Annotated in this window: 109 protein-coding genes, 1 tRNA gene and 2 pseudogenes (2 of these 112 only partly in view); 51 read left to right on the top strand and 61 right to left on the bottom strand. The window is 60.5% G+C overall.

Features of this window, described 5'->3' with window-relative positions; translation table 11 throughout:
- Positions 1-985, bottom strand: partial view of a glyceraldehyde-3-phosphate dehydrogenase gene (locus M5B97_RS03335; RefSeq protein ID WP_134659633.1) — the 5' portion only. 479 nt of this gene lie to the left of the window's left edge; 985 of the gene's 1,464 nt are visible here — the first part of the coding sequence; its start codon is at positions 983-985; the stop codon falls past the left edge of the window.
- Between the two features lie 340 nt (positions 986-1,325).
- Here M5B97_RS03335 and mfd point away from each other — a divergent pair, with 340 nt between their 5' ends.
- Genes mfd through M5B97_RS03320 form a run of 3 tightly spaced genes read left to right on the top strand, consistent with a single transcriptional unit; the run spans position 1,326 to position 8,050 of the window.
- Positions 1,326-4,769, top strand: a complete 3,444-nt coding sequence (gene mfd / locus M5B97_RS03330) for a transcription-repair coupling factor (RefSeq protein ID WP_248730735.1) — start codon at positions 1,326-1,328, stop codon at positions 4,767-4,769.
- Between the two features lie 11 nt (positions 4,770-4,780).
- Complete coding sequence (locus tag M5B97_RS03325; RefSeq protein ID WP_123715103.1) at positions 4,781-5,350, top strand: CsiV family protein; 570 nt, start codon at positions 4,781-4,783, stop codon at positions 5,348-5,350.
- A gap of 9 nt (positions 5,351-5,359) precedes the next feature.
- Positions 5,360-8,050, top strand: a complete 2,691-nt coding sequence (locus M5B97_RS03320) for a DEAD/DEAH box helicase (RefSeq protein WP_248730734.1) — start codon at positions 5,360-5,362, stop codon at positions 8,048-8,050.
- On the opposite strand, the gene nagZ is transcribed toward M5B97_RS03320, so the two are convergent.
- Both nagZ and M5B97_RS03310 read right to left on the bottom strand, forming a co-directional pair.
- Positions 8,047-9,054: a beta-N-acetylhexosaminidase gene (gene nagZ, locus M5B97_RS03315; RefSeq protein WP_248730733.1), complete on the bottom strand. Its 1,008-nt coding sequence runs from the start codon at positions 9,052-9,054 to the stop codon at positions 8,047-8,049. The two genes, M5B97_RS03320 and nagZ, sit on opposite strands and share 4 nt — an antisense overlap.
- A gap of 153 nt (positions 9,055-9,207) precedes the next feature.
- Positions 9,208-9,915, bottom strand: a complete 708-nt coding sequence (locus M5B97_RS03310; RefSeq protein ID WP_053255043.1) for a TetR/AcrR family transcriptional regulator — start codon at positions 9,913-9,915, stop codon at positions 9,208-9,210.
- A 262-nt stretch (positions 9,916-10,177) separates the two neighbouring features.
- Between M5B97_RS03310 and lexA the strand changes: the two genes are divergently transcribed.
- The gene (gene lexA / locus M5B97_RS03305; RefSeq protein ID WP_123715100.1) at positions 10,178-10,786 is read left to right on the top strand and encodes a transcriptional repressor LexA; all 609 of its coding nucleotides are present in this window, start codon (positions 10,178-10,180) and stop codon (positions 10,784-10,786) included.
- Positions 10,787-10,796: 10 nt separating this feature from the next.
- Complete coding sequence (gene sulA / locus M5B97_RS03300; RefSeq protein WP_248730732.1) at positions 10,797-11,270, top strand: SOS-induced cell division inhibitor SulA; 474 nt, start codon at positions 10,797-10,799, stop codon at positions 11,268-11,270.
- 232 nt (positions 11,271-11,502) lie between these two features.
- Here sulA and M5B97_RS03295 read toward each other — a convergent pair whose 3' ends face one another.
- The 7 genes from M5B97_RS03295 to M5B97_RS03265 all read right to left on the bottom strand — a co-directional run bounded on the left by M5B97_RS03295 (position 11,503) and on the right by M5B97_RS03265 (position 20,260).
- Positions 11,503-11,736, bottom strand: coding sequence for a hypothetical protein (locus M5B97_RS03295; protein WP_017254451.1), 234 nt, complete (start codon positions 11,734-11,736; stop codon positions 11,503-11,505).
- Positions 11,737-11,866: 130 nt separating this feature from the next.
- Positions 11,867-12,388, bottom strand: a complete 522-nt coding sequence (locus M5B97_RS03290; protein ID WP_123715098.1) for a DUF6586 family protein — start codon at positions 12,386-12,388, stop codon at positions 11,867-11,869.
- 395 nt (positions 12,389-12,783) lie between these two features.
- Positions 12,784-15,405, bottom strand: a complete 2,622-nt coding sequence (gene topA, locus M5B97_RS03285) for a type I DNA topoisomerase (RefSeq protein ID WP_248730731.1) — start codon at positions 15,403-15,405, stop codon at positions 12,784-12,786.
- Between the two features lie 114 nt (positions 15,406-15,519).
- Positions 15,520-15,756, bottom strand: a complete 237-nt coding sequence (locus M5B97_RS03280; protein ID WP_021490990.1) for a DUF1653 domain-containing protein — start codon at positions 15,754-15,756, stop codon at positions 15,520-15,522.
- Positions 15,757-15,853: 97 nt separating this feature from the next.
- Positions 15,854-17,029 carry an acetyl-CoA C-acyltransferase FadA gene (fadA, locus tag M5B97_RS03275; protein WP_123715097.1) on the bottom strand — a complete coding sequence of 392 codons (1,176 nt, stop codon included), beginning with the start codon at positions 17,027-17,029 and terminating at the stop codon, positions 15,854-15,856.
- Positions 17,030-17,058: 29 nt separating this feature from the next.
- Positions 17,059-19,206 (bottom strand): fatty acid oxidation complex subunit alpha FadB, encoded by a 2,148-nt coding sequence (gene fadB, locus M5B97_RS03270; RefSeq protein ID WP_065902014.1) that lies wholly within the window; start codon positions 19,204-19,206, stop codon positions 17,059-17,061.
- Positions 19,207-19,822: 616 nt separating this feature from the next.
- A complete protein-coding gene (locus tag M5B97_RS03265; RefSeq protein ID WP_123715096.1) occupies positions 19,823-20,260 on the bottom strand; it encodes a hypothetical protein in 438 nt (145 codons plus the stop codon).
- A 105-nt stretch (positions 20,261-20,365) separates the two neighbouring features.
- On the opposite strand from M5B97_RS03265, the gene M5B97_RS03260 reads away from it, so the two are divergent.
- Entirely contained in the window at positions 20,366-20,806 is a 441-nt protein-coding gene (locus tag M5B97_RS03260) for a universal stress protein (RefSeq protein ID WP_123715095.1), read from the top strand.
- 87 nt (positions 20,807-20,893) lie between these two features.
- Here the strand turns inward: M5B97_RS03260 and M5B97_RS03255 are convergent, their stop codons facing one another.
- Positions 20,894-22,813 carry an ATP-binding cassette domain-containing protein gene (locus M5B97_RS03255; RefSeq protein ID WP_134659622.1) on the bottom strand — a complete coding sequence of 640 codons (1,920 nt, stop codon included), beginning with the start codon at positions 22,811-22,813 and terminating at the stop codon, positions 20,894-20,896.
- 213 nt (positions 22,814-23,026) lie between these two features.
- Between M5B97_RS03255 and M5B97_RS03250 the strand changes: the two genes are divergently transcribed.
- On the top strand, positions 23,027-24,955 hold the full coding sequence (locus tag M5B97_RS03250; RefSeq protein WP_123715093.1) for a transglycosylase SLT domain-containing protein: 1,929 nt from the start codon (positions 23,027-23,029) through the stop codon (positions 24,953-24,955).
- 79 nt (positions 24,956-25,034) lie between these two features.
- Here the strand turns inward: M5B97_RS03250 and M5B97_RS03245 are convergent, their stop codons facing one another.
- Positions 25,035-26,828, bottom strand: coding sequence for an ABC transporter transmembrane domain-containing protein (locus tag M5B97_RS03245; RefSeq protein ID WP_248730730.1), 1,794 nt, complete (start codon positions 26,826-26,828; stop codon positions 25,035-25,037).
- Positions 26,829-27,083: 255 nt separating this feature from the next.
- Between M5B97_RS03245 and M5B97_RS03240 the strand changes: the two genes are divergently transcribed.
- Entirely contained in the window at positions 27,084-27,257 is a 174-nt protein-coding gene (locus tag M5B97_RS03240) for a PA1571 family protein (protein ID WP_167659652.1), read from the top strand.
- Positions 27,258-27,485: 228 nt separating this feature from the next.
- On the opposite strand, the gene pdxB is transcribed toward M5B97_RS03240, so the two are convergent.
- Positions 27,486-28,628 carry a 4-phosphoerythronate dehydrogenase PdxB gene (pdxB, locus tag M5B97_RS03235; RefSeq protein ID WP_248730729.1) on the bottom strand — a complete coding sequence of 381 codons (1,143 nt, stop codon included), beginning with the start codon at positions 28,626-28,628 and terminating at the stop codon, positions 27,486-27,488.
- Between the two features lie 255 nt (positions 28,629-28,883).
- Between pdxB and M5B97_RS03230 the strand changes: the two genes are divergently transcribed.
- On the top strand, positions 28,884-30,284 hold the full coding sequence (locus tag M5B97_RS03230) for an MATE family efflux transporter (RefSeq protein ID WP_248730728.1): 1,401 nt from the start codon (positions 28,884-28,886) through the stop codon (positions 30,282-30,284).
- Between the two features lie 35 nt (positions 30,285-30,319).
- Here the strand turns inward: M5B97_RS03230 and tusA are convergent, their stop codons facing one another.
- Both tusA and rlmM read right to left on the bottom strand, forming a co-directional pair.
- Positions 30,320-30,571, bottom strand: coding sequence for a sulfurtransferase TusA (gene tusA / locus M5B97_RS03225; RefSeq protein WP_123715090.1), 252 nt, complete (start codon positions 30,569-30,571; stop codon positions 30,320-30,322).
- A gap of 27 nt (positions 30,572-30,598) precedes the next feature.
- A complete protein-coding gene (gene rlmM / locus M5B97_RS03220; protein WP_248730727.1) occupies positions 30,599-31,675 on the bottom strand; it encodes a 23S rRNA (cytidine(2498)-2'-O)-methyltransferase RlmM in 1,077 nt (358 codons plus the stop codon).
- Positions 31,676-31,871: 196 nt separating this feature from the next.
- On the opposite strand from rlmM, the gene acnA reads away from it, so the two are divergent.
- On the top strand, positions 31,872-34,613 hold the full coding sequence (gene acnA / locus M5B97_RS03215; protein ID WP_248730726.1) for an aconitate hydratase AcnA: 2,742 nt from the start codon (positions 31,872-31,874) through the stop codon (positions 34,611-34,613).
- A gap of 52 nt (positions 34,614-34,665) precedes the next feature.
- On the opposite strand, the gene M5B97_RS03210 is transcribed toward acnA, so the two are convergent.
- Both M5B97_RS03210 and cysK read right to left on the bottom strand, forming a co-directional pair.
- Positions 34,666-35,604, bottom strand: a complete 939-nt coding sequence (locus M5B97_RS03210) for an aspartyl/asparaginyl beta-hydroxylase domain-containing protein (protein WP_123715087.1) — start codon at positions 35,602-35,604, stop codon at positions 34,666-34,668.
- Positions 35,605-35,713: 109 nt separating this feature from the next.
- The gene (cysK, locus tag M5B97_RS03205) at positions 35,714-36,688 is read right to left on the bottom strand and encodes a cysteine synthase A (RefSeq protein ID WP_123715086.1); all 975 of its coding nucleotides are present in this window, start codon (positions 36,686-36,688) and stop codon (positions 35,714-35,716) included.
- A 124-nt stretch (positions 36,689-36,812) separates the two neighbouring features.
- Between cysK and M5B97_RS03200 the strand changes: the two genes are divergently transcribed.
- The 3 genes from M5B97_RS03200 (at position 36,813) to M5B97_RS03190 (ending at position 40,009) form a co-directional block, all read left to right on the top strand.
- On the top strand, positions 36,813-37,886 hold the full coding sequence (locus M5B97_RS03200) for a DUF748 domain-containing protein (protein ID WP_248730725.1): 1,074 nt from the start codon (positions 36,813-36,815) through the stop codon (positions 37,884-37,886).
- Positions 37,887-37,985: 99 nt separating this feature from the next.
- Positions 37,986-38,831 carry a MoxR family ATPase gene (locus M5B97_RS03195; RefSeq protein ID WP_060753128.1) on the top strand — a complete coding sequence of 282 codons (846 nt, stop codon included), beginning with the start codon at positions 37,986-37,988 and terminating at the stop codon, positions 38,829-38,831.
- Entirely contained in the window at positions 38,831-40,009 is a 1,179-nt protein-coding gene (locus M5B97_RS03190) for a VWA domain-containing protein (RefSeq protein WP_248730724.1), read from the top strand. Before M5B97_RS03195 ends, M5B97_RS03190 begins: the two co-directional genes overlap by 1 nt.
- Positions 40,010-40,064: 55 nt before the next feature.
- Here M5B97_RS03190 and M5B97_RS03185 read toward each other — a convergent pair whose 3' ends face one another.
- The 3 genes from M5B97_RS03185 to M5B97_RS03175 are packed head-to-tail and all read right to left on the bottom strand — an operon-like array spanning position 40,065 to position 42,417.
- Complete coding sequence (locus M5B97_RS03185) at positions 40,065-40,979, bottom strand: biotin-dependent carboxyltransferase family protein (protein ID WP_123715083.1); 915 nt, start codon at positions 40,977-40,979, stop codon at positions 40,065-40,067.
- Positions 40,976-41,680 (bottom strand): 5-oxoprolinase subunit PxpB, encoded by a 705-nt coding sequence (pxpB, locus tag M5B97_RS03180; RefSeq protein ID WP_248730723.1) that lies wholly within the window; start codon positions 41,678-41,680, stop codon positions 40,976-40,978. The genes M5B97_RS03185 and pxpB overlap by 4 nt, the downstream gene beginning before the upstream one ends.
- Positions 41,677-42,417, bottom strand: coding sequence for a 5-oxoprolinase subunit PxpA (locus tag M5B97_RS03175; RefSeq protein WP_123715081.1), 741 nt, complete (start codon positions 42,415-42,417; stop codon positions 41,677-41,679). Before M5B97_RS03175 ends, pxpB begins: the two co-directional genes overlap by 4 nt.
- A 173-nt stretch (positions 42,418-42,590) precedes the next feature.
- Here M5B97_RS03175 and M5B97_RS03170 point away from each other — a divergent pair, with 173 nt between their 5' ends.
- The gene (locus tag M5B97_RS03170; RefSeq protein ID WP_248730722.1) at positions 42,591-43,511 is read left to right on the top strand and encodes a LysR family transcriptional regulator; all 921 of its coding nucleotides are present in this window, start codon (positions 42,591-42,593) and stop codon (positions 43,509-43,511) included.
- Positions 43,512-43,578: 67 nt separating this feature from the next.
- On the opposite strand, the gene M5B97_RS03165 is transcribed toward M5B97_RS03170, so the two are convergent.
- The 3 genes from M5B97_RS03165 to M5B97_RS03155 are packed head-to-tail and all read right to left on the bottom strand — an operon-like array spanning position 43,579 to position 45,470.
- Positions 43,579-44,121, bottom strand: coding sequence for a DUF2937 family protein (locus M5B97_RS03165; RefSeq protein ID WP_123715079.1), 543 nt, complete (start codon positions 44,119-44,121; stop codon positions 43,579-43,581).
- Between the two features lie 11 nt (positions 44,122-44,132).
- On the bottom strand, positions 44,133-44,909 hold the full coding sequence (locus M5B97_RS03160) for a class II glutamine amidotransferase (RefSeq protein WP_123715078.1): 777 nt from the start codon (positions 44,907-44,909) through the stop codon (positions 44,133-44,135).
- A gap of 30 nt (positions 44,910-44,939) precedes the next feature.
- Complete coding sequence (locus M5B97_RS03155) at positions 44,940-45,470, bottom strand: MFS transporter (protein WP_134657921.1); 531 nt, start codon at positions 45,468-45,470, stop codon at positions 44,940-44,942.
- A gap of 21 nt (positions 45,471-45,491) precedes the next feature.
- Here M5B97_RS03155 and M5B97_RS03150 point away from each other — a divergent pair, with 21 nt between their 5' ends.
- Positions 45,492-47,537, top strand: coding sequence for a S9 family peptidase (locus M5B97_RS03150; protein ID WP_248730721.1), 2,046 nt, complete (start codon positions 45,492-45,494; stop codon positions 47,535-47,537).
- A 35-nt stretch (positions 47,538-47,572) separates the two neighbouring features.
- Here M5B97_RS03150 and M5B97_RS03145 read toward each other — a convergent pair whose 3' ends face one another.
- Positions 47,573-47,857, bottom strand: a complete 285-nt coding sequence (locus M5B97_RS03145) for a hypothetical protein (RefSeq protein WP_123715077.1) — start codon at positions 47,855-47,857, stop codon at positions 47,573-47,575.
- Between the two features lie 78 nt (positions 47,858-47,935).
- On the opposite strand from M5B97_RS03145, the gene M5B97_RS03140 reads away from it, so the two are divergent.
- Positions 47,936-48,622, top strand: a complete 687-nt coding sequence (locus tag M5B97_RS03140; RefSeq protein ID WP_248730720.1) for a hypothetical protein — start codon at positions 47,936-47,938, stop codon at positions 48,620-48,622.
- Between the two features lie 41 nt (positions 48,623-48,663).
- Here M5B97_RS03140 and M5B97_RS03135 read toward each other — a convergent pair whose 3' ends face one another.
- On the bottom strand, positions 48,664-49,584 hold the full coding sequence (locus tag M5B97_RS03135; protein WP_123715075.1) for a ParB/Srx family N-terminal domain-containing protein: 921 nt from the start codon (positions 49,582-49,584) through the stop codon (positions 48,664-48,666).
- Positions 49,585-49,680: 96 nt separating this feature from the next.
- Here M5B97_RS03135 and M5B97_RS03130 point away from each other — a divergent pair, with 96 nt between their 5' ends.
- The 3 genes from M5B97_RS03130 to M5B97_RS03120 all read left to right on the top strand — a co-directional run bounded on the left by M5B97_RS03130 (position 49,681) and on the right by M5B97_RS03120 (position 51,108).
- Positions 49,681-50,055: a YajD family HNH nuclease gene (locus tag M5B97_RS03130; RefSeq protein ID WP_134657924.1), complete on the top strand. Its 375-nt coding sequence runs from the start codon at positions 49,681-49,683 to the stop codon at positions 50,053-50,055.
- Between the two features lie 167 nt (positions 50,056-50,222).
- Complete coding sequence (locus tag M5B97_RS03125; protein WP_003189607.1) at positions 50,223-50,690, top strand: RNA methyltransferase; 468 nt, start codon at positions 50,223-50,225, stop codon at positions 50,688-50,690.
- A gap of 67 nt (positions 50,691-50,757) precedes the next feature.
- Positions 50,758-51,108: a DUF2892 domain-containing protein gene (locus M5B97_RS03120; protein WP_134657925.1), complete on the top strand. Its 351-nt coding sequence runs from the start codon at positions 50,758-50,760 to the stop codon at positions 51,106-51,108.
- A 78-nt stretch (positions 51,109-51,186) separates the two neighbouring features.
- Here M5B97_RS03120 and M5B97_RS03115 read toward each other — a convergent pair whose 3' ends face one another.
- Both M5B97_RS03115 and M5B97_RS03110 read right to left on the bottom strand, forming a co-directional pair.
- Positions 51,187-52,407, bottom strand: coding sequence for a hypothetical protein (locus M5B97_RS03115; protein WP_248730719.1), 1,221 nt, complete (start codon positions 52,405-52,407; stop codon positions 51,187-51,189).
- Between the two features lie 13 nt (positions 52,408-52,420).
- Entirely contained in the window at positions 52,421-52,870 is a 450-nt protein-coding gene (locus tag M5B97_RS03110; protein WP_003172524.1) for a YcgN family cysteine cluster protein, read from the bottom strand.
- A 152-nt stretch (positions 52,871-53,022) separates the two neighbouring features.
- On the opposite strand from M5B97_RS03110, the gene M5B97_RS03105 reads away from it, so the two are divergent.
- Positions 53,023-53,607, top strand: a complete 585-nt coding sequence (locus tag M5B97_RS03105) for a nitroreductase family protein (protein WP_134657927.1) — start codon at positions 53,023-53,025, stop codon at positions 53,605-53,607.
- 59 nt (positions 53,608-53,666) lie between these two features.
- Here M5B97_RS03105 and M5B97_RS03100 read toward each other — a convergent pair whose 3' ends face one another.
- The 5 genes from M5B97_RS03100 to M5B97_RS03080 all read right to left on the bottom strand — a co-directional run bounded on the left by M5B97_RS03100 (position 53,667) and on the right by M5B97_RS03080 (position 58,323).
- Complete coding sequence (locus tag M5B97_RS03100) at positions 53,667-54,599, bottom strand: D-2-hydroxyacid dehydrogenase (protein ID WP_123715070.1); 933 nt, start codon at positions 54,597-54,599, stop codon at positions 53,667-53,669.
- 106 nt (positions 54,600-54,705) lie between these two features.
- Positions 54,706-54,999, bottom strand: a complete 294-nt coding sequence (locus M5B97_RS03095) for a YcgL domain-containing protein (RefSeq protein ID WP_123715069.1) — start codon at positions 54,997-54,999, stop codon at positions 54,706-54,708.
- Positions 54,996-56,129 carry a ribonuclease D gene (gene rnd, locus M5B97_RS03090; protein ID WP_248730718.1) on the bottom strand — a complete coding sequence of 378 codons (1,134 nt, stop codon included), beginning with the start codon at positions 56,127-56,129 and terminating at the stop codon, positions 54,996-54,998. The genes M5B97_RS03095 and rnd overlap by 4 nt, the downstream gene beginning before the upstream one ends.
- Positions 56,130-56,251: 122 nt before the next feature.
- Positions 56,252-56,851 (bottom strand): class I SAM-dependent methyltransferase, encoded by a 600-nt coding sequence (locus M5B97_RS03085; protein WP_123715067.1) that lies wholly within the window; start codon positions 56,849-56,851, stop codon positions 56,252-56,254.
- A gap of 101 nt (positions 56,852-56,952) precedes the next feature.
- Positions 56,953-58,323 (bottom strand): glutamine synthetase family protein, encoded by a 1,371-nt coding sequence (locus M5B97_RS03080; protein ID WP_248730717.1) that lies wholly within the window; start codon positions 58,321-58,323, stop codon positions 56,953-56,955.
- A gap of 401 nt (positions 58,324-58,724) precedes the next feature.
- Here M5B97_RS03080 and M5B97_RS03075 point away from each other — a divergent pair, with 401 nt between their 5' ends.
- Together M5B97_RS03075 and M5B97_RS03070 are read left to right on the top strand one after the other, a co-directional pair.
- Complete coding sequence (locus M5B97_RS03075; RefSeq protein WP_248730716.1) at positions 58,725-59,489, top strand: transporter substrate-binding domain-containing protein; 765 nt, start codon at positions 58,725-58,727, stop codon at positions 59,487-59,489.
- A 49-nt stretch (positions 59,490-59,538) separates the two neighbouring features.
- Positions 59,539-60,375 carry a cache domain-containing protein gene (locus tag M5B97_RS03070; protein WP_248730715.1) on the top strand — a complete coding sequence of 279 codons (837 nt, stop codon included), beginning with the start codon at positions 59,539-59,541 and terminating at the stop codon, positions 60,373-60,375.
- Between the two features lie 67 nt (positions 60,376-60,442).
- On the opposite strand, the gene M5B97_RS03065 is transcribed toward M5B97_RS03070, so the two are convergent.
- Positions 60,443-61,960 carry an MDR family MFS transporter gene (locus tag M5B97_RS03065; protein ID WP_248730714.1) on the bottom strand — a complete coding sequence of 506 codons (1,518 nt, stop codon included), beginning with the start codon at positions 61,958-61,960 and terminating at the stop codon, positions 60,443-60,445.
- A 67-nt stretch (positions 61,961-62,027) separates the two neighbouring features.
- Positions 62,028-63,221 carry a 4-hydroxybenzoate 3-monooxygenase gene (gene pobA / locus M5B97_RS03060; protein ID WP_248730713.1) on the bottom strand — a complete coding sequence of 398 codons (1,194 nt, stop codon included), beginning with the start codon at positions 63,219-63,221 and terminating at the stop codon, positions 62,028-62,030.
- Positions 63,222-63,401: 180 nt separating this feature from the next.
- Between pobA and M5B97_RS03055 the strand changes: the two genes are divergently transcribed.
- Positions 63,402-64,277, top strand: a complete 876-nt coding sequence (locus M5B97_RS03055; protein ID WP_248730712.1) for a helix-turn-helix domain-containing protein — start codon at positions 63,402-63,404, stop codon at positions 64,275-64,277.
- Here M5B97_RS03055 and M5B97_RS03050 read toward each other — a convergent pair.
- Complete coding sequence (locus tag M5B97_RS03050; RefSeq protein ID WP_123715057.1) at positions 64,270-64,449, bottom strand: hypothetical protein; 180 nt, start codon at positions 64,447-64,449, stop codon at positions 64,270-64,272. The genes M5B97_RS03055 and M5B97_RS03050 overlap by 8 nt on opposite strands.
- Positions 64,450-64,549: 100 nt before the next feature.
- On the bottom strand, positions 64,550-65,455 hold the full coding sequence (locus M5B97_RS03045) for a LysR family transcriptional regulator (protein WP_248730711.1): 906 nt from the start codon (positions 65,453-65,455) through the stop codon (positions 64,550-64,552).
- 105 nt (positions 65,456-65,560) lie between these two features.
- Here M5B97_RS03045 and M5B97_RS03040 point away from each other — a divergent pair, with 105 nt between their 5' ends.
- Both M5B97_RS03040 and M5B97_RS03035 read left to right on the top strand, forming a co-directional pair.
- Positions 65,561-66,427: an MBL fold metallo-hydrolase gene (locus tag M5B97_RS03040; RefSeq protein WP_248730710.1), complete on the top strand. Its 867-nt coding sequence runs from the start codon at positions 65,561-65,563 to the stop codon at positions 66,425-66,427.
- Between the two features lie 35 nt (positions 66,428-66,462).
- A complete protein-coding gene (locus tag M5B97_RS03035) occupies positions 66,463-67,077 on the top strand; it encodes an NAD(P)-dependent oxidoreductase (protein WP_134657937.1) in 615 nt (204 codons plus the stop codon).
- 61 nt (positions 67,078-67,138) lie between these two features.
- On the opposite strand, the gene M5B97_RS03030 is transcribed toward M5B97_RS03035, so the two are convergent.
- Entirely contained in the window at positions 67,139-68,020 is an 882-nt protein-coding gene (locus M5B97_RS03030) for a LysR substrate-binding domain-containing protein (protein WP_248730709.1), read from the bottom strand.
- Between the two features lie 111 nt (positions 68,021-68,131).
- On the opposite strand from M5B97_RS03030, the gene M5B97_RS03025 reads away from it, so the two are divergent.
- A complete protein-coding gene (locus M5B97_RS03025; protein WP_248730708.1) occupies positions 68,132-69,757 on the top strand; it encodes a 5-guanidino-2-oxopentanoate decarboxylase in 1,626 nt (541 codons plus the stop codon).
- A gap of 206 nt (positions 69,758-69,963) precedes the next feature.
- A pseudogene (locus M5B97_RS03020) lies at positions 69,964-70,263 on the top strand (LysR family transcriptional regulator); the annotation flags it as partial.
- Between the two features lie 89 nt (positions 70,264-70,352).
- Here M5B97_RS03020 and M5B97_RS03015 read toward each other — a convergent pair.
- From M5B97_RS03015 to M5B97_RS03005, 3 genes are all read right to left on the bottom strand, one after another.
- The gene (locus M5B97_RS03015) at positions 70,353-70,715 is read right to left on the bottom strand and encodes a 5-carboxymethyl-2-hydroxymuconate Delta-isomerase (protein ID WP_248730707.1); all 363 of its coding nucleotides are present in this window, start codon (positions 70,713-70,715) and stop codon (positions 70,353-70,355) included.
- Positions 70,716-70,785: 70 nt separating this feature from the next.
- Positions 70,786-71,973 (bottom strand): low temperature requirement protein A, encoded by a 1,188-nt coding sequence (locus M5B97_RS03010; RefSeq protein WP_248730706.1) that lies wholly within the window; start codon positions 71,971-71,973, stop codon positions 70,786-70,788.
- Positions 71,974-71,998: 25 nt separating this feature from the next.
- Positions 71,999-72,934, bottom strand: coding sequence for a LysR substrate-binding domain-containing protein (locus M5B97_RS03005; protein ID WP_134657941.1), 936 nt, complete (start codon positions 72,932-72,934; stop codon positions 71,999-72,001).
- Between the two features lie 129 nt (positions 72,935-73,063).
- On the opposite strand from M5B97_RS03005, the gene M5B97_RS03000 reads away from it, so the two are divergent.
- Complete coding sequence (locus M5B97_RS03000) at positions 73,064-73,240, top strand: hypothetical protein (RefSeq protein WP_248730705.1); 177 nt, start codon at positions 73,064-73,066, stop codon at positions 73,238-73,240.
- Positions 73,241-73,283: 43 nt separating this feature from the next.
- Positions 73,284-73,673: a VOC family protein gene (locus M5B97_RS02995; protein WP_248730704.1), complete on the top strand. Its 390-nt coding sequence runs from the start codon at positions 73,284-73,286 to the stop codon at positions 73,671-73,673.
- A 14-nt stretch (positions 73,674-73,687) separates the two neighbouring features.
- Here the strand turns inward: M5B97_RS02995 and M5B97_RS02990 are convergent, their stop codons facing one another.
- On the bottom strand, positions 73,688-73,921 hold the full coding sequence (locus tag M5B97_RS02990) for a hypothetical protein (RefSeq protein ID WP_123715047.1): 234 nt from the start codon (positions 73,919-73,921) through the stop codon (positions 73,688-73,690).
- A gap of 108 nt (positions 73,922-74,029) precedes the next feature.
- On the opposite strand from M5B97_RS02990, the gene M5B97_RS02985 reads away from it, so the two are divergent.
- Positions 74,030-75,334, top strand: a complete 1,305-nt coding sequence (locus M5B97_RS02985) for an MFS transporter (protein WP_123715046.1) — start codon at positions 74,030-74,032, stop codon at positions 75,332-75,334.
- On the top strand, positions 75,334-76,092 hold the full coding sequence (locus tag M5B97_RS02980; protein WP_123715045.1) for a substrate-binding domain-containing protein: 759 nt from the start codon (positions 75,334-75,336) through the stop codon (positions 76,090-76,092). Before M5B97_RS02985 ends, M5B97_RS02980 begins: the two co-directional genes overlap by 1 nt.
- On the opposite strand, the gene M5B97_RS02975 is transcribed toward M5B97_RS02980, so the two are convergent.
- On the bottom strand, positions 76,084-76,986 hold the full coding sequence (locus tag M5B97_RS02975; RefSeq protein ID WP_134657943.1) for a LysR family transcriptional regulator: 903 nt from the start codon (positions 76,984-76,986) through the stop codon (positions 76,084-76,086). The genes M5B97_RS02980 and M5B97_RS02975 overlap by 9 nt on opposite strands.
- A gap of 193 nt (positions 76,987-77,179) precedes the next feature.
- Here M5B97_RS02975 and M5B97_RS02970 point away from each other — a divergent pair, with 193 nt between their 5' ends.
- From M5B97_RS02970 to M5B97_RS02960, 3 genes are all read left to right on the top strand, one after another.
- On the top strand, positions 77,180-78,058 hold the full coding sequence (locus tag M5B97_RS02970; protein WP_248730703.1) for a hypothetical protein: 879 nt from the start codon (positions 77,180-77,182) through the stop codon (positions 78,056-78,058).
- 613 nt (positions 78,059-78,671) lie between these two features.
- On the top strand, positions 78,672-78,974 hold the full coding sequence (locus M5B97_RS02965; RefSeq protein ID WP_123715043.1) for a type II toxin-antitoxin system HigB family toxin: 303 nt from the start codon (positions 78,672-78,674) through the stop codon (positions 78,972-78,974).
- Between the two features lie 3 nt (positions 78,975-78,977).
- The gene (locus tag M5B97_RS02960) at positions 78,978-79,349 is read left to right on the top strand and encodes a transcriptional regulator (protein ID WP_123715042.1); all 372 of its coding nucleotides are present in this window, start codon (positions 78,978-78,980) and stop codon (positions 79,347-79,349) included.
- A gap of 70 nt (positions 79,350-79,419) precedes the next feature.
- Here the strand turns inward: M5B97_RS02960 and M5B97_RS02955 are convergent.
- Positions 79,420-79,602, bottom strand: a pseudogene (locus M5B97_RS02955) (hypothetical protein); the annotation flags it as partial.
- A 390-nt stretch (positions 79,603-79,992) separates the two neighbouring features.
- Between M5B97_RS02955 and M5B97_RS02950 the strand changes: the two are divergent.
- Positions 79,993-81,219, top strand: a complete 1,227-nt coding sequence (locus M5B97_RS02950; protein ID WP_248730702.1) for an MFS transporter — start codon at positions 79,993-79,995, stop codon at positions 81,217-81,219.
- A gap of 69 nt (positions 81,220-81,288) precedes the next feature.
- On the opposite strand, the gene M5B97_RS02945 is transcribed toward M5B97_RS02950, so the two are convergent.
- The 5 genes from M5B97_RS02945 to dapA all read right to left on the bottom strand — a co-directional run bounded on the left by M5B97_RS02945 (position 81,289) and on the right by dapA (position 84,977).
- A tRNA-Ser gene (locus tag M5B97_RS02945) sits at positions 81,289-81,378 on the bottom strand.
- An 83-nt stretch (positions 81,379-81,461) separates the two neighbouring features.
- Complete coding sequence (gene purC, locus M5B97_RS02940) at positions 81,462-82,175, bottom strand: phosphoribosylaminoimidazolesuccinocarboxamide synthase (protein ID WP_010212191.1); 714 nt, start codon at positions 82,173-82,175, stop codon at positions 81,462-81,464.
- 27 nt (positions 82,176-82,202) lie between these two features.
- On the bottom strand, positions 82,203-82,961 hold the full coding sequence (locus M5B97_RS02935) for an MBL fold metallo-hydrolase (RefSeq protein ID WP_123715039.1): 759 nt from the start codon (positions 82,959-82,961) through the stop codon (positions 82,203-82,205).
- A gap of 4 nt (positions 82,962-82,965) precedes the next feature.
- Positions 82,966-84,081, bottom strand: a complete 1,116-nt coding sequence (bamC, locus tag M5B97_RS02930; protein ID WP_248730701.1) for an outer membrane protein assembly factor BamC — start codon at positions 84,079-84,081, stop codon at positions 82,966-82,968.
- A 17-nt stretch (positions 84,082-84,098) separates the two neighbouring features.
- A complete protein-coding gene (gene dapA, locus M5B97_RS02925) occupies positions 84,099-84,977 on the bottom strand; it encodes a 4-hydroxy-tetrahydrodipicolinate synthase (RefSeq protein WP_123715037.1) in 879 nt (292 codons plus the stop codon).
- A 272-nt stretch (positions 84,978-85,249) separates the two neighbouring features.
- Between dapA and M5B97_RS02920 the strand changes: the two genes are divergently transcribed.
- Together M5B97_RS02920 and M5B97_RS02915 are read left to right on the top strand one after the other, a co-directional pair.
- Positions 85,250-85,810 carry a glycine cleavage system protein R gene (locus M5B97_RS02920; RefSeq protein WP_003189463.1) on the top strand — a complete coding sequence of 187 codons (561 nt, stop codon included), beginning with the start codon at positions 85,250-85,252 and terminating at the stop codon, positions 85,808-85,810.
- 10 nt (positions 85,811-85,820) lie between these two features.
- Complete coding sequence (locus M5B97_RS02915) at positions 85,821-86,294, top strand: peroxiredoxin (protein ID WP_123715036.1); 474 nt, start codon at positions 85,821-85,823, stop codon at positions 86,292-86,294.
- A gap of 49 nt (positions 86,295-86,343) precedes the next feature.
- Here the strand turns inward: M5B97_RS02915 and M5B97_RS02910 are convergent, their stop codons facing one another.
- On the bottom strand, positions 86,344-87,414 hold the full coding sequence (locus M5B97_RS02910; RefSeq protein ID WP_123715035.1) for an AI-2E family transporter: 1,071 nt from the start codon (positions 87,412-87,414) through the stop codon (positions 86,344-86,346).
- Positions 87,415-87,445: 31 nt separating this feature from the next.
- Positions 87,446-87,685 carry a sulfurtransferase TusA family protein gene (locus tag M5B97_RS02905; protein WP_123715034.1) on the bottom strand — a complete coding sequence of 80 codons (240 nt, stop codon included), beginning with the start codon at positions 87,683-87,685 and terminating at the stop codon, positions 87,446-87,448.
- Positions 87,686-87,780: 95 nt separating this feature from the next.
- On the opposite strand from M5B97_RS02905, the gene M5B97_RS02900 reads away from it, so the two are divergent.
- Positions 87,781-89,214 (top strand): M48 family metalloprotease, encoded by a 1,434-nt coding sequence (locus M5B97_RS02900; RefSeq protein ID WP_248730700.1) that lies wholly within the window; start codon positions 87,781-87,783, stop codon positions 89,212-89,214.
- Positions 89,215-89,281: 67 nt separating this feature from the next.
- Here M5B97_RS02900 and M5B97_RS02895 read toward each other — a convergent pair whose 3' ends face one another.
- The 4 genes from M5B97_RS02895 to rpoE all read right to left on the bottom strand — a co-directional run bounded on the left by M5B97_RS02895 (position 89,282) and on the right by rpoE (position 93,136).
- On the bottom strand, positions 89,282-90,721 hold the full coding sequence (locus M5B97_RS02895; protein ID WP_123715033.1) for a DegQ family serine endoprotease: 1,440 nt from the start codon (positions 90,719-90,721) through the stop codon (positions 89,282-89,284).
- A 234-nt stretch (positions 90,722-90,955) separates the two neighbouring features.
- Entirely contained in the window at positions 90,956-91,918 is a 963-nt protein-coding gene (locus M5B97_RS02890) for a MucB/RseB C-terminal domain-containing protein (protein WP_248730699.1), read from the bottom strand.
- Positions 91,919-91,934: 16 nt separating this feature from the next.
- The gene (locus tag M5B97_RS02885) at positions 91,935-92,522 is read right to left on the bottom strand and encodes an RseA family anti-sigma factor (RefSeq protein ID WP_123715031.1); all 588 of its coding nucleotides are present in this window, start codon (positions 92,520-92,522) and stop codon (positions 91,935-91,937) included.
- Positions 92,523-92,554: 32 nt separating this feature from the next.
- Positions 92,555-93,136, bottom strand: a complete 582-nt coding sequence (gene rpoE / locus M5B97_RS02880) for an RNA polymerase sigma factor RpoE (RefSeq protein WP_123715030.1) — start codon at positions 93,134-93,136, stop codon at positions 92,555-92,557.
- Between the two features lie 462 nt (positions 93,137-93,598).
- Here rpoE and nadB point away from each other — a divergent pair, with 462 nt between their 5' ends.
- Positions 93,599-95,215, top strand: a complete 1,617-nt coding sequence (gene nadB / locus M5B97_RS02875; RefSeq protein ID WP_123715029.1) for an L-aspartate oxidase — start codon at positions 93,599-93,601, stop codon at positions 95,213-95,215.
- Here the strand turns inward: nadB and M5B97_RS02870 are convergent.
- Together M5B97_RS02870 and M5B97_RS02865 are read right to left on the bottom strand one after the other, a co-directional pair.
- Positions 95,184-95,630: a protein YgfX gene (locus tag M5B97_RS02870; protein WP_248730698.1), complete on the bottom strand. Its 447-nt coding sequence runs from the start codon at positions 95,628-95,630 to the stop codon at positions 95,184-95,186. The two genes, nadB and M5B97_RS02870, sit on opposite strands and share 32 nt — an antisense overlap.
- Positions 95,614-95,868: a succinate dehydrogenase assembly factor 2 gene (locus tag M5B97_RS02865; protein WP_123715027.1), complete on the bottom strand. Its 255-nt coding sequence runs from the start codon at positions 95,866-95,868 to the stop codon at positions 95,614-95,616. Before M5B97_RS02865 ends, M5B97_RS02870 begins: the two co-directional genes overlap by 17 nt.
- A gap of 140 nt (positions 95,869-96,008) precedes the next feature.
- On the opposite strand from M5B97_RS02865, the gene M5B97_RS02860 reads away from it, so the two are divergent.
- Together M5B97_RS02860 and M5B97_RS02855 are read left to right on the top strand one after the other, a co-directional pair.
- The gene (locus tag M5B97_RS02860) at positions 96,009-96,950 is read left to right on the top strand and encodes a folate-binding protein YgfZ (RefSeq protein ID WP_248730697.1); all 942 of its coding nucleotides are present in this window, start codon (positions 96,009-96,011) and stop codon (positions 96,948-96,950) included.
- Positions 96,951-96,985: 35 nt separating this feature from the next.
- A complete protein-coding gene (locus M5B97_RS02855) occupies positions 96,986-97,807 on the top strand; it encodes an HDOD domain-containing protein (protein WP_248730696.1) in 822 nt (273 codons plus the stop codon).
- On the opposite strand, the gene M5B97_RS02850 is transcribed toward M5B97_RS02855, so the two are convergent.
- Complete coding sequence (locus M5B97_RS02850; RefSeq protein ID WP_248730695.1) at positions 97,808-99,193, bottom strand: sensor histidine kinase; 1,386 nt, start codon at positions 99,191-99,193, stop codon at positions 97,808-97,810.
- Positions 99,186-99,857 carry a response regulator gene (locus tag M5B97_RS02845; protein ID WP_123715023.1) on the bottom strand — a complete coding sequence of 224 codons (672 nt, stop codon included), beginning with the start codon at positions 99,855-99,857 and terminating at the stop codon, positions 99,186-99,188. The genes M5B97_RS02850 and M5B97_RS02845 overlap by 8 nt, the downstream gene beginning before the upstream one ends.
- Positions 99,858-100,092: 235 nt before the next feature.
- On the opposite strand from M5B97_RS02845, the gene M5B97_RS02840 reads away from it, so the two are divergent.
- The 6 genes from M5B97_RS02840 to M5B97_RS02815 all read left to right on the top strand — a co-directional run bounded on the left by M5B97_RS02840 (position 100,093) and on the right by M5B97_RS02815 (position 106,496).
- Positions 100,093-101,382 carry an OprD family porin gene (locus M5B97_RS02840; RefSeq protein ID WP_248730694.1) on the top strand — a complete coding sequence of 430 codons (1,290 nt, stop codon included), beginning with the start codon at positions 100,093-100,095 and terminating at the stop codon, positions 101,380-101,382.
- Positions 101,383-101,411: 29 nt separating this feature from the next.
- Positions 101,412-102,398, top strand: coding sequence for a tripartite tricarboxylate transporter substrate binding protein (locus tag M5B97_RS02835; RefSeq protein WP_167659658.1), 987 nt, complete (start codon positions 101,412-101,414; stop codon positions 102,396-102,398).
- Positions 102,399-102,457: 59 nt separating this feature from the next.
- Complete coding sequence (locus M5B97_RS02830) at positions 102,458-102,916, top strand: tripartite tricarboxylate transporter TctB family protein (RefSeq protein ID WP_123715020.1); 459 nt, start codon at positions 102,458-102,460, stop codon at positions 102,914-102,916.
- A 1-nt stretch (position 102,917) separates the two neighbouring features.
- Entirely contained in the window at positions 102,918-104,432 is a 1,515-nt protein-coding gene (locus M5B97_RS02825; protein ID WP_123715019.1) for a tripartite tricarboxylate transporter permease, read from the top strand.
- A complete protein-coding gene (locus M5B97_RS02820) occupies positions 104,425-105,453 on the top strand; it encodes an AbrB family transcriptional regulator (RefSeq protein ID WP_248730693.1) in 1,029 nt (342 codons plus the stop codon). The genes M5B97_RS02825 and M5B97_RS02820 overlap by 8 nt, the downstream gene beginning before the upstream one ends.
- Before the next feature lie 104 nt (positions 105,454-105,557).
- The gene (locus tag M5B97_RS02815) at positions 105,558-106,496 is read left to right on the top strand and encodes a hypothetical protein (RefSeq protein WP_248730692.1); all 939 of its coding nucleotides are present in this window, start codon (positions 105,558-105,560) and stop codon (positions 106,494-106,496) included.
- Positions 106,497-106,514: 18 nt separating this feature from the next.
- On the opposite strand, the gene ung is transcribed toward M5B97_RS02815, so the two are convergent.
- Positions 106,515-107,207, bottom strand: a complete 693-nt coding sequence (ung, locus tag M5B97_RS02810) for a uracil-DNA glycosylase (protein ID WP_134657955.1) — start codon at positions 107,205-107,207, stop codon at positions 106,515-106,517.
- A 134-nt stretch (positions 107,208-107,341) separates the two neighbouring features.
- On the opposite strand from ung, the gene M5B97_RS02805 reads away from it, so the two are divergent.
- Positions 107,342-108,454, top strand: coding sequence for an enoyl-CoA hydratase/isomerase family protein (locus tag M5B97_RS02805; protein ID WP_248730691.1), 1,113 nt, complete (start codon positions 107,342-107,344; stop codon positions 108,452-108,454).
- A gap of 4 nt (positions 108,455-108,458) precedes the next feature.
- On the opposite strand, the gene M5B97_RS02800 is transcribed toward M5B97_RS02805, so the two are convergent.
- Both M5B97_RS02800 and M5B97_RS02795 read right to left on the bottom strand, forming a co-directional pair.
- Complete coding sequence (locus M5B97_RS02800) at positions 108,459-108,860, bottom strand: DUF3757 domain-containing protein (RefSeq protein ID WP_248730690.1); 402 nt, start codon at positions 108,858-108,860, stop codon at positions 108,459-108,461.
- Positions 108,861-109,051: 191 nt separating this feature from the next.
- Positions 109,052-109,408 carry a hypothetical protein gene (locus M5B97_RS02795; RefSeq protein WP_134657957.1) on the bottom strand — a complete coding sequence of 119 codons (357 nt, stop codon included), beginning with the start codon at positions 109,406-109,408 and terminating at the stop codon, positions 109,052-109,054.
- A 261-nt stretch (positions 109,409-109,669) separates the two neighbouring features.
- On the opposite strand from M5B97_RS02795, the gene M5B97_RS02790 reads away from it, so the two are divergent.
- The 3 genes from M5B97_RS02790 to M5B97_RS02780 all read left to right on the top strand — a co-directional run.
- Complete coding sequence (locus M5B97_RS02790) at positions 109,670-111,292, top strand: methyl-accepting chemotaxis protein (RefSeq protein ID WP_123715014.1); 1,623 nt, start codon at positions 109,670-109,672, stop codon at positions 111,290-111,292.
- Positions 111,293-111,374: 82 nt separating this feature from the next.
- Positions 111,375-111,587, top strand: a complete 213-nt coding sequence (locus M5B97_RS02785) for a cysteine-rich CWC family protein (protein WP_123715013.1) — start codon at positions 111,375-111,377, stop codon at positions 111,585-111,587.
- Positions 111,587-111,955 carry the 5' portion of a pseudouridine synthase gene (locus M5B97_RS02780; protein ID WP_248730689.1) on the top strand. It continues 324 nt past the right edge of the window, so 369 of the gene's 693 nt are visible here — the first part of the coding sequence; it begins with the start codon at positions 111,587-111,589; the stop codon falls past the right edge of the window. The genes M5B97_RS02785 and M5B97_RS02780 overlap by 1 nt, the downstream gene beginning before the upstream one ends.

The raw sequence follows: 111,955 nt of genomic DNA, 5'->3' as shown, positions 1-111,955 counted from the left end.
TGGTGTACGAGTGAACGGTTTCGACGTGGCCATTAACGATGCCGAACTTGTCATTCACAGCCTTCAGCACCGGCACGATGGCGTTGGTGGTGCAGGAAGCGGCGGACACGATCTTGTCGTCAGCGGTGATTTCAGCGTGGTTGATACCGTGAACGATGTTCTTGAGCTTGCCCTTGCCAGGCGCGGTCAACACAACGCGATCGATACCCGGGCAGGCCAGGTGCTGGCCCAGGCCCTCGGCATCGCGCCATACGCCGGTGTTGTCCACCAGCAGGGCGTCCTTGATGCCGTACTGGGTGTAATCCACCTCGGACGGGTTCTTCGCGTAGATCACCTGGATCAGGTTACCGTTGGCGGTGATGGTGTTGTTTTCTTCGTCGATGACGATGGTGCCATTGAACGGACCGTGTACCGAGTCGCGACGCAAGAGGCTTGCGCGCTTGGTCAGGTCGTTCTCGGCGCCTTTGCGCACCACGATGGCACGCAGGCGCAGGCCGTCGCCACCACCGGTTTTCTCGATGAGGATACGCGCCAGCAGACGGCCGATACGACCGAAGCCGTACAGGACAACGTCGGTACCTTTACGGGCAGCGGCGTTTTGCTGGCCAACCACATCGGCCATTTCTTCGCGCACGAATTGTTCGGCGCTGCGGCCATTGCCTTCGTTGCGGAATTTATAGGCCAATTTGCCCAGGTCTACCGAGGCCGCGCCGAGTTTGAGCTCGCTCATGGCCTTGAGCAGCGGGAATGTTTCGTGGACGGAGAGTTCGCTGTCGTCGGCGGAGCGATGGCGTGCAAAGCGGTGGGCTTTGAGAATCGCAATGACAGACTGGTTGATCAGGCTGCGGCCGTAGATCGAGCTCACCACATTGTTATTGCGGTACAGCTGGCCGATAAGCGGAATCATCGCTTCTGCGAGTGCTTCACGGTCGATCCATTCACCAAGACACTGGTCGGGCTTCTGAGTCACGGGAACCTTCCACATGTAGGGGCAGAAAAAAGGGGCTACATTATGCCGCCCGACCGCCCTCGGAGCAATGCGCCCAGGCCAACAAAAAGTGCTTGCCAAAAAAAGGCACCCCGCTGCAGCCCAGTAAATACGCGGCTTCCAGAAGACCACCAATCATGCGACCCGGGCGACTTGTCCGTAACCCTCCGAAAACTACGCGCACTTTGGCACTACATATTGAGTCAAAACGCAGCTTTGTTTGTCTTAGCCACTACATTTCCTACAATCCGCATTAGGCACAGTCAGCAACTGACAGGCGGCACCTTGGGCCGCTACAATTACCGACTTTGTCGCAACGCTTGGAGCTCAACCTTCCGTGCCCGTTCTGCGTCTACCGCTTCTCCCTGCCGCGGCAGGTAAACAGCACTGGGGCAACCTGCCCGGTGCCGCCCTGAGCCTGGCCATTGCCGAGGCTGCCAGCGCAGCCAAGCGCTTTACCCTGCTGCTCACCGCCGACAGCCAAAGCGCCGAGCGGTTGGAGCAGGAGCTGAGCTTCTTCGCCCCCGATTTGCCGGTGCTGCATTTCCCCGACTGGGAAACGCTGCCCTACGACCTGTTCTCGCCGCACCAGGACATCATCTCCCAGCGCATCGCCAGCCTGTACCGCCTGCCGGAACTGGCCCACGGCGTGTTGGTAGTGCCGATCACCACGGCACTGCACCGCCTGGCGCCGACCAAGTTCCTGTTGGGCAGCAGCCTGGTGCTGGATGTCGGCCAGAAACTCGACGTGGAGCAGATGCGCACGCGCCTGGAAGCCAGCGGCTACCGCTGCGTCGACACGGTGTACGAACACGGCGAGTTCGCCGTGCGCGGTGCGCTGATCGACCTGTTCCCCATGGGCAGCAAACTGCCGTACCGCATCGACCTGTTCGATGACGAAATCGAGACCCTGCGGACCTTCGATCCGGAAAACCAGCGCTCCATCGACAAAGTGGATTCGATCAAGCTGCTGCCGGCGCGGGAATTCCCGCTGCAAAAGGACGCGGTCACCCGCTTCAAGGCCCGCTTCCGTGAGCGCTTCGACGTGGACTTCCGCCGCTGCCCGATCTTTCAGGACTTGAGCAGCGGGATTACGCCGGCCGGTATCGAGTACTACCTGCCACTGTTCTTCGACGAAACCTCGACCCTGTTCGATTACCTGCCCCAGGACACCCAAGTGTTCTCGCTGCCGGGTATCGAACAAGCAGCGGAAAATTTCTGGAACGATGTGCGCAACCGCTATGAAGAGCGTCGCGTCGATCCGTCCCGGCCTTTGTTGCCGCCGGCCGAATTGTTCCTGCCGGTGGAAGAGTGCTTCGCACGCCTGAAAAGCTCTCCACGCGTAGTCGTCAGCCAGCAAGACGTGGAAGCAGGCAGCGGACGCGAGCGTTTCCCGGCGCAAACGCTGCCCGACCTGGCGATTGAAGCCAAGGCCAACCAGCCGCTGGCGGCGCTGTCGAATTTCCTCGGCGATTTCCCTGGCCGCGTGTTGTTTACCGCCGAATCCGCCGGTCGCCGCGAGGTGTTGCTGGAGCTGCTGGAACGCCTGAAGCTGCGCCCTAAAACCGTCGACAGCTGGCCGGACTTTGTTGCGGGCAAGGATCGCCTGGCGATCACCATCGCGCCATTGGACGAGGGTCTGCTGCTGGACGACCTGGCGCTGATCGCCGAAAGCCCGCTGTTCGGCCAACGGGTGATGCAACGTCGTCGCCGGGAGAAGCGCGCCGACGCCAACAACGATGCCGTGATCAAGAACCTCACCGAGCTGCGCGAAGGCGCACCGGTTGTGCATATCGACCATGGCGTGGGCCGCTACCTGGGCCTGCAGACCCTGGAGATCGATAACCAGGCCGCCGAATTCCTCACCATGGAGTACGCCGAGGGCGCCAAGCTCTATGTGCCGGTGGCCAACCTGCACCTGATCGCCCGCTACACCGGCAGCGACGACGCCCTGGCGCCGTTGCACCGCCTGGGTTCCGAGACCTGGCAGAAAGCCAAGCGCAAAGCCGCCGAACAGGTGCGCGATGTGGCCGCCGAATTGCTCGACATCTACGCCCGTCGCGCCGCCCGCGAAGGTTACGCGTTCGCCGACCCGAAAGCCGACTACGCCACCTTCAGCGCCGGCTTCGCCTTCGAAGAAACCCCGGACCAGCAAACCACCATCGAAGCCGTGCGCGCCGACATGCTCGCGCCCAAACCGATGGACCGGCTGGTGTGCGGCGACGTGGGCTTCGGCAAGACCGAAGTGGCCATGCGCGCAGCGTTCATTGCCGTGCACGGTGGCAAGCAAGTGGCGATTCTGGTGCCAACCACCCTGCTCGCCCAGCAGCACTACAACAGCTTCCGCGACCGCTTCGCCGACTGGCCGGTGACCGTGGAAGTGATGAGCCGCTTCAAGTCCGCCAAGGAAGTGAATGCCGCCATCGCCGACCTCGCCGAGGGCAAGATCGACATCGTGATCGGCACCCACAAGCTGTTGTCGGACGATGTGAAGATCAAGAACCTGGGCCTGGTGATCATCGACGAAGAGCACCGTTTCGGTGTGCGCCAGAAGGAACAGCTCAAGGCCCTGCGCAGCGAAGTCGACATCCTCACCCTCACCGCCACGCCGATTCCGCGCACGCTGAACATGGCAGTGTCGGGCATGCGCGACCTGTCGATCATCGCCACGCCGCCGGCGCGACGCTTGTCGGTGCGTACCTTCGTCATGGAGCAGAACAAAAGCACGGTCAAGGAGGCGCTGCTGCGCGAATTGCTGCGCGGCGGTCAGGTTTACTACCTGCACAACGACGTGAAAACCATCGAGAAGTGCGCCGCCGACCTCGCCGAACTGGTGCCGGAAGCCCGTATCGCCATCGGTCACGGCCAAATGCGCGAGCGCGAACTCGAACAGGTGATGAGCGACTTCTATCACAAGCGCTTCAACGTGCTGATCGCCTCGACCATCATCGAGACCGGCATCGACGTGCCGAGCGCCAATACCATCATCATCGAGCGTGCCGACAAGTTCGGCCTGGCGCAGTTGCACCAGTTGCGTGGCCGAGTCGGGCGCAGCCACCACCAGGCCTACGCCTATCTGCTGACGCCTCCACGCCAGCAAATTACCGGCGATGCCGAAAAGCGCCTGGAAGCCATCGCCAACACCCAGGACCTGGGGGCCGGTTTTGTGCTGGCCACCAACGACCTGGAAATCCGCGGTGCCGGCGAATTGTTGGGCGACGGCCAAAGCGGACAGATCCAGGCGGTCGGCTTCACCCTTTATATGGAAATGCTTGAACGCGCGGTGAAGGCTATTCGCAAGGGCGAGCAACCGAACCTCGACCAACCCTTGGGTGGCGGCCCGGAGATCAACCTGCGCTTGCCGGCGCTGATCCCCGAGGATTATCTGCCGGATGTGCATGCGCGACTGATCCTGTACAAGCGCATCGCCTCGGCCACCGACGAAGAAGGTCTCAAGGACCTGCAGGTGGAAATGATCGACCGCTTCGGCCTGTTGCCCGAGCCGACCAAGAACCTGGTTCGCCTGACCTTGCTCAAATTGCAGGCCGAGCAGCTGGGGATCAAAAAGGTCGACGCCGGGCCTCAAGGTGGACGCATCGAATTTGAAGCGCAGACGCCGGTAGACCCCTTGGTGCTGATCAAGCTGATCCAGGGCCAGCCCAACCGTTATAAGTTCGAAGGCGCTACGCTGTTCAAATTCATGGTCCCGATGGAACGCGCCGAAGAACGCTTTAATACCCTGGAGGCGCTGTTTGAGCGCCTCATCCCGAAATCCGTTTGAAGGACGCCACCATGCGCCTGCTCCGCACTCTAAGCCTGCTGTTGGCGGTACTCGCACCTTCGGCATTTGCCGACAGCCTGTATCAGGTGGAAATGATCCTGGTGCGCCAGAATGCGGAGCCGGTGATCAACAGTCGCGCCGCGCCGGAAAACTGGGACAGCGGTGCCGTACACCTGGGCAGCGATAAAATGAGCCCGCCGCGCCTGAGCAACATCGTCGACAAGCTCAGTGCCGACAGCAGCTACACCGTGGTGGCGCACAAAGCCTGGGAGCAGAACCTCGGCGATCAACCGGTGAAAGTCGCGATCACCGACGGCCAGGAGCAATTCGGCCAGTTCCCTGTCGAAGGCGTGCTGAACCTGCAATTGGGCCGTTTCACCGATATCGACGCCGACTTCTGGATCAACCAGTTCGACAGCAATGGCAGCGTGATCGCCAGCGAGCACCTGGCCCAGAAAGACGTACGCACCAAAAACAACCAGCTCAATTACCTGGATGGCGGCCATCTGGCGCTGCTGATCAAGATCACTTCGCTGACCGCCAAGCCACCCAGCGCACCACCGCCCGACATGCAGGACTGATCCAGCGCCATGCCCCTGACGTCGTCGTTGACCAAACCGCTGGCCCCTTCGTGGGCCAATCGCTTTAAAGAGCAGAGCCTTGAGCGCGGGCGGCGTTACGCACTGGAAAATCGCGTGCGCATCGTCGAGTCCGGCGACAGCACTATCGTCGCCAGTTGCGAAGGCTCCGCCGGCAACGTTTACCGGCAGACCATTTCATTGCGCGAGTCGGCCAAAGGCACACTTATCCTGGTGGACAGCCGCTGTACCTGCCCGGTGCACACCAACTGCAAACACATCGCGGCGGTGTTGCTCAAGGTTCAGGAAACCCTCGCCTTCCCAGCCGCCGCCCAGGATGCCGAGTTGCTGGAAAAGCTCCAGGCCGTGCTGGATAACCGCGTGGTGTTGCCGCAAGTCGTGATGGAAGATGTGCCGCCCGTACCGCGCTTGTGGCTGGCCAGCGCCGAATTCAGTGCGTTCGAGCCGCGCAACGGCAAGATGCAACGCTATATCCAGCACCGTGCGGCGTTGTCGTTCAATTACCTGGGTAACTACGTCAGCGGGCAGAAAAACGCTGACATCATCGTACGCCAGGACACCCAGAGCCTGCGCATCAAGCGTCATCCCGAGCTGGAGCAGCGGTATCGCGAGCAACTGCGCCTGCTGGGTTTCAAGATCGCCACGCGCCAGAGCAAAGCCCTGCCGGAAAGTGCCGGCGAACTGTTCGAGATGGTCAATGACAGCGCTTGGCTGAACTTCACCCTCAACGCATCCCCCACCCTGCGCAACGAGGGTTGGGAATTGCAGATCGATGAAGACTTCGGCTTCGACCTGAGTACCGTCGATGACTGGTACGCCACGGTCGATGAGGGGCAGGAGCGCGATTGGTTCGATCTCGAGCTGGGGATTATCGTCAACGGCGAGCGACTGAGCCTGCTGCCGATCCTGTTGAACCTGATGCGCTCCCACACTGAAATTCTCAACCCGGAAAAACTCGCACGGCGCCGCGATGACGAGTTGATCCTGGTGAATATTCCGGGGCTGCCCAATGGTCATGGGCCGCTGCAAGTGGCGCTGCCTTATGGCCGGTTGAAACCCGTATTGGCCACCCTCGGCGAGTTTTATCTGCAGGAACCCGGTACCACGGCGCTGCGCCTGGCCAAGGCCGACGCGATTCGCCTGAACCCGCTGGAAGACTTGCCGCTGCAATGGGAGGGTGGCGAGAAAATCCGCAACTTTGCCCAGCGCCTGCGCGACATCAAGGATTTTACCTGCGTCGCGCCCGAAGGGCTGAACGCGACGTTGCGCCCGTATCAGCTGGAAGGCTTGAGCTGGATGCAGTCGCTGCGCCAACTGGACGTCGGCGGGATTCTTGCGGATGACATGGGCCTGGGCAAAACCCTGCAAACCCTGGCGCATATTCTCACTGAAAAAAACGCCGGGCGCCTGGACCGGCCGTGCATGGTCGTGATGCCCACCAGCCTGATTCCCAACTGGCTGGATGAAGCGGCGCACTTCACACCGCAGCTCAGGGTGATGGCGCTGTACGGCGCGGGACGCAAGAAACATTTCCCGAACCTGCAGGACTATGACCTGCTGCTGACCACCTATGCGTTGCTGCCCAAGGACATCGAACAGCTCGCCGCCCTGCCCTTGCACGTACTGATCCTCGACGAAGCCCAATACATCAAGAACCCCGGCAGCAAGGCGGCCCATGCGGCGCGCGAGCTGAATGCACGGCAGCGTCTATGCCTGAGCGGTACGCCACTGGAAAACCACTTGGGCGAGTTGTGGTCGCTGTTCCACTTCCTGCTGCCGGGCTGGCTGGGCGACGTAAAAAGCTTCAACCGCGATTACCGCGTGCCCATCGAAAAGCGCGCCAGTGATGTGCGGTTGCAGCACCTTAACGGGCGGATCAAACCGTTCCTGCTGCGCCGCACCAAGGAGCAGGTGGCGACCGAGTTGCCACCCAAGACCGAGATTATCCACTGGGTCGAGCTCAATGAGGCCCAGCGCGACGTATACGAGACCATGCGGTTGGCGATGGACAAGAAGGTGCGCGACGAGATCACCCGCAAAGGCGTAGCACGTAGCCAGATCATCATTCTTGAAGCACTGCTCAAGCTACGCCAGGTGTGCTGCGACCTGCGCCTGGTCAACGATGCCACCCTGCCCGTCCGTGGCAGCAGTTCCGGCAAGCTCGACAGCCTGATGCAGATGCTCGAAGAGCTGTTTGAAGAAGGTCGGCGCATTCTGCTGTTCTCCCAGTTCACCTCGATGCTGAGCCTGATCGAAACCGAGCTCGAAAAGCGGGGCATCGCCTACGCATTGTTGACTGGCCAGACTCGGGATCGGCGTACACCCGTGAAGGACTTCCAGAGCGGCAAACTGCAGATTTTTCTGATCAGCCTGAAGGCCGGTGGCGTGGGCTTGAACCTGACCGAAGCCGACACCGTGATCCATTACGACCCATGGTGGAACCCGGCCACGGAAAACCAGGCCACCGACCGCGCCTACCGCATCGGGCAAGAGAAGCCGGTATTCGTGTACAAGATGATTGCCCGCGGCACGGTGGAGGAGAAAATCCAGCACCTGCAGAAAGAGAAGTCCGACTTGGCCGCGGGCGTGCTGGATGGACGTACGACCGGGGATTGGCAATTGGGCAACGAGGATATCGAAGCGCTGTTTGCGCCGCTGCCCAATAAGCAGGAAAAACGCTAGATCAACTGCGCGTTCCGCAAAGCAGTGAGCGCTGTCAGCCAGCGCGGGTCCTGCTTGTAGTCCGTCGACGCAATGGCCTGGCCGCGCATGCGTGCGATGCGTGCCGATGGCTTGACCTTCATGCGCTGCGCCGCGCTGAGTGCAAGCTCGGCGGCAGCACGATCGTTGCACACCAACCCCATGTCGCAGCCCGCTGTCAGCGCAGCTTCGATACGGCTGGCCGCGTCGCCCACTACATGAGCACCGGCCATGGACAGGTCATCACTGAAAATGACCCCGTCGAACTGCAATTCACCTCGCAGGATGTCCTGCAACCAGCGGCGCGAGAAACCTGCGGGCTGAGTATCAACTTGCGGATAGATCACGTGTGCAGGCATCACTGCCGCCAACTGCTTGCCAAGGCGTGCGAAAGGCACCAGGTCATTGGCGCGAATCTGTTCCAGGCTGCGTTCGTCAGTGGGAATAGCGACGTGGGAGTCGGCCTCGGCCCAACCGTGGCCGGGGAAGTGTTTCCCGGTGGCGGCCATGCCGGCGCTGTTCATGCCACGAATAAAGGCTCCGGCAAGCACGGCGGCGCGCTCAGGGTCGCCTTCGAAGGAGCGCGTGCCCACCACGGCGCTGCGCTGGTAATCCAGGTCCAGAACCGGAGCAAAGCTCAGGTCAAGGCCCACAGCCAGCACCTCGGTCGCCATGATCCAGCCACACTGTTCGGCCAGGTACTCGGCGTTGGGGTTATCCGCCAGGGCGCGCATGGCCGGCAAACGCACAAAACCCTGGCGCAGGCGCTGCACACGACCGCCCTCCTGGTCGACCGCCAACAGCAAGTCCGGGCGCACGGCACGAATCGCCGCACTCAGTTCGCGGACCTGGCGCGGGTGCTCGATATTGCGCGCAAAAATAATCAGCCCGCCCACTTCCGGTTGGCGCAACAGGTGACGGTCCTCAGCCGTCAGCCAGGTACCGGCCACGTCAACCATCAAAGAACCTTGCAGGGCAGCAGTCATAAATCTTCCTTAAATAACGCACACAACCCGTTGCCCTCACATGGCGCCCGGCATCCTGGGCGCTGAGTGAAAGCAACGGGTTGTGAGTCAATAGCTGAAATCGGCATGGCAGCTAGCTTAGCGGATGCAAGCAGCCACGCACACCCGGGGCGGTCACGCTTTGGCGACGGCCGGTGTCGATTTGCTGCGTGGGCGCAATTGAGCAGCGGCCATCGCTTGATCGGTCACACCGGTTTCGGCACGCATGCCTGCGGCGAGGAACGGCACCATCAGGCGCATCACCTGCTCGATGGAAGTATTCACGCCGAAATCGGTCTCGGCAATGGCGCGCAAGGCTTTGATCCCGGACATACTGAAGGCCGCCGCACCGAGCATGAAATGCACACGCCAGAACAGTTCGATCGGCGGAATACGGGGAGCGGCTTCGTTGACCAGCAACATGTAACGGCGAAACACCTTGCCGTACATATCTTCAAGATAACGCCGCAGGTGGCCCTGGCTCTGGCTGAACGCCAGGCCCAACAGACGCATGAAGATCGACAGGTCGTTGCCGCTGCGCGGTTGCACCACCAGCGCCTGCTCGACCAGGATTTCCAGCAGGTCTTCCAGGCTGGGCTTGTTTTCCGGCTTGGTCTGGCGGCGCTCCAGCTCGCGGTCGAGGCTGGCGCAGAACGGCCCCAGGAAGCGCGAGAACACCGCCTGGATCAGGGCTTTTTTCGATCCGAAATGGTAATTCACTGCCGCGAGGTTGACCCCAGCCTTGCTGGTGATCAGACGCAATGAGGTTTCAGCAAATCCTTTTTCCGCGAACAACTGCTCGGCAGCATCGAGAATGCGTTCAACGGTTTCCGACTGGGCCATGGCTACTCCGCCTGACAAACACTTGTTTGAAACATACGTTTCAGAGTATGTCTTGTCAAGCCTGCGGTCCATTTTCCGGCCGGGCAGTCACCGATTTGATGGCTATTTAATCACATCCTTCGCGCTCTGTAGGCAGCGCTGTCTGTGCCCTGCAGGACGACTGACGAATGACCGTCCAGCGGAGCGCTCAAAAAGGATGATTGCCAAGCGCAGTCCACTGTATATAATCCCAGTCACTGTATAAAAAGACAGAGCGATCAACATGCTAAAACTGACGCCACGCCAAGCTGAGATTCTGGCTTTTATCAAGCGCTGCCTTGATGACAACGGCTACCCGCCGACCCGAGCGGAAATTGCGCTGGAACTGGGATTCAAGTCTCCCAACGCCGCCGAAGAACACCTCAAGGCCCTCGCCCGTAAAGGCGCGATCGAAATGACTCCAGGTGCTTCACGCGGTATTCGCATCCCTGGTTTCGAAGCCAAGGCCGATGAGTCGACGCTGCCCATTATCGGCCGCGTCGCTGCCGGCGCGCCAATCCTGGCGCAGCAGCACGTCGAGGAGTCCTGCAACATCAACCCGACCTTCTTCCATCCGCGTGCCGACTACCTGTTACGGGTTCAAGGCATGAGTATGAAGGATGTGGGCATTTTCGACGGAGACCTGCTGGCCGTCCACACCACCCGCGAAGCCCGTAATGGCCAGATCGTGGTGGCCCGTATCGGCGATGAAGTGACCGTCAAGCGCTTCAAACGTGAAGGCAGCAAGGTCTGGCTAATGGCCGAAAACCCTGAGTTCGCCCCGATCGAAGTCAACCTTAAAGATCAGGACCTGGTCATCGAAGGCCTGAGCGTCGGCGTCATTCGCCGCTAAAGGAGGCACCATGCAGCTCGTGCACACCCCACAGCACACACAACTGTCGCTGTTCGAGGCCTTCATGGCCCAACCTCTTGTGCCTACCCTCAAGGAGGCGGTCGACGCCCCCTGGAGCGCCGAACCCGAGGCGTTCAGCGAGCTGTCGTTGCGCGGCGCTGCGGAGAGCTGCCTGAACCTGCTGGCGCCGATCCTTCGCGAATTGAGCGAAGAGAAAGACGCACGCTGGCTGACGCTGATCGCCCCGCCCGCCAGCCTGACTCAGGCCTGGCTGCGGGACGCCGGCCTCAACCGCGAACGCATCCTGCTGCTGCAACCACGCGGTGCGCAAAGTGCTCAGCAATTGACCTGTGAAGCTTTGCGACTGGGCCGTAGCCATACAGTCGTCAGTTGGTTGAACCCGATCAACGCCACCGCGAAGCAACAGTTGATCAGTGCCGCGCGCGAAGGCGATGCACAAAGCTTGAATATTCGATTGGGATAAAGGGGTGTGCCGCTGATTTACCCTCTGAAGAAGGGAGCCAGTGGTTAACGGACCAGCGTGTTGAGCGGGCTTGCCCCGCGCGGGGGCTGCAAAGCAGACCACAACCAGGCACCGTGGAATACCTGATATACCGCATCAATCAATTCAGAGCCGCTTCGCATCCAGTGCGGGCAAGCCCCGTTCACCACGGCAGCTTGTCACCATAAAGAGCCCGCGGCCCACAAAGCAGCACTCAATGAAGCACGCGCGGCCCATCTTCCTTCTCGGGCTCGCCTTCCGCCAGACGACCAGCCATCTGCACGCCCACGCTCAACATGGCTTTGGCCACTTCCACGTGCTGGCCCTGCAGGAACGCTTTTGCGTCCTCGGAAAAATCCAGAATAACCAGAGAACCCTCGTCCTCAGCCCGGCGCAGCTCGATTCGGCCGTCAGGCAACTCAACAATTTCCAGAAAGGACGTCGGCATAAAAATGTGTTCTCCACGAAAGGCCGGGATTATATCAGTCATCCACCCAGCCCCGCAGAGGATCTGAAGAGGTTTCTTTACAGCTTGATGAACGGTTCTTTGTGCTGTGCACCTGAATAATGGGGGGGCCTCAGCACTCGTTCAACCCTTCCCGAAACCGCAACGCCATCTTTTTCAGCTCCTGACGCCAGCTCTCCAGCTCTTCGCGGCTCAACGGCTTTGGCTCATCCTCTTCCAGGGCGACCGCGACAATCAGCGGCTGGGTCACATCCCCCTTGGGCACGTGGCGAACCCGTGGAGGCTGGAACATATCGGCATGGGCCTTGAGCAAGCGAGCTACCCAACTGTCAGGGCTTTGAGCCATTTCTACCAATTCAGCCAGTTCAGGGATGGCCATGGTGTCCAGCACTTCACGGCTGATGATCATCTCTGCACGAGGTGAGCCGGCCTGGGGCAGGCGATAGAACCCGGCAATTTCATGGCACAACCCCAGCAAGGCGCCATACAGATGGAATAACGCGGCCTCACGCCCCGCCTGGACCAGCGCGATGGCATTCATCTCCTTCCCTTCCTCGGCACGGCCAAGGGCTTCCAGAGACAAACCCGCGAAGTAAATTTTCTGGTTGGTACGGGTATAGAGTTCGTTGGCCATAACGGCAGTCTCCGCAACGAAAGAGGCGTAATGCTGGCTGTGCAGGAGCGAGTTTACTCGCGAAAAACCTGAGAACGCAGTGGTGTATCAGACTTCCCGCGTCATCGCTAACGATTTTCGCGAGCAAGGGCCAGGCGCCCCCTCACTCCAGCCCTAAAAGGCCGCCTGTGCAGGCTAATGCCAGTCAGTTAAGAAGGAGAAAGGCTAAAAACTAACCTGTGGCGAGGGAGCTTGCTCCCGTTGGACTGCGCAGCAGTCCCATGCTTTGTAAACAAAGAGCGGGGCCGCTTCGCGGCCCAACGGGAGCAAGCTCCCTCGCCACAAATACAGCGTTCACCCTTAACTGACTGGCATTAGCCTATGCAGGCGGCCTTTATGTCTCGCAGGTCAGTCGATCAAGCGCCTTGACGCTTATCTTCGACTTTCCACTTGCCGCCCTCGTAGAACGCTTTCCAGCCGGTAGGCTTGCCGTCCACTTCGGTCTGCACGTACTGCTCCTTGGTCTTGCGGCTGTAGCGGATCACGGCCGGGCGACCGTCCGGATCTTTCTTCGGCGCTTCACACAGGAAGTGGTACTTCGGATCGATTTCATCCTTGTGCGGCACGATCTCCAGCACCAGCGGTGCACGGGTCTCGCGGTTTTTCGGGAACTGGCTGGCCGCCAGGAACAGACCCGAAGCACCGTCACGCAGGATGTAGGTGTCGTTGACCTTCTCGCACTTAAGTTCAGGCATCTTCACCGGGTCCATCTTCGGCGGCGCCGCATCACCGCTCTTCAGCAGCTTGCGGGTGTTTTTGCAGGTCGGGTTGGTGCAACCGAAGAACTTGCCGAAACGCCCGGTCTTGAGCTGCATCTCGCTGCCGCACTTATCGCATTCCAGGCTCGGACCTTCGTAGCCCTTGATGCGGTAGGTGCCCTCTTCGATCTCGTAACCATTGCAATCCGGGTTGTTACCGCAGATGTGCAGCTTGTGCTTCTCGTCCAGCAGGTAGGCATCCATCGCCGTGCTGCAGATCGGACACCGGTGTTTGCCACGCAGTACCAACGATTCGGATTCGCCCTCGTCATCGGCGGCGATTTCATCACCCGGCACCAGGTTGACCGTCGCCTTGCAGCGTTCTTTTGGCGGCAGGCTGTAGCCCGAGCAACCGAGGAATACGCCGGTGGACGCCGTACGAATCTGCATCGGACGCCCGCAGGTCTGGCATGGGATGTCGGTCATCACCGGCTGGTTGGCACGCATGCCGCTCTCAGGGCTTTCGGCCACTTCGAGTTTGTTCTTGAAGTCGCCGTAGAACTCGTCGAGTACGTTTTTCCAGTCGCGCTCGCCCTGGGCCACGTCATCGAGGTTCTCCTCCATGCCGGCGGTGAAGCCGTAGTCCATCAGGTTGGAGAAGCTCTCGGACAGGCGCTCGGTGACGATGTCGCCCATTTTTTCCGAATAGAAACGGCGGTTATGCAGCGCCACGTAGCCGCGGTCCTGGATGGTGGAGATGATCGCGGCATAAGTCGAAGGACGACCGATACCACGCTTCTCCATCTCTTTTACCAGGCTGGCTTCCGAATAACGCGCCGGCGGCTTGGTGAAGTGCTGGGACGGGTCGAGCTTGATCAGCTTGAGGTTATCGCCCTGGGCCATGTCCGGCAGCACATCATCGTCGCCTGGCTTGGCAATCTGCGGCATCACACGGGTGTAGCCATCGAACTTGAGGATGCGGCCCTTGGCACGCAGCTCGAAGTCGGACGCCGCCACGGTGACGGTAGTGGACAGGTATTGCGCCGGCAGCATCTGGCAGGCCAGGAATTGGCGCCAGATCAGCTCATAGAGGCGCTCAGCGTCGCGCTCCATGCCGCTCAGCTTGGCCGGCGTGGTATTGGCGTCGGAAGGACGAATCGCTTCGTGAGCCTCCTGGGCGCCTTCCTTGCTGCTGTAGACGTTCGGCTTCTCCGGCAAGTACTTCGTGCCGAACTCGCTTTCGATATAAGTACGTGCCATTGCCACCGCGTCCACCGACAGGTTGGTGGAGTCGGTACGCATATACGTGATGTAGCCGGCTTCATACAGACGCTGGGCCATCATCATGGTTTTCTTCACACCGAAGCCCAGGCGGTTGCTCGCAGCCTGCTGCAGGGTGGAGGTGATGAACGGCGCCGATGGCTTGCTGCTGGTCGGTTTGTCTTCGCGCTTGACGATGCTGTAGCTGGAAGCCTTGAGCTTGTCCAGCGCGGCCATGGCCTGGGCTTCGTTCAGCGGCTTGAAGGCCTCGCCTTTCTCGCGGGCCACTTCAAAGCGCACGTTGGCGCCCTTGACAGTGGCCAGGTCAGCGTGGACTTCCCAATATTCTTCAGGGTTGAACGCACGGATCTCGCGCTCACGCTCAACCACCAGCTTTACCGCTACCGATTGCACACGGCCGGCGGACAGGCCACGGGCGATCTTGGCCCACAGCAGTGGCGAAACCATGTAACCCACCACGCGGTCGAGGAACCGCCGTGCCTGCTGCGCATTGACCCGGTCGATATCCAGCTCGCCCGGCTTGGAGAAGGCTTCCTGAATGGCTTTTTTGGTGATTTCGTTGAACACCACGCGCTTGTAGCGGCTGTCGTCACCGCCAATGGCTTCCCGCAGGTGCCAGGCAATAGCCTCCCCTTCGCGGTCCAAGTCCGTTGCGAGATAGATGGTGTCAGCATCCTTGGCGAGCCGGCGCAGCTCTTCGATGACCTTTTCCTTGCCCGGAAGGATTTCGTACTTGGCCTTCCAGCCATGATCCGGGTCCACACCCATACGCGAGACCAGCTGCTTGCGCGCTTTCTCTTTAGGGCTGAGCACCGGGCCTTCGCCCGCAGCCGCCTTGCCGCGCTTGGCGGCAGGCTCCTTGCTGGCGCTAGCCGAACCGCTGGTGGGCAGGTCTCGGATATGGCCGATACTCGACTTCACCACGTACTCGTTGCCCAAGTACTTGTTGATGGTCTTGGCCTTAGCCGGGGATTCCACAATGACCAGCGATTTGCCCATGGATCGGAAAATTCCTGAATTCGAGAAGTGAAAGGCAGTTGGCGCCTGTCGCGGCAACGCTATATATAGTGGCAACAAGGTGAGGTCAAGCGCAGCATTCTGCGCGGCCTGCCGTTATTGCCCTGAAAAAAGGCTGGGTTCGGCCTGGACCAAAGCAAAGCGCGGGACCTGCTCGCCGTCAACTTCGACGGTCTCCAGGAACATGCTCAATGGGCGCACCCAAAAGCCGTAATCGCCATACAGTGCTTGGTAGAACACCACTTCCTCTTCGGTCTCGGAGTGCCGCGCCACATTAAAAACGCGGTACTGCGGACCTTTATAATGCTGGTAGAGCCCTGGTTCGACTTTCATGCTCTGGCCCTCTTACAAAATTTGTTGAAAAAAAATATTAAAAATTCCAAAAAACAAAAACCGGGGCACTGGGCCCCGGCTTCCGTCGACGAAACGTTTAGACGCGTTCGAAGACGGTGGAAATGCCTTGGCCGAGGCCAATGCACATGGTCGCAACCCCAAGGTTGCCGCCATTTTGCTTCATCACGTTAAGCAGAGTGCCGGAAATACGTGCACCGGAGCAACCGAATGGGTGGCCCAAGGCAATCGCACCGCCGTGCAGGTTAACCTTCTCGTTCATCTTGTCGAGTACTTTCAGATCTTTCAGCACTGGCAGGGCCTGTGCGGCGAAAGCTTCGTTGAGCTCGAAGAAGTCGATGTCGTTGATGGTCAGGCCCGCGCGCTTCAAGGCTTTTTGTGTGGCTGGTACTGGACCATAGCCCATGATCGCAGGGTCCACACCCGCCACAGCCATCGAACGGATCACGGCCATCGGCTGAATACCCAGGTCCTGGGCACGTTGCGCCGACATCACGATCATGCACGAAGCACCGTCGGTGATCTGCGACGAAGTACCGGCTGTCACGGTGCCGCCCTTTGGATTGAAGGCCGGCTTCAAAGCCGCCAGGCTTTCCAGGGTAGTGTCCGGACGGATGGTTTCGTCGTAGTCGAACAGTTTCAGGAAACCGTTCTCGTCGTAGCCGTTCATCGGGATGATTTCATCCTTGAATTTGCCTTCCACGGTCGCCTTGTGGGCCAACTGGTGGGAACGCAGGCCGAACGCGTCCTGGGCTTCGCGGGTAATGCCGTGCATTTTGCCGAGCATTTCCGCGGTCAGGCCCATCATGCCCGAGGCTTTTGCCGCGTACAGCGACATGTGCGGGTTCGGGTCGACGCCGTGCATCATGCTCACGTGGCCCATGTGCTCCACGCCACCGACCACGAAGACATCACCGTTACCGGTCATGATCGCCTGCGCGGCAGTGTGCAGCGCGCTCATCGACGAACCGCACAGGCGGCTGACGGTCTGGCCGGCGGCCGTGTGCGGAATCTGGGTCATCAGCGACGCCATGCGCGCGATGTTCCAGCCCTGCTCCAGGGTCTGGTTGACGCAGCCCCAGATCACGTCCTCGACTTCGTTCGGGTCGACCTTGACGTTGCGCTCCAGCAGCTTGCTGATCAGGTGCGCCGACATGTCTTCGGCACGGGTGTTGCGGTGCATGCCGCCCTTGGAGCGGCCCATCGGTGTGCGACCGAAGTCGACAATCACCACGTCTCTTGGATTCAAGCTCATAAATATTCTCGCTCTAGTCGTCTGGGCGCTTAACCGAAGAAGCTCTGGCCGTTCTTGGCCATTTCACGCAGCTTCGCGGTCGGGTGGTACAGCGGGCCCAGATCAGCGTATTTGTCAGCCAGGGCAACGAACTCAGCCACACCGATCGAGTCGATGTAACGCAGCGCACCGCCACGGAATGGAGGGAAACCAATACCGTACACCAGGCCCATATCGGCTTCGGCGGCGGTTTCAACGATGCCATCTTCCAGGCAGCGCACGGTTTCCAGGCACAGGGCGATCATCATCCAGTTGATGATGTCCTCGTCGGACACCTCACGCTGTTCGTAAATGACCGGCGCGAGCACTTCGTGAACCGAAGGGTCGGCCACTTTCTTCTGCTTGCCCTTCTTGTCCGCCTCGTAGGCGTAGAAACCCTTGCCGTTCTTCTGGCCCAGACGCTTGGCCTCGTACAGCGCGTCGATCGCCGAGCGGCGGTCGTCTTTCATGCGGTCCGGGAAGCCCTCAGCCATTACGTCGCGACCGTGGTGGCCGGTGTCGATGCCGACCACGTCCATCAGGTACGCCGGGCCCATCGGCCAGCCGAATTTTTCCATGACCTTGTCGATGCGCACGAAATCCACGCCGGCGCTGACCAGCTTGGCGAAACCGCCGAAGTACGGGAACAGCACGCGGTTGACCAGGAAGCCCGGGCAGTCGTTGACCACGATCGGGTTCTTGCCCATTTTCTTGGCATAGGCAACGGTGGTGGCAATGGCCAGCTCGCTGGACTTCTCGCCACGGATCACTTCCACCAGCGGCATCATGTGCACTGGGTTGAAGAAGTGCATGCCGACGAAATTTTCCGGACGCTTGAGGGCTTTGGCCAGCAAGCTGATGGAAATGGTCGAGGTGTTCGAGGCCAGGATCGTGTCGTCCTTCACCTGGGCTTCCACTTCGGCCAGTACGGCTTGCTTGACCTTCGGGTTCTCGACAACCGCTTCGACCACCAGGTCGACATGGCCGAAATCGCCGTAGGACAGCGTAGGGCGAATGCCGTTAAGCACTTCAGCCATCTTCGCGGCGGTCATACGACCCTTGTCCACACGACCAACCAGCAGCTTGGCGGCTTCCGCCAGGCCTTGCTCGATGCCGTGCTCGTTGATGTCTTTCATCAGGATCGGCGTGCCTTTGGACGCCGACTGATAGGCGATACCGCCGCCCATGATACCGGCGCCGAGTACGGCAGCCTGTTTCACGTCTTTGGCGATTTCGTCATAGGCCTTGGCCTTTTTCTTCAATTCCTGATCGTTCAGGAACAGGCCGATCAGGCTCTGGGCCGCCGAGGTTTTCGCCAGTTTGACGAAGCCTGCCGCTTCCACTTCCAGGGCTTTGTCGCGACCGAAGTTCGCGGCCTTCTGGATAGTCTTGATCGCTTCAACCGGCGCCGGGTAGTTCGGGCCGGCTTGACCCGCCACAAAGCCTTTGGCGGTTTCGAACGACATCATTTGTTCAATGGCGTTGAGCTTGAGTTTTTCCAGCTTCGGCTGACGCTTGGCCTTGTAGTCAAATTCGCCGCTGATGGCGCCCTTGATCAGGTTCAGTGCGGCTTCGGCCAGCTTGTCCGGCGCAACCACGGCATCGACGGCACCGACTTTCAGCGCGTCTTCCGCTTTGTTTTCCTTACCGGCGGCGATCCACTCGATGGCGTTGTCGGCACCGATCAGACGCGGCAGGCGTACGGTGCCGCCGAAACCCGGGTAGATGCCCAGCTTGACTTCAGGCAGGCCGATCTTGGCCGTGGCGGACATGACGCGAAAGTCTGCGGCCAGGCACATTTCCAGGCCGCCGCCCAACGCGATGCCATTGATCGCGGCAACCGTTGGTACGTTGAGGTCTTCGAAATCGCTGAAAATCTTGTTGGCTTCGAGGTTGCCAGCCACCAGCTCGGCATCGGGCAGCTTGAAGTTGTCGACGAATTCGGTGATGTCAGCGCCGACGATGAACACGTCCTTGCCGCTGGAAACGATCACACCCTTGACCGAGGCATCTGCTTTGATGGTATCTACGGCCTGACGCAGTTCGTTCAGGGTTAGACGGTTGAACTTGTTGACGGACTCACCCTTGAGGTCGAATTTCAGTTCGACGATGCCACTTTCAAGAGCCTTAACCGTGATGGCTTTACCTTCGTAAATCATCAACTGATCTCCACGATATGGAAGCTGAACAGTACACATTGAACGCTGGCCTCTGGTTGGACATTGACAGTTGCGTCAATGCTCATGCCAATCCGCCAGGCACACCCGCCAATGCGATAGTCGGGATTCTGTATGAGCGGTCTGACAGACAAACGCTCAATTCATACGCCCGTTTGATTTGGGTACGTCACCTTCATCCAATTCCAGGCAATTGTCAATCGCTCCAAAGGCTAGGGAAAACGCGACTTTCCAGTCATTTCAGAACCTCGCCCCCAGGCTCGCCTCGCGTCAATATTCAATTATTCACGAAATCAATAAGAGAAAAGTTATGGGAAAAGGCTGTACAGAACGGGATATGCCGCTAGGCTAGCGACAACCTTAATGCGTTGGAATGAACATCCGCCGCAGTGATGCAATTACCGGCCTGCCTGGCCAACTCCAGCCCGATGAAAGATGTCGGGCTTTTTATTGCCCAGGATTTGGTACCCGGACGCCCCGAGAATTCTGTAGGAGCGAGCTTGCTCGCGAAGATCGTCAACGATAACGCGGCGCATCTGGTTTAACGCGGCGCCCCCAGGCCCTTCGCGAGCAAGCTCGCGCCTACGGAGAGCAGCTTTCAGGCCAATGCCTTGAGCAGCGCATCGATGTCCTTCAGGACGCTGGCTTCGCCCTTCTCGCCCCAATACAGGGCGATCATTTGCTTGTCGGCTTCGACTTTGTAGACGTTGGCCGGCAGCGTCGCAAAATGCGGCAACAACTTCTCATCGACACATATTTCGCGCCATTGATTGACCCACACCCCTGGCTCCAACTGCCAGTAACTCCAGATCGCCGGCGTGCTGCCACGCCGTGGTCGACAGTACTGCGCACAGGGGCTCGGGGGCTCCTGCTTGAGCCAGTGCGGCCATTCCTGGGGTGCCAATTGCATGGTCAGCCCAATGCGGCGTGCCTCCATGCGCAGGGCCATGCGCCCACTCTGATTGCGCGACGGACGCAGCCACGCCAGAGGGCTCAGAACCACTGCAAGGATTGACACCACTATCCAGACCGTCATATGTGTACTCCCGAATTTCCAGTTGAGCGGATTTGACCTGACGCAAGCCGATCCGCTTGAAAGCAGCCATACTGAATACATTGCAGTCCCCTGGAGGAACGCCCCATGTCCTACGAACATATCCTGGTCGCCGTCGACCTGACCGAAGAGTGCGATCCAGTGATCAAGCGCGCCCGCGCCTTCGCGGTCGCCAGCGGCGCAAAGCTGTCACTGGTGCACATCGTCGAACCCATGGCCATGGCCTTCGGCGGCGACGTGCCCATGGATCTCTCCCAGTTGCAGCAACAACAGTTCGACCAGGCCAAGGAACGCCTCGACCGACTGATCCTTAAATACCCCGAAGTGACCAAGGAAAACTCCCACCTCACATACGGCCAGCCGCGCCAGGAAATCCACCACTTGGCCAAGGAGCAGCATTGCGACCTGATCGTGGTCGGCAGCCACGGCCGTCATGGCCTGGCGCTGTTGCTGGGCTCCACGGCGAATGATGTGTTGCATGGCGCGCCATGCGATGTGTTGGCGGTAAAACTGGTCAAATCCTCATAAGGTCACTGACGTTTTTTGACCGTATTCCATATGAAAAACCCGGTGCTCATCAGATGAACACCGGGTTTTTTATTGCGTGTGGATCACTCAGGCGTCCAACTCGGCCCAACGCTCAACCAACGCTTCCAGCTCCTGGTTCAGTGTCTCCAGGGAGGCAATCACCTTAGCGGTTTCCGCCGCCGGACGCTGGTAGAAACCCGCGTCAGCCATTTCCGCTTCTACCGCAGCAATCTGCTGTTCCTTGGCGTCGATATCACCCGGCAAGGCTTCCAGCTCGCGCTGCAGCTTGTAACTGAGCTTCTTCTTGCCGGCCGGTGCCGCCGACTCTACGGGTGCTGCAGCGGCAGCCGGGGCGACCACCGCCGAGTTCAGGTCGGCCTTGCCGGACTTGCTCTCGGTCACGCCCAACAGGCGCGGCGAGCCGCCCTGACGCAGCCAGTCCTGATAACCACCGACGTATTCACGCACCTTGCCTTCACCTTCGAAGACCAGCGTACTGGTGACCACGTTGTCGAGGAATGCCCGGTCGTGGCTGACCATCAGCACAGTGCCGTTGAAGGTCAGCAGGACCTCTTCCAGCAACTCGAGGGTTTCCACATCGAGGTCGTTGGTCGGTTCGTCGAGGACCAGCAGGTTGGCCGGCTTGCTGAACAGCTTGGCCAGCAGCAGGCGCGCACGCTCGCCACCGGACAAGGCTTTCACCGGTGTGCGGGCACGCTGCGGGCTGAACAGGAAGTCGCCCAGGTAGCTCAGCACGTGACGACTCTGGCCGTCGATATCGATAAAGTCGCGGCCTTCGGCAACGTTGTCGATCACGGTTTTTTCCAGGTCCAACTGATGGCGCAACTGGTCGAAGTACGCCACGTCGATCTTGGTGCCCTCCTCCACCTTGCCGCTGGTGGGCTGCAGGCCGCTGAGCATCAGCTTGAGCAACGTGGTCTTGCCGGTGCCGTTGGCACCCAGCAGGCCGATACGGTCGCCGCGCTGCAGGACCATGGAAAAGTCCTTGATCAGGAACGGGCCGTCCGGGTGATGGAAGCTGACGTTTTCCAGCACCATCACTTGCTTGCCCGACTTTTCGGCGGTATCCAGCTGAATATTGGCCTTGCCGGTACGCTCGCGACGCTCGCTGCGTTCAACGCGCAGCGCTTTCAGGGCGCGTACGCGACCTTCGTTACGGGTGCGGCGCGCCTTGATACCCTGACGGATCCAGACTTCTTCCTGGGCCAGTTTCTTGTCGAACAGCGCGTTGGCGGTTTCTTCAGCGGCCAACGCAGCCTCTTTGTGCACCAGGAAGCTGGCGTAGTCGCCGTTCCAGTCGATCAGGCCACCACGATCCAGTTCGAGGATGCGCGTCGCCAGGCTCTGCAGGAAGGCACGGTCGTGCGTGATGAACAGCACGGCGCCCTGGAAGTCCTTGATGGCTTCTTCCAGCCAGGCGATCGCGCCGATATCCAGGTGGTTGGTCGGTTCGTCGAGCAGCAACAGGTCCGGCTCGGACACCAATGCCTGGGCCAGCAGCACACGGCGACGCCAGCCGCCGGACAACTCGGCCAGGGTCTTGTCCGGCGGCAGTTGCAGGCGGCTCAGGGTGCTGTCCACCAACTGCTGCAGGCGCCAGCCGTCACGGGCTTCGAGGTCTTGCTGGACGTGCATCAGTTTGTCCAGATCGGCATCGGTCACGCAGTTCTGTGCCAGGTGATGGTATTCGGCGAGCAACGCGCCCACGCCGTCGAGGCCTTCGGCGACCACGTCGAACACTGTCCGCCCGTCGGCTACCGGCAATTCCTGCGGCAGTTCGCCGATCTTGAGGCCCGGTGCGCGCCAGACGGCGCCGTCGTCGGGCTTCTGATCGCCCTTGACCAGCTTCATCATGCTGGACTTGCCGGTGCCGTTACGGCCGATGATGCACACCCGCTCACCACGGGCGATCTGCCAGGACACCTTGTCCAACAACGGCATAGCGCCGAAAGCAAGGGACACATCGCTGAATTTGAGCAGGGTCATGAGCTTCTCCAAAAACTGGGCGCGCATTCTACCTGAGTTGAGGGCGGGATGCGGCCGGCATTTTCGCTCTCGATACGTTCTACGCGCCATTTGCGCCTAACTGGGATCAAGCGGGCCGCAAAGCTTTCAACGGCTGCGGGCAAAAGGCTAAGCTAGGGACAATCAGTGTCGGCGGTGCCGGCGCTATTCGTGATTTCTCTGCACGGACGTCTCATGCGCAGCCGCCTTTTCAACTTTTTATCTTGTCTGCTTCTTTCCGCCACCGCCGTTCAATCTGCCCAGGCCGTGGATCTCACCACCCAACGTCAATATTACGATGAGGCCAAGCGTGCCCTGGCCAAAGGCGACAGCGGGCCGTACATGCAATACAGCCAGGCCCTGGCCGACTACCCGCTCACACCGTACCTGGCGTACGACGAGCTGACCGCGCGTCTGAAAACCGCAAGCAACGAGGAAATCGAACAATTCCTCGCCAAAAACGGTGACCTGCCCCAGGCCAACTGGATGAAGTTGCGCTGGTTGCGCTGGCTGGCGGACCGCGGCGACTGGCAGACTTTTGAAAAGTACTACGACCCCAAGCTGAATTTCGTCGAGCTGGACTGCCTGCACGGTCAGTACCAGCTCACGCATAACCTGAAAGCTGAAGGCTACAAGACCACAGAAAAGCTGTGGATGACCGGCAAATCTCAACCGACTGCTTGCGATGCCACCTTTGGCCAGTGGGCGGCCGATGGCCAACTCACTGAACAGAAGATCTGGGACCGCGCCAAGCTCGCCGCCGAAGCGCGCAACTATGCGCTGGCCAACAGCCTGGTGAAAACCTTGCCGACCCTCGGCGCCCAAGGCCGTCTGATGGTCGATGTCGCGCAAAAGCCTGACATGCTCAGTGACCCGTCGCGTTTTCTGCCGGCCAACGAGGCCATGTCCGATGCGGTTGGCCTGGGCCTACGCCGGCTGGCACGCCAAGACCCGGACAAGGCCATGGCCCTGCTCGATGGTTATGCCAGCAGCATGCACTTCTCCCGTGACGAAAAAGTGTCGATCGCCCGGGAAATCGGCCTGACCCTGGCGCGCCGGTACGACCCGCGCGCACTGGACGTGATGACCCAGTACGATCCGGAATTGCGTGACAACACCGTCTCCGAATGGCGTCTGCGCCTGTTGCTGCGCCTGGCTCGCTGGGAAGAAGCCTACCAGCTCACCCGCAAACTCCCACAAGACCTGGCGACCACCAACCGCTGGCGCTACTGGCAGGCGCGCAGCCTGGAACTGGCCGAACCGAAAAACCCGCAGGCGCTGGTGCTGTACAAAAACGTGGCGAAAGAGCGCGACTTCTACGGTTTCCTCGCCGCTGATCGCTCCAAAGCCCCTTATCAGCTGACCAACAAACCGCTGGTAATGAGCCAGGCACTGATGAACAAGGTGCGCAACACCCCCGGTGTACGCCGAGCCCTGGAGTTCTATGCGCGAGGCCAGGTGGTGGATGGCCGCCGCGAGTGGTACCACGTCAGCCGTCACTTCAACCGTGACGAAATGGTCGCCCAGGCCAAGCTGGCCTACGACATGAAGTGGTATTTCCCGGCAATCCGTACCATCAGCCAGGCGCAGTACTGGGACGACCTGGATATCCGCTTCCCGATGGCCCATCGCGACACCCTGGTGCGCGAAGCCAAGGTGCGCGGCCTGCATTCGAGCTGGGTGTTCGCCATCACCCGCCAGGAAAGCGCCTTCATGGACGACGCCCGTTCCGGCGTCGGCGCCAGTGGCCTGATGCAACTGATGCCTGGCACCGCCAAGGAAACCGCACGCAAGTTCAGCATCCCGCTGGCCTCCCCGGCCCAGGTGCTCGACCCGGACAAAAACATCCAGCTCGGCGCCGCCTACCTGAGCCAGGTGCACAGCCAGTTCAGCGGCAACCGCGTTCTAGCCTCGGCCGCCTACAACGCCGGCCCAGGCCGCGTGCGCCAATGGCTGCGCGGGGCTGATCACCTGAGCTTCGATGTGTGGGTGGAAAGCATTCCTTTCGACGAAACCCGCCAGTATGTGCAGAACGTACTGTCTTATTCGGTGATCTACGGGCAGAAGCTCAACTCACCACAGCCGTTGGTGGATTGGCATGAGCGGTATTTTGACGATCAGTAACTGATCCGGAAATGAACATGCCCGCCTCGAAAGATGCGGGCATTTTTATAGGGCCGCCGGGCGCCTGCGTTGTACAGCTTCAGCCAAAGCCAGGCTCGACGCCCGCAGCATGAAGGTGTGCCCCATCGCTGAACTGCAACGCCGCCAACCGCGCATACAGCGGGTTGCTCGCAATCAACTGCTGGTGCGTGCCCACTGCTATCAATTTGCCCTGATCCATCACCGCGATCCGATCCGCGTTCTTCACGGTTGCCAATCGATGCGCGATCACCAGGGTGGTGCGGCCTTGCATCAATTGAGGCAGCGCCTGCTGGATCAAATGCTCACTCTGGGCATCCAGAGCACTGGTGGCTTCGTCCAACAGCAGGATGGGGGCATCTACCAGCAATGCACGGGCAATCGCCAGCCGTTGGCGTTGACCGCCGGAGAGGCCCATGCCGCCGTCGCCGAGGTGGGTCTGGTAGCCGTCGGGCATTTGCAGGATAAAGTCGTGGGCGTGGGCGATACGCGCGGCAGCTTCGACCTGTTCCCGAGTGGCGGACGGGTTGCCGTAGCGGATGTTTTCTTCGACGCTGCCGAAAAACAGCGCCGGGCTCTGGGACACCAGGGCGAAGTGGCGGCGCAGGTCCATGGGGTCCAGATCGGTCAGCGGGTGACCTTCCAGCAGGATGCGCCCTTGCTGTGGGTCGTAGAAACGCAGCAACAGGTCGAAAATCGTCGATTTACCTGCACCGGACGGACCAACCAAGGCGAGTGTTTCGCCAGGGTTGACCGTGAGGCTCAGGCCATCGATGGCATAGCTGTCCGGCCGCGACGGGTAGGAAAAGCGCACATCCTGCAGCTCCATGCGACCGCTGACCCGCTGCGGCAACTGCACCCCTCCATTGGCCGGTGCCTGGATCTCGTTGCTCGACTGCAACAGCTCGCCGATGCGCTCAGCGGCACCCGCGGCCCGCTGCAACTCACCAAGGACTTCACTCAAGGTGCCCACGGCACTGCCCACGATCAAGCTGTAGAACACGAACGCCGCCAGCTCACCACCGGAAATGCGCCCGCTGATCACGTCCATGCCGCCCACCCACAACATGACGCCCACGGCACCCAGCACCAGCATGATCACCAGGGTAATCAGCCAGGCCCGCTGGGCGATGCGCTTGCGCGCCGTGGCAAACGCGTCTTCCACGGTCACGGCAAAGCGTTGTTCGTCCTGCACCTGATGGTTGTAGGCTTGCACCGTCTTGATCTGGCCGAGGGTCTCGGACACGTAGCTGCCCACGTCGGCGATACGGTCCTGGCTCAGGCGCGAGAGGCTGCGCACGCGGCGACCAAAAATCAGGATCGGTGCCAGCACCAGCGGCAGCGCCACCACTACGATGCTGGTCAACTTGGGATTGGTGACAAACAACAAAACGATACCGCCGATGACCATCAACGCGTTACGCAGGAACAACGACAACGACGAACCAATCACCGATTGCAACAGCGTGGTATCGGTGGTCAGTCGTGACTGGATTTCCGAGCTGCGATTGTTTTCATAGAACCCCGGATGCAGGTAGATCAAGTGGTTGAAGACCTGCCGACGGATATCCGCCACCACCCGCTCGCCAATCCACGACACCAGGTAGAACCGGGTGAATGTGCCCACGGCCAGGCCCAGCACCAGAATCATGAACAGCCCAATGGACTGGTTGAGCAAATGCGGTGACTGGGTCATGAACCCCCGGTCCACCAACAGACGGATGCCCTGGCCCATGGACAAGGTGATGCCCGCCGTGACAATCAGTGCCAACAAGGCACCCAATGCCTGCCAGCGATACGGCGCGAGAAAACGACTGGCCAAGCGAATCGCATGACGTTGACGGGCTGAGAACATGGCGGATTTCACCTGCGCTTAAGGAGAGAAGTCTCTACAGAGCAACATTGGGGGAACTTGTGTAAATAACAATGAGTCAGGTTGATTATGCCCACCGGTACAGGCTCCTAGAGGCTATCGGTCTAAAGCCTGGCTGGAAATATGTGTCGGTTTCTGGTGGACTGAGTATCCGGACCGTGACCTTGTGAGGAGTTGTAATAGCTCGGTCACGCGGGGGAATTAAAGTAGGTATACAACCTGATGAGGAGACAGGCCATGACCTTGCAAAATAGCAGCGATGCCAAAATTAACGTAATCCGCCAGCCGCAGCAGTTGCCTTGCTCGTACATCGACGCCAAAGGCCGCGAGGTTCAGATTACCGAGAATATGATCCAGCAAGCCTGCCGCGAGCTGGAACAGCGACTGGTCAGACCTGCCAAGCAAGGCTGAAGCGCCACGCTCTTTCAAACCCGGCATCGATGGCTAATGCCAGTCAGTTAAGAAGTAACCTGTGGCGAGGGAGCTTGCTCCCGTTGGGCCGCAAAGCGGCCCCGCTCTTTGTTTACAAAGAATGGGACTGCTGCGCAGTCCAACGGGAGCAAGCTCCCTCGCCACAGATACAGCGTTTACTCTTAACTGACTGGGATTAGCCTCGATGGCCGGGTTTTTTATTGACGATTAAATCGTTACCGCACCCAAGGCGGACACGATGTTCGACAAGGCCGCCGATTCGCCATTGATCCGCACACGCAGGCCGTCGATCTCGCGACGCTCCGGATAGTGCTTGCGCAGCAGGTCGAATGCCTTGCGCTGCTCGCTTACGGTTCCCACGAGGCTACGACGAAAATCCGCATCATCACGGCGCGGGTCGTACACGCTGCGACACAAGGTCGCCAGCGCCCAGGCCGGGTCGGTCGAGGCATTCAGGTGTACCTGCGCCAGCCATGGCGGCGGCAGCAGATCACTCAGCTGAATGCCGGGTTCCTGGCTCAGATGCGCACAGAGCGCTTGATAGATCTGCGCCGTACCGCGTTGCTTGCCGTCCAGGCTGTAACCGGCAATATGCGGTGTAGCCAGCACGCACAGGTCAGCCAGTTCCACGTCCACCTGCGGCTCGCCTTCCCACACGTCCAGTACCGCCTGCAGGTCTTCACGGGCCAGCAACACGTCGCGCAGGGCCGCGTTGTCGACCACCGGACCACGGCTGGCATTGATCAGCCATGTGCCTGGCTTGAGACGATTGAGGCGCTGGCGATCAAGCAGATGCCAGGTGGAGCCATTGCCGGATTGGGTCAACGGCGTGTGCAGACTGATCACATCGCATTGCTCGATGATCTGCTCCAGGCTGACGTAATCACCGTCTTCAGCGATCTGACGCGGCGGGTCGCACACGCGTACATCCCAGCCCAACCCCTTGAGCACCTTGACCAGACGCCCGCCCACCTCACCAGCGCCGACCACGCCGTAGGTGCGCTGCCTGAGGTCGGCACCTTCAATTTCCGCCAAAGTCTGCAAGCTGCCCAGCACATAATCCACCACGCCCCGCGCATTGCAGCCGGGAGCACTGGACCAGGCGATACCGGCCTGCTTGAAATACTCCAGGTCCAGGTGATCGGTGCCGATGGTGCAAGTGCCGACAAACCGCACCGGTGTCCCCTCCAGCAAGGCACGGTCGACGCGGGTCACCGAACGCACCAGCAAGACATCGGCCTGCTCAACCGTGGCGCGGTCGATGGAGCGACCGGGCACCCGGCGAATTTCGCCAAACCCTTTGAAGAAGGCATCGAGCAGCGGGATATTTTCGTCGGCAACAATCAACATGGCAGGCTCCTTTCGCGGACTGGCAGTGTAACAGTGCGTATCCCCTGTGGAAGGGGGCATGCTTCCGATAACGGTGGATCAGTTACACATGCTCCACCCGCCATACCGCAATCGGACGCCGGCCCTCTTCCACGCTGGATTTGGGCCATGAGCACGGACGCTTACAAATCCGCAACACAGGTTTTTTCCTGACCATCATGTCAAGGCGTAGAATCCGCCGTCCTTGCGTTTCCCCTTATTCCTGGACACCCGTACGTGAACACTGCCACCGCCACCCTCACCCGCCCCGCCCGTATCAGTCGGGAAGTGCGCGGCCTGCTGACCCTCGCCCTGCCGATCATGATCGGCCAACTGGCAACCACGGCGATGAGCTTCGTCGATGCGGTGATGGCCGGGCGCGTCAGCCCACAGGATCTGGCTGCGGTGGGCCTGGGCAATTCGATCTGGATTCCGGTGTATCTGTTGATGACCGGCACCCTGCTGGCCACTACGCCAAAAGTCGCCCAGCGCTACGGCGCCGGTCAGTTCAGCGAGATCGGCCCGCTGGTGCGTCAATCGCTGTGGCTGGCGCTGGTAGTGGGGATCATCGGAGCATTACTGCTGCTCTGCGCCGAACCCATCCTGCACGCCATGAAGGTCGAGCCCGACCTGATCAAACCCTCCATGGGTTACCTGCACGGTATCGCCGCAGGCATGCCGGCCGTCGCGTTCTATTACGTATTGCGTTGCTTCAGTGATGGCCTGGGTCGCACGCGGCCGAGCATGGTCATGGGCCTATGCGGGTTGGCGCTGAACATTCCACTGAACTACATCTTCATCTACGGCCACCTGGGCGTACCGGCCATGGGCGGCGTAGGCTGCGGTTGGGCCACGGCCATTGCCATGTGGGTGATGACGCTGGGCCTGGCCGTCTGGACCCGCTGGGGCTCGGCCTATCAGAGCAGCGAGTTGTTCAAGCGTTTCGACTGGCCCCAGTGGTCGGTGATCAAGCGTGTGCTGGGCATCGGCCTGCCTATCGGCGTCGCGATCTTTGCCGAGTCGAGCATCTTCGCGGTGATCGCCCTGCTGATCGGCAGCCTGGGCGCTACGGTGGTGTCGGGGCACCAGATCGCGCTGAACGTCAGCTCCCTGGTGTTCATGATTCCCTACTCCCTGAGCATGGCGGTCACCGTGCGTGTCGGCCAGGCCCTGGGCCGTGGCGAGCCGCGTGAAGCGCGCTTTGCCGCGGGGGTCGGCATGGGCACGGCGCTGGCGTACGCCTGCGTGTCCTGCAGCCTGATGCTGTTGTTCCGTGAACAGATTGCGACGATCTACACCCCGGACCCGGTGGTGATCCACCTGGCCTCGACATTGATCGTGTTCTCGGCGTTGTTCCAGTTCTCGGACTCGATCCAGGTCACCGCCGCCGGTGCGCTGCGTGGCTACCAGGACACCCGGGTAACCATGGTACTGACCTTGTTCGCCTATTGGGGCGTGGGCCTGCCGGTGGGTTATGCCTTGGGCCTGACCCCTTGGCTCGGCGAACCCAGCGGCCCAAGCGGCTTGTGGCAAGGGCTGATCGTAGGCTTGAGTTGTGCGGCGGGGATGTTGCTGGTGCGCCTGGCGCGCAGTGCGCGCCGACGCATCCGTGCAGATAAGGCGCGGGCTCAAGCCTGATTCCGGTCTTACGCTTAATTGAATTGCATTAGGGGTCAAGCCAGCTTTTTGCGAATCCAGTACAGGTAGGTACCGGCCTGTTCCTGCTGATCCACCAGTTCGTGGTCAAGGAACACGCAGAACTTGGGAATATCGCGGCGGGTCGACGGGTCGGTCGCGATCACCTTGAGCAAGCCGCCTGGCGGCAGGTCGCGGATGTGTTGGTGCAGCATCATCACCGGCTCCGGGCAATTGAGGCCCGTTGCGTCTAGGGTGCCGTCGACGGCGGTGTCACTGATATCGCTCATCATCTACTCCTGGAACAGGCGCTCAGTTTATAGGGCCTTGGCTTTCTTCACATCCACCAGCCGACGCAAGTGGCACGTCACTTCTTCACGATCGTGATACAGCTGCTTGCAACCGATCTCCACGCGAATCCCGCGCGCCTTGAAGCCCTCCTCGATACGCTCCAGCAAGCGCTTCACTTCGGCATAACGCTGCTTCATCGGTAACTTCAGGTTCACCACCGCCTCACGGCAATGCCCCTCGCCGATCCAGGTTTCCAGCAGCGCCGCGTTACGTGCAGGCTTTTCGACGATATCGCAGACCATCCAGTCCACCGGCTGCTTGGGCACAAAGGTGAAGCCGTCGGCCATCAGGTGCTGGACCAGGCCGGTGTCCATCAGGCTTTCGGCCATGGGGCCGTTGTCGATGGCGGTCACCAGCATGCCGCGATTGACCAGTTGCCAGGTCCAGCCACCCGGCGCCGCGCCCAGGTCGACGCCGGTCATGTCGCCGTGCAGACGCTCGTCCCACTGTTCACGCGGGATAAAGTGGTGCCAGGCCTCTTCCAGCTTCAAGGTCGAGCGGCTCGGCGCTTCACGCGGGAATTTCAGGCGGGGGATGCCCATCGGCCACATCGCCGAATTATTCGACTCGGCCAGGCCCATGAACACTTCCCGGCCACTCTTGAAGGTCAGCAGCAGGCGCGGCTTGCTCGGGTCGTCTACCAGCTTGCCGGCGTTCAACAAGGCTTTGCGCAGGTGCACCTCAAATTTCTTGCAGAAGTTCGACAGTTCCTTCCCGTCGTTGGTATCGACCATCTCCAACCACAGGCTGCCGCACACCGGGAAGCCTTGCAGGTGAGCGAGGATCACGCTGATGCGGTCAGTTTCCGGCAAGTCAATAAACACCCCGCGCGCCCACTGCCTTGGGAAGATCAACTCGGCAAAACGCTGGCCGTGCATCAGGCGCTGGGCGCCGTCTTCTTCGGTGCAGACAAATTCGGCGCAGGCGCTGCCGGTCTTGGCCTTGGCGTAGCCGGAAACGTTCAGGCGCGCGGCATGTTCCGAGATCTCGGAGCAGACTTCGCCTTCAAAACCCGGGCGGCAGTGCATAAAAAGGGTGTTCATCAACTCTCCTGGTGAATCAACCGGCTTGCGCTATCGCAATACCTGTCATGAAAACCCGCGCATGATAACGGAGTTCGGAACCTTGGACTTAACGATAGAGTCCAGTTATTAGCCTGCTAATGAAAACAGGGCTAACGTGTAAAGCTCTGTTCGCCCCGTCAGGTCCGTAGCCGTGCGGACCATAAGGAGTCGTGTCATGTCATCGCTTGATAGCCTGAGAACCCTTAAAACACTGGAAATAGACAACAAGACCTATCACTACTTCAGCCTGCCCGAAGCCGCCAAGAGCCTGGGTGACCTGGACACGTTGCCGATGTCGCTCAAGGTGCTGCTGGAAAACCTGTTGCGCTGGGAGGACGCCAAGACCGTCACCGGTGCCGACCTCAAGGCCATCGCCGCCTGGCTCAAAGAGCGCCAGTCCGACCGTGAGATCCAATACCGCCCCGCCCGGGTGCTGATGCAAGACTTTACCGGCGTACCCGCCGTGGTCGACCTGGCCGCCATGCGTGCCGCGGTGGCCAAGGCCGGGGGCGACCCGCAGCGCATCAACCCGCTCTCGCCCGTGGACCTGGTGATCGACCACTCGGTGATGGTCGACAAATTCGGCACCCCAGGCGCGTTCGAGCAGAACGTAGACATCGAAATGCAGCGCAACGGCGAACGCTACGCCTTCCTGCGCTGGGGCCAGAGCGCCTTCGACAACTTCAGCGTGGTGCCACCGGGCACCGGCATCTGCCACCAGGTCAACCTCGAATACCTGGGCCGCACCGTGTGGACCAAGGACGAAGACGGTCGCACCTACGCGTTCCCCGATACCCTGGTGGGCACCGACTCCCACACCACCATGATCAACGGCCTGGGCGTGCTGGGCTGGGGTGTGGGCGGGATCGAAGCAGAAGCGGCGATGCTCGGCCAACCCGTGTCGATGCTGATTCCGGAAGTGATCGGCTTCAAGCTCACCGGCAAGCTGAGGGAAGGCATCACCGCCACCGACCTGGTATTGACCGTCACCCAGATGCTGCGCAAAAAAGGCGTGGTCGGTAAATTCGTCGAGTTCTATGGCGACGGCCTCGCCGACCTGCCTCTGGCCGACCGCGCCACCATTGCCAACATGGCCCCGGAATATGGCGCCACCTGCGGCTTTTTCCCGGTGGACGAAGTGACGCTGGACTACCTGCGCCTGTCGGGCCGCCCGACAGAAACCGTCAAGCTGGTGGAGGCATACACCAAGGCCCAGGGCCTATGGCGCAACGCGGGCCAGGAGCCAGTGTTCACCGACACCCTGGCGCTGGACATGGGCAGCGTCGAAGCCAGCCTCGCCGGGCCGAAACGCCCGCAGGACCGGGTGTCGCTGCCCAATGTGGGCCAGGCGTTCAGCGACTTCCTCGACCTGCAATTCAAACCCGCCAGCAAAGAAGAAGGCCGCCTGGAAAGCGAAGGCGGCGGTGGCGTCGCTGTGGGCAATGCCGATCTGGTGGGCGAAACCGACTATGAAGATGATGGCCAGACCTATCGCTTGAAAAACGGCGCGGTGGTGATCGCCGCAATCACCTCCTGCACCAACACCTCCAACCCAAGCGTGATGATGGCGGCCGGGTTGGTGGCAAAAAAAGCCGTGGAAAAAGGCCTGACCCGTAAACCCTGGGTCAAGAGTTCCCTGGCGCCCGGTTCCAAGGTGGTCACCGATTACTACAAGGCGGCGGGCCTTACCCAATACCTGGATAAACTCGGTTTCGACCTGGTCGGCTACGGCTGCACCACCTGCATCGGCAACTCCGGCCCACTGCCCGAGCCGATTGAAAAAGCCATCCAGAAAGCTGACCTCACCGTCGCTTCGGTACTGTCCGGCAACCGTAACTTCGAAGGCCGCGTGCACCCGCTGGTGAAAACCAACTGGCTGGCCTCGCCGCCGCTGGTGGTGGCCTACGCCCTGGCCGGTACGGTGCGCATCGATATCAGCAGCGAACCGCTGGGTAATGACAAGGACGGCAAACCGGTGTACCTCAGGGACATCTGGCCAAGCAGCAAGGAAATCGCCGACGCCGTGGCCCAAGTCAGCACCGGCATGTTCCACAAGGAATACGCCGAGGTGTTTGCCGGGGATGAGCAATGGCAAGCGATTGAAGTGCCGCAGGCCGCGACGTACGTGTGGCAGAAGGATTCCACCTACATCCAGCACCCGCCGTTCTTTGATGACATTGCCGGGCCTTTGCCGGTGATCCAGGATATCAAAGGCGCCAATGTGCTGGCCCTGCTGGGGGATTCGGTGACCACTGACCACATCTCCCCTGCCGGTAATATCAAGACCGACAGCCCCGCCGGCCGCTACTTGCGCGAGCAAGGCGTGGAACCGCGCGACTTCAACTCCTACGGTTCACGTCGGGGCAACCATGAAGTGATGATGCGCGGCACCTTTGCCAATATCCGTATCCGCAACGAAATGCTCGGCGGCGAGGAAGGCGGCAATACGTTGTACATCCCCACTGGCGAGAAAATGGCGATCTACGATGCGTCGATGAAGTACCAGGCGTCGGGCACGCCGCTGGTGGTGGTTGCCGGGCAAGAATACGGCACCGGTTCCAGCCGCGACTGGGCAGCCAAGGGTACCAACCTGCTGGGGGTCAAGGCGGTGATCGCCGAGAGTTTCGAGCGTATTCACCGCTCCAACCTGGTAGGCATGGGCGTGCTGCCGCTGCAGTTCAAACTGGACCAGAACCGCAAGACGCTCAAACTGACCGGCAAGGAGAAGATCGACATCCTTGGGCTGACCGACGCCGAGATCGAGCCGCGGATGAACCTGACGCTGGTGATTACGCGCGAAGATGGCAGTACGGAGAAGGTCGAGGTGTTGTGCCGGATTGATACCCTGAACGAAGTCGAATACTTCAAATCCGGGGGCATTCTGCATTACGTCCTGCGTCAGCTGATCGCGTCCTGATACACGCTGGAGAGCAAATGAGGGAGCGGGCAAGCCCGCTCCCTCATTCCAATCAGCCGAACAACCACTTCCACAGCAGCACCAGTACCACTACCGCCAGTACCGGCCGCGCAATACGGTAGGCCTTGGGATGCTTGCGCTTCCACTGCTTGACCACACCACTGAACTTGTCGCTGAAGGTCTTGCTCCAGGCGTAGGCCTGGTTGATCCCGCCTACGCGTTCGTCATCCAGGTTCTGCGGCGCGGTGGCGCGGCCCAGTTGCTTGCTGACCCAGCGGTTGATGCGGGTCATCAGGCGGTTGCTCAGGGGGCGCTCGATGTCACAGAACAGGATGACACGGGTATGCTCGGTTTCGTTCTTCACCCAGTGCACGTAGGTTTCGTCGAACATCACGTCTTCACCGTCACGCCAGGCGTAGACCTGGCCATCGACGAAGATGCGGCAGTCGTCGGAGTTCGGCGTGGACAGGCCCAGGTGATAACGCAGGGAACCGGCAAACGGGTCGCGGTGCGGGTTCAGGTGGCTGCCGCCCGGCAACAGCGCGAACATCGCGCCCTTGACGTTAGGGATGCTGCTCACCAGTGCCACGGTTTTCGGGCACAGCGCTTCGGCAGAGGGCAGCGGCTTGTCGTACCACTTGAGGTAGAAACGTTTCCAACCCTTTTTGAAGAATGAGCCGAAACCGGCGTCGTTGTTCTTTTCGGCGGCGCGGATGTAACCCTCGTCGAACAGGTGCATGGCCTCTTCGCGGATCACCTCCCAGTTGTCCTTGAGCACATCCAGCTCCGGGAACCTGGTGCGGTCCAGGTAGGGTTTGGACGGCACCGCCGAAAACAGGTACATCAAGGCGTTATACGGGGCGAACAGCGCCGAATGGTTGACGAACTGACGCAACACAGGCAAACGCGCCTTGCCGCGCAAATGCACGTACAGAATGCTGCCGATAAAAAGCGACAGCACCGACAGTTTGGCGGCCAAAGAAAAGGTCATGCAGCAACTCCTGAAAATAAGCGCCTGGCCAACAGCAGACGTAGCAGCCGGCCATGATAAACACTTGGGCCAGTATGCAGAAGGCCCAGCGTATTGGCGCTGACTCAAATCAAGCCTGGTTCTCTTGCTCGGTAAACAAATCACTGAACAGCATGCTCGACAGGTAGCGCTCGCCGGAGTCGGGCAGGATCACCACGATGGTCTTGCCCTGCATTTCCGGCTTCTCGGCCAGGCGCGCGGCCACCGCCATGGCGGCGCCGCAGGAAATACCGCACAAGATCCCCTCTTCCTGCATCAGGCGCAGCGCCATGGCCTTGGACTCCTCGTCGCTGACCAGCTCAACGCGGTCAACCATCGACAAATCGAGGTTTTTCGGCACGAAACCGGCACCGATTCCCTGGATTTTATGCGGGCTGGGCTTGATCTCTTCACCGGCCAGCGCTTGAGTGATCACCGGCGAGACGATCGGCTCGACGGCCACCGACAAGATCGGCTTACCGGCAACGTTCTTGATGTAACGCGACACGCCGGTGATGGTACCGCCGGTCCCCACGCCCGCCACCAGCACATCCACGGCGCCATCGGTGTCGTTCCAGATTTCCGGGCCGGTGGTTTTTTCGTGGATGGCCGGGTTGGCCGGGTTTTCGAACTGGCCCGGCATAAAGTACCGGGACGGGTCGCTGGCAACGATTTCGCCGGCTTTTTCAATCGCGCCCTTCATGCCTTTGGCCGGTTCGGTCAGCACCAGCTCGGCGCCGAGGGCCTTGAGCACTTTACGCCGTTCGATGCTCATTGACGACGGCATGGTGAGCAGCAGTTTGTAGCCACGGGCCGCGGCGACAAAAGCCAGGCCGATGCCGGTGTTGCCGGAGGTCGGCTCGACAATGGTCATGCCAGGCTTGAGTTTGCCGGTGCCCTCGGCATCCCAGATCATGTTGGCGCCAATGCGACACTTCACCGAATAGCCCGGGTTACGCCCTTCGATCTTGGCCAGGATGGTCACGCCACGCGGTGCGATGCGGTTGATCTGAACCAGGGGCGTATTACCGATGGAGTGCGCGTTGTCTGCAAAGATGCGGCTCATGACGGGTCCTTGAGGCTGTTTGGAGAATGGCCCAAGGGTATGCCTCGTCATCCGGGGCGTCCAGTCAGAGGAACGTTGCGCCCGCGCCAATGGTCCATCGCCTATACCGTTGGAGAACCTCACTATGAAACGTCGTTACAGTGGGCTGCTATGGATCGTCGCCGTACTGGTGGTGGTGTTGATCGCCCTGGACCTGGCCCTGCCCTATCTGGTGCGCAATTACCTCAACGACAAGCTCGCCGACATGGGCGACTACCGTGGCCAGGTCACGGACGTGGATGTGGCCCTGTGGCGCGGCGCCTACAAGATCAACGGCCTGCAGATCGTCAAGGTCGACGGCAAGGTGCCGGTACCGTTCGTCAAGGTGCCGATGATCGACCTGTCGGTGAGCTGGCATTCATTGTGGTACGACCACGCCGTGGTAGCCGAGGTGCAGTTCTTCAAGCCGGAGCTGAATTTTGTCGACGGTGGCAACCAGCAATCCTCACAAACCGGTAAGGGCACCGACTGGCGCGAGCAGTTGGGCAAACTGTTGCCCATCACGCTCAACGAAGTGCGCATTGAGGACGGCAAGATCGCCTTCCACAACTTCACCTCCAAGCCGGCGGTGAACATCAATGCCAGCTCGGTCAACGCCAGTTTCTATAACTTGACCAATGTGGTCGATGTCAAAGGCAAGCGCGGCGCCAGCTTCGAAGGCAAAGCCCTATTGCAGGGCCAGGCACCGTTGGAAGCCAACGCCACCTTTGACCCGCTGAGCAATTTCGAAGATTTCGAATTCCGTTTTCGCGCCAAGGACCTGCAACTCAAGCGCATGAACGACTTCGCCTCGGCCTACGGCAAATTCGACTTCAAGGCCGGCACCGGCGATGTGGTGATCGAGGCCCAGGCCGAAAAAGGCCAGTTGACCGGCTATATCAAGCCGTTGCTGCGCGATGTAGAAGTGTTCGACTGGAAGCAGGACGTTGAAAACAAGGACAAGAACATCTTCCGCTCGATCTGGGAAGCCGTGGTTGGCGCCAGCGAAACTGTGCTGAAAAACCAGAACAAAAACCAGTTTGCCACCCGAGTAGAGCTCAGCGGCAGCGTGCACCAGCAAAATGTCAGCGCGTTCTCCGCGTTTCTGGCGATTTTGCGCAACGGGTTTATCCAGGCATTCAATGCACGCTATGAACAACCCAAGCCCTCGGCGAATTGAACGTGACCGGTCATTCAGAGACTGAATAAGCCGCCTGCGTTCACAGTCGCCGGGGCTGCGAGGTATAGTCCGGGCATTGATGAATTCGAGGAATGACCGATGAAGTTCGAAGGCACCCAGGCCTACGTTGCCACTGACGACCTGAAACTGGCTGTCAACGCTGCCATCACTCTGGAGCGGCCCTTGCTGGTCAAGGGCGAACCGGGCACCGGCAAGACCATGCTCGCCGAGCAACTGGCCGAATCCTTTGGCGCCAAGCTGATCACCTGGCACATCAAGTCCACCACCAAGGCCCATCAGGGCCTGTACGAGTACGACGCGGTCAGCCGCCTGCGCGACTCGCAGTTGGGCGTGGACAAAGTCCACGATGTGCGCAACTACCTGAAGAAAGGCAAACTCTGGGAAGCCTTTGAATCTGAAGAACGCGTCATCCTGTTGATCGACGAAATCGACAAGGCCGACATCGAGTTCCCCAACGACCTGTTGCAGGAACTCGACAAGATGGAGTTCTACGTCTACGAAATCGACGAGACCATCAAGGCCAAAAAACGCCCGATCATCATCATTACCTCCAACAACGAAAAAGAACTGCCGGACGCCTTTCTGCGCCGCTGCTTTTTCCACTACATCGCCTTCCCCGACCGCACCACGCTGCAAAAGATCGTGGATGTGCACTACCCCGATATCAAGAAAGAGCTGGTCAGCGAAGCGCTGGACGTATTCTTCGACGTGCGCAAAGTGCCGGGCCTGAAGAAAAAGCCTTCCACTTCCGAACTGGTCGACTGGCTCAAATTACTGATGGCCGACAACATCGGCGAAGCCGTGCTGCGCGAGCGCGACCCGACCAAGGCCATTCCGCCCCTGGCCGGTGCCTTGGTGAAGAACGAGCAGGACGTGCAGTTGCTGGAGCGCCTGGCCTTCATGAGCCGTCGCGGTAATCGATAATGTTGCTCAACCTGTTCAATGAGATGCGCGCAGCCAAGGTGCCGGTGTCGGTACGCGAGCTGCTCGACCTGATCAAGGCCCTGAAACAGCGCGTGACCTTCGCCGACATGGACGAGTTTTACTACTTGGCCCGGGCGATTCTGGTCAAGGACGAGCGGCATTACGACAAATTCGACCGAGCCTTCGGCGCCTACTTCAACGGCCTGGAAAAGCTCGACGACCACCTGCAGGCGCTGATCCCCGAAGATTGGCTGCGCAAGGAATTCGAACGCTCGCTGAGCGATGAAGAACGCGCGCAGATCCAGTCCCTCGGCGGCCTCGACAAACTCATCGAGGAATTCAAGAAGCGCCTGGAAGAACAGAAGGAACGCCACGCCGGCGGCAACAAATGGATCGGCACCGGTGGCACCAGCCCGTTTGGCTCCGGGGGCTACAACCCCGAAGGCATCCGCGTCGGCGATGCCGGCAAGCGCCAGGGCAAGGCCGTGAAGGTGTGGGACCAGCGCGAGTACAAAAACCTCGACGATCAGGTTGAGCTGGGCACGCGCAACATCAAGATCGCCCTGCGCCGTCTGCGCAAGTTTGCACGCCAAGGTGCGGCGGAAGAGCTGGACATTGACGGCACCATTGACCACACCGCGCGTGATGCCGGCCTGCTGAATATCCAGATGCGCCCGGAACGGCGCAACACCATCAAGCTGCTCTTGCTGTTCGATATCGGCGGCTCGATGGACGCCCATGTGAAGACCTGCGAAGAGCTGTTCTCCGCGTGCAAGACCGAGTTCAAGCACCTGGAGTATTTCTACTTCCATAACTTCGTATACGAGTCGGTGTGGAAGAACAACCAGCGCCGCACCTCGGAGCGTACCTCCACGCAAGACCTGCTGCACAAGTACGGCGCGGATTACAAAGTGATCTTCATCGGCGATGCGTCGATGGCGCCCTACGAAATCACGCAAGCCGGCGGCAGCGTCGAGCACTGGAATGAAGAGCCAGGGTACGTGTGGATGCAGCGCTTCATGGCCAAGTACAAGAAGTTGATCTGGATTAACCCGTATCCGAAGGACACCTGGGGGTATACGGCGTCGACGGGGATTGTGCGGGAGTTGGTGGAGGATCAGATGTATCCGCTGACACTGCGCGGCCTGGAAGAAGGCATGCGCTTCCTCTCGAAATAACCCATCACCCCCTGTAGGAGCGAGCTTGCTCGCTCCTACAGGGGGTCAGGGTCGTTCAAGGTCGGTTGAACCGCTGCAGATACTCGATGTGCTGCCGATGCGCCGTCTCTTGCACCACCGGCGCCAACCTGACCTTCTCCCCCGGCAGACACTGCGCCAGCCGCGCCAGCGACAACGGCGTCAATGCCCCCAGGCGCGGATAGCCGCCAATGGTCTGGCGATCATTGAGCAACACAATCGGCTGCCCATCCGGCGGCACCTGGATCGCCCCCAGCGGAATCCCTTCTGAAATGAGCGAAGGCCCTTGGTAGTGCAACGGCGTGCCCAGCAAGCGCATGCCCATGCGATCGGCGCGGCTGTCGAGCGCCCATTCGGTGTTGAAGGCATCGAACAGGCTTTGGCCGCTGAACCGGCCGATCTGCGCGCCCACGATCACCTCCAATGCCGCCTTGGCCGGCAGGGTCGGATCGCTCAGCACCTTCATCGCACCGCCCACACCGGAATACGCCAGGCGACCGCCTTCGGCCAATGCCTTGCCGAAACCATCCACCCCGCCCAATTCTTCACGCGCGACAGTGGCACAACTGCCGAGTACATCCGGCGCGTCAAACCCGCCCGGCGCCGCCAGGTAGGCTCGCGCCCCGCTGAAAGGTTGGGTGAAACGCAAGCGCTGGCCCTTTTGCAGGATGAAACTGCGGCCGGGGCTGATCGCGCGCTCGTCGACATAGGCGCCCAGATCCGCACCGGCCAGGGCCAGCAGGCAATAATCCTCGGCCTGCACGGTAAAACCGCCCAAGGTGATTTCCACCACCGGTGCATCCAGCGCATTGCCCAGCAGCCAATTGGCCCAGGACATCGACACCCAGTCCAACGCTCCGCCCTGGGTCACGCCCAGGTGGCGCACGCCAAAGCGGCCGGCGTCCTGCAACAGGCACAACGGCGTGCTGGCCTCGATCAACAAGCGGCTCATGCCTGCGCCTCCAACGGCGTGTCATCGCCACCCAGGTTGATGAATTCAGCATGGCCAACCGCCTCGAAGCGCACCGTGTCGCCGGGCTGCATCAGGCTGTAGCCGTCTCGTTCGCGGTCAAAGAGTTTGGCCGGGGTGCGGCCGATCAGGTTCCAGCCACCCGGCGACACCACCGGGTAGGCGGCAGTCTGCCGTTCGGCGATGCCAACGCTGCCGGCCGCCACGCGTTTGCGCGGCGTGTTGAGGCGCGGTGCGGCGAGTCTTTCATCCACAAGCCCCATAAAGGCGAAACCCGGGGCAAAGCCGAGGGCGAACACCTGGTATTCATGGGCGGTGTGACGGCCGATCACGTCGTCTATCGACAGGCCGCTACGCTGGCTGAGCAAGGTCAGCTCAGGACCGACACTCAGGTCATACCACACCGGCAACACATGGGACTGCCCGCCGCCCTGAACCTGAGGTTGCAGGTCAGTCAGCGCCTGCTCGATCAGTTGCCGTGCCTGGGCCGGGCTCAACGCCGTGAGATCGTAATGCACCATCAACGTGGTGTAGGACGGCACCAGATCCACCAGCGCCGCGCCGAAACCTTCGCGCAAGCGCTGAGTGGCGGCGAGCATCCAAGGCATATTGGCTTCGGCAATCACTTCAAACAGACGCACCATCAGGCAGTCAATGGCTACCACTTCAATGCGTGGTCTCATGCTGACTTCAACGCCTCGCGAATGCGTTGCACCGCGGCGATCGAACTGGCGTTGTCGCCGTGCACGCACAGGGTATTGGCCTGCAACATCAACGCGCTGCCGTCGCTGGCAGTCAGGGCTTCGCCACGGGAAATGGTCAGGGCTTGCTGCAGGATAGTGTCGGAATCGTGATGCACGGCCCCCGGCAACTGACGGGAAACCAAGTGGCCCTGGGCGTCGTAGGCACGGTCGGCGAACGCTTCAAACCACAGGATCACACCGTATTCATCACCCAGGGCCTTGGCCGCGCTGTTGTCGCGGGTGGCCAGGAGCATTAGCGGCAAATCGCCATAGGCCGCCACGGCCTGGATCACCGCACGCAATTGCGTGGGGTTGGCCATCATGTCGTTGTACATCGCGCCATGGGGTTTGACGTAGCTGACCCGTCCGCCTTGAGCGCGGCAAATGCCGTCGAGAGCGCCGATCTGGTAATGCAGCAGGTCCTGGATTTCCTGGGGTGTGTAGGCCATGGAGCGACGGCCGAAGCCTTGCAGGTCCTGGTAGGCCGGGTGTGCACCCACTTGCACGCCGTGCTTGAAAGCCAGGCTGACGGTCTTGCGCATGATGCTCGGGTCGCCGGCATGGAAACCGCAAGCCACATTGGCGCAATCGATGAACGGCATGACCTCGGCATCCAGACCCATGGTCCAGTTGCCGAAGCTCTCGCCGATATCACAATTCAATAACAGACGGCTCACGGTGGGCGCTCCTGTAGGCGTTGTTTTTTGTAGTGTGGGATTTTTTACCCGGAACTCGCAACTTGTCCTCATACCCCAACGACGCTTATCGTGGAATGACTCGATTTTTGGCGTTTGCCCGGTGCGACGTCCAACTAATAAAAACCGATCCATGCATAAGAAAAGTTGATCCCATGAATTTGAAGTTCCTCGAAACCTTCGTCTGGGTGGCCAAGCTCAAGAGCTTTCGACTGACCGCCGAAAAGCTGTTCACTACCCAGGCCTCGATTTCCAGCCGCATCGCCGTGTTGGAAAGCGAGTTGGGCGTGAAGCTGCTTCTGCGCGACTCACGGGGCGTAAGCCTGACCCCGGAAGGCTTGAAGGTGCTCGATTACGCCGAGCAGATGATGGTGACCATGCAGGGCTTGAAGCAGTCCCTGGAAACCACCAGCAGCAAAGTCGGGCGCATTCGGATCGGCGTAATGGACACCGTCATCCACACGTGGCTGAGCCCGCTGGTGGCCGAACTGATGGATCATTTCCCCTTGGTGGAAATCGAGTTGATCGCCGATACCGCATTGAACCTCAGCGATCAGCTGCAAAAAGGCTTCCTCGACCTGATCCTGCAAACCGACCTGCTGCGCCTGGAAACCGTGCGCAGCCTGGAACTGGCCAGCCATCCCATGGCCTGGATCGTCGCCAGTCACTCGATCTACCACCGCGACTATGCCTCCCTCGCCGAACTGGCTCAGGAACGCATCATCACTTATTCGAAAAACTCCCACCCGCATCAGGACGTACTGAGCCTGATGCAGGCCAACGGTGTGGCCGCGCCACGGATGAACTGCGTGAATTCGGTGTCGGCGATTACGCGTTTGCTGCGCGATGGTTTCGGAATTGGTGCGCTGCCGCCGGTGTTGGTCAGCGAGGAACTGGCGCGGGGGGAATTGGTGATGTTACCCATGGCGCAAAAACTGCCAAATCTGCAGGTCGTGGTGTCGTGGCGCGTGGGAGTGGAATTGGTGGAGGAGATTGTGGGGCTGTGCCGCAAGGTCGTCGCCCGCTATGCCGCGCAAGTCGGCGAGGAGCGGATGCTGCTGAGCACACCCACTTGACTGAAAAAACCGGGTTAACCAGGTGGGAAGAGGCAACCCCCTCCCACCTCTGGATGTGTGATGACGCTTAGAGGCCCTTGAGGTCCCGCTCTTCAATCGGCCGGCTCTGGCGCATGCGCTTGCCGCCCAACACGATCCAGTCGATCAGGCGAAACAGGCATTCCAGCCCGAACGACAACAACATCGCCCCACCCAGCCCCCACCCCATGGCTTCGGGGGTCAGCAGGATCTGGTAGCTGTAGCCGTTCCAGGTTTCCAGACGAATGTCCGGGTCGGCGGCCACCGCCACCTGCAGGGCACGGATATACCAGGGGCCTTGCATGGCCTGGAATTGCTTGTCCAACGCCACCTGGCGGTCGAGCAAGGTGCCCAGGCTGTTGGCATCGCTGCGGAACACCGGGTCGTCACTGGCGCGGTAATGCGCCACCAATGCCTGCAAATCGCCGTTGAAGAACTGCTGCGCGGTGGCATCAAAGCCACGCAGGCCGGTCTGGGCTTCAATCAGATGGGCTTCGACGCGCTTGGCGTAGTCGTTGATAAAACCCGGCACTTGCACACCGACCAACAGGCCAATGGCAAACAGCACCAACCGCAGATAACTGAGCAACATGGTCGATATCCTTACTCGGTAACGCCCTGGCTGACGCATTCACCGCGTCGCCACAGGCTCCATTGGCCCGGTTCGTAGCGGGTCCAGTTTTCGTTGTCGGTCAAAGGCTCGGTAGCAATGACCGTTACCACGTCGTCAGGCGTGGTTTCGGCCTGAAAATCGACGATCACGTCGACATCTTTCAAGCGCGCCGGACCAAAGGGGGCGCGGCGGGTGATCTGCGCCAATTTGGTCGAGCAGTAGCAGAATAGCCAGTCGCCGTCACTGAGCAGGCAGTTGAACACGCCTTTGCTGCGGTACTCCGCGCAAGCGGCGATCAGGTCCGGCAAGACCTGCTCGATGTCCACCGGCTCCGGGAAGGCCTCGCGTACACGGTTGAGCAAGTCGCAGAACGCCGCTTCGCTGTCGGTATCGCCCACCGGGCGGTAGAACGTGGCACGGGGGTTGAAGTCCGCCAGTTGGCCGTTATGCGCAAAACACCAGTTGCGCCCCCACAGTTCACGCACGAACGGGTGGGTGTTGGACAGGCACACCTTGCCCACATTGGCCTGGCGTATATGGCCGATCACCACTTCGCTTTTGATGGGATAACGCTGCACCAGCAAGGCGACTTCCGACTCACTGCTGGCAGCCGGGTCCTGGAACAGGCGCAGGCCACGACCTTCATAGAAAGCAATGCCCCAGCCATCGCGGTGGGGGCCGGTACGCCCGCCCCGCTGCATCAGCCCGGTAAAGCTGAATACGATATCGGTAGGGACGTTGGCACTCATGCCCATTAATTCACACATGCCAGGGCTCTCGCTGCGGGGCGGACAACGTTAAAGGCGCGGCTCGACCCGTGCACCACTGACCGGTGCCGGGCGACGGAAGGGTTCCTCATCGTCCTGCTCGGCGGCCAAAGCGGCATCGACAGCCGCCTTGCGCTCGCGACGGGCATTGGCGGCACGCTCGATAGGCCAGCGGATCAACACGAACACGAGATACACGGCAAACGCGATCATCGTGTACATGAACAGATCGGAAATGGCCCGCCAGGCGTTATTGCCGACCTTGAGCACCAGGTCCATGGCGGTGATGGCCACCGCCGGCGCGAACTGGGTCTTGACCGGGTCGACGATGGTCGGGCTGAACAGCACCACGGCCATCAGCAATTGCAGCGGCTCGCGCAGCCAACGCCAGATCCAGCGGGTCAGGCGCCACCATACCAACAGGCAGCCCAAAGCGGCGAAGGCGTAAAGGCCCCAAGCGGTCAGATAGTCGTTCTCGGTCATGGTGTCCATGGCAAGGTAGGCAAACAGGCGGCTATGATAACGGCTTTTGCGTGTCTCGGCTGCAATGCCTGCCACCATCCGCCAGACAGAGAGTATTCCATGCCTATATCGACCGCCCCGATTGCCCGCAAGGGCGAAGGCCCAGATCCGTACGCCTGGCTGCAAGCGCGTGACAACCACGACGTGCTCGATTACCTCAAGGCTGAAAATGCCTGGCAGGAAGCCCAGCTCGCCGACCAGAAAGCCCTGCGCGAAACCCTGTTCGAAGAGATCAAGGGCCGCATCCTGGAAACCGACCTGTCCCTGCCCTCACCCTGGGGGCCGTACCTGTATTACACACGCACCACCGCGGGCGACGAATACGCCCGCCACTACCGCTGCCGCCGCCCGGCGGACGAGGGTAACCAGGTGGACGAGCGCAGCGAAGAACTGCTGCTCGATCCTAACGTGCTGGCCAATGGCGGCTTTTTCTCCCTCGGTGCCTTCAGTATCAGCCCCGACCATCAGCGCCTGGCCTACAGCCTCGATACCAGCGGTGAAGAGGTTTACACCCTGTACGTGAAGGAATTGGCCACCGGCAAAGTCAGCGAACTGGAGTTCGAAAACTGCGACGGCAGCATGATCTGGGCGAATGACAGCCTGACCCTGTTTTTCGGCGAGCTGGATGATACCCATCGTCCGCACAAGCTGTATCGCTACCGCCTGGATGGCACGGCGGCGCAGGAAGTGTTCCACGAGCCCGACGGACGTTTCTTCCTGCATTGCTACCGCTCCAGCTCCGAGCGTCAGTTATTGCTGGCCCTGGGCAGCAAGACCACCAGCGAGACCTGGGCGTTGGACGCCGACCAGCCGCACCTGGACTTCACCTGCCTGGCGCCCCGTGTCGAGGACCATGAATACGATGTGGACCACGGCAAGCGTAACGGCGAGTGGACCTGGTTTATCCGCAGCAACCGCGACGGCATCAACTACGCACTGTTCGTCGCCGCCGACACCGGCAGCGTGCCCGGCGAGGCTGACTGGCACAACCTGATCCCTCACAGCGATGAGGTCATGCTCGACGGTGTGAGCCTGAACGCCAGCGCCATGACCCTTAGCCTGCGTATCGGCGGCCTGCCGGTGATCGAAGTGCACCCCCAGGACATGCCGACATACCGCGTGGAATTGCCCGACGCCGCCTATAGCCTCTACGTACAGAACAGCCTGGAATTTTCGAGCGACAAGATCCGCCTGCGCTACGAAGCCCTGAACCGCCCGGCCCAGGTGCGTCAGCTTGAACTGGCGACAGGCGCGCAGGCGGTGCTCAAGGAAACCCCAGTACTCGGCGCGTTCAACGCCGACGACTACGTCAGCCAGCGCCTGTGGGCCACTTCCGTCGACGGCACCCAGGTGCCGATCAGCCTGGTGGTCAAGCGTGACCAGCTCGGCAAAACCACACCGCTGTACCTCTACGGCTACGGTGCCTACGGCTCGAGCCTGGACCCGTGGTTTTCCCATGCGCGCCTGAGCCTGCTCGACCGTGGCGTCGCGTTTGCCATCGCCCATGTGCGCGGCGGTGGCGAACTGGGTGAAGCCTGGTATCGCAACGGCAAACAGGAGCACAAGCAGAACACCTTCAGCGACTTTATCGCCTGCGCCGAACACCTGATCGCCCAAGGCCTGACCACATCCAGGCAACTGGCGATCAGCGGCGGCAGTGCCGGAGGCCTGTTGATCGGCGCCGTACTCAACCAGCGGCCGGAGCTGTTCCAGGCGGCGATTGCCGAGGTGCCCTTCGTCGATGTGCTCAACACCATGCTCGACCCGGAGCTGCCGTTGACCATCACCGAGTACGACGAATGGGGCAACCCTGAAGAGCCCGAGGTCTACGCACGCATCAAGGCTTACGCACCTTACGAAAACGTCAGCGCCCAAGCCTACCCGGCCACCCTGGTGATCGCCGGTTACAACGACAGCCGCGTGCAGTACTGGGAGGCAGCCAAGTGGGTAGCCAAGCTGCGTGACACCAAGACGGACGACAACCTGTTGCTGCTCAAGACCGAACTGGGCGCCGGCCATGGCGGCATGAGTGGCCGTTACCAGGGACTACGAGATGTGGCGCTTGAGTACGGGTTTGTGTTCAAGGCACTGGGGTTATCTTACTGACTGAGTGCGGCGGGAAATGACGGCCGCAACCGTCATTAACCGCCGGGCGTCTTCGGCTTGCTGTCGTTTTGTTGCAGGCCGGGCACCGTCTGATCTTTCGGCGGCGTGGGCAATACAATCGGTTCCAGCGCGGGCGAGCCGTTGACGGTGGCCTTGGGGGGCGCGGGCGGGCTGACTTGCGGGTACAACGTGGGTGTCGGTGTGCCGGGGGCACCTGGGGTTGGCGCGGGTGCGATCGGCACGGTTTGCACTTCTTGCGCCTGCGCCGTACCCAATGCGAGCGCGCCAAGCACAATGACCGTTAGAATGTTGCACTTCATCGATGGCTCCATGGCCTGACTGGAATACCGTAAGGCTACTCCCAACCGCGCAAGAATGCCCTTCCCAATGAGATTTCCATGAAACGTTTCGTTCTGCTGGACACCACCCCGATCCCCGACAACGGCGGTGCCTTGTGCCTGTTCGAATACGGTGAAGATTTTGTCATCAAGATTCAGGGAGGGGATGGCGGCCAGTTGATGAACACGCGCATGCACGGTTCCGAGGATGCGCTGGCGGAAATCCCCTGCCGCAAGGTCGCCGGCCGGCCGGGTTCACGGGTGTTGATCGGCGGCCTGGGCATGGGCTTCACCCTGGCCTCGGCCCTCAAGCATCTGGGCAAGACGGCCGAAGTGGTCGTCGCGGAGCTGGTGCCGGGTGTGGTGGAGTGGAACCGCGGCCCGCTCGGGGAGAAATCCGGGCAGCCGTTGCTGGACCCACGCACGGTGATCCGCATGGAGGACGTGGCCAAGGTGCTGCAAGCCGAGCCCCAGGGCTTTGACGCGATCATGCTCGATGTGGACAACGGTCCCGAGGGCCTTACGCAAAAAGCCAATAGCTGGTTGTATTCCGCCGGTGGGCTCGCCGCCTGCGCCAAGGCCCTGCGCCCCAAAGGCGTGCTGGCCGTATGGTCGGCCAGCGCCGACAAGCTGTTCAGCGACAAGCTGCGCAAGGCCGGGTTCAAGGCCGAAGAAGTGCAAGTATTTGCCCACGGCAACAAGGGCACCCGGCATACCATCTGGATTGCGGAAAAAATCAAAGGTTGAGACGGTCTGCCAGTTACCGTCTCTCACCTGTTTGATCGACCTTAATTCAGAGATTTGCGGTAATCGATCACGTACGGCACTTTCTTGTCGACCGTCTTTTCCAGCTCATCGCGATCCAGCTTGGTCATGCCGCCCAGTTGATGGGCAGTAAAACCGCTGTCACCGACCTGTGAGCCCGGCGCCAGGCTGACCATGCGCTTGGCTACCGCTTCGATCGCATCCTTGTAGCCACCCTTCTTGTTCAGGTTGTAAGCACCCAGGTCGATCTGGGTGCGCAGCCAGTTGCCCCAGTAGAACTCGAGGAATTCCGGCGCGATGGCACCATCGTCCGGCTTGCCGTAGGCGGCCTTGCGGGTGAAATACACCAGGCTGCGGAAAGTGTCGTCCTGCAGGTTCTTGAAGCCCAGGTGCGCCGGCAATTGCCCGGGCGGCAAGGTTTGGCCCTGGTTGTCCTTGAGCCAGACCTTACGCGCCGCCTGCATACGCTGCCAGAAGGTGGCCATGTCCGTACTGTTGCTGAAGTCATCGGTGACCTTGACCCACATTTTCAGCTTCGGACCGCCGCCGGGTACTTCCCACAAGGTGGTGAAGCTGTGATGACCGTCGGTGAGGTACAACTGACCGGCAGGGCCGACTACCACGGTTTTCATGTCCTCGGGATGGGTGCCCACCGGGTCTTTGCAGGTGAAACTGGTCGGTTGGTGCAGGTCCGCCTTTTTCGGCACGTTATCAGCGGCGCCCTGGCCGTTGGTCTCGCAATATTCATCGAAGACCTTGGCCGGCTTGTCGGCAAACAGGCCAAGGCTGTAGTAAATCTGGTCAAACCCCACCACGGCCTGGGTCGGATGCAGTTGTTCAAGGGCCACCTCGATCACCTGCCCGGGTCTGGGCGTGGAGAACGCCTGGGCCTGGGCAGTGAAGACACACAGCAACAGCGCAATAATCCATGAATGCAGACGCATAAGTTTCAGATCCTTGTATGTAAAGTGAAGCAGTCATTTACAGCGCGAGCGGCTAGAATCAACCTTGTCCGTGAACCCAAATAGCCAGGAGCCATGATGAGCTCGACCAACCCGCCCTCCCACACCGCCAAGCTGGATCGCATCCTCGCCGATGCCCAGCGCGACCGGGAAATGGGCTACCGCGACAAAGCCTTGAAGATGTACCCCCACGTGTGCGGCCGCTGTGCCCGTGAGTTTTCCGGGAAACGCTTGAGCGAACTGACAGTACACCACCGTAACCACAACCATGATGACAACCCCCAGGACGGCTCCAACTGGGAGTTGCTGTGCCTGTACTGCCACGATAACGAACACTCGCGCTACACGGACCAACAATATTTCGGCGAAGGCTCCACCAGCAGCCCGACCATCGCCAAGGCCACTCATAACCCGTTTGCGGCGTTGGCAGGGTTGATGAAGAAGGACGGGTGAAAGCCTCAAGTTGCAAGCGGCAAGCTGCAAGAAAAAGCCAGTGCGCTTTTAACTTGCCGTTTGAACAGCCGAAAGCCTAAATCTTCGGGCTGCAAGAAAAAGCAGCACGCTTTTAACTTGCAGCTTGAAGCTTGCCGCTATAATGCTGCCCTTTTAAGGCACTCCCAGTGGGCAATAAACGCTACAGCTGCATCGGTCTGTATAACCCCAAATCCCCCGAAAACGTCGGCTCGGTGATGCGTGCCGCCGGCTGCTACGGCGTGGCCTCGGTGTTTTACACCGGCGTGCGTTACGAGCGCGCCCGGGATTTCATCACCGATACCAAGAAGGTCCACCACGACATTCCACTGATCGGCATTGATGACCTGAAGAAGATCCTGCCCCTGGGCTGCATCCCGGTCGCCGTGGAACTGGTGGAAGGCGCCCGCCCGCTGCCCGAATACACCCACCCCGACCGCGCGCTGTACATCTTCGGTCCCGAAGACGGTTCCCTCGACAAAGAGATCCGCGACTGGTGTGAAGACGTGGTGTACATCCCGACCACCGGCTGCATGAACCTCGCCGCTACGGTCAATGTGGTGCTCTACGACCGCCTGGCCAAGGGCAACAACACCCGTTCGGGCCCCAAGTACTGATTTTTCGGGAACATCCAGCGCCTGCAAACAGTCAGCTATTTACACTTGCCCTTGTTGGAGACAGACCATGAGCGACAGCACAAACCTGCGACCTATCATCGAACACACCCCCTTCGAAACTCCGCCCACCCAGAACGTGCACGGCTGGGAACGTATCGGCTCGGTAGCCGGCGGTGTGATGATGGTCGGCAAAGGCCTGCGCCGTGGCGGGATTTTCGGCTTGATCCAGGTGGCAATCGGCGGCGTGGCGCTGGCGCGGGGCTTTACCGGGCACAGCTCGCTCAAGGACAAGCTGGAGCAGGGCCGCCAGGAAATGAACAGCGTGCGCACGAAGATTGAACGTGCCGGCCAAGAGTTGAAGAACCTGAAGACCAGGGCGGAAGTAGCCGCAGAAAAAGCCACCAAAACTGCAGGTTGATTCCAGCCTCCAGGCTGTTGGAGATCTAGATGTGGGAGCCAGCCGCCTCCCACACTTTTGATAGGTGCATGGCTGGGATCAACGCAACAGCTTGGTATCGAGCACCACCGACGACTCGCCGATCACGCTCTCAGCCAGTTGTACAAACTCCGCGGTGGTAATACTGTTGGACCGCATGACCCCCTGCGCGAGATCATCGAGTGAACGCTTGTTGTGGGTTTTCACGCGGATTTCGCGGTCCAGTTCCTGCAATACCACCACTGCCCTGGCCACCGCGCCGGCGCTGATGTGCTCGCCGCGCAGTGTGGTGACGTCCTTGCCTTCCTTGCCCAGCCGCGCCTGTATGGCCGCGTAGCGTTCATCGGTGATGCCGCCGGCCCGCCGCAGCAACTCGATGGCGTAATACTCTCCCAGCCCCTCGCGGATCCAATCGCTGCTGTCGTGATCATTGAAGCGGCCGATGGCCTGCACCACTTCGCGGATCAGCGGGCTGCTGCCGTTTTCGCTGACCAGCGGTGTGCGACTGTTGAGGTAGATCGAATCGCGTGAGGCCACCACGCCACGGCGCATCGGGTCGGCGGCACCCACGATCAACAGTTTCGCCGGATGGCGCGGGAAGGCCGCTTCAACTTGCGGCCAGACGAACGTCAGCAGCGTCAGCACATCCATGCGACGCATGCCCTGCCCCTTCGGAGCGGCCACGGTGACTTCGGTTTCGCCAAAACGCATGCGACGGCTGCCGAGGGTACCGGCGAGCATCCAGCCGGTGGGGCGGTCGAACAGCCGCGAGAGGTTGTCGACACGGAATTTGTTTTTGCCGATGCGCGGCCAGGCGGTTTCGATGCTTTTCCAACCGGCCGGCAGTTCGAACACCAGGCGCGAGACCAACTCGATGCCGTCCTGTTGGTCCAACCGGGCAGCCGGCACCAGGTCTTCACCACGAAACAGTGCCCAATCGGGCGTCATGCGGGCCTCATAGAGACCAGGCTTACGCGCATGGGTGAGGCGTACGCGGTAGGTCAGGCTGGCTTTGTCGGCGCCGGGCTGCCACACACCGCGGCTGCCGGTGACTTTCCATTGACCGTCGGCCTTGAAGTCGCTGTAGTCGCCGGCGCGCCCCAGGTCGAAGTTGAGGCTGCGCACTGCCGAGCCTTGCGACAGGCTCACGCGCACTTCGGCTTGATCGCTCTGGGGCAATAACTTGACGTGATAGTCCAGGTCGACTTTCTTCGCACACCACGCAGGCATGCTCAGCGCCAGCAATACCAGGCTTGCCGTCAGCTTGGTTCCCACCCGCATAGAGACCCCTTGGTTAGCCGGCACGGAAGATCAGGTAATCCTCCCAGTCGTCTTCGGGCACGCTGCCTTCGCTGAGCATGCGTCCGGACTGGGAAATGCGTTCATGATGCACCGCATCGCGGTCGCCGCAGACCAGGTGATGCCACAGCGGCAGGTCTTTGCGTTCGCTGACCAGGCGGTAGCCGCAGGTCGGCGGCAGCCATTTGAACTGATCAGCCTGGCCCGGGGTGAGCTGGATGCAATCAGGCACCGAGGCGCGACGGTTGGGGTAGTCGGTGCACTGGCAGGTTTTCAGGTCGAGGAGTTTGCAGGCGATACGCGTGTAATAAACGCTGTTGTCATCTTCATCCTCGAGCTTCTGCAGACAGCACAGGCCACAGCCATCGCACAACGACTCCCACTCCTCCTGATCGAGGTGTTCAAGGGTTTTGCGTATCCAGAAAGGTTCGACTTTGGCGGCCATGGCTCTACATCAACATCGTCAAGTGAAAGGCCGTCAGTCTAGTGCCCAAGGCCCCTGGGGCCAAGCGCTTACGACTGGCGGTGTGACAAGACTTGTCAGTGCGGCGGACCCGCAGTAGCTTTGAGCACCGAATTGACGATCAGGAATTGCTCATGACACGTGTTGCCGATTATCCGATTCATCCCCAATTCACCGACCGCTGGTCGCCCCGCGCCTTCACTGGCGAAAGCATCCCGCAGGAGACCCTGCTGAGCTTTTTCGAAGCCGCGCGCTGGGCACCGTCGGCCTACAACTCGCAGCCATGGCGCTTTCTGTATGCACGTCGCGACACGCCAAACTGGGAACGCTTCCTGGGCCTGCTCAATGAATTCAACCGGGGTTGGGCGCAGCACGCATCGGCCTTGGTGATCATTGCTTCGAAAACCGACTTTATCGCCCCTGGCGCCAGCGAAGAAACGCCTGCGCTGTGGCACACCTTTGACACCGGTTCTGCCTGGGGCCACCTGGCACTGCAAGCCAGCCTCGCCGGCTGGCACACCCACGGCATGGCCGGCTTCGATCAGGAGCTGACGCGCAAGGAGCTGAAGATTCCGGAAGGTTATGCGTTGCACGCGGCGGTGGCCGTGGGCAAGCTGGGTGACAAATCGACCTTGCCCGAGTACCTGCAAGGCCGCGAAGCGCCGAGCCCGCGCCGGCCGTTGAGCGAGCTGGTGTCCGAAGGCGATTTCAGCCTCTGACGCTGACGCAATACCCTCTGTGGGAGCAAGCCTGCTCCCACAATTCGCTCCGGGTACAGTCAGTAACCGCGCTCGAAATCCACTTCCCCGCGCAACGCTTCCTTGGCCTGGTACGCGCGCAGGTTCTGCACGAACAACCCCACCATCATCGAAGGCGACGTCGGCGCCGAACTGTGGCCGGTCAGCAACAAGCCCCAGGCGGTCCAGAACGGGTGACGTTGCGGCAACGGCTCCTGGCGGCACACGTCGATCACCGCACCGGCCAGGTGCCCTTCTTTCAAGGCCTCGACCAGATCGGCATCCACCACCGCCACGCCGCGCCCGACATTGATGAACAAGGCGGTCGGCTTGAATTGCTTGAACAGCGCTGCGTCGTACAGGTCATGGGTGTTGGGCGTATTGGGCAGCAGGTTGACCACGTAGTCGACCTCCCCCACCAACCGACCCAATTGATCGAGCGCGGCCACTTCTTTAAACGGCGCCTGCTCACGTGCGGTGCTGGCGATACCGTAAAGCTCGACGCCGAACGGCACCAGGAAGTCAGCCACGCTCTGGCCGATATCGCCGGTACCGACCACCAGCACCTTGCGCCCCGCCAGGCTCTGGCCCATGCGGTTGTCCCATTTGCGCTCGACCTGGCTGACCAGCCGCGCCAGCACTTCGCGCTCGTGGCCCAGCATGTAGGTGAGCACAAACTCGGCCATGACCTGGCCAAAGATGCCGACCGCACGGGTCAGGCGATAGTTGCGGGGCAAGCCTTCGGCCAGCAGCGGTGTGATACCCGCCCAGGTCGATTGCAGCCATTGCGGCTGGTGGCCCTGACGCAACAGGGTCGCCAGCAGGTCCGGCTGGCCCAGCCACACCGGGCAATCGGCGGCCAGGCGCGACAGTTCGGCGGAATCACCGCTGGTCAATACCTCAAGGTCCGGAGCCGCGTCACGCAGCAGTTGGGCATAGAGCGGGTGATCCTGTTCAGCAATCAGAACACGCATGGTTCAAACCTTTCAAAAACAGTGCAGACGGCCGCCCGCATCCTTACGGCCACCGCCAACTAATACGAGTCCATGGAAGCAGGTGCCCTGAACAGGGCACTACCGATCAGATCGGGTCGTTGCGGCGCAGCAGCTCTTCGGGCAAGTGTTCGATGTACTCGTCCTCGGCCGGCGGCATTTGCAGGTGGTAGCCCTGCTTGTCGAGGTTTTCCAGGACTTGCACGATGTCTTCCTGTTGCAGCTTGCGCTCAGGCGTCAGCACCAGATCAAAGGCGTGCACCGGCTTGCCGAACACGGTGATCAAACCTTCGGGCACGCGCTCCAGGGCATCGCTTTTGAGTACATAGAGGTACATGCCGGCACGTTTCGGGCTGCGGTAGATGGAGCAAATACGTTTCAAGGCTGTTCTCCGGCAGTGGCCAGGCTGTCGAGCAGCGCCTGGCCCATCAACTCGCGGCGCCAGCCACGCAGCGAGTCTGGCAGTTGGTAAGGCCCATCGGGGTAGCCACTTTTAACCAGGGCTTCGAGGGTTTTCTTGCGCAGCATCAGTTCCGGCGCCATGTCCAGGCGTTCGGCGAACGCCTGGCCCAAGGCACGCAGTTCTTTGATCAGCGCGGCAGCATCTACCGGCAGGGGTTCTGCGACGGCAGGCGGCCATTGGTCCATGGGCACGCTACCGGCACGTTTGATCAGGTCCAGCAGGAACTGGCCATCCTGACGCACGGTGCGCGGGTGCATGTCTTCGATCTTGCCCAGCGCGGCGAGGTTATCCGGCTGGGTTTTGGCCAGGGGCCATAGCGAATGTTCGCGAATGATACGGTTGCGCGGCAGGTCACGGGCACGGGCCTGCTGCTCGCGCCAGGCGCACAGTTCACGCAGGACGGCCAGTTGGGCACGGGACAGTTTCCACGCCAGCTTGGCCTCGCGGTACACCTCGTACGGGTCGACTTCGCGGCGCAGGTTCGCCACCAGTTCGGCGCCGTCTTCCAGCACCCACGCGTACTTGTCATCGGACAAGCGCGGACGCAGGCGGGTATACACCTCGGCCAGGTGCACGGCGTCTTCGGCGGCGTAGCTCACCTGGGTCTCGGACAACGGCCGCTGCAGCCAGTCCGAGCGGGTTTCGCCCTTGGGCAACTCGATATCGAGCACGGTTTGCACCAGGCGCGAGTAGCCCATGGAGAAGCCGAGGTTCAGGTAAGCCGCGGCCAACTGGGTATCGAACAGCGGCACCGGCAAGCTGCCGGTCAGGCGCAACAACACTTCGAGGTCTTCGCTGCAGGCGTGCACCACCTTGATCACCGCCGGGTTTTCCAGCAAAGCGGCCAACGGTTGCCAATTGTCGATGGTCAGGGGGTCGATCAGGTAAGCGCGTACGCCATCACCAATCTGGATCAGCCCGGCAATGGGATAAAAAGTGTCGACCCGCATGAATTCGGTGTCGAGGGCAACGAATGGCAACTGCTGCCATTCGGCGCAATGCAGGCCGAGGCTATCGTTGTCGCAGATCCAGTGAATATCGATGGCCACACGGCTCTCCCTTGAAGAATGGCGCGCAGTATATATCGCGAAAGGGGCTTGCGAGCATTCGCAGTGCACACACGATCATGAAAACTCCGACAAGAGACGGAGAATAGTCCGACGAGCGGAACTTATCCTCTCTTACGCAGAACGTAGACCCGCCACAATTTGGAGCCCGGGAGGAATTCCTGGTAACTCAGGACCTTGAAACCGGCCTCGCGGAATTCACCTTCCACCGTTTCGCGTGCATTCACCGAGACGATCACCGTGTCGCGGCTGACTCGATGAAACTCGCGCAGCAACGTCAAGCGCACTTCACTGTCGAGGACGTGGCGAAACAATTCCAGGCAGAAAATGCAGTCCACCGCATTCGCCGACAGGCCAATGGAAAACGCTGAGCCTTGAAAGGTCTTGATTCGCTTGAGCAGCGCCGCCGGGTGATGGGTGCGCGCGTGGTCGAGCATGTTCTGGGAGTTGTCCGAGGCCAGGATCACCCGGTTGACGTGTTCGCCCAGCACGGGCCAGAACTGCCCCGAGCCGCAGGCCAGGTCAAGGATCAGCCCCGGCTCGCCCGCCACCTTCAACGCATGGCGCACCAGCCGAGCTGTGCGCCAGGCAGCCAGGCGCTGCAACAGCCCTGGCGGACGGGTGTCACCGCATACCCGGGCATGTTCACGGTCACAGCGTTCGGTGAATTCGATCTCGATGGAGGATGGTGGTTGTGGCGACATCGCGGGCTCATGTAGGCGAAACGGTAGTGAACGACCTTGATCCGCAGCTTAACCACTGCAACGTGAAAAAAAGGTCGAAACCGTCGTGACCACAAATCCTGTCAGGCCTGGTTCAGGTACCACCGCCAATCCTGCTCACCCACTTCCCCCATGAACTGGCGATATTCGGCGCGCTTGACCGCCAGGAACACCCCGAGGAACTCATTGCCGAATGCCTCTCGCGCCCAACTTGACGCCTCCAACGCACGCAGCGTGGTGAGCCAGTCGGTGGGCAGTAGTTCCTTGGCCTGGGCGTAGCCATTGCCTTGCACCGGCGCGCCGGGGTCGCGTTGTTCGCGGATGCCCCGGTGGATGCCGGCCAGAATCGCGGCGGCAGCCAGGTAAGGGTTGGCATCGGCGCCGCAGATGCGGTGCTCGATATGTCGCGAGTGCGCCGGGCCACCGGGAACGCGCAGGCTGACGGTACGGTTGTCCACCCCCCAGGTGGCGGCCAGGGGCGCATAGCTGTTGGTCTGGAAACGACGGTAGGAGTTGGCGTTGGGGCAGAACATCAGCAGCGAGTCGAGCAAGGTGCTGAGCATGCCGCCCACCGCCTGGCGCAGCAGGGGTGTGCCGTCGGCGGCTTCGCTGGCAAACAGGTTGTTCCCCTGAGCGTCCGCCAGGCTGACGTGCATGTGCATGCCGGTGCCTGCCAGGTTGTCGAACGGCTTGGCCATGAAGCAGGCGGTCATGCCGTGTTTATGGGCCACACCTTTGACCAGGCGTTTATAGCGCACCGCTTCATCCATGGCTTGCAGCGCATCAAAACGATGTTCCAGGGTGATTTCCACCTGGCCTGGGGCGTATTCGGAGATCGCCGTACGCGCCGGGATGCCTTGCAGTTTGCAGGCACTGTAGAGGTCGGCGAGAAACGGCTCGATCTGCTCAAGCTCGCGCAGGCCATAAACCTGGGTCGAGCGTGGACGATTGCCGTCCACATCCCGCGCCGGTTGCGGGCGGCCGTTATTGTCGGGCTTCTGGTCGAGCAGGTAGAACTCCAGCTCCGCCGCCATCACCGGGTAATACCCGTCAGCGTTCAACCCATCGATGACTTTGGCCAGTAAATGCCGAGGGTCGGCCACAGTGGTGGGCAAGCCTTCGGTGGGGTGCATGCTGACCTGCACGGCCGCCGTCGGGATCAGGCGCCATGGCATCCGCTGCAAGCTGCCGCTGAGCGGATAGGCGCGGCAGTCGATATCACCGACGTCCCACACCAACCCCGAGTTTTCCACATCATCACCGTTGATGGTCAGGCCGAGGATCGTGCTGGGCAATGGCCGACCACTCTCGTACACCGCCAACAGCTCATCGCGGTGCAGCAACTTGCCGCGCGGTACGCCGTTATTGTCGAGGATAAACAGTTCGAACATCTCGATGTCCGGGTTGTGTTCAAGGAACGATTGGGCTTCGTGCAAGCCGGCAAAAACACTCATGGCAATTCTCATACGGTTGTATCAGGCAGGCGCACAGGCGCCGCCGGGCAGATGCGCACAGGTGCGCGTCATCCATGGGGCGGATCAACGCAAGAGAGAGGTATCGGGTGGGCGGGCATGACGGCAGTGGAACAGTGCCCAGAATGCCAGCTCGGATGGCAGCGCCTCGACGACCGTCGAATCGCTCGGCACCACAGCGCCAGGCGATGTCTCAGGGTGAGTGTCGGGGGAACCATCCATGTGTAAGCCACAGTGAGGTAGAGGTCGGCCAGCGTCACACGCACACAACGGTTGTTCAATTCAGGGTTGGCGGAGTTTGGTTGCAGCTCGGCTAAACATTGCTATCCCCCGGCCCGCTGGAAATAATGACGGCCCCGCCCATGCCCCAAGGACTCGACCGCATGAAAGCTCCACTGGCCTTCTGTCTATTGGCAAGTCTGACCTCCTACGCCCTGGCCGATTCGCGCCTGGACGACGTGCTTCAACGTGGCACGCTGGCCGTCTGCACCACCGGCGACTACAAGCCTTACTCCGCGCTGCGCGCCGATGGCGGCTATGAAGGCATCGACATTGCCATGGCCGAATCCTTGGCCAAGAGCCTCAACGCGAAGATCCATTGGGTGCCCACCACCTGGAAAACCCTGATGCCGGACTTCCTCGCCCAACATTGCGACATCGCCGTGGGCGGCATTTCCGTGTCGCTGGAACGCCAGAAAAAAGCCTTTTTCAGCCAATCGCTGGGCGTCGACGGCAAGATCCCGTTGGTGCGCTGCGCCGACGTGCAACGCTACCAGACCGTCGAGCAGATCAACCAGCCGCAGGTGCGCGTAATCGAACCCGCCGGCGGTACCAATGAAGTATTTGCCCGTGCCCATCTGGGCCAGGCGCAGATACGCCTGCATGACAATGTGACGATTTTCGATGAACTGCTGGCGGGCAAGGCCGACGTGATGATCACCGACGCCAGCGAAGCGCGTTACCAGCAAAAACAGAAGCCCGGGCTGTGCGCGGTCAACCCGCAGCGGCAAATGCAGTACAGCGAAAAAGCCTTCCTGCTGCCCCGGGATGATGTAGCGTGGAAAAGCTACGTCGATCAATGGCTGCACCTGAGCGTGGCCACCGGGGAGTACGAGCGCATCGTCAACCAGTGGCTGGCGGCGCCCTGAGCTACAGCCGTCTACGCTGTTGTCACATCAATAAGAATGAGGACGGGGCATGAAGGGATTACTCAGAATCACCTGGCTGTTGCTGTTGTGTTTCAGCCAGGTGCACGCAGCCACGCAGGACGAGGACGCCCAGGCGGCCAGGCATCTGCTGGAAAAAGCCCTGGCTTACTACCAGACCAATGGCGACAAGGCCTTCGCGGCGTTCAGCCGCCAGGGCGAGTTTATCGACCACGACCGCTACGTATTTGTGGTCGACACCCAGGGTGTGCTGCTGGCCAGCGGCGGGCCTTCCTCCGCCTTGATCGGTCGCGATGTGTCGGAGCTACTCGGCCCGGACCTGCAAGCCTCGTTCAAACAGGCGCTGGCCGTGCCGGAAGGCCAGGGTATCCAGCAGGCCGACTACCGCTGGCAGAACTGGAACGATGGCAAGGTCGAACACAAGCACGTGTTCTATCAACGCGTGGGCCAGCGCATCCTGGCGGTGGGTTACTACTTGCCACGGGCTACGCCGGAACAGGCGCGAGCATTGCGCGACAAAGCGGTGAAAGCGCTGGTCAAGGATGAGGCCGGTACGCTCAAGGCGATCAACTCACTGGAAGGCGGCTTCCTGCAGGATGATCTGTACGTGTTCGTCGTGGACCTGGACACCCGGCGCTATGTGGCCCACGGCACCAACCTGCGGCTGGTCAATACCGACTTCAGCAAGATCAAGGACCCGGACGGCAAGCCCGTCGGCGAGCCGATCCTGCATCTGATGGCCCAACAGGACCAGAGTGAATACAAATACCGCTGGAAAAACCCGGTGACCGACAAGGTCGAGAACAAGCATGCGTACCTGCGCAAGGCCGGGCATTTCATGGTGGCGGTGGGTTACTACAGCCCTTGATCCGGGGTGGCATGCAATCAAATGTGGGAGCACGCCCTCGCCCACATTTCGCGCTTCATCCTGTCAGTTATCGAGCTTTATCTTCGCGGCCGCGTAACAGGCGATTCGGCATCGCAATCGCCGCCGCCAACCCCAGCAACGACACCGCCGCACTCACCATCAACAGATGCCTGAACGTCACCGCCAACTCGCCGCGCAGGGCGTCCCGGGCCGGGCCTGGCGCGGCGTTCAGGCCATCGAGCAACACGTTGCCGGAACTGCCCTCTGCAACCAACGAACCGCTGGCCAGGTGGGCAAAGCTGGAGTCCTGCAACAGCGCCAGCAGCAATGCCGACATACATGCCACCCCAACCGCCCCACCCAACGAACGGAACAGGTTGGTGGTGCTGGTGGCGACGCCGATGTCCCGTTGTTCAACGGAGTTTTGTGTGCCGACCAGGGAGGTCGGGAACTGCATGCCGGCAGCGATTCCGCACAGCAGCATGAAGATCGCCGTCAGCCCGACCGCCTGCGGAGCGCTGTAGGCCATGCCAAGGATGGCGAAAGGACTCAACAGCGCGCCGGTGAGAATCATCGGTTTATAACGACCGGTCACCGAGGTCATGCGCCCGGCAAAGTAGGCGCCCATCGGCAAGCCCATGGCCAGCGGCAGCAGGTGCAAGGCTGCGCTGTCGGCGCCCGAGCCGGTCACCGTCTGATAACGCAAGGGCATCAACACCGTCAGGGAAATCGCCTGGAAACTGGTGAAGAAAATCGTGCACCAGCACAGCACCGCGCTGCGGTTGGCGAACAGGTGCATGGGCAGCAACGGCTCGCGTGCGCGGCGTTCGTGCCACACAAATACGCTCAGCGCCACCAGCGCACAGGCCAACAACCCCAGCACCTGCTCATCGCGCCAATGATGGCCCTGGCCGATTTCGGTGATGCCCAGCAACAAGGCCGTCAGGCCGATGATCATCAGGACGGTGCCGAGGTAGTCGATGATCGGTGTGCGTTGCGGCACCGGCAGCCCTACCAGCGTGCGATGGGCCACATACCAGGCACCGGCGCCCAGCGGCAGGTTGATCAAAAATACCCAGCGCCAGGACAGATACTCGGTCATATAACCGCCCAACACCGGCCCGGCCACACTCGCCACCGCGTACATGCTGCTGAAATAGCCCTGATAACGCCCCCGCTCGCGAGGTGGGATGATGTCGCCGATGATCGCCTGGCTCACCGAGATCATTCCGCCGGCGCCGATGCCCTGGAGAATCCGCGCCAGCACCAGTTGCTCCATGCTTTGCGCCATGCCGCAGAACAACGAGGCCAGGGTGAACACGCCCATGCCGATCAGCATCATCGGCCGCCGCCCGTACAAGTCGCCGAGCTTGCCGTAGATCGGCACCGCCACCGTCATCGCCACCATGTAGCCGGAGATCACCCAGGCCAGCAGGTTGACGTCATGGAACTGCGAGGAAATGGCCGGCATCGACACGGCCACAATGGTCTGGTCCAGGGCGCCGAGGAAGATCGCCATCATCAGGGCGACGAGCACGCTGCGTACGGCGGGAACGGATGGGGCAGGCTGATTCAGGTGGGTCACGACAGAACCTTCGAGCAGAGCCCGCCAGGCAGGAAAGGCCGGCGGGAATGCTCGATACGATAGCAGGCTACTCGATAGCTTCGTAAGGAAGTCCGACGTAATTTTCTGCGATGGTTTTACGGCCCGCCTGCGAATGGATGAAGTATTCGAGTTCACTCTGTGCAATCCGCTGACTGAAGCCGTCCGCTTCCGGAAACTCATGCAGCATCGAGGTCATCCACCAGGAAAACCGTTCGGCCTTCCAGACGCGACGCAAGCAGATGGCGGAATACTTATCCAGCAAGTCCACCCGCCCTTCGCGGTATACCTTGAGCAAGATCCGATACAACGTACTCACGTCACTGGCCGCCAGGTTCAGGCCCTTGGCGCCGGTCGGTGGCACGATGTGCGCGGCATCCCCCAGCAGGAACAGGCGCCCGTACTGCATCGGCTCCACCACGAAGCTGCGCAATGGCGCGATGCTTTTCTCGATCGACGGACCGGTAACCAACTGTTGCGCAAGCGGACCCGGCAGGCGTCTTTTCAGTTCGTCCCAGAAGCGCTCGTCCGGCCATTCTTCCAGCGATTCGTCCACCGGCACTTGCAGGTAATAGCGGCTGCGGGTCGGTGAACGCATGCTGCACAGGGCGAAGCCGCGCGCGTGTTTGGCGTACACCAGTTCGGCGTGGATCGGCGGTGTGTCGGCCAGGATACCCAGCCAACCGAAGGGGTAGACCCGTTCGAAGACGTTGAGCGATTCGGCCGGAATCGACTGCCGGGCCACGCCGTGGAAACCGTCGCAACCGGCGATGTAGTCGCACTCCAGGCGAAAGGTTTCGCCCTGATGTTCGAAGGTCAGCCAGGGGCGATCGCTTTTCAGGTCATGGGGCTGCACATTGGACGCTTCGTACAACGTTACGGCGCCAGCAGCGGCGCGGGCCGCCATGAGGTCGCGGGTGACTTCGGTCTGGCCGTAGATCATGACCGATTGGCCATCGGTCAGGGATTTGAGGTCGATGTGGGTCAGCTCGCCATTGAGTGCCAACTCGAAACCATCATGCACCAGCCCTTCGGCGTCCATACGTCGGCTGACGCCTGCCTCGCGCAGCAGGTCGACCATGCCCTGCTCCAGCACCCCGGCGCGGATGCGACCTTGCACGTAATCGGCACTTTGGCGCTCTAGGATGAGGGTCTGGATACCCGCGTTATGCAACAACTGGCCGAGCAACAATCCGGAAGGACCGGCACCGATGATGGCGACTTGAGTATTCAGCGTTTTCATTATTTTTATCACCCGCAGGCTTCACCCGAACTGATCAAGTGAAAGAGTTGTCATTGGTCTTGTGGCTGACATTTTTCACTTGAGCGGGCAGCATAAGAAGGTGAGAACTGCCATAAAGCCTGCGCTTTTTGCCAATTTGGGCGATTACCGCACTACTGTCCTGAGTATCGGATTGAAACCATGACCAATACCGCGATTCCGGTCTTCAAGCTTTACGGGGAAAGCCAGCAATGGCCAACCCCCGATTTGTTGCACTGCGAAACCATTTCCCGAAGGAGTCGGGAATACCAGTGGGAAATCCAACCCCACCGGCACGCGGATCTGTGCCAGTTACTGTACGTCCACAAAGGCCAGGCGCACCTGGAAATCGAAGGCCAACGCACCACGCTCAACGAGGCCACCCTGCAAGTCCTGCCGCCCATGTGTGTGCACGGGTTCAGGTTTGCCGAAGAGGTGGAAGGCTACGTGGTGACACTGTCGGCGCCACTGGTGAGCCACCTGCAGGCGCAGTTGGGCGCCACGGCCGGAGGCCTGCAGACGCTGGGAAATTATCCGGCAGGTAAAGACGCCGATTACCTCAACGCACAGTTCGCCCGCCTGCAGGACGAATACGCCGACGAACAACCGGCGCGCGAAATGATGATGCATGCTCTGGTCAGCGTGCTGCTGGTATGGATCAGCCGCCAGGCGATCCAGCGCCGCCATCCGCGCGCGCCCAGGGGCCGCGAGTATTTTCGCCGGTTCACCCAGTTGGTCGAACAGCATTACCGCGAACACCCCAAGATTGAAGACCTGGCTCACAGGCTGGGCATCTCGGTCTCACACCTGAACGGGACGTGTCGGGAATTGGGCGGCCAACCGGCGTTGCAGATCATGCACGACCGCCAGTTGCTGGAAGCCAAGCGCTTGCTGACCTACACCAGCATGACCATCAATGAAATGTCGGAGGTATTGGGGTTTTCCGACCCAACCAATTTCTCCCGGCTGTTTCGTCGACGGGTCGGGTTCTCACCCAAGGCGTTTCGCGAGCAATTAAAGGCCGATCAGCCTACCTGAGCGCGCTGAAACTGCCGGTGCGGGGCACGCATTGGTCCTGATGACAACTGATCGCGAAAGCCGCCGGTTGCATGCGCGTTTGCTCAACGCGGTAGGCGGCAGTCCCGTACAGCGCGGTGGCGAATGCGCTGAGGGTGAAAATCATCAGGTACTTTCTGGTTTTGATGCTCATGGCACAGACCTCTGAACGGATCTAGACAGTGCTGTTTAAAGCATAGGTCAGTCAGGGCGAGTTGCCATTATCGGGCGTCATTCAATAGATTGATGTCGGTTTACAGGCCGGCATCCCACGCAGGCTCTTCGGGAAAGCGCAGCACCAGAAAATCCAGCAGGCTGCGCAGGGCCGAGGGCATGTGCTTGCGTGAAGCGTACACCGCGTAAATGCTCAAATGCCGAGGTTCTGCCTGGGGTAGCAAACGCACCAACTCGCCACGGCGCACGTAGTCACCGGCCTGGTAGCTGGGCAGTTGCGACACGCCCGCCCCGGCCAGGGTCGCACGCAACAGGGTGCTGGATTCGTTGGCAGTAATGTTGCCCTGCACCGGTACCGAGACATGCTCGCCTCCCTCTTCGAAATGCCACAGGCTTTTGCCGAAATAAGAGTGGGTCAAGCAGTTGTGGCGGGCCAGGTCCTCGACCTTCTGCGGGGCCGGATGCTCCAGCAAGTACGCCGGTGAAGCACACACCACGGAGCGACAGACGGTCAGGCGCCGGGCAATCAGGTTCGGGTCCAGGTCATTACTGATGCGGATGGCGACATCGATGCGTTCGTCCACCAGATTCACGGTACGGTCGAGCATTTGCATATCCACCGTCACCAAGGGGTAGCGCTTGACGTACTCGGCGATGGCATCCGCCAATTGCGCCTGGCCGAACGAGGTGCTGACACTCAAACGCAACAGGCCACGGGGTGCCTCATCGGGCTCGCTGACGGCGGCTTGCATGTCGCAGCACAGCTCCAGCAATTGCCGGCAACGCGGCAACGTTTCACTGCCGGCGGCGGTCAGGCTCAGCTTGCGCGTGGTGCGGTGCAGCAGGCGCGCGCCGACCCAGTCTTCCAGTTCGGCCAAATAGCGCGACACCACCGGGCGCGACAGGTCCAGATGGTCGGCGGCGGCGGATTGGCTGCCCAAGTCCACCACCGTCACAAACACGCGCATTGCTTGAAGACGATCCATGATTTGCCCGATTTTAGAAACAAACTATGTCCAAGCATCGCATTTTTTGTTGCGTTTGGTGCAACTAAGCTCTGTACATCCCTTACCGATGGCAGGAGCTGCCCGATGTTCTCAACCTTCAAACGCTTGACCCTGGCCACCGCCGCCCTGGCCTTTGCAGCCCACGCGGCAGCGGCAGACCTGAAACTCGACGTGTACAACCCAGGCGAAGCGGCGATCTTCCCGGTCAGTTCGGTGCTGGTCAGCGGAGCCAAAGACGCGATCCTGGTGGATGCGCAATTCGGCAAAGGCCAGGCTGAGCAACTGGTGCAGAAAATTCGCGCCAGCGGCAAACACCTGACCACCATCTACATCAGCCACGGCGACCCGGACTACTACTTCGGCCTCGATACCCTGACCGCGGCCTTCCCCGACGCCAAGGTGCTGGCGCCGCAACCGGTGGTCGACCACATCAAGGCCACCGTGGCCGGCAAACTGGCATTCTGGGGTCCGAAAATGGGCGCCGACAAACCGGCCAAAACCCTCGTGCCGCAAGTGCTTGAAGGCCACAGCCTGACGCTTGAAGGTGAGCAACTGGAAGTCATCGGCCTGGACGGCCCGCAGCCGGATCGCAGCTTCGTGTGGATCCCGTCGATCAAGGCCGTCGTGGGTGGCGTGGTCGTGGCAGGAAACATCCACCTGTGGATGGCCGACACCCAGACCGCCCAGTCCCACAAAGATTGGGTGGCAACCTTGCAACGCATCGAACAACTGAAACCGCACACGGTGATTCCGGGTCACTACCTGGGCAGCCCGTCGCTCGAATCCGTGGCGTTTACCGCTGACTACATCAAAGCCTTCGATATCGAGACGGCCAAGGCCAAGGACTCCGCCGCCCTGATCGCAGCCATGAAGAAGCGTTACCCGACCCTCGCCGACGAAAGTTCGCTGGAACTGAGCGCCAAAGTCGCCAAGGGCGAAATGAAGTGGTGATTGGTTTTTAAACCCTGATCGTACTGGAGAATGTCATGAGCAAGATTGCAATCATTGGTGCCACCGGCCGTGCCGGTAGCCAACTGCTGGAAGAAGCGCTGCGCCGTGGACATACCGTCACCGCCATCGCTCGTAATACCGACAAACTGACGGCGCGCCCGGGCGTGACCGTCAAGCAAGTCGACGCCCTGGATGCCAACGCCCTGCAACAGGCGGTGAGCGGCAATGACGTGGTGATCAGTGCCGCGCACTTCTCCACCCTGCCCGCCAGTGCCGTGATCGGCCCGGTGAAAAAGGCCGGCGTGAAACGCCTGCTGGTGGTAGGTGGTGCTGGTTCGTTGCTGCTGCCGGGTGGCGGGCGCGTGATCGACAGCCCGGGCTTCCCTGCCGAATACAAAGCCGAAGCCAGCGCGGGCGCGGAGTTTCTCGACGCACTGCGCCAGGAGAAAGAATTGGACTGGACGTTCCTGTCGCCATCGGCGGAGTTCGTGGAAACCGAGCGCACCGGGAAATTCCGCTTGGGCCAGGATGATTTGCTGGTGAGCAGCGAAGGCCGCAGTTGGATCAGCTTCGCTGACTTCGCTATCGCCTTGATCGACGAAGTTGAATCACCGAAGCACTCCCGCCAGCGCTTCACCGTCGGCTACTGATCCGCAGGAGGGGCAAGCTTTACACCTGTAGGCGCGAGCTTGCTCGCGCCTACAAAAAGCCTTAACCCCCCCTCCCACATTGCGCCTGGCTCACCAGCCAACTCATCAATGCTTCCAGCCCTGGCGAGGGCTCGGCTCCCGCTGGATATACCAGGTAATACGCCATCCCCGTCGGTACCTTCAATTCAAACGGCGTCGCCAAGCGCCCCGCTTTCAGATCTTCGCCAATCAGCGCGCTGTCGCCGATCGCCACGCCTGACCCTTGTGACGCCACCGTCATGGCCAAATCCAGCGTCTCGAAATGATGCCCCTGGGCCAGATTGCTCAACCGCGTATTCGCCGCGTTCAACCACAACGCCCAATCCCGCCCGTCCCGCGTGGGGTGCAGCAGCACCTGGTGCTGCAAGTCCGCCGGTGTCTGCAAACCAGCGAGCAAGGCAGGTGCGCAGACCGGCGTGAGCTGCTCATCAAACAAGTGCCGCGCCTCGGCGGCTTGCTCGGCAATGGGCGCATAGACCACCGCGGCGTCGAATGACTCGCGACGAAAGTCCACGGTGTAGGCCACGGTGGTGGTGAGTTCCACCGGCACATCCGGACGTTCACGCTGCCATTGCATCAGGCGCGGCAGCAGCCACCGCATGACACAGGTGGACGCCTTGAGTTGCAGGGTTTCGCGACGATCGCCGATCTGCTCCAGCGCATCCGAGATCAAGCCAAAGACCTGCTGCACACGCAGCGACCATTCCCGGCCCTCTTCGGTCAGGCTCAAGCCCCGCGCCTGGCGCCGGAACAAGGCGTAGCCCAAATGGCTTTCCAGCCCGGCAATCTGCCGGCTCACCGCGCCTTGGGTGATATGCAATTGCTCGGCGGCGCGGGTGAAGTTGCAACACTGGGCGGTGACCCAAAACGTGTGCAAGGCGGGCAGCGGAGGAAGGCGTTTCATTGCAAGTGAGCCATGACGTGAGGACATGGCCAGTATGACTTTTTATCGATTGTTGCCGCTACCGCCGAGCCGCTCCAATACCGCCTCGAATCCCTGACAAGAGCGACATGTATGGCGACCTGCGGCGAAGTATTGGTCAACCTCCTGGAACGCTACGGTGTGGACCAGGTGTTCGGTATTCCCGGCGTGCACACCGTGGAGCTGTACCGTGGCCTGGCGCGTTCCGGCATCCGTCACGTCACCCCGCGCCATGAACAGGGTGCCGGGTTTATGGCGGATGGTTATGCGCGTACCCGCGGCAAGCCCGGCGTGTGCTTCATCATCACCGGCCCCGGCATGACCAATATCACCACCGCCATGGGCCAAGGCTATGCGGACTCGATCCCGATGCTGGTGATTTCCAGCGTGCAATCGCGCAGTCAATTGGGCGGCGGGCGCGGCAAGTTGCATGAGTTACCGAACCAGAGCGCAATGATCGCGGGCGTGGCGGCGTTCTCCCATACCTTGATGTCGGCCGCAGAATTGCCGGGCGTACTGGCGCGGGCCTTTGCAGTGTTCCAGGCCGGTCGACCGCGCCCCGTACACATCGAAATCCCGCTGGATGTGCTGGTGGAAAACGCCGATGCGTTGCTGGGCTGTGAGCCCATCAGCGTGGCCCGGGCCGGCGCGGCGCCGTCGTCGGTCAAGCAAATGGGCCAATTGCTTGCCGCAGCGAAACGCCCTTTGATCCTGGCGGGTGGCGGCGCCATTGGGGGCGCGCCTGAGTTGACGCGCCTGGCCGAAACCCTCGGTGCACCGGTAGCACTGACCATCAATGCCAAGGGCATGCTGCCCTCCTCTCATCCACTGCTGATCGGCTCGACCCAGACCCTGGCCGCCACACGCGCGCTGGTGGCCGAAGCCGACGTGGTGCTGGCCATCGGCACCGAACTGGCGGAAACCGACTACGACGTGACCTTTGCCGGCGGCTTCGAGATCCCGGGCGCGCTGCTGCGTATCGATATCGACGCCGACCAGACCGTGCGCAACTACCCGCCACGGGTGGCACTGGTGGCCGACGCGCAAATGGCCGCCGCCGCGTTGCTGGACGACTTGCACAGCCAGCCATTGCCGGCTCGCGATTCGACCTGGGGCAGGCAACGAGTCGCCCGTCTGTGGGCCGAACTGACGCCGGCGTGGGATGCCGCCACTCGCGCACAGACTCTGTTCCTCAACACGATTCTGGATGAACTGCCTGGCGCCGTGCTGGTGGGCGACTCCACCCAACCGGTGTACAGCGGCAACCTGACCCTGAACCTCGACCATCCACGTCGCTGGTTCAATTCTTCCACCGGCTACGGCACCCTGGGCTATGCCTTGCCGGCCGCTATCGGCGCCTGGCTGGGACGTGGCGACGGGCAGCCGGTGGTGTGCCTGATCGGCGATGGCGGCCTCCAGTTCAGCCTGCCGGAACTGGCCAGTGCAGTGGAAGCCCGTACGCCGATCATTGTGCTGCTGTGGAATAACCAGGGTTACGAAGAGATCAAGAAATACATGGTCAACCGCGCCATAGAACCGGTGGGCGTAGACATCTATACGCCGGACTTTATCGGTGTGGCCAAAGCCTTGGGCTGTGCTGCCGAAAGCGTCCACGGCATTGCGCCGTTGCGGGCGGCATTGCGCGCCGCCATGGACCGCCAGGGCCCGACGCTGATTGAAGTCGACCAGGCCCTGTGGACGCAGGGGGTGGCGGAATAAGTGGGGACTGCACGGTGTCTGCATTGAGACTACGTGACGCACCGGCGATAGCGCACAGGCGGAGACTGACGTCGTGTTAGCAACATTATTTGTCCCACACCAAACATAGAAACGGCCTACAGAGCTTTCTATTGGCACGCTCGTTCCGTTAAGCTTTTGTGCAGTCTTGTACTGAGTTCGGTACAACGGGTTTACGGACGAAACCGATGCTAAACAGTAACTTGCTCAGAAAGCTCGATATGCAGGACTTGATGGTATTTATCGCCGTCTATGACCAGAGCAGCGTTACCGAGGTATCCGAAACGCTGTTCGTCAGTCAGTCCACCGTGAGCTACAGCCTGAAGAAGCTGCGCACCAGCTTTGAAGACGAGCTGTTTATCAACACGCGGGCCGGCATGCGCCCGACCTACAAGGCCACCACCATGTATGGTCATGTGCGCAAGATCCTGGAAAGCATCAACCTGTGCCACGCCGGTGGCCAGGCCTTCGACCCGAAGCAAAAGGCCGCTTCGACCTGGTGATGGCGTCGGCCCACACGTGCACCGTGCCCATGACGAACCGGTGGGTATGTGCCGACCTGGCGTTTCTATAAGCCTTAGCCGATCGCGACTTTGCTGTAGGACTCGCGATCCATGTCGACCAATTGCACACTGAACTGGACCTGCAGGTCCGCCGGCCATTCGCTCAGGTCCTGCAATGCCGCCAACAGGCTTTGCGACAACTGCTGCTTGATCTGCGGCGACCGCCCGCTGAGCAATGACAGCTTCACCGCGATAAAACCGCGGGGGCTGAGGGAAGTGCCGACCTGGAAATGTTCCACCTTCACTGCGCGGCTCTTGATATCGAACTCGGACGCGAACTGCCCGGACGCCATCAGCACGTTGTTGAGCCGCAACAGGGTTTTCTCGACAGGCAGCTCTGTGAGGTTGGCGGTGTATTCCAGATGCAGGTGCGGCATTAAAAGCTCCCAATGGTTGTAGGAAAAGAGTCATAGATATAGCACGCAGCCGGGCTGATTCAGAGCGCTTTCAGTGTGAAACTTCTGCCACGCTGCGCAGCGAACGATTCTCCCAAAACGCCACGATCACCAGGATCGCCGTGGTCAGCGCCCCCAGCACCAGCGCCGAAAACACCTGTTGCCAGCCCAGCGGTAACAACACCAGCAACATCAACACGCCGCCCAGGTGCGAGAGCGGTGGCAACGGCCGGCTGGTCATCACCCATTTGAACAACGCACTGCCCAACAGAAACACCCCCGGGCCCGCGATGATCGCCAGCACGCCCGCCTGGCTGGCATGCCCCGGGTGCACCAGCACCAGCTCGTCGGCCACCGCGCTGACAATGATCCCCGCCACGATCAACACGTGCAGGTAGGTGTAGGCAATCCGTGCCTGTCGGCCTGGGTCGGCGGAACTGGCAATTCGGTGATGAGCGCGTTCGGCACCGCTGTCAAAATAGATCCACCACAGGGCGATATTGCCCACCACGGCCACCAGGAAAGCGCCGAAACCTTCGACACTCCAAGGCAACTCGGCGAAGGTGGCGCCGGTCACCAGCAGTGATTCCCCGAGGGCAATGATCACAAACAGGCCGCAGCGTTCGGCCATGTGACTGCCTTCCACATTCCAGTCCGCCAGCGTTGAACGCCCAAGCCCCGGCACCCAGAAATACACCGACGGAGATATCAGCTCGATCAATAGCGCCAGCGCCCAGCAGGCCAGGCGCTGCTCGCCCTCCAGCAACGCTCCGGTCAGCCAGAACACACCGGAGCAGAGCATCCACACCAGAATCCGCTGGAAATTGCGGATCATGTTCAGTGACTCGCCACGCACGGCCCACAAGGCAAACAGCGTACGGCCCACTTGCATGCAGACGTAGGCGCCGGCGAATAACAGCCCTCGGTCCGTAAAGGCCTTGGGGATTGATGACGACAGCAACAGACCGGCCACCATCAAGCCGAACAGGCCGAGGCGCACAGGGATTTTTTCCGGGTCGAGCCAGTTTGTGACCCACGAAGTGAAGATCCACACCCACCACACCGCGACCATCATCAGCGCCACCTGCACCGCGCCAACCAAGGTCAGGTGGGCCAGCAGCGAATGGGACAGTTGGGTCACGGCAAACACAAACACCAGGTCGAAGAACAACTCGACCATGCCGACCTTGCCACTGTCCTGACTGCCGCGCCCACGTAGTAATGAACGGGGTAAGGTCATCGGTGCTTCTCCCTGAAGGGTTGACTCAAGATTTTGGCGGCGGCTCCGCCAGCAAACCGCGCTCACTCATGAAAGCTTCCAGGCGCGAGCGCATCCAGCGTTCCGCCGGGTCGGTATCGACATGGCTGAGCCAGACCATGGACAGGTCCAGGGTCGGGGTTTCAAACGGAAACGGCTCGCAGAACAGATGCCCGCCGGCGGCCATGGCCTGGGCGGTGTAGTCCGGGAGGCTGGCGATCATGTCGGTGCCGGCGAGCAATGCCGGCAGCGCGCTGTATTGCGGCACCGACAGCACCACCTGGCGCTTGCGGCCAATCTCCGCCAGCCATTCATCGGCAAACCCGGACACGTTGGCGGTATGGGACACCAGCACATGGGGCCGTGCGCAATATTCGTCGAGGGTCAGCGGTGTGTCCGAAGCATCGGCGCGCAACAGGCACGGGCGGATATGCCGCAACAGTTTACGTTTGGCGTTGGCCGGCAGGCCGCGGGTCTGGGTGATGCCGACCGTGATATCGCCGGAAGCCAGCAAGTCCGGGATACGCCAGTAATCCACATGCTGCACCACAAACACCACCGATGGCGCCTCCTGGCGCAACGCCCGCAGCAACGGCGGCAGCAGGCCGAACTCGACGTCGTCGGACAGGCCGATGCGAAAGGTCATGGTGCTCAGGGAGGGGTCGAAATCGTGGGTCAGGCTCAAGGCCGACGACAGCGAATCCAGGGCCGGCGACAGGTGCTGGATGATCTCCTCGGCCCGCGCCGTCGGTTCCATGCGGTGACCGACGCGTATGAACAGCGGGTCATTGAACAAGGTACGTAAACGGTTGAGGGCCGAACTGATGGTCGGCTGGCCGAGAAACAGCTTCTCCGCCACCCGTGTCACGTTGCGCTCGAGCATCAGTGCTTCGAAGACCACCATCAGGTTGATGTCGGCCTTGCGTAGTTCATTACGATTCATCGGCGCCTGCCCCTTTCCCCAAGACATCGCGCAGTTTAGAAAGCCCATGGGCCTGCGTCTATGTGAACACTGTTCATCGAACGGCTTTGGGACTATAAATCAGCTCTTGAAGGTCACAGGAACACCATCGTGCTGGTCATTATCGCCTTGGCCATTATCGTGGCCGGGTTCTGTCTCTGGGTTGTCCGCCTCATCGCCAACCCCACCGTGAGGACACTGCTGCGCGTATTTATCGGCTTGTGCCTGGCGACGGTGATCGCCTATATGGTACTGGCGGCGGGGTTTCCGACGTCGCTGCTGGTTTAATCTCAAATGGCCTCAACCTGGTTGAGAGCAAGGACTGCCAAGCATGAAATTCGCCTACACCATTATCTATGTGCCGGACGTTGCCGCCTCCCTGGCATTCTTTGAAATAGCCTTCGGCTTCAGTCGCCGTTTCCTGCACGAGTCAGGCACCTATGGCGAGCTGGAGACAGGCGACACCACCCTCTCGTTTGCCGCGCATGAATTGGCGGACATGAACTTCGACGGCGGCCATGTGCAGGCCCATGCCTCACGCAAACCGTTGGGGATGGAAGTGGGTTTCATCACCGAAGACGTGTTTGTCGCCCACGCCAGAGCCCTAGCACAAGGCGCGACGGAGCTGTCGCCACCGAGCACGAAGCCCTGGGGGCAAGTGGTGTCTTATGTGCGTTGCCCGGATGGAACGCTGGTGGAGTTGTGCACCCCGATCCATTGATCGGGTGCACCTGTTCAGGGTTTGAGCGGACGCTCCTGATCAAGCTCGGACAGTTCCGTACCGTCATCAGGATGCTTCCAGGTCTGGGGTTTTTCCTCACGCGGCTGCCGGGGTTGTTCATGCTCCGGCTCGTCGCGCTTCTTCTGCTCATGATCCATAGCCACCTCCCGTCCGTAAGAATGGGTCACCTGTGCAGCATAGAACAAGGTGAGCACTTTGGTCGCCCGCTCCCCTTTGATAACTTTCATGCATCAATTCATCCAAATAACTCACTTATCATTTCTTAATGTGTCAGCCACTATCCCGGGTCCTAAGCGAAACAAGCTCTTAAAAAAAACGCTGGAGACACAAAAACCATGACTAGCCCTTCCCGGCCCGACGCTGCCCCTTCGAAAGTAGGTGCGGTATTACGCGTTACCTCGGGCAACTTCCTCGAACAGTTCGACTTCTTTCTGTTTGGCTTCTACGCCACCTATATCGCTGCCGCGTTCTTCCCCGCCGCCAATGAATTTGCGTCATTAATGATGACCTTCGCCGTATTCGGCGCAGGTTTCCTGATGCGTCCCCTGGGCGCGATCATCCTGGGTGCCTATATCGATGACGTCGGTCGCCGCAAAGGGCTGATCCTGACCTTGTCGATCATGGCCAGCGGCACGCTGCTGATCGTGCTGGTACCGGGTTATCAAACCATTGGTCTGTGGGCGCCGTTGCTGGTGCTGCTGGGTCGTCTGCTGCAAGGTTTTTCGGCGGGTGCGGAACTGGGCGGTGTGTCGGTGTACCTGTCTGAAATGGCCACCCCAGGCCGCAAAGGCTTCTACACCAGCTGGCAGTCCGGCAGCCAACAGATCTCCATCGTGGTCGCGGCCGCCCTGGGTTATGGCCTGAACCAGTGGATGGAACCGGCCACAGTGGCCGACTGGGGCTGGCGCATCCCGTTCGCCATCGGTTGCGTGATCATCCCGTTCATCTTCGTGCTGCGGCGCAACCTGCAGGAAACCGAAGAGTTCGCCAACCGCAAACACCGCCCGAGCATGCGCGAAGTACTGGCGACCCTGGCGAAGAACTGGACCATGGTGATCGGCGGCATGCTGATGGTCGCCATGACCACCACGGCTTTCTACCTGATCACGGTGTACGCGCCGACCTTCGGCAAGACCGTGCTGCAACTGAGCACATCCGATGCCTTGCTGGTGACGTTGCTGGTGGCCGTGTCGAATTTTGTCTGGCTGCCGATCGGCGGCACGTTGAGCGACCGCTTCGGGCGCAAGCCGGTGCTGGTGGCGATGACCGCCCTCACCGTGCTCACCGCTTACCCTGCGCTGTCGTTTGTGGTGAATGCGCCAAGCTTTGCACACATGCTGGAAACCCTGCTGTGGTTCTCCTTCCTCTACGGCATGTACAACGGCGCAATGATCCCGGCCCTGACCGAAATCATGCCGGTGGAAGTACGTGTGGCCGGTTTCTCCCTGGCCTATAGCCTGGCGACTGCCATTTTCGGTGGCTTCACCCCGGCGATCTCCACTTGGTTTATCCATGTCACCGAAGACAAGGCTTCGCCGGCCTATTGGATGATGTTTGCCGCGCTGTGCGCCCTGTGCTCGACCTTGGCCCTGTACCGTCGCGCCAATGCCCGCGGGCAGGTAATGCGGGAGGCCGTATGATGCGGTCGCTGCTCAATAGCCTCACGGCCCTGGCCTTCGGCACCCTGGCGCTGACGGCGCAGGCCGAAGAGCTCAAGGTGATGACCTCCGGTGGTTTTACCGCTGCCTATAAACTGCTCGGCCCGCAATATGCCCGGCAAAGCGGCGACACCCTGGATACCATCCTGGGCCCGTCCATGGGCAAGGCACCGGAAGCGATTCCCAACCGCCTGGCCCGTGGCGAACACGCCGATGTCGTGATCATGGTCGGCTATGCGTTGGATGACTTGATCAAGCAAGGCAAGGTCGACCCTGCGTCCCGCGTGGAACTGGCGGATTCGCGCATCGGCCTGGTGGTGAAAGCAGGTGCTGCCAAACCTGCGATCAGCACCGATGCCGAGTTGAAGGCTGTGCTGACCCAGGCCAAGTCCGTGGCGTATTCGGACAGCGCCAGCGGAGTGTATGTCGAGAAAGAGCTGTTCAAGAAGCTCGGCATGCCCGCCAAGGGCACCATGATCGAGCGCCTCCCGGTGGCCGAACAGGTCGCCAAGGGTGACTACGAGGTGGGCTTGCAGCAGGTGGCTGAACTGTTGCCGGTACCGGGGGTGACCTACGTCGGCAAGATCCCGGAAGACGTACAGTCCGTAACGCGCTTTGCCGCGGGGATTCCGGTCAATGCCGAACATCCGGCTCAGGCGCGGGCACTGCTGAAGTTCCTGGCCTCACCCGAGGCGCAACCGGTGGTGCAATCCACCGGCCTGGACTCGGTGTCACGCTGACCGAAACGGCATCTCACGCACCAACCGCTCCAACTCCAGCGCCGCCGGCGGCAACGTCCGCCCGCGGCGCTTGATCAAGCCCACATTGCGCATCACCTGCGGTTCCACCAGCGGCACACTCACCAGGATCGGGTGCGTGCCGGGCGGCATTGCAATCGATGGCACCATCGCCACGCCCAATCCTGCCTCCACCAGCCCGATCATGGTGGTCACGTGATGGGTCTCGCAGACACTCGGTTTCTTTACCCGCACGCCGCGCAGGGCCTGGTCCAGCAGAAAGCGGTTGCCCGAGGATTTGTCCACGGTGATGTAGTCGTGTTCATAAGCTTCAGCCCAGCTCACACTCTGGCGCCCGCCCAATGGATGGTCATGGCGGCAGGCCAGGACGTAACGCTCCTGCAGTAGCAGTTCGAACTCCACCTCATCGGCCAGACTGCCGCTGAAACTCACACCGAAATCCGCCTCTCCGCTCTCCACGGCATTGCAGACCTCACCGGCGCTGGCATCCAGCACCCGCAGGCGAATCTTCGGGTAGAGCTTGTGAAACTCGGAGATCACATGGGGCATGAAGTAATAGGCAGTAGACGGCACGCAGGCAATGGTTACGTTGCCCATCCGCGTGGACGCCACATCGCTGATGCCCATCAAGGCAATGTCGAGGTCATCGAGAATACGCTCCACCTGGGGTAGAAACGCGCGGCCCACCATGGTCAGGTTGACGCGCCGGGTGGTGCGCTCGAATAGCTTCACGGCGAGCGCGGACTCGAGTTTTTCGATACGTCGACTGAGGGCCGGTTGCGAGATTCTGATGGCCTCGGCGGCAGCGCGAAAACTGCCTTTGTCTACCACGGCGCGGAAGGCTTGGAGATCGTTGAGGTCGAAGTTGATGTTCACGAAGGTCGCCAGTGGCTGTCAGGGTGGGGGCATTATCGTATGGGAGTTGCCGGGACGTCATGTACCTGGACCTGGAACGGCGTAGACGCATGGTTTTCGGGGACAGGCGATTATCCCGGGGTGAAGTTCAATGGCAGCCTTGGTAGGGTGTCCGACTCGATTATTTTCTCCCTACCTTCACCGGCGCACACCCATGACCCCAATAATAAAAAACCATCGCGCGCTCCGTTTCGGCGCGTGGACCCTCGGCCTGCTATGCCTCGCCACCCTGGGCTTTTTTGCCTGGCAGAGTTTCTACCCGGTGCGGGCCGGCGATGGCTGGAGCTATGCGGTGATTCATCGAGACGTGGCCAAGGCGGCGTCGCTGATGCCCCTGCATGATGGCTCGCTGATGGTCACCCAGGAGCTCAAGGACGGGCTGGGCAGCATCGTGCGTATCCACGCGGATGGGAAGCGCGAAGTGGTCGTGGCCAACTTGTCCAAACCCGACGGCATGGTCGCCACCCGTGGCGGCTGGGTGTTCAGCCAGGAATCAAGCGATGCGCCCGTCAGCTATCTCAAGGACGGCGTCGTCACGGAGTTGTTCCGCGGTGAAAACGTGCAGGGCCTGTGGATCGAGGGCGACGACCTGTACGCCATTGAAGACCGCAAGCCCACCGGTCGCCTGATGCGTTACCGCTGGAGTGACCGGTCCCTGAGCGTGCTGCGCGATCAGGTCGAGGAAGGCGAAGCCATCGTGCGTTGCACGGATGGGCGCATGCTTTATACGGAAAAGAAAAAGGGCGTGGTACGTGAACTGACCGACGACGGCAACGACCCGGTGGTGCTGACGGGCCTGAACCAGCCGACGTTCCTGATGTGTGACGAGCGTGGGTTGTGGGTCAACGAGGACTCGACGCACCGGGCGCGCTTGCTGCTGATTGACCCCTTCGGAAAACAGCACACCATTCTGTCGTTTTTGAAAGCGCCGCAATCGATTGTTCCGACAGGGCGTGGGACTTACCTGTTGGCAGAGGGTGGCAGAAACCGGGTGCTGGAACTGGTGCCAGAAGGCCGCAAGGTTTCACCCTGAGCGGGAATGAAGCGGATCAGCAATACTGAAAATTGCTGACCTGCTCTTTCCAATAAATATAAAGACATAAATATCAATAAGTTAATTCTTATTAAATCATGCATAACGCCGGCGGACGTCGATACTGAGAGCTTGGATGTACCACCCTCTCAGTAGGTCTTACATGGAAAAAACCGTCATTGCCGCAATGCTGAGTTCTTGTCTATCGGGCTGTATCGGCGTGCAGTTTTCACTGCCCGACAAGCACTCCAATTCCACCGTTGGTCCTCAGCAATCCGCAGAAAACGATACAGCGCGAGCGTGGTGCGGAATGACGCTATGGGCCGGCTTGCCTCTGCCGTTGAAGCTCCCAGTGTGCAAAATTCCTCCCTCACCCTCGCCTTTGTACGCCTGCGGCCCCTTCATGTTTCTGGGCCCGCTTATGCATGGCTATGAGGGGAATTTCTTATGTGGGAAAACTCCCAGGTAGAAGCATGACAAACGGCATAGAACTCAGTTTTTGATCATTCCCCAGCCCGCGTGTCCATGCTCAGCCATGTCGGCCGCGCCTGAAAAGCTGGAATCAAAAAAACACCCACTTGCATAGGTCCCGCCATGGGACTAGGATCTTCGCATGAGAATTATCGCGATCAGTCAACTCAAGAGTTTCTGGCAAAAGTACCCTGATTCAGAGCAACCCTTACTTGCCTGGCTGGATGAGGCAAAAAATGCAAGCTGGGTAACACCGGCACTTATCAAACAACAGTTTCGCAATGCCAGCATTCTCAAAGGCCGAAGGGTCGTATTCAACATCAAAGGTAATGACTACCGGCTCGTAGTCTCCGTGGCGTACCGCTACGGAGCTCTCTATATAAAGTTCGTCGGTACGCATGAACAATACGACGCAATTGATGCCGATACGGTTGAAACGGAGTAACCCATGAAAATCCGACCTATCCATACCGAACAAGACTACAGAAACGCACTCAAGTCGGTCTCCCCATTGTTCGATCACGAACCGGAGCCCGGGACACCGGAAGGTGATTATTTTGACGTAATGATCACTCTTATCGAGGCCTACGAGGCGAAACACTTCCCGATTGACCTACCTAACCCAATCGACGCGATCCGATTCCGAATGGAACAATCCGGTCTGTCAGTTGCAGACCTGGTGCCCGCCATCGGTCGCCAGAACCGCGTTTACGAAGTGCTGAATGGAAAACGTGCCCTCACGTTACCGATGATCTGGAAACTACATGAGATGTTTGGAATTCCAGCACAAAGCCTGATAAAGCCGATAAAAGCCTGCTGAGTATTAAACCCAGGGAGGCTTTGCGCTTAAGTCTCCCAGCTGTAGCGTCACCTTAGGGGTTGCGCACGGGTCAGCTACAACGATCATCCTGTTCTCGTTGACTGACTGCATTTGCCGAGCAATCGTCCCAACCTCGCGCGCTTACGACAAACGACTGCGCGTTACTGTCCAGCGTCTCCAGGTGATACCCGCCGTCCTGCACGATCGCGCACGGCATTCCCAGCCCACGTATGCGATCGCCTGACCGTAATCGGCACGGTCGGCGTCGGAGATGGCCTTTGGGCCAGTTCGGCTTGGGCGGCACCGGTTCGTCACCGGATGCGAGAACCTGTACTGCAAATAAAGCTGCGGCCATGAAAAGTGCGGTGCAGTAACCAAGGCCTGTTCACGGCAAGTCTTCACGATTGTCATGCGCCGTCACGATGAAGAAGAACAGCAGCAAGAGAGACAAGCCACCATGGGCCATTTTGCCAGCAGGTAAAGCGTGGTCCGGCTGCCGGCCTGAAGCACGTCGAATCGATTGCACTGATGATTATTATCGAAACGAGCGCCTGGGTGCCTGGCAAAACCGGTTCATATAATCGCCTCCACTTTCCCCTCCCCGCGCCTGGCTTCAGGCGTCATTCCCCTTGGAACCCATATCATGCCAAGTGCCAGCCAAGCCCCTAGTGGCCCCCCAGAACATAATCAACAGAGTGTCAAACAGCAGTGGCTGGCGATTCTCTCGGTTGCCGTGGGTGCGTTCGCCCTGGTGACCAGTGAATTCCTGCCGGTGGGCGTACTCAACGACGTCGCCAGCGACCTTGGCATCAGTGCCGGCCATGCCGGCCTGATGGTGACGCTGCCCGGCATCATGGCCGCCCTCGCCGCCCCGTTGCTGTCAGTGATTATTGGCGCCATGGACCGCCGCTATTTGTTGATCGGCCTGACGTTGATCATGATCATCGCCAACACTGTCGTGGCGTTCGCCAGTGACTTCAGCCTGCTGCTGTTCGGTCGCGTCCTGCTGGGCATCAGCATCGGCGGGTTTTGGGCCACAGCCATCGCCCTCAGCGGTCGCCTGGCCCCCAAAGGTGTGGGCGTCGCAAAGGCCACCTCGATCATCATGATGGGCGTGACCCTGGCCACCGTGCTGGGCGTGCCTGTCGGCACCTGGCTCAGTGGCCTGATGGGCTGGCGCATGACCTTCCTGGTCACCGCGCTGCTGGGCGTACCGGTGCTGCTGGCGCAGGTCTTCCTGCTACCTCGGCTCAATCCGGAAAAGGCCATTCTGATCAGTGACCTGCCGGCCTTGTTTATCAACCCACGCGCTCGGGTCGGGTTGATCGCAGTATTGCTGATTGGTCTGGCGCACTTTGCGGCGTACACCTACGTCGCGCCCTTCTTCAAAAACAGCTCCGGCTTCGACGGCCAGACCATTGGCTCACTGCTGCTGATGTTCGGCGTAGCAGGCGTCGCGGGTAACATTTTTGCCGGCTTCGCCGCCAACCGCAGCGTGCGCTACACCCTGCTGCTGGTCGCACTGATGATCGGCACCAGCACCGCCTTGTTCCCCTACTTCGCCACCGGCCTGACCGGCGCAACGATGCTGATCGCACTCTGGGGCTTCGCCTTTGGTGCCTTCCCGGCGTGCGCCAGTATCTGGATGTTTGTCGTGGCGCCCAAGGATGTTGAACGCGGTATGCCGCTGTTTGTGGCCTTGTTCCAGGTGATCATTGCCTTGGGCTCGTTCTTCGGCGGGCGAATCGTTGATCAGATGGGTAGCTCGGTACTGCTGAGCCTGGCTACGGCGTTGGTCGGCGTTGGTTTTGTCACGGTGCTGGTGCTGGGGCGCAATGTGAGTAATAGCTCGGTGACGCAACCTGCCTGAGCAGAAAGCAGACAGCAGAAAACGAAAAAGCCCCGTAGCTCATTCAGCTACGGGGCTTTTTCTATGTAATGGCGGAGAGATAGGGATTCGAACCCTAGGTACCGGTGAAGGTACAACGGATTTCGAATCCGTCCCATTCGGCCACTCTGGCATCTCTCCAACGGCGCGCATCATAACAGTGTGTTTCGCGGAAGCAAACCCCAAAGAAGATTTTTTTCCGTGCTATCAGATGCTTGCGTCGATTAAAGCGGTACGCCCAGACGATTGGCGACTTCTTCGTAGGCTTCGATCACGTCACCGAGGCCCTGGCGGAAGCGGTCTTTGTCCATCTTCTTCTTGGTGTCCTTGTCCCACAGGCGGCAGCCGTCCGGGCTGAATTCGTCGCCCAGGACGATGGAGCCGTCGTGGAACACACCAAACTCCAGCTTGAAGTCCACCAGCAGCAGGCCGGCGTCGTCGAACAGTTTGCTCAGCACGTCGTTGACCTTGAGGGACAACTCTTTCATGCGCGCCAGTTGCTCAGCGGTGCCCCAGCCGAACGCCACAACATGGGATTCGTTGATGAACGGGTCGCCCTTGGCGTCGTCCTTCAGGAACAGCTCGAAGGTGTAAGGGTTGAGCTTGAGGCCCTCTTCCACGCCCAGGCGCTTGACCAGGCTGCCGGCGGCGTAGTTACGCACGACGCATTCGACCGGGATCATGTCCAGCTTCTTCACCAGGCACTCGTTGTCGCCCAGCAGTTTGTCGAATTGGGTCGGAATGCCGGCCGCTTCGAGTTTCTGCATGATGAAGGCGTTGAACTTGTTGTTCACCATGCCTTTGCGATCAAGCTGTTCGATGCGCTTGCCGTCGAATGCCGAAGTGTCGTTGCGAAACAGCAGGATCAGGCGGTTGGCGTCGTCGGTCTTGTAAACCGACTTGGCTTTGCCGCGGTAGAGTTCTTCACGTTTTTCCATGATGGGCTCCGCTTTGAGTGAGGTGGGCTAGGCGATATGTCGCCAGTCGAGCCCTGAATCTTGATCGGCCAGTTGCAGCCAGTCCGGGTCGCACCCAAGGGTGTCGACAAAACATTGCCGGGCAAGCGTCGGCAGGTTGTTCTTGCTGCTCAGATGGGCCAAGACCAGATGCTGCAGGTCTTGCCAGCCCAACTCATACACCAGGTACGCCGCCTGATGGTTGTTCAAATGCCCCAGTTCGCCGCCCACCCGCTGCTTGAGAAAGTACGGGTAATGACCACGAGCCAGCAGGTCTCGACAGTGGTTGGACTCGATCATCAAGGCATCGAGGTCGCGGTAACCGTCCAGCACCTTCGCACAGTAGGAACCCAGGTCGGTGAGCACGCCGAAACGCCGCTCACCGCCACTGAACACGTATTGCGTCGGCTCCTGGGCGTCGTGTGCCACGGCAACCACATTGATGCTCAACGCGCCGATTTGCAGTTGCTCGCCACCGGCCAGGAAACCAGCAGGGTCAATGGGTTTGCGCATCCCGCGCAAGGTGCCGCGACTCAGGTATACCGGTAGATTGTAGCGCCGAGACAGCAAACCCACGCCATGCACATGGTCGGCATGTTCGTGGGTCACCAGAATCGCACTGAGTTGCGCGGGGTGAACCCCCAGGCGCAGCAGGCGCCGCTCGGTTTCTCTTAACGAGAAACCACAATCCACCAGCACGTACGTGTCGTCATGAGCGACCAGCGTGCCGTTCCCTTGGCTACCGCTGCCGAGAACGGCAAAACGCATCGGATCAGCCCAGGTTGTCCTGAATCACGCCCAACACTTTGCGCGCTGTTTCAGCCGGCGCGACGGTGTTGATGTTCTTCTCGACGGTGACCTGGACACTTTCGCCAACCTTGCTCAAACGAACCTGATAACGCTCGGCACGGGTTTCGATCTCTTCCTTGGTCGGCTTGCTGCCGAACAACTTGCCGAAGAAGCCTGGCTCGTCGTCTTTCTTCTCGGCCTTTTCAGCCACGTTGATGTAGTACAGGCCCAGGCTGCGGTTGATGTCCTCAACACGCCAAGGGCCTTTCTCCAACGCGCGACCTACACTGGCCCAGGCACGATCCAGGTCTTCACCCAGGTTCAGCACCACGTTGCCGCTGCCGTCTTCGGTGAGGCTGACGCGGTTAGGCGTATCGTAGTCGCGCGCGGCAAGCAGTGATACCGAACCGCCCTTCTCGGAGATACGGCTCATGCTGGCCAGCATCTCGTCGACCAGAGCGGCATCAACGCCGGTGTTGACCGAGCGGTTGGTGAAATCGACATTGGCCGTGCTGCCGGCAGGACGCTCGGCGCTGACCACATACACTTCACTGGTATTGCGCTGCACGCCAGGCTCGATGCGCACGCGCACACGGGCTTCGCTGTCGGCCGCTACACCACCGGCCTGCAGGCGCTGGGCCATGTTGGCGGACAGTTCACTGCCGTGCTGCCAGGCAGTGGTGAACTCACCGGTCTGCGGGCGTTGCTGGTCAAGACGGAAACCATTGTCCTGGAAGAACTGCACCGCCACCGGCCAGACTTCGGCAGGTGGGCGCTGAGCCACGATCCAGCGGTTGTCGCCGCTCTTCTGCAGGCTGTAATCGCTGGCTTCCGCCACGGCGGTGATCGGCTGTGGGCGCGGCACGACGAACTCACCTTGGACGGTGTCATCGGCAACGTTGCGTGGAATCGGCAGCAGTGGGTCAAGGCGCTTGGCGACATTGACATCAGGCGGCAACTGCATCGGCTTGGTCGCTTGCGCGTCCAGGTAATCGCTGCCGCGGTCGCGGAAGTAGCCTTCCGGGCCCCAAATCCAACCGCAGCCACTGGTGCTGGAGATAATCAAGGCAAGTGCGGAAAGTCCGGCCAATCGCTTCATGCGTAGTGCTTCCTCAATTAAACCAGGACGCCGGACTGGCGCAGGGCCTGTCGCAGCGGTTCGTGACAGGCTTCGCTGAGACGGGTGAGCGGCAGACGGATACCGTCCGGCATCATGCCCATTTCAGTCAGCGCCCATTTCACGGGAATAGGGTTGGATTCAATAAACAGTGTCTTGTTGAGCGGCATCAGCTTCTCGTGGATCGCACGGGCGGTCGCGGCATCACCGGCGATGGCAGCGGCGCACATTTCGCTCATGGCACGTGGGGCCACGTTGGCGGTCACGGAGATGTTGCCCTTGCCGCCCAGCAGGATCAGCTCGACAGCCGTGGCGTCGTCACCGGAATACACCAGGAAGTCGCTGCTCACGCCGGCCAGGATGTCCTTGGCGCGCTGCAAGTCGCCGGTGGCTTCCTTGATGCCGATGATATTCGGCACGGTGGACAGGCGGATCACGGTCTCAGCCTTCATGTCGCAGGCGGTACGGCCCGGAACGTTGTAGAGGATCTGCGGGATCTCGACAGCTTCGGCGATGGCGCGAAAGTGCTGGTACAGGCCTTCCTGGGTTGGCTTGTTGTAGTACGGGGTCACCAGCAGGCAAGCGTCGGCGCCGGCCTTCTTGGCGTTTTTGGTCAGCTCGATCGCTTCGCGCGTCGAGTTGGCGCCCGTACCGGCGATTACGGCGATGCGGCCCGCGACACGCTTGACCACGAACTCGATCACCTGGATGTGTTCTTCCACATCGAGGGTCGCCGATTCACCTGTGGTGCCGACCGCAACAATGGCATTGGTGCCTTCTTGCAGGTGGAAGTCCACCAGTTTGCCAAGGCTGTCCCAGTCGAGATGACCTTGTGCATCCATGGGTGTGACCAGTGCCACCATACTGCCCGCAATCATGCAACCGCTCCTGCCGGAAAAAGAGAGCCGTAATGGTACTGGCGCCAAGATGCTTGCACAAGCGAAGTACCGTCTGAGGATGCGTTCTGGACCAACTAAACGACGGGCAATGCCATCATTGGCCCAAAGCATGGCCTGAAGCACGATGAAACCCGACCGGTCACGCAATGAAAACGCCGCCTCCTAGCCCTTGGCGACGCTTTTCGCTACCCTTCATCCTTTGATCGATACAGCCACACAGTATCGACCGCTCATCGCTTTAGGAAGGCTGCATGTCCACCCCCACAGTTCGCGAACAATTCCTTGTAATCAGTGCCCTCGGCGCCAACCCCATGGAGCTGACCAACGTCCTGTGCCGCGCCAGCCATGAGAACCGCTGCGCCGTCGTGACCTCCCGCCTGACCCGCCACGGCGAATGCAGTGCACTGGTGCTGCAGATTTCCGGCAGCTGGGATGCCCTGGCGCGCCTGGAGACCGGCTTGCCGGGCCTGGCCAAGAAGCACGACTTCACCGTCAACGTAGTACGCAGTGCCGCATTGGAGAATCGCCCTCAGGCGCTGCCCTATGTCGCTTATGTCAGCTCGGCGTATCGCTCGGACATCGTCAATGAGCTGTGCCAGTTCTTCATCGACCATAACGTCGAACTGGAGAACCTGACGTGCGACACGTACCAGGCGCCCCAAACCGGCGGCACCATGCTCAACGCCACGTTCACCGTCACCCTGCCGGCGGGCGTGCAGATCAGTTGGCTGCGCGACCAGTTCCTGGATTTCGCCGACGCCCTGAACCTTGACGCCCTGATCGAGCCATGGCGCCCACAGAACCCAATGTAAGGAAGTACTCATGCCGGTAGCCATCGATACCCCCGTGACCGATTTCGAAGCCCAGGCCACCAGCGGCCAGACCTTCAGCCTCGCGGCCCTCAAGGGCAAGCAAGTGGTGATCTATTTCTATCCGAAGGACAGCACCCCTGGCTGTACCACCGAAGGCCAGGGTTTTCGTGACCAGTACGCAGCGTTCAAGGCCGCCAACACTGAAGTATTCGGCGTGTCGCGCGACAGCGTGAAGTCCCATGAGAACTTCAAGGGCAAGCAGGAATTCCCGTTCGAGCTGATCAGCGACAAGGACGAAGCAGTTTGTCAGCTGTTTGATGTGATCAAGCTGAAGAAGCTGTACGGCAAGGAATACCTGGGTGTCGATCGCAGCACCTTTTTGATCGACAAGAATGGCGTGCTGCGTCAGGAATGGCGTGGTGTGAAAGTGCCAGGCCATGTGGATGCGGTGCTGGCGGCGGCTCAGGCGCTGGACAAGGCATAAGAGCAGACTGGGTGTGGCGAGCGCTTGCTCGCCACACACGGCCCCACCGTTACAACAACGGCGCCACCACCGGCTCCTTTCGCGGCCACGCGTCCAGCACCGCCTTGAACAGCGTCGCCAGGGGAATCGCAAAGAACACGCCCCAGAATCCCCACAGCCCACCGAATAACAGCACTGCGCATATGATCGCCACCGGGTGCAGGTTGACGGCCTCCGAGAACAGCAGCGGCACCAGCACATTGCCATCCAGGGTCTGGATAATGCCGTACACCGCCATCAGGTAGATGAACTGGTCGCTCCACCCCCACTGGAACAAAGCGATCAACATCACGGGCACCGTCACCACCACTGCGCCGACATAGGGCACCACCACAGACACGCCCACCAGCAGCGCCAGTAACGCCGCGTAGTTCAGCCCGAGGGCAACAAAGGCGATGTAGGTAACGCCCCCGCAGATGACGATCTCAATCACCTTGCCGCGAATGTAGTTGGCAATCTGGCGGTTCATCTCCTCGGCCACCCGGGTAATCAGTGCCCGTTCACGCGGCAGGTACCCGCGCACCCAGCGGCCGATCATCTCGCGGTCCTTGAGGAAGAAAAACACCAGGATCGGCACCAGCACCAGGTAGATCATGATGTTGACCAACAAAGGCAGGCTGGACAGAGAAAACGTCAGCGCCCACTGCCCGAATTTTCCGATCTCGCCACGCGCCACTTCAATAGCCTGCAACACCTGCTCATCCGACACCAAATGCGGATAGCGCTCAGGCAACAACAGCAACAACGATTGCCACTTGGCCAGCATCCCCGGCAACTCGTTGAACAGGGTGATCATCTGATGCCACAGCAGCGGCAGCACTACCACGATGAACACCACCAGCAAGCCCATAAACAAGGCAAACACCAACCCGACTGCCACACCACCTGGTAAGCGCAAACGTTCCAGGGTGGTAACCAGCCCCTGCATCAGGTACGCCAGCACCATCCCTGCCAGTACGGGCGCCAGCATGCCGCCCAAGGTGAGCACGGCCGTAAAAGCCAGGAACAGCAGGACGGCCAGCACCACGGCTTCTTCATCAGAGAAGTAGCGCTGAATCCAGTCTCGTAACACTTTGAACATCAATCAACCTCGGGTGGTATGAACGAACGGTTCAAGCTTTGCGCAACCAGTAACGGTACACACCGTCAAGGTCTTCTTCGTGCAGCAAGGTGTGGCCGGCCAGTTTGGCAAATGTCCGGAAATCTCGTTGGGAACCGGCGTCCGTGGCAGTCACCTTGAGAACCGCGCCGCTGGCCAACTGGTTGAGTTCCAACTTGGCCTTGAGCAGGGGCAGCGGGCAATTGAGGCCACTGGCGTCAAGTTCCGCATCAAAGGCTACAGCGTCGGTCATGGTTTTACTCCGAACAAGCGTTGGGGCCGCTTAGAATATCTGGTCCGAAGCTCAGTGTCCGGATACAGTAAGCTCTTTGTCGAAAGGCTCTGTGCATGACTTTTTTGCGCCCTACCCTGCTGACGCTGGCTTGCTTGCTGGCCTCTCCGGGCTTCGCTGACGACCTGCCGTCACTTGGCGACGCCAGTTCTGCCATTGTCTCGCCACAACAGGAATTCCAATTGGGTCGCGCCTGGCTTGCTTACCTGCGCGGTCAGGTCTCGCAGCTCAACGACCCACAGCTCAAGGACTATGTCGAAACCAGCGTGTACAAACTGGTGGAGACCAGCCAGGTCAATGATCGGCGCCTGGAGTTCATCCTGATCAATAGCCCCCAACTCAACGCCTTTGCCGCGCCTGGTGGGATTGTCGGGGTCAACGGCGGACTGTTCCTAAATGCCCAGACCGAAGGTGAGTATGCATCGGTATTGGCCCACGAATTGGCTCACTTGTCCCAGCGTCACTTTGCACGGGGCGTAGAAGCGCAGTCGCGTATGCAGATCCCGATGATGGCCGCCCTGCTCGGCGGTATCATCGCTGCGGCAGCAGGCGCAGGTGACGCCGGTATTGCCGCCATTGCCGGCAGCCAGGCGGCGGCCATCCAGGAGCAGCGCCGGTTCTCGCGCCAGAACGAACAGGAGGCCGACCGTATCGGCATCCTCAATCTGGAAAAAGCCGGTTATGACCCGCGTTCGATGCCCACCATGTTCGAACGGCTGATGCGCCAATACCGTTTTGACGCCAAGCCGCCGGAGTTCCTGTTGACTCACCCGGTTACCGAGTCGCGGATTGCCGACACCCGCAACCGCGCCGAGCAAGCCAAGCCCGGCGGCACGGAAGACAGCTTGCGCTATCAATTAATCCGCGCGCGCGTACAGCTGCAATACGAAGATACCCCGGGCCTCGCCGCCAAGCGCTTTCAGGCACAACTGGACGAGAATCCAAAAAACGACGTGGCGCGCTATGGCCTGGCTATTGCCCAGATCAAGGGTACCAAGCTCAAGGAGGCCCGAGAAAACCTGGCCCCCCTACTGGCCAAGTCGCCCAACGACATCACCTACAACCTGGCGCAGATCGAGTTGGATATCACCAACAATCGCCTGCCGGACGCCCAGCAACGCACGGACCGGATGCTCATCCAATACCCTGGCAACTATCCGCTGAATCAGGTGCGCGTGGACTTGCTGCTCAAGCAGAACCGTACCGCGGACGCGGAAAAAGCCTTGGATGGCCTGCTCAAATCCCGTCCCGATGACCCCGATGTGTGGTACCAGGTTGCCGAGACACGCGGTTTATCCGGCAATATCATCGGTTTGCATCAGGCCCGCGCCGAGTACTTTGCCTTGGTCGGTGACTTCACGCAGGCCATTCAGCAGTTGGACTTTGCCAAGCGCCGGGCCGGCAGCAACTTCCCGTTGTCCTCGCGTATCGATGCACGCCAACGTGAATTGATTGAACAGGAACGTTTGGTAAAAGGGATGATGGGGTAAACCCATCGCCCACAAAAAAGCCCCGCCTCCGTTAAACGAAAGCGGGGCTTTTTAATAGGCTAGAGCATTACTCTGCCAGTTTGAACGTGATGAAGCTGGCACGCCCCTGACGCAGGACACGCATCGACACCGAGCGATTCTTCGGCAACGCCTTGGCGATGTCGGTGAATTCCTTGGTGGAGTTGATCGCCTGGTTATTCAGGTGGGTGATCACATCGCCCGGTTGCAGGCCGATCAAGGCAGCTGGGCCGTCCTGGACTTCCTTGATCACAACGCCGCCCTTGAGGTCGAAGCTCTTCTTCTGCTCGGCGGTCAGCTCAGCCACCGCAATGCCCAGGCGGTTGCTGCTGCGCTCAACGCCTGGCTTGGCATTGCCCAGCGCGTCGAGGGTGGCATTCTCATCAGGGATAGCACCAACGGTCAGCTCGATGGTTTGACGCTTGCCATCACGAATAACTTCCAGCTTGGCTTTGCTGCCCGCTTTCAGAGCACCAACCAGGTGCGGCAAATCGGCGGACATAATGATCGGCTGGCCATTCATGCTCAGGATCACGTCGCCTACTTGCAGCCCGCCTTTGGCAGCCGGGCCGTCGTCCTGAATCTGCGCGACCAGTGCGCCGGCCGGCTTGTCGAGGCCGAAGGATTCAGCCAGGTCTTTGTTAACCTCCTGGATCACGACCCCCAACCAGCCACGGCTGACTTTGCCACCGCTCTTGAGCTGGTTGGAAACGTCCATGGCTACATCGATAGGAATCGCGAAGGACACGCCCATGAAGCCACCGGAGCGGGTGTAGATCTGCGAGTTGATACCCACTACCTCGCCCGCCAGGTTGAACAGCGGACCGCCGGAGTTACCCGGGTTGATCGGCACGTCGGTCTGGATGAACGGCACGTAGTTTTCGTTCGGCAGGCTACGGCCAATGGCACTGACGATGCCCTGGGTGACGGTATGGTCAAAGCCGAATGGCGAACCGATTGCCACGACCCACTGCCCGGCTTTCAGGTCCTGGGATTTGCCCAGTTTCAGCACAGGCAAATCCTTGCCATCGATTTTCAGCAAGGCCACGTCGGAACGTGGGTCCGTGCCGATCAGCTTGGCTTTCAACTCACTGCGGTCGGCCAGGCGCACGAGGATCTCGTCAGCATCGGCAATCACATGGTTGTTGGTGAGGATGTAGCCATCGGGCGAAATAATGAAACCCGAGCCCAGGGACTGCGCTTCGCGCTGGCCACCGCCGCCGCCACGTGGGGAACGTTGCTGCGGCATACCGCGCTCGAAGAACTCGCGCAGCATCGGCGGCAGCCCCTCGAGGTCCGGCATCTGCTGGTTCGAGACTTTGCGCTCGGGCAATTTTTGCGTGGTACTGATGTTCACCACGGCAGGCGAGGCCTGCTCCACCAGTTGGGTGAAGTCAGGCAGTTCAGCCGCTTGCGCGGACACAGCCTGACCCAGCACCAGCACCGTGGCGACTATGGACAAGTAAGACTTCAAACGTGGTATCGACATACAGCTCCCGTTACGACGAGCAGGGTTGAGCGACAGGGTTCAAGAAACGCCGAAAGCTACGACAGGCATTTTTGTTCCGCGAACAAAACAAGGCCAGGATCGACAAACCCTGACCTATAAAAAACATGGGGATTTTTTGCAAGTGAAAATACTGATCCGGACATTTCATGTTCTCAACACCCAACCATGCAGGGGCTCACATTGAAAGATCAGGATGAACATAGGATTAACAACTCACGGCTGGGTGGCAACCTTTTCACCGCGCACCGACAGCGCAATGCGTTCGGCAGTGCCGATGGGGATTTCGCCGACAACCGTCACCATCACCTCACCGTCCACCGTGTTCAGGCGCCGCGACACGGCAACCGTGGGCCCCAGCTGAGTGCGGGTTTCGCTCACGTTCGCGCCGTCTGTCGACTCGAGAAATACCGAGAAGCGCGCAAGACCGTCGTCATACATCAAGCTGTCAATCGTGGATTTGGTGTGGGCATCCTGGCGTGCGGTACTGCTGGTGAGCTGAAAACCAGGTGGTAACCAATTCAGATGCCATGCCTGACTTGCGGGCACTTCTGGCGCGTTGCTTTTAGAGAGGGCGATAGGTGTGCATTCGCTGCTTGGCTGCAGATCGCGATCAGAAGGTGTCACCGACGTATTCAGGCGGGTGAACTGAAAGCGCTCCAACAACTGTCCCTGATCGTTGAGCAGCAACGATTTGAGTGGCAACGCCGTTTCACGATCCAGATGCAGCTCGAAACCATAGCGGTATTGGTCCCGTGGCGTGACCGAGACAATCACCGCATTACGACCGGCCACGCGGGATTTACCGATAACTGTCAGTTCGTAAAGTGGAGTGAGTTTTTGTGGATCGAGAGCACGCGCAGCCGAGGCGTCACGCGAATTCCCAAGGCCTGCGACGAGTGTGCCACTGACGCATTGAGTACGGCCATCTACCCGCACAACTTCCTGGGCAGAACCGTCGAGCTGTAATAACCGCTCACGAACCTGACCATCCTGGACGCGATGCCAGATGTTATGGGTAGAAAAACTGCCATTACGCTCGTAGACGAACGAACCTTCGAAGCTTTGCTGCTGCTCTGCCCGCCCAAGTCGAGTCAGCCAGTCTTGAGCTTCATCGGCGTGGGCGGATAGTGCAAACCAGCTGCTGAGCAAAAGCGTAAGGAGCGGTATGGCGCGCATAGGGCTCCTCAGCGGTTCAACGGTTTTCCAGGCTTGCAGCACGTGCGTAAGGCAGAGCGCTTTCAGTACCTTTCAAGGCAGACTCCTGTGCGTGTTGACGCAGGTAGCCTGGAAGGCGCTGATCCTGCCAGCCGGATTGCCCTTGAAGCACACCGTTGGCCATAGGGCCGGTGGCGTCGGAGCTTTCCTTGTAGCCGGCCAGTACAGCTGGACCCTTGACTTGCGGACCTGCCATGACCGGTTGCTGAGCCTGTTGGGCCAGTTCATTGCCGGCGATCTCGTCCTGGTTGTAAAGGCGAACACCCGCCAATACAGCCACAGTCACCGAGGCAGCCACAGCCAGGCGACCCAGGCTGCGCCATGGTCCCCGAGCAGCTTTTGCCGGAACGGCTTCATCAGCCAGTGCAGCAGAAACGGCCGCAGCAATATCCAAACGAGGGATTAGTAGATCCTTGTGCATCACCGCCCGAGCGACTTGGTAACGAGACCAGGTATCACGGGTTTCGGCATCATCAAATGCGTTGAGCACTCGACGAAGTTCCAGTTCATCCGCTTCGTTATCCATCACTGCGGACAGCGATTCCTGCAGGGCATCACGACTCATGGCGGTTCCTCTCTTGGCTGTCGCCGCTGTCTTTAGTTTTCCTGCAACAACGGTTGCAAGGCTTTGTCGATGGCTTCCCGGGCCCGGAAAATCCGTGACCTTACAGTCCCCACCGGACATTGCATGACGCTCGCAATGTCTTCGTAACTCAGACCATCGAATTCACGTAAAGTTAACGCCGTACGCAAATCTTCTGGTAGCTGCTGAATTGTGCGATGAACGGTGCCCTCGATCTCGTCGCGCAACAGTGCACGCTCCGGCGACTCGAGATCCTTCAGACCATGATCACCATCGTAGAATTCAGCATCTTCTGAACTTACATCGCTATCAGGTGGGCGGCGGCCGCGAGACACCAGATAGTTCTTCGCCGTGTTAATGGCGATGCGATATAGCCACGTGTAGAACGCACTATCACCGCGGAAATTGCCTAGCGCACGGTATGCCTTGATAAAGGCTTCCTGTGCTACGTCCTGCGCTTCATGGGTGTCGTGCACGAATCGCACGATCAACCCGAGAATTTTGTGCTGATATTTCAGCACTAGCAGATCAAACGCACGCCTGTCACCGCGCTGAACGCGCTCGACCAGCTGCTGATCCTCTTCCTGGGTTAGCATGAACACTCCTCGTTGTACTTGAAGGAGGCTTGCATAACTAAACGACCAGGCTTGCAAACATAGACTCGGGCTTTTCGCAAAAGTTCTCCCCTTTCAAGCAAGTTTCCGGCGCGCACTGATTTGGCACACACGAAAAACGCAGCACGGGCAACGCCGGCTGCGCGAATAATCTTGTCGTCGGTTTCCTGACGCGTCCAATGCTCCCGACGGGCCAATAAACTCAACGTTTCCCAGCTTTCGGGCAACCTGCTATTGAGTCGGATCTGCTGCTAAAAGTTCCCATTTCAATAACCGGCTGCTTTCAGCCGCGTCATACAAGGCAATCTCATATTGCCACGAATGCCCGGCTATTGTGCCGCTCCCCCCCTCTATATACTAGTGGCCCGTGTGACCCTTTGATTCGCCGATCCAGGCGTCCTGTTCGCGCCAGCCTCTCGGATCGCTTTTTGCGGAATCCTTCCAATGAGCCAACAATTTCAACACGATGTCCTGGTGATCGGCAGCGGCGCGGCCGGTTTAAGTCTTGCGCTGACCCTGCCCAGCCATTTGCGCATTGCAGTACTGAGCAAGGGCGACCTGGCCAACGGCTCGACCTTCTGGGCCCAGGGCGGTGTCGCTGCCGTGCTGGACGACACCGACACGGTGCAATCCCACGTTGAAGACACCCTCAACGCCGGCGGCGGCCTGTGCAATGAAGAGGCGGTGCGCTTTACCGTCGAACATAGCCGTGAAGCCATTCAATGGTTGATCGATCAAGGCGTGCCGTTCACGCGTGACGAGCAGGCGGGCAACGATGATGGCGGATTCGAGTTCCACCTGACCCGTGAAGGCGGCCACAGCCACCGACGCATCATCCATGCCGCCGACGCCACCGGTGCTGCGATCTTCAAGACATTGCTCGACCAGGCGCGCCAACGCCCCAACATCGAACTGTTGGAGCAACGCGTCGCCGTAGACCTGATCACCGAAAAACGCCTGGGCCTGGAAGGCGAACGTTGCCTCGGCGCCTATGTGCTCAACCGTGCCAGCGGCGAGGTCGACACCTACGGCGCACGCTTCACCGTCCTCGCGTCCGGCGGTGCAGCCAAGGTGTACCTCTATACCAGTAACCCTGACGGTGCCTGCGGTGACGGCATTGCCATGGCCTGGCGCTCCGGCTGTCGCGTGGCCAACCTGGAGTTCAACCAGTTCCACCCCACTTGCCTGTACCACCCCCAGGCCAAGAGTTTCCTGATCACCGAAGCCCTGCGCGGTGAAGGCGCGCACCTGAAACTGCCAAATGGCGAGCGCTTCATGCAGCGCTTCGACCCGCGCGCCGAACTGGCGCCACGGGATATCGTCGCCCGCGCGATCGACCATGAAATGAAGCGCCTGGGCATCGACTGCGTCTACCTGGACATCAGCCACAAGCCCGAAGCCTTCATCAAGACCCACTTCCCGACGGTCTACGAACGCTGCCTGACCTTCAATATCGACATCACCCAAGGCCCGATCCCGGTGGTGCCGGCGGCGCACTACACCTGTGGTGGCGTAATGGTCGACCAGCATGGCCGCACCGATGTGCCGGGCCTGTATGCGATCGGCGAAACCAGCTTCACCGGCCTGCACGGTGCCAACCGCATGGCCAGCAATTCGCTGCTTGAATGCTTCGTCTACGCGCGCTCGGCGGCGGCCGACATACTGGAGCAGTTGCCACGTATCGCGGTGCCCGCCGCCCTGCCCCGCTGGGACGCCAGCCAGGTTACCGACTCGGACGAAGATGTGATCATCGCCCACAACTGGGATGAGTTGCGGCGCTTCATGTGGGACTACGTGGGAATCGTGCGCACCAATAAACGCCTGCAACGGGCACAACACCGGGTGCGGCTGTTGCTGGATGAGATCGACGAGTTCTACAGCAACTACAAGGTCAGCCGCGACCTGATCGAATTGCGCAACCTGGCCCAAGTCGCGGAACTGATGATCCGCTCCGCCATGGAGCGCAAGGAAAGCCGGGGCCTGCACTACACGCTTGACTACCCGCAGATGCTGCCCGAAGCCCGCGACACTATCCTGGTGCCAACCACCTACGGCGGCTGAACTTGAGGCGCACCCGCAGACGCCGATGCACATCGGCGCCCTGCGCGTCCCTCGGTACACAGAGTGAACGCACGCGCCACTCACCCGGCACGCGGTAACGCAGCACCACGACCAACGGCAATGCCAGGCTGTCGGGCCGCAGTTGCACACGGTGCCAGCCGCGCTCATCACTGAACAGGTGCCAGCCGTCTTCGTCACGGCGCAGACCTCGCACCGACGAACGGTGAGTCAACAGGATGTGTCGCGGTAACACCCAGGCGGCGTGAGCCAGGCACAACAGCATGCCAAGGCTTGAATAAGGCAGATCGAGAACCGGCCAACTCCCCAGCGCGAACAACTGGGCAAGAAGATACGCCGCCAGCAGCAGCCGGGAGGGCCGCCAGCGGCATTCGAAGCGACTATTTGGGCTGGACACGATCCAGGATCATCCGAACCATGCGCTGCAGCTCCGGGTCTTGCGACTCGTTGCGCTCCATGAACCAGCCGAACATGTCCTGGTCTTCGCACGTCAACAGCCTGACGTAGAGGTCACGATCTACCTGGTTGAGCGTCGCGTATACCTCTTTGGTAAACGGCACCAACAACACATCCAGCTCCAGCATGCCGCGGCGGCTGTGCCAGTAGAGGCGATTGATTTCTACATCTTCGACCATGGAGCGCTCCTCAAATAGGCGGCAAGTATACAGGCCCGACGGCAGTGGAACAGTCGGCTTTGGTCGCCTCTTATGGAAACTATCCATTTGCCGGGCGCCCCTCTATGATGCACCCATGACTTTTTGACCTGCGATGACCCATGGCTGACTCTGCTTTTTTCTGCCCCCTGTCCCACGAAGGCGTACTCGCCGTCCGCGGCGCCGACGCTGCCAAGTTCCTGCAAGGGCAACTGACCTGCAACCTCAATTACCTGAGCGACACTCAAGCAAGCCTCGGCGCGCGCTGCACACAGAAAGGGCGTATGCAGTCGAGCTTTCGCATCCTGCTGCAAGGCGACGGCGTGCTTCTGGCAATGGCCACCGAATTGCTCGAACCGCAACTGGCTGACCTGAAAAAGTACGCGGTGTTCTCCAAATCCAAACTCACTGACGAAAGTGCCGCGTGGGCACGCTTTGGTCTGACAGATGCGGACCAGGCCCTGGCCAGCCTCGGCCTTCCATTGCCTGCCGAAACCGACAGCGTCGTGCGTACCGATTCGCTGATCGCCATTCGTGTCTCCCCCAACCGCGCCGAACTCTGGGTCCCTGCAGACCAGGCCGAAGCCATACGTACGCAATTGAGCGCACAGTTGAAAGAAGCCGGCCTGAATGAATGGTTGCTCGGCCAGATCCGTGCAGGCATTGGCCAGGTCATGCCACAAACCCGCGAGCTGTTCATTCCGCAAATGCTCAACCTGCAAGCCGTAGGCGGCGTCAGCTTCAAGAAAGGCTGCTACACCGGCCAGGAAATCGTCGCGCGCATGCAGTACCTGGGCAAGCTCAAACGACGCCTGTATCGCCTGAGTCTCAATGCGGCCGAACTGCCCGAGCCTGGCACCCCACTGTTCTCTCCCAACCACAACAGTTCGATCGGCGAAGTCGTGATCGCGGCAAAAGCTGACCAGGGCGTTGAACTTCTGGCCGTGTTGCAAGCCGAAGCTGCCGACGGCGGCGATATCCGCTCAGGCACCCTGGAAGGCCCCGGCCTGCAACTGCTCGACCTGCCCTACCTATTGGATCGCGATAAAGAGATCCAGCGTTAATCGCCGTACCTTTTGCAGCACCCTAGAGAGCATGAATGAACAAGCTGGCGGAAAAAGTTCAACAGGCTTTGGTAAAGGCCATCGACAACGATGACCTGGTTCTGCCGACATTACCGGAAGTGGCCCTGAAGATTCGCCAAGCCGCCGAAGACCCGGATATCAGCATCAGCCACTTGAGCAAAGTGATCGGTCGCGATACCGCTTTGTCGGCGCGGCTGATCAAAGTGGTCAACAGCCCCCTGTTGCGCGCAACCCAGGAAGTCACCGACCTGCATACCGCCATCACCCGGCTGGGCACCAACTACAGCAGCAACCTGGCCATCGGCCTGGTGATGGAGCAGATCTTTCACGCCCGCTCCGAAGTGGTCGAACTGAAAATGCGCGAAGTCTGGCGACGCAGCCTGGAAGTGGCAGGCGTCAGCTATACCCTGTGCCGCAGCCACAGCCAGCTGAAGCCGGACCAGGCCGCCCTCGGCGGGCTGGTGCATCAGATCGGCGTGCTGCCGATCCTCACCTATGCCGAAGACCACTACGAGCTGCTCGCGGACCCGGTCAGCCTTAATCACGTAATCGACAGCATTCACCCCGTGCTCGGGGACAAACTGCTGCGCGTCTGGGAGTTCCCGGAGATGCTGGCCAGCCTGCCGGGGCAATACCTGGACCTGGAGCGCGACTCGCCGAAGCTGGACTACATCGACCTGGTGCAAGTCGCCGCCCTGTATTGTCATCGAGGCACCGACCACCCGCTGGCTGATGTACCGGTATCGACATTGCCGGCCATGAAGAAGCTACGCCTGGATCCCTACAGCGATGCCCTGCGTGCAGAGCTGGATGAAGCGCGCTCAATGTTTTACTGATCACCCCGCGATAAAACTCACCCGCACTTTCAACCCCGCTGATTCACCGTCGTGCAAACTGATCTGCGCCAGATGCGCCCGGCAGATCTCCCCAACAATCGCCAACCCCAGCCCTGAACCCACGCCCTGCTGGCTACGGCGATAAAAGCGCTCGAAAACCCGGTCCCGCTCATCGAGCGGGATACCTGGCCCGTCATCCTCGACCTCAAGCACCGCCGGGGCCGTGACCCGCAGAATCACGTTGCCGCCGGGTGGGGTGTGGGCGAGTGCGTTGTCCACCAGGTTACTCAGCAGCTCGTTCAACAATGTAGGCTCGCCGCGCAGCCACACCGGCTCATCGGCTTCCAGCGCCAGGGCGACGCCCCGCGCATGCGCCAACGGCGCCATGGCCATGCCCAGTTCCCGCGCCAACTGGCTAAGGTCGAGTAACTGCGCGCCCCCCTCGGCAATTGCCCGGGCACCGTTTTCAATACGCGCCAGGGACAACAATTGGTTGGCCAAGTGAGTCAGGCGGTCGGTGCCCTGGGCGGCGGCCTCCAGGGTGCTGCGCCAGGTGCCGGGGTCTTCGGCACGCAGGCCCAGTTCCAGTCGGGCCTTCAGTGCGGCCAACGGCGTACGCAACTCGTGGGAAGCGTCGGCAATGAACTGCGCCTGGCGCTCGAACTGACCGCGCAGACGTTCAGTGAAGTGGTTGATCGAACGCACCAGTGGGCCGAACTCATGCTGCACCTCCACCAGCGGCAGCGGCCGCAAGTCGTCGGGCTGACGCTCCTCCACCGCCGTGCGCAGACGCTCCAGCGGGCGCAGCGCCGCGCTCACCGCAAACCACACCAGCAGCAACGCGCCGATAGCCAGCATGCCCAAGCGCAGTAAGGTATCGGCCATCAGGCTGCGCGCCATGGCGACGCGGGCTTCCTCCGTCTCGGCGACGCGGATTTCCGCCATGCCGTTCATATTCGGTTCCGACACCGCCTTGAGCAGGCTCACCACCCGCACCGGCTGGCCCTGGTACTTTGCATCGTAGAAGCGCGCCAAGGCGGGGTAATCATCGGTGCGCGGCGTGCCGGGCGGTGGTCCGGGAAGGTGTTCGTAGCCGGAGATCAGCTTCTGATCAATGTCGTTGACCTGATAATAAATGCGCCCGGCGCTGTCGTAGGCAAAGGTATCCAAAGCCACATACGGCACATTGGCGCTGAGCGTGCCATCGACCTGGGTCAACCCGGCGGCGATCGTCCGCGCCGAGGCCAGCAGCGTGCGGTCATACGCAGTGTCGGCGGCTTCGCGCCCATTCCAGTAGGCACTCATGCCACTGGCGAGCATCAACACCACCAAGAGCAGCGCCAGGTTCCACAGCAACCGCCAACGCAGGCTGCTGGGCTTATGCATCACGTGCTTCCAGCAAATACCCCAGGCCGCGGAAAGTCACGATGGCAATGGGTTGGCCATCAAGCTTCTTGCGCAGGCGGTGCACGTAGATTTCGATCGCATCGGGGCTGGCTTCTTCGTCGAGGCCGAACACCTGGGAAGCCAGTTGCTCCTTGCTCATCACGCGGCCCGGGCGTGCAATCAAGGCCTCCAATACCGCTTGCTCGCGAGAGGTCAACGTCATCAGTTCGCCCCCCACCGTGAACCGCCGCGTATCCAGGTCGTAGACCAGCACGCCGCAGGTCTGCTGGCGCTCGCCGCCGAGTACGCTGCGGCGCAGCAGCGCCTTTACCCGTGCTTCCAGCTCCGTCAGTTCAAAGGGTTTGGCGAGGTAGTCGTCGGCCCCCAGGTTCAGGCCATGCACGCGGTCCTTTACGTCACTGCGCGCCGTCAGCATCAGCACCGGCAGGTTTTTACCGCGCGCCCGCAAGCGTGCCAGCACCTCGAAACCGTCCATGCGCGGCAACCCGACATCGAGGACCGCTACCGCATAGTCCTCGCTGCTCAAGGCCAGGTCCGCGGCCACCCCATCGTGCAGCACATCGACGGTCAACCCTGTGCTCTTGAGCGCCTGGGCGACACTTTCGGCGAGTTGCAAATGGTCTTCAACCAAGAGGACACGCATGGATTTCCACCTTATACGGGCATGGTCGGCGCCACGCTTTGCGGGGCAGTTTACAGGCGCCGCATAGCCTGTGAAGCCCGAAAACACTGAAAGACAACTGAAAGGTTAGTGAAAGGTTCGCCCTTTAGCATCCAACCTCGGTGGTCTATGCCCACCCAGTTGCCTGACTCGCAACGCCCGAAAAACGCCTCGAAGCGTTTTCGCCAAAATAAGAACAATAACGGAGTACACAACGATGCTGTCGACACAGCCCCAGGCTCGCCCGCCTGTGCGTTTTTCCCGCCTGACCCGAACCGCCCTGACCAGCGCCGCCGCCCTTGCCGGCTTTTCCCCGGTCAGCCAGGCCGCCTTCTTCGAAGACAGCAGCGCGACCCTGGAAACCCGCAACATGTACTTCAACCGCGATTTTCGCGACGGCACCAGCGCCCAGCAATCCAAGCGTGACGAATGGGCCCAGGGCTTCATGCTCAACCTGCAATCGGGCTACACCGACGGCACCGTCGGCTTTGGTGTGGATGCGCTGGGCATGCTCGGGGTCAAGCTCGACTCCAGCCCCGATCGCACCGGCACCGGCCTGTTGCCCACCGATGACGGTCGCGCGGTCGACGAGTACTCCAAGCTCGGCCTGACCGGCAAAGTGAAGATCTCCGCCACCGAGCTGAAAGTCGGTGCACTGATGCCCGAGCTGCCGATCCTCAAGCCCAACGACGGTCGCATCCTGCCGCAGACGTTCAATGGCGGCCTGCTGACGTCCAAGGAGTTCAAGAACCTCGTGTTCACCGGTGGCCGCCTGGACAAAGCCAAGGACCGCGACTCCACCGACTACGAAGACATCGCCCTCAACAATAAGAACAGCCGTTTCGTCAGTGGCGCCACCGGCAAGCACTTCAATTTCGGCGGTGTCGACTACACATTCGCCGACAAGATCACCGGCAGCTACCACTTCGCCCAACTGGATGACGTCTACCGCCAGCACTTCCTCGGCCTGGTCGCCTCGCGTCCGATGGGCCCCGGCACCGTTGGCGCCGACCTGCGCCTGGCCATCAGCGATGACACCGGTGCCGCCCGCGGCGGCAAAATCGACAACACCTCCCTCAACGGCCTGTTCAGCTATGCCCTCAATGGCCATAAGCTCAGCGCCGGTTACCAGCACATGTCCGGCGACAGCGCTTTTCCCTACGTGGATGGCAGCGATCCGTACCTGGTCAACTTCGTCCAGATCAACGACTTTGCCGGCGCCGAAGAACGCTCCTGGCAGGCGCGCTACGACTACGACTTCGCCAAGCTGGGGATTCCCGGCCTGAGCTTCATGAGCCGTTACCTGTCAGGCGACAATATCAAGCTCAGGAACGGCGAGACCGGCAAAGAGTGGGAACGCAACAGCGAGATCCGCTACGTGGTGCAAAGCGGTACGTTCAAGGACCTCGCCGTGCGCCTGCGCAATGCCACGTACCGTTCCAACTATTCGGCCCGTGATGCGGATGAAGTGCGCCTGCTGGTCAGCTACAGCGTGGCGCTTTGGTAGTCAAAAAGCTCATAACAACAACGACGGAGATACCCATGACCTTTTCATTGCGTAAATTGGCCCTTGCCGCCGGCTGCATGCTGTTCGCCGGTCAACTACTGGCCGACGAACCCAAACGCCCGGAATGTATCGCCCCGGCTTCCCCCGGTGGCGGTTTTGACCTGACCTGCAAATTGGCGCAAAGCGCGCTGGTCAACGAAAAGCTGCTGAGCAAACCCATGCGCGTGACCTACATGCCCGGCGGCGTGGGCGCGGTCGCCTACAACGCGGTGGTGGCTCAGCGCCCTGCAGATGCCGGTACGCTGGTCGCCTGGTCCAGCGGTTCGCTGTTGAACCTGGCGCAAGGCAAGTTCGGTCGCTTCGATGAGAGTGCCGTGCGTTGGCTGGCGGCGGTGGGCACCAGCTACGGAGCCATCGCAGTGAAAAGCGATTCGCCCTACAAGACCCTCGACGATCTGGTCAAAGCCCTGAAGAAAGACCCGGGCAGCGTGGTCATCGGTTCCGGCGGCACCGTCGGCAGCCAGGACTGGATGCAAACCGCGCTGATCGCCAAGGCCGCCGGGATCAACCCGCGCGAGCTGCGTTATGTGGCACTCGAAGGCGGCGGCGAAATCGCCACGGCTCTGCTCGGTGGTCACATTCAGGTGGGCAGTACCGACATCTCCGATTCCATGCCGCACATCTTGAGCGGCGACATGCGGCTGCTGGCGGTGTTCTCCGAGCAGCGCCTGGACGAGCCGGAAATGAAGAACATTCCGACCGCCAAAGAGCAAGGCTACGACATTGTCTGGCCCGTAGTGCGGGGCTTCTACCTCGGGCCAAAAGTCAGCGATGCCGACTACGCCTGGTGGAAGGAGGCCTTCGACAAACTGCTGGCCTCCGAAGAGTTCGCCAAGCTGCGTGACCAGCGCGAGCTGTTCCCGTTCGCCATGACCGGCCCGGAGCTGGACACCTACGTGAAGAAACAGGTAGCTGACTACAAAGTGCTGGCCAAAGAGTTCGGCCTGATCCAGTAATCGCCCCTCTTTTGCACGGCCGTGCCCTCATGAACGAGGGCACGGCCCAGGAGTTCCACATGCTCTTACAACGCATTTTCGCCTCGGTGATGCTGCTGGTCTGCGCGGGATTAGCCCTGATGGCCTGGCCGTATCAGGCGTCGTTTTCCTACGAGCCGGTCGGGCCGCGGGCCTACCCGCTGCTGATGCTCGGGCTGATGAGCCTGGGCCTGCTCTACATGCTCTTTCGCCCACAGCCGACCAAACACACGGAAGAAGAACCCGCGCTGGACCGCCAGACGCTGATCAAGATCGGTATCTGCGTGGCCCTGTTGCTGGTCTTTGCCGGCACCTTCGAATCCCTGGGTTTCATCCTCAGCAGCATGTTGATCGGTATTCCGATGGCACGGCTGTATGGCGGCCGCTGGTTGCCCGGTGCGGTGATCATCACCTTGATGAGCGTCGGCCTTTATCTGTTGTTCGATAAAGCCATGGACGTACCGCTGCCCCTCGGTCTGCTCGACGTTCTGGAGAACTGATATGGATACTTTCGGCTATTTGGGCCAGGGCTTCGGCGTCGCGCTGAGCCCCTACAACCTGGTGACCGCGCTGTGCGGCACTCTGATCGGCACCGTGGTCGGCCTGTTACCGGGCCTGGGCCCGATCAACGGCGTGGCGCTGTTGATCCCCATCGCTTTCGCCCTGGGCCTGCCGCCCGAGTCGGCGTTGATCCTGCTGGCCGCCGTGTACCTGGGTTGCGAATACGGCGGGCGTATCAGCTCGATCCTGCTCAACATCCCGGGCGAAGCCTCTACCGTGATGACCACCCTCGACGGTTATCCGATGGCCCGTAAAGGCCTTGCCGGTGTGGCGTTGTCGTTGTCCGCCTGGAGTTCGTTCATCGGTGCGTTCATCGCTACCTGCGGCATGGTGTTGTTCGCACCGCTGCTGGCCAAATGGGCGATTGCCTTCGGCCCGGCGGAATATTTCGTACTGATGGTGTTCGCGATTGTCTGCCTCGGCGGCATGGCCGGTGACAAACCGTTGAAAACCTTTGTCGCGGCGCTGATCGGCCTGTTCCTCTCGGCGGTGGGCATCGACGCCAACAGCGGCGTGTACCGCTTTACCGGTGACAACATCCACCTCACCGATGGCATTCAGTTCGTGGTGCTGGTGCTCGGCCTGTTCTCCATCAGCGAGATCCTGTTGTTGCTGGAAAAAACCCACCGTGGCCAGGAAGCGGTCAAAGCCACCGGGCGCATGCTATTCAACCTCAAGGAAGCCGGCGCGGTGTTCGCGGTGAATATCCGTTGCGGCTTGCTCGGGTTCATCATGGGCGTGCTGCCCGGTGCCGGTGCTACCTTGGCGTCCGCCGTTGCCTACATGACCGAAAAACGCATGGCCGGTGCCGGCGGCAAGTTCGGCCAGGGTGACATGCGCGGCCTCGCGGCCCCGGAAACCGCCATCGGCGCCTCCGCCTGCGGCGCCCTGGTGCCGATGCTGACCTTGGGCGTACCCGGTTCGGGCACTACGGCGGTGATGATCGGCGCCCTGTCGCTGTACAACATCACCCCGGGCCCGCTGCTGTTCCAACAGCAACCCGACATCGTCTGGGGCCTGATCGCGTCGTTGTTTATCGCCAATATCATGCTGGTGATCCTCAACATCCCGATGATCCGCATCTTCACGCGCATCCTCGCCGTACCGAACTGGGCGCTGGTGCCCGTGATCGCCATTATCACCGCGATCGGTGTGTACGCCGTGCATGCCACCACGTTCGATCTCTTCCTGATGATCGGTATCGGTATCTTCGGCTACATCCTGCGCAAGCTCGACTTCCCGCTATCGCCCGTATTGCTGGGTTTTATCCTCGGCGGCCTGATGGAACAGAACCTGCGCCGCGCGCTGTCGATCTCCAACGGGGCGCTGGACATCCTCTGGTCGAGCCCGATCACCTTCGGTGTGTGGGTGCTGACTGCGCTGATGCTGGCCTTCCCGCTGGTGCGTATCTACCGCAAACGTGCCCTGCAGCGTCGTGCCGTGGCCGATGTCTGAAGCCACCTTTAAACATTGGTGGGGAACACCGCTGGTCGGCCTGGCCGGCGGTTACCTGGCCAGCCTTGTCGGCTGGCCTTTGCCGTATATGGTCGGCTCGCTGCTGGCGATCATCCTGGTGCGCTGCCTTACACCGTGGCAACTGGCGGAGATCCCCGGCGGGCGCAAATGCGGGCAATGGGTGGTCGGCATCGGCATCGGCCTGCACTTCACCCCGGTGGTGATCGAACAGGTGATGAGCCACTTCGGGCTGATCTTCTTCGGCGCGTTGGTCACCAGCCTGTCGAGCATCGTGGGCGTGTGGTTGATGCGCCGCAGCGGCGAAGACCGCGCCACCGCGTTTTTCTCCAGCATGCCGGGCGGCTCCGGTGAGATGGTCAACCTCGGCGCACGCAACGGCGCGGTACTCAGCCGGGTCGCGGCCGGGCAGAGCTTGCGGGTACTGGTGGTGGTGCTGTGTGTACCGGCGATCTTCAAATATGTGCTGGAGGGTGGCACGCCACAGTTTCATCCGGCGCCGGTGAGCTGGCCCTGGTTACTGATGCTGTTTCCGATTGGCGCGCTGATGGCCTGGGGCTGGCAGCGTTTGCGCCAGCCGAACCCATGGCTGTTCGGGCCGTTGCTGGTGAGCGCCACCGCCAGTGTTGTGTGGGACTTGCATATCGGCCTGCCCGACGGCGGCAGCCAGATGGGCCAGTGGCTGATTGGCAGCGGCCTGGGTTGCCACTTCAACCGGCAGTTCTTCCGCCGCGCGCCGTCGTTCATCGGGCGCACCTTGATCGGCACGGCCTTGACCATGGCATTGGCGACCGTCGCTGCAGTGGGTTTGAGCGCATTGACTGGCCTTGACTTGCGCTCACTGACCTTGGGCATGATGCCCGGCGGCATTGCCGAGATGAGCCTGACGGCCGAAACCCTGCAATTGTCGGTGCCCTTGGTGACGGCGATGCAGGTGATGCGGTTGCTGTTTGTGTTGTTTCTGGCGGAGCCGTTGTTCAGGCGGTGGGATCGCCTTCCCTGACAGGCCACATCCATTCGTCGGAACTGTCAATTCTCACAGCTAGCGATACTGATGTGCCGTCGTTTCAATCAACCCAACCGCCTGGTCCATTAAAGGAAGTGGTTATGAAACGTACCGTCAACCCCACTCAGCAGCAAAACGACGACGTGGAGCCTGAAGGCATTATCGGTGTCGTACACCTTACCGACACACCAAGCCGCCTATTGGTCAACGTGGACGGAACACGTCTATATGTTGCCAGCACTAACGGTGAGTCAGTGACGATCATCGATACCGCAAGCAATGCCATCATCCACACGGTTGAAGGTCACGGAGCTCCACTCTGCATGGTCCTGCACCCGACGCGCCCATGGCTCTATATCAGCTATGCGAACCGCCCCGGTAATCCTGTCATCATGGTGATCAGTACCACTACCTTTGACGTACTCGACACGTTGAGCGGCTTTATCTCCATCAACGGCATTGCGATTAGCTCGAGTGGGTTGCGGCTTTATGCTCCAGACCGCGCCGGCGAGCTGGATATCATTGAAATCAGCAATCCTCAGCAACGCGTCAAACTGAGATTCAACGCTGCGCCCGACATCGTCACAATCGCACCAGGGAATGCACGAGCCCACCTGGCCAACGGGTTCGCGAGTTGGTTCACGGTCCATCTAGGGACCAATCGTTTGGTGAGTACCGTCAATACACAAGTTCCCAGCCAGCCCTCCACTATCGCTCATGCAACTTACATCGCCCGCATCTACATCCTTTACCCGAGCGCCAATCAGATTTACATAGGCGACACCACCACTAACCGACAAAGCCGAATCCTGAGCAACCTGCTGCAGCCGTGGGATATCACGTTCAATAGCATGCGCGGGCTGGCCTACGTCACGGAAACCCAAGGTCACCGGGTCAGTATCCTCGATACCACCAGCGAAAGCGTCATCGGCACCTTCGAGGGGTTCAACAGGCCCATGGGGATTTCCAGCACCAGTGATGGCCGTATGGCCTATGTCGCCAACAGCGGCGACAACACCATTGCTCGAGTAAGGCTTTAAGCCCAGGCCGCTCCGGGTTCAGATTGGAGGTAATCGCCACTCAATCGGCGTTTCTCCATTTTGCTCGAGGAATTTGTTGGCACGGCTGAAGTGCCCGCATCCCAGGAACCCGCGATACGCCGACAACGGCGACGGGTGTACCGAGGTCAGCACCAGGTGCTTGGTGGCGTCGATCAGCTTCTGCTTGCTCTGGGCATGCGCGCCCCACAGCAGGAACACCAGATGCGGCTGATGCTCGCTGACCACTTCGATAATGCGGTCGGTAAAGAACTGCCAGCCCTTGCCCGCATGGGCGTTGGCATTGGCGCGCTCTACGGTCATGGTGGTGTTGAGCAGCAGCACGCCCTGGTTGGCCCAGCTCTGCAGGCAGCCGTGGTTGGGGATGTCGATGTTCAGGTCGCGCTTGAGCTCTTTATAAATGTTGACCAGCGACGGCGGCGTCGGCACGCCCGGCTGCACCGAGAAGCACAGGCCATGGGCCTGACCGGGCCCGTGGTACGGGTCCTGGCCGAGGATCACTACCTTGACCTTGTCCAGCGGCGTGGAATTGAGCGCATTGAAAATCAGCGGGCCTGGCGGGTAGATCTCCTTGCCGGCGGCATGCTCCTGGCGCAGAAACTCGCGCAGCTGGGCCATGTACGGTTTGTCGAACTCATCCCGCAGGGCGTGTTTCCAGCTGGGTTCGAGTTTGATACGGTCGCCATCAGTCATGATTGAGTCGTCTTGTAAAAAGAATGGGCGAACCCTAGGAAAGCGCACCCCGCTTGTCAATTGATCTGACACACCACCGACACTTTCCCGCCCAGCGATCATACTGATCCTTCAACGTATCGATTGAGGTCACGATGAACCTGCACTTTGAAGAGCTGACCTGCAGCGACGGTACGCGCCTGGGCATTGCCAGCCTGGACGCGGAAAAATCCCTGAACGCCCTCTCCTTGCCAATGATCCTGGCCCTGGGCGAACGCCTGGAGGCCTGGGCCAAAGACCCGCATATCGTCTGCGTGCTGCTGCGCGGCAACGGCCCCAAAGCCTTCTGCGCCGGTGGAGAAGTACGCAGCCTGGCGCAGGCCTGTCGTGAACAACCCGGCGTGGTGCCAACCCTCGCCGCGCAGTTTTTTGCAGAGGAATATCGTCTCGACTATCGCCTGCACACTTACCCTAAGCCGCTGATCTGCTGGGGCCACGGTTACGTGCTCGGCGGCGGCATGGGGTTGCTGCAAAGCGCGGCGGTGCGCATCGTGACGCCAAGCAGCCGCCTGGCCATGCCCGAAATCAGCATCGGCCTGTACCCGGATGTGGGCGCCGGCTGGTTCCTCTCGCGCCTGCCCGGCAAGTTGGGTTTGTTCCTCGGTCTCACCGGCGCCCATATCAACGGTCGGGATGCCCTGGACCTGGGTCTGGCAGACCGTTTCCTGCGCGACGATCAACAAGAGGAACTGATCGACGGCCTGCTGCGCCTGAACTGGCAGGAGCAGACCGCTAAACAGCTCAACAGCCTGCTCAAGGCCCTGAGCCAGGAAGCGCTTGGCCAGCAGCCCGAAGCGCAATGGCTGCCGCGCCGTGCGCAGATCGACGAGTGGTTGGACGTCGGTGACGTCAGTTGCGCCTGGCGCGCCTTGAGTCTGCTGCGCGACCACAGCGACCCGCTGTTGAACCGCGCCGGCAAGACCCTCAGCGAAGGCTGCCCGCTGACCGCGCACCTGGTCTGGGAGCATCTGCAGCGCGCCCGTCATCTGTCGCTGGCCCAGGTGTTCCAGGTGGAGTACACCTTGAGCCTCAATTGCTGCCGTCATCCCGAGTTTGCCGAGGGCGTACGGGCACGCTTGATTGATAAAGACCAGGCCCCCCATTGGCACTGGCCGGATATCGACGCGATTCCGGACGCGGTGGTCCAGGCACACTTCAACAAAGCCTGGGAAGGTCGTCACCCTCTGGCGGATTTGTCCGACTACTGAAAGATCACTGCAGCCGGCCGTTGACCCTGAACGCGCAGTTGTCGGGCTGGCTGTCCTGGCACAGGAAAACCGGTTGGTTGAACGGGCCTATGTCAGGTTGCCAATACAGCGTACTGCTCAATGACATGTTAGTGACAAGGTCGCCCATGGCCGGTCTCAAGGCGACCAGGTTGCCGCTACTGGTGCGATAGAGACATTTGTCCATGAAGCCGTTTTCCCGCTCTTGTCCGCTGCCCGGCATGAAGATTGCGCCGATGAACAGATCGATAAAATCGCGGACTTCGACCTTCGGACTCAGCCACAGCAACTGTTTGTCGGCACTTTTAAAATGCCCGTCAACGTACCGGATCATGGAGGGATAAGGGCATCCTTGCTCAGCCTGCACCTGGCCAATTGCGCTGAGCATCAGCAGGAGCAGGGCTATCCGCTGTTTGAATATTGAGAGGCTCATTCGACTGGTCGCTCTACTGGAAAAGCACAACGGCTTTTATGCAGTGAAATCCATTTTGGCCCCAAAATATAGCTGTTAATTTTGACAGTTTTTATGAACGCCACGTATAAAAAAACGGCGCCTCATGCGCCGTTTCTTCGGGCCTATCAACGATGACCGCCGCGTCCTCCGCCATGATCGGAACCGCGCCCGTGACCGCCATTCCCCCAGCGATTGCCCCAGTCCTGATTTTGATAGGGTCGGTAACCGGGCCGTGGGTAATACCGCGGTGTCGGTTGATAGTAGCGTGGAGACGAGTAATACCGTGGCGCCGAATAGTAGCGTGGTGAAGGTGCGTAATAGCCGCGCCCGTACGGATAATAGGTAGGACCGCCGTAGTAATAGGCTGGCGCCGGTGCGGTGTAGACTTCAGAGCGGTAGTAGGTGCCGCCTCCCTCGTAGTAAGGCACGCAAGCTGACAAGGTCAGGCCGAGTAAAACGGTAAGCAGCAGTCGTCGATACATGGCGGCCTCCTGGACCGCGAAAGAGCGCCTCCAGCGACGCTGGGGGGCGGCATCCAGCTTTCGCTGAATGACGAAATATCTGACATCAAAAACGGAAACTGGTGCGCTCTTGCAACAGTTTTATACATCTGCGCGAGCTTAATCGATTAAGTAAATTTGTTTGGCAGGCAACTTTGGCAATTGCAATGATGTCACTATGACATCGCAAAGGGCCAGGGAGGCTCTAGCGTGCCCCCTTCGCTACCCTTTCCGGACTTGCCCATGAAAATCTCAACCAAATTGCTGCTTTCATTTTTACTCTGTGCGCTGGTCACCCTGGGGGTGGGCCTGCTGGGCATCAAAGGGGTGGTCCGCCTCTCCACGGCATTGGAGCTGACGTTCTCCAACAACCTGGTTTCCGTGAGCAACACGGCCGCCACCCTCAGCGGCCTGACGGCCCATAACCGCGGCATGTACCGCTTGATGGACGCCAGCAAAGGCGATGTTGCGCCACAGGACCGCGAGCGCGTGCGCCAGGATATCGCCCAGGAACTCAAGCGCAGCCAGGCCTCCTACGCGACCTACCGTGCAACGCCGCTGGAAGATGACGAACGGGCAGCGGGCGATAAGCTCGATAAGATCTGGCCCGCCTATGTCAGCAGCTCCGAACGCATTGTTTCTCTGCTCGACGGCGGCCAGATCGATCAAGCGCGTACCCAGCTCAATACCACCAACAACGAACTGTTCCGTCAGGCACGGGAGCTGATCCGCGTCATGGTCGAGTCCAATAACCGCCAGATCAAGGAAGGCGCGATCGCTGCCGATGAGCTGCGCGACAGCGCATTGACGTGGATGATCGGCGGCATTGTGCTGGCGTTCATCATTGCGATCATCATCGGTGTGTTGATCACACGCCTGATCACACGCCCCATCGCTCAGGCCGTGGAAAGCGCACAACGCATCGCCCAGGGTGACCTGACCCAGGCCATCATCACCGAACGCACCGACGAAGCCGGGCAACTGCTGATGGCGTTGTCGGATATGCAGGGTGGCCTGAAAAACACCCTCGTGGAGATCGCCAACGCGTCCGACCAGCTCGCATCGGCAGCCGAAGAACTGAGTGCGGTCACCGATGAAAGCAGCCGTGGCCTGACGCGCCAGAATGATGAGATTCAACAAGCCGCCACTGCCGTCAACCAGATGACCGCTGCAGTGGACGAAGTGGCCAGCAACGCGGTTTCGACCTCTGAAGTCTCGCGTCAGGCCACCACCGAGGCCGAAGAGGGCCGCCAGCAAGTGGAACAGGCGGTGTCCGGCATGAATTCAATGGTGGATGAGATCAACGGCTCCACGCAATCGGTTGCAGACCTCGCCGGCCAGGTGCGGGAAATCGGCAAGGTGATCGATGTGATTCGCGGCATTGCCGAGCAGACTAACCTGCTGGCCCTTAACGCCGCCATTGAAGCGGCGCGTGCGGGTGAGCAGGGGCGTGGTTTCGCGGTGGTCGCCGATGAAGTAAGGGCGCTGGCGCACCGCACCCAGACGTCCACGGTCGATATCGAAAAGATGATTGGTGAAGTGCAGACCGGTGCCGACAATGCCGTGGCGGCCATGACCAAGAGCCTGACCTGGGCCAACAACACCCAGGCCCTGGCGAATAACGCCGGCGAAGCGTTGCAACGGATCACTACCAGCGTGGCGAAGATCAATGAGCGCAACCTGGTGATCGCCTCCGCCTCGGAGGAGCAGGCCCAGGTAGCGCGCGAAGTGGACCGCAACCTGCTGAACATCCAGGACCTGTCTGCCCAGACGGCCGCCGGCGCCCATCAGACCAACGCCTCAAGCCAGGACCTCTCCCGTCTGGCCACCTCGTTCAACGTCCTGGTCAGCAAGTTCCAGCTCTAAGTAGCATGCGCAGGGTCGGCCCTGTATCGTACAAGGCACCGGGATTCTCCGGAAACTTGTCCGATCCAGCCCGAACCTGCCCATGACCACACCAGCACTCTGCCCTGCCTGCGGCGCCCGCAACAACTGCTCCCTGGCGGACCCTCGCACGGTCGACCAGGCGTGCTGGTGTTACAGCGTCACCATCGACCCGGCAGTGCTCCAGGCCTTGCCGGACCCATTGCGTAACAAGGCCTGCCTGTGCCCGCGCTGTGCCCAGGTCGACGAGCAGTTGCGTGGCGCTGAGCCTAAGTAATGCGGGTTGATCGTTTCCTCAGTAACCTCTCGCGCTTCAATCGCCGGCAAGTTCGCCTGTTGCTGGTTGAGCGCCGTGTGTCGGTCGATGGCGTAGCCGTCAGCGACCCTCATTACGAAGTGCGGGAATTCAGCCGCGTATGCGTTGACGATGATGTGCTGCAGGCCGGCAAACCGGCGCGCTACTTCATGCTGCACAAGCCTCAGGGCTGCGTGAGCGCCACGGTGGACCCGCAGCACCCCACCGTACTGGATTTACTGGATGAGCCGGACAAACATGAATTGCACATTGCCGGCCGTCTGGATTTCAACACCACCGGCCTGATGCTGATCACCAACGACGGCCAGTGGTCGCGCCGCCTCACGCAA

It is taken from the genome of Pseudomonas sp. MWU13-2517, from assembly GCF_023242545.1.
GTDB lineage: Bacteria > Pseudomonadota > Gammaproteobacteria > Pseudomonadales > Pseudomonadaceae > Aquipseudomonas.
Note: the sequence above shows the minus strand (reverse complement) of the source record. Positions and strands in the feature narration are given on the sequence as shown.

Excerpts from the sequence above, each read along its gene's own strand:
- tusA (WP_123715090.1), bottom strand. The coding sequence starts at position 30,571 with ATGAGCGATATCAGTGACACCGCCGTCGACGGCACCCTAGACGCAACG.
- M5B97_RS02970 (WP_248730703.1), top strand. The coding sequence starts at position 77,180 with ATGACCCCAATAATAAAAAACCATCGCGCGCTCCGTTTCGGCGCGTGG.
- M5B97_RS02910 (WP_123715035.1), bottom strand. The coding sequence starts at position 87,414 with ATGTTCAAAGTGTTACGAGACTGGATTCAGCGCTACTTCTCTGATGAA.
- pobA (WP_248730713.1), bottom strand. The coding sequence starts at position 63,221 with ATGAAAACGCTGAATACTCAAGTCGCCATCATCGGTGCCGGTCCTTCC.
- M5B97_RS03245 (WP_248730730.1), bottom strand. The coding sequence starts at position 26,828 with ATGTTCTCAGCCCGTCAACGTCATGCGATTCGCTTGGCCAGTCGTTTT.
- bamC (WP_248730701.1), bottom strand. The coding sequence starts at position 84,081 with ATGAAGCGATTGGCCGGACTTTCCGCACTTGCCTTGATTATCTCCAGC.
- M5B97_RS03040 (WP_248730710.1), top strand. The coding sequence starts at position 65,561 with ATGTTCTCAACCTTCAAACGCTTGACCCTGGCCACCGCCGCCCTGGCC.
- nagZ (WP_248730733.1), bottom strand. The coding sequence starts at position 9,054 with ATGACTGCTGCCCTGCAAGGTTCTTTGATGGTTGACGTGGCCGGTACC.
- ung (WP_134657955.1), bottom strand. The coding sequence starts at position 107,207 with ATGACTGATGGCGACCGTATCAAACTCGAACCCAGCTGGAAACACGCC.
- M5B97_RS03080 (WP_248730717.1), bottom strand. The coding sequence starts at position 58,323 with ATGAGTGTTTTTGCCGGCTTGCACGAAGCCCAATCGTTCCTTGAACAC.
- dapA (WP_123715037.1), bottom strand. The coding sequence starts at position 84,977 with ATGATTGCGGGCAGTATGGTGGCACTGGTCACACCCATGGATGCACAA.
- M5B97_RS03185 (WP_123715083.1), bottom strand. The coding sequence starts at position 40,979 with ATGAGCCGCTTGTTGATCGAGGCCAGCACGCCGTTGTGCCTGTTGCAG.
- M5B97_RS02820 (WP_248730693.1), top strand. The coding sequence starts at position 104,425 with ATGTCTGAAGCCACCTTTAAACATTGGTGGGGAACACCGCTGGTCGGC.
- M5B97_RS03140 (WP_248730720.1), top strand. The coding sequence starts at position 47,936 with ATGAAACGTTTCGTTCTGCTGGACACCACCCCGATCCCCGACAACGGC.
- M5B97_RS03130 (WP_134657924.1), top strand. The coding sequence starts at position 49,681 with ATGAGCTCGACCAACCCGCCCTCCCACACCGCCAAGCTGGATCGCATC.
- M5B97_RS03005 (WP_134657941.1), bottom strand. The coding sequence starts at position 72,934 with ATGAATCGTAATGAACTACGCAAGGCCGACATCAACCTGATGGTGGTC.
- M5B97_RS03200 (WP_248730725.1), top strand. The coding sequence starts at position 36,813 with ATGAAACGTCGTTACAGTGGGCTGCTATGGATCGTCGCCGTACTGGTG.
- M5B97_RS03240 (WP_167659652.1), top strand. The coding sequence starts at position 27,084 with ATGACCTTGCAAAATAGCAGCGATGCCAAAATTAACGTAATCCGCCAG.
- M5B97_RS03085 (WP_123715067.1), bottom strand. The coding sequence starts at position 56,851 with ATGTCGCCACAACCACCATCCTCCATCGAGATCGAATTCACCGAACGC.
- M5B97_RS02805 (WP_248730691.1), top strand. The coding sequence starts at position 107,342 with ATGAACCTGCACTTTGAAGAGCTGACCTGCAGCGACGGTACGCGCCTG.
- M5B97_RS02935 (WP_123715039.1), bottom strand. The coding sequence starts at position 82,961 with ATGCGTTTTGCCGTTCTCGGCAGCGGTAGCCAAGGGAACGGCACGCTG.
- rpoE (WP_123715030.1), bottom strand. The coding sequence starts at position 93,136 with ATGCTAACCCAGGAAGAGGATCAGCAGCTGGTCGAGCGCGTTCAGCGC.
- M5B97_RS02795 (WP_134657957.1), bottom strand. The coding sequence starts at position 109,408 with ATGTATCGACGACTGCTGCTTACCGTTTTACTCGGCCTGACCTTGTCA.
- M5B97_RS03110 (WP_003172524.1), bottom strand. The coding sequence starts at position 52,870 with ATGGCCGCCAAAGTCGAACCTTTCTGGATACGCAAAACCCTTGAACAC.
- M5B97_RS02785 (WP_123715013.1), top strand. The coding sequence starts at position 111,375 with ATGACCACACCAGCACTCTGCCCTGCCTGCGGCGCCCGCAACAACTGC.
- M5B97_RS02790 (WP_123715014.1), top strand. The coding sequence starts at position 109,670 with ATGAAAATCTCAACCAAATTGCTGCTTTCATTTTTACTCTGTGCGCTG.
- pxpB (WP_248730723.1), bottom strand. The coding sequence starts at position 41,680 with ATGAGACCACGCATTGAAGTGGTAGCCATTGACTGCCTGATGGTGCGT.
- sulA (WP_248730732.1), top strand. The coding sequence starts at position 10,797 with ATGCAGCTCGTGCACACCCCACAGCACACACAACTGTCGCTGTTCGAG.
- M5B97_RS02845 (WP_123715023.1), bottom strand. The coding sequence starts at position 99,857 with ATGCGTGTCCTCTTGGTTGAAGACCATTTGCAACTCGCCGAAAGTGTC.
- M5B97_RS03255 (WP_134659622.1), bottom strand. The coding sequence starts at position 22,813 with ATGACCCTGCTCAAATTCAGCGATGTGTCCCTTGCTTTCGGCGCTATG.
- M5B97_RS03170 (WP_248730722.1), top strand. The coding sequence starts at position 42,591 with ATGAATTTGAAGTTCCTCGAAACCTTCGTCTGGGTGGCCAAGCTCAAG.
- cysK (WP_123715086.1), bottom strand. The coding sequence starts at position 36,688 with ATGAGCCGCATCTTTGCAGACAACGCGCACTCCATCGGTAATACGCCC.
- M5B97_RS03325 (WP_123715103.1), top strand. The coding sequence starts at position 4,781 with ATGCGCCTGCTCCGCACTCTAAGCCTGCTGTTGGCGGTACTCGCACCT.
- M5B97_RS03145 (WP_123715077.1), bottom strand. The coding sequence starts at position 47,857 with ATGAAGTGCAACATTCTAACGGTCATTGTGCTTGGCGCGCTCGCATTG.
- M5B97_RS03210 (WP_123715087.1), bottom strand. The coding sequence starts at position 35,604 with ATGACCTTTTCTTTGGCCGCCAAACTGTCGGTGCTGTCGCTTTTTATC.
- M5B97_RS02890 (WP_248730699.1), bottom strand. The coding sequence starts at position 91,918 with ATGCGCGCCATACCGCTCCTTACGCTTTTGCTCAGCAGCTGGTTTGCA.
- nadB (WP_123715029.1), top strand. The coding sequence starts at position 93,599 with ATGAGCCAACAATTTCAACACGATGTCCTGGTGATCGGCAGCGGCGCG.
- M5B97_RS03045 (WP_248730711.1), bottom strand. The coding sequence starts at position 65,455 with ATGGATCGTCTTCAAGCAATGCGCGTGTTTGTGACGGTGGTGGACTTG.
- M5B97_RS02815 (WP_248730692.1), top strand. The coding sequence starts at position 105,558 with ATGAAACGTACCGTCAACCCCACTCAGCAGCAAAACGACGACGTGGAG.
- M5B97_RS02900 (WP_248730700.1), top strand. The coding sequence starts at position 87,781 with ATGACTTTTTTGCGCCCTACCCTGCTGACGCTGGCTTGCTTGCTGGCC.
- M5B97_RS03165 (WP_123715079.1), bottom strand. The coding sequence starts at position 44,121 with ATGTTGCTCAGTTATCTGCGGTTGGTGCTGTTTGCCATTGGCCTGTTG.
- M5B97_RS03150 (WP_248730721.1), top strand. The coding sequence starts at position 45,492 with ATGCCTATATCGACCGCCCCGATTGCCCGCAAGGGCGAAGGCCCAGAT.
- M5B97_RS03035 (WP_134657937.1), top strand. The coding sequence starts at position 66,463 with ATGAGCAAGATTGCAATCATTGGTGCCACCGGCCGTGCCGGTAGCCAA.
- M5B97_RS02865 (WP_123715027.1), bottom strand. The coding sequence starts at position 95,868 with ATGGTCGAAGATGTAGAAATCAATCGCCTCTACTGGCACAGCCGCCGC.
- fadA (WP_123715097.1), bottom strand. The coding sequence starts at position 17,029 with ATGAGCTTGAATCCAAGAGACGTGGTGATTGTCGACTTCGGTCGCACA.
- M5B97_RS02885 (WP_123715031.1), bottom strand. The coding sequence starts at position 92,522 with ATGAGTCGTGATGCCCTGCAGGAATCGCTGTCCGCAGTGATGGATAAC.
- M5B97_RS03105 (WP_134657927.1), top strand. The coding sequence starts at position 53,023 with ATGACACGTGTTGCCGATTATCCGATTCATCCCCAATTCACCGACCGC.
- fadB (WP_065902014.1), bottom strand. The coding sequence starts at position 19,206 with ATGATTTACGAAGGTAAAGCCATCACGGTTAAGGCTCTTGAAAGTGGC.
- M5B97_RS03295 (WP_017254451.1), bottom strand. The coding sequence starts at position 11,736 with ATGCCGACGTCCTTTCTGGAAATTGTTGAGTTGCCTGACGGCCGAATC.
- M5B97_RS02905 (WP_123715034.1), bottom strand. The coding sequence starts at position 87,685 with ATGACCGACGCTGTAGCCTTTGATGCGGAACTTGACGCCAGTGGCCTC.
- M5B97_RS02960 (WP_123715042.1), top strand. The coding sequence starts at position 78,978 with ATGAAAATCCGACCTATCCATACCGAACAAGACTACAGAAACGCACTC.
- M5B97_RS03260 (WP_123715095.1), top strand. The coding sequence starts at position 20,366 with ATGTCCTACGAACATATCCTGGTCGCCGTCGACCTGACCGAAGAGTGC.
- purC (WP_010212191.1), bottom strand. The coding sequence starts at position 82,175 with ATGGAAAAACGTGAAGAACTCTACCGCGGCAAAGCCAAGTCGGTTTAC.
- M5B97_RS02990 (WP_123715047.1), bottom strand. The coding sequence starts at position 73,921 with ATGAAAGTTATCAAAGGGGAGCGGGCGACCAAAGTGCTCACCTTGTTC.
- M5B97_RS03120 (WP_134657925.1), top strand. The coding sequence starts at position 50,758 with ATGAGCGACAGCACAAACCTGCGACCTATCATCGAACACACCCCCTTC.
- acnA (WP_248730726.1), top strand. The coding sequence starts at position 31,872 with ATGTCATCGCTTGATAGCCTGAGAACCCTTAAAACACTGGAAATAGAC.
- M5B97_RS03070 (WP_248730715.1), top strand. The coding sequence starts at position 59,539 with ATGAAGGGATTACTCAGAATCACCTGGCTGTTGCTGTTGTGTTTCAGC.
- M5B97_RS03025 (WP_248730708.1), top strand. The coding sequence starts at position 68,132 with ATGGCGACCTGCGGCGAAGTATTGGTCAACCTCCTGGAACGCTACGGT.
- M5B97_RS02950 (WP_248730702.1), top strand. The coding sequence starts at position 79,993 with ATGCCAAGTGCCAGCCAAGCCCCTAGTGGCCCCCCAGAACATAATCAA.
- M5B97_RS02850 (WP_248730695.1), bottom strand. The coding sequence starts at position 99,193 with ATGCATAAGCCCAGCAGCCTGCGTTGGCGGTTGCTGTGGAACCTGGCG.
- M5B97_RS03265 (WP_123715096.1), bottom strand. The coding sequence starts at position 20,260 with ATGACGGTCTGGATAGTGGTGTCAATCCTTGCAGTGGTTCTGAGCCCT.
- topA (WP_248730731.1), bottom strand. The coding sequence starts at position 15,405 with ATGGGCAAATCGCTGGTCATTGTGGAATCCCCGGCTAAGGCCAAGACC.
- lexA (WP_123715100.1), top strand. The coding sequence starts at position 10,178 with ATGCTAAAACTGACGCCACGCCAAGCTGAGATTCTGGCTTTTATCAAG.
- M5B97_RS02800 (WP_248730690.1), bottom strand. The coding sequence starts at position 108,860 with ATGCTCAGCGCAATTGGCCAGGTGCAGGCTGAGCAAGGATGCCCTTAT.
- pdxB (WP_248730729.1), bottom strand. The coding sequence starts at position 28,628 with ATGTTGATTGTTGCCGACGAAAATATCCCGCTGCTCGATGCCTTCTTC.
- M5B97_RS03310 (WP_053255043.1), bottom strand. The coding sequence starts at position 9,915 with ATGGCCCAGTCGGAAACCGTTGAACGCATTCTCGATGCTGCCGAGCAG.
- M5B97_RS02860 (WP_248730697.1), top strand. The coding sequence starts at position 96,009 with ATGGCTGACTCTGCTTTTTTCTGCCCCCTGTCCCACGAAGGCGTACTC.
- M5B97_RS03050 (WP_123715057.1), bottom strand. The coding sequence starts at position 64,449 with ATGAGCATCAAAACCAGAAAGTACCTGATGATTTTCACCCTCAGCGCA.
- M5B97_RS02895 (WP_123715033.1), bottom strand. The coding sequence starts at position 90,721 with ATGTCGATACCACGTTTGAAGTCTTACTTGTCCATAGTCGCCACGGTG.
- M5B97_RS03250 (WP_123715093.1), top strand. The coding sequence starts at position 23,027 with ATGCGCAGCCGCCTTTTCAACTTTTTATCTTGTCTGCTTCTTTCCGCC.
- M5B97_RS03015 (WP_248730707.1), bottom strand. The coding sequence starts at position 70,715 with ATGCCGCACCTGCATCTGGAATACACCGCCAACCTCACAGAGCTGCCT.
- M5B97_RS03135 (WP_123715075.1), bottom strand. The coding sequence starts at position 49,584 with ATGCGTCTGCATTCATGGATTATTGCGCTGTTGCTGTGTGTCTTCACT.
- M5B97_RS03190 (WP_248730724.1), top strand. The coding sequence starts at position 38,831 with ATGTTGCTCAACCTGTTCAATGAGATGCGCGCAGCCAAGGTGCCGGTG.
- M5B97_RS02825 (WP_123715019.1), top strand. The coding sequence starts at position 102,918 with ATGGATACTTTCGGCTATTTGGGCCAGGGCTTCGGCGTCGCGCTGAGC.
- M5B97_RS02855 (WP_248730696.1), top strand. The coding sequence starts at position 96,986 with ATGAACAAGCTGGCGGAAAAAGTTCAACAGGCTTTGGTAAAGGCCATC.
- M5B97_RS02920 (WP_003189463.1), top strand. The coding sequence starts at position 85,250 with ATGTCCACCCCCACAGTTCGCGAACAATTCCTTGTAATCAGTGCCCTC.
- M5B97_RS03010 (WP_248730706.1), bottom strand. The coding sequence starts at position 71,973 with ATGACCTTACCCCGTTCATTACTACGTGGGCGCGGCAGTCAGGACAGT.
- M5B97_RS03155 (WP_134657921.1), bottom strand. The coding sequence starts at position 45,470 with ATGGTGGCAGGCATTGCAGCCGAGACACGCAAAAGCCGTTATCATAGC.
- M5B97_RS03055 (WP_248730712.1), top strand. The coding sequence starts at position 63,402 with ATGACCAATACCGCGATTCCGGTCTTCAAGCTTTACGGGGAAAGCCAG.
- M5B97_RS03195 (WP_060753128.1), top strand. The coding sequence starts at position 37,986 with ATGAAGTTCGAAGGCACCCAGGCCTACGTTGCCACTGACGACCTGAAA.
- M5B97_RS03030 (WP_248730709.1), bottom strand. The coding sequence starts at position 68,020 with ATGAAACGCCTTCCTCCGCTGCCCGCCTTGCACACGTTTTGGGTCACC.
- M5B97_RS03075 (WP_248730716.1), top strand. The coding sequence starts at position 58,725 with ATGAAAGCTCCACTGGCCTTCTGTCTATTGGCAAGTCTGACCTCCTAC.
- M5B97_RS03280 (WP_021490990.1), bottom strand. The coding sequence starts at position 15,756 with ATGAAAGTCGAACCAGGGCTCTACCAGCATTATAAAGGTCCGCAGTAC.
- M5B97_RS02965 (WP_123715043.1), top strand. The coding sequence starts at position 78,672 with ATGAGAATTATCGCGATCAGTCAACTCAAGAGTTTCTGGCAAAAGTAC.
- M5B97_RS03290 (WP_123715098.1), bottom strand. The coding sequence starts at position 12,388 with ATGGCCAACGAACTCTATACCCGTACCAACCAGAAAATTTACTTCGCG.
- M5B97_RS03115 (WP_248730719.1), bottom strand. The coding sequence starts at position 52,407 with ATGCGGGTGGGAACCAAGCTGACGGCAAGCCTGGTATTGCTGGCGCTG.
- M5B97_RS03100 (WP_123715070.1), bottom strand. The coding sequence starts at position 54,599 with ATGCGTGTTCTGATTGCTGAACAGGATCACCCGCTCTATGCCCAACTG.
- M5B97_RS02985 (WP_123715046.1), top strand. The coding sequence starts at position 74,030 with ATGACTAGCCCTTCCCGGCCCGACGCTGCCCCTTCGAAAGTAGGTGCG.
- M5B97_RS02995 (WP_248730704.1), top strand. The coding sequence starts at position 73,284 with ATGAAATTCGCCTACACCATTATCTATGTGCCGGACGTTGCCGCCTCC.
- M5B97_RS02915 (WP_123715036.1), top strand. The coding sequence starts at position 85,821 with ATGCCGGTAGCCATCGATACCCCCGTGACCGATTTCGAAGCCCAGGCC.
- M5B97_RS02980 (WP_123715045.1), top strand. The coding sequence starts at position 75,334 with ATGCGGTCGCTGCTCAATAGCCTCACGGCCCTGGCCTTCGGCACCCTG.
- M5B97_RS02830 (WP_123715020.1), top strand. The coding sequence starts at position 102,458 with ATGCTCTTACAACGCATTTTCGCCTCGGTGATGCTGCTGGTCTGCGCG.
- M5B97_RS03320 (WP_248730734.1), top strand. The coding sequence starts at position 5,360 with ATGCCCCTGACGTCGTCGTTGACCAAACCGCTGGCCCCTTCGTGGGCC.
- M5B97_RS02840 (WP_248730694.1), top strand. The coding sequence starts at position 100,093 with ATGCTGTCGACACAGCCCCAGGCTCGCCCGCCTGTGCGTTTTTCCCGC.
- rlmM (WP_248730727.1), bottom strand. The coding sequence starts at position 31,675 with ATGAACACCCTTTTTATGCACTGCCGCCCGGGTTTTGAAGGCGAAGTC.
- M5B97_RS03160 (WP_123715078.1), bottom strand. The coding sequence starts at position 44,909 with ATGTGTGAATTAATGGGCATGAGTGCCAACGTCCCTACCGATATCGTA.